115 protein-coding genes, 1 other RNA gene, 3 riboswitches and 2 other annotated features (1 of these 121 running past the window's edge) are annotated in these 115,343 nt (G+C 39.5%); of the genes, 28 read left to right on the top strand and 88 right to left on the bottom strand.

The annotated features are described in order from the left end of the window. From CVD27_RS19070 to CVD27_RS19050, 5 genes are all read right to left on the bottom strand, one after another. A protein-coding gene (locus CVD27_RS19070) for a MetQ/NlpA family ABC transporter substrate-binding protein (protein WP_101649489.1) crosses the window boundary here: on the bottom strand, nt 1-331 show its 5' end (the start). The gene continues 509 nt to the left of window position 1, outside the view; 331 of the gene's 840 nt are visible here — the first part of the coding sequence; its start codon is at nt 329-331; the stop codon falls past the left edge of the window. Between the two features lie 14 nt (nt 332-345). Continuing rightward, entirely contained in the window at nt 346-1,014 is a 669-nt protein-coding gene (locus CVD27_RS19065; RefSeq protein WP_101649488.1) for a methionine ABC transporter permease, read from the bottom strand. Next, nucleotides 1,007-2,032: a methionine ABC transporter ATP-binding protein gene (locus CVD27_RS19060; RefSeq protein WP_101649487.1), complete on the bottom strand. Its 1,026-nt coding sequence runs from the start codon at nt 2,030-2,032 to the stop codon at nt 1,007-1,009. Before CVD27_RS19060 ends, CVD27_RS19065 begins: the two co-directional genes overlap by 8 nt. Nucleotides 2,033-2,162: 130 nt before the next feature. After that, nucleotides 2,163-2,268: riboswitch (SAM riboswitch) on the bottom strand. Nucleotides 2,269-2,382: 114 nt separating this feature from the next. After that, complete coding sequence (locus tag CVD27_RS19055; protein ID WP_101649486.1) at nt 2,383-3,699, bottom strand: O-acetylhomoserine aminocarboxypropyltransferase/cysteine synthase family protein; 1,317 nt, start codon at nt 3,697-3,699, stop codon at nt 2,383-2,385. Between the two features lie 69 nt (nt 3,700-3,768). Then, nucleotides 3,769-3,873, bottom strand: a riboswitch (SAM riboswitch). A 65-nt stretch (nt 3,874-3,938) separates the two neighbouring features. Then, nucleotides 3,939-4,286: a hypothetical protein gene (locus CVD27_RS19050; protein WP_101649485.1), complete on the bottom strand. Its 348-nt coding sequence runs from the start codon at nt 4,284-4,286 to the stop codon at nt 3,939-3,941. 215 nt (nt 4,287-4,501) lie between these two features. On the opposite strand from CVD27_RS19050, the gene CVD27_RS19045 reads away from it, so the two are divergent. Next, nucleotides 4,502-5,410, top strand: coding sequence for a nuclease-related domain-containing protein (locus tag CVD27_RS19045; RefSeq protein WP_101649484.1), 909 nt, complete (start codon nt 4,502-4,504; stop codon nt 5,408-5,410). Nucleotides 5,411-5,528: 118 nt separating this feature from the next. On the opposite strand, the gene CVD27_RS28280 is transcribed toward CVD27_RS19045, so the two are convergent. The 9 genes from CVD27_RS28280 to CVD27_RS19000 all read right to left on the bottom strand — a co-directional run bounded on the left by CVD27_RS28280 (nt 5,529) and on the right by CVD27_RS19000 (nt 13,289). Next, the gene (locus tag CVD27_RS28280) at nt 5,529-5,729 is read right to left on the bottom strand and encodes a hypothetical protein (protein ID WP_180960354.1); all 201 of its coding nucleotides are present in this window, start codon (nt 5,727-5,729) and stop codon (nt 5,529-5,531) included. Between the two features lie 53 nt (nt 5,730-5,782). After that, nucleotides 5,783-6,091, bottom strand: a complete 309-nt coding sequence (locus CVD27_RS19035; RefSeq protein WP_101649482.1) for a thioredoxin family protein — start codon at nt 6,089-6,091, stop codon at nt 5,783-5,785. A 5-nt stretch (nt 6,092-6,096) separates the two neighbouring features. Continuing rightward, complete coding sequence (locus CVD27_RS19030; protein ID WP_101649481.1) at nt 6,097-6,453, bottom strand: toprim domain-containing protein; 357 nt, start codon at nt 6,451-6,453, stop codon at nt 6,097-6,099. Nucleotides 6,454-6,584: 131 nt separating this feature from the next. Continuing rightward, entirely contained in the window at nt 6,585-6,824 is a 240-nt protein-coding gene (locus tag CVD27_RS19025; protein WP_101649529.1) for a YusG family protein, read from the bottom strand. Between the two features lie 107 nt (nt 6,825-6,931). Continuing rightward, entirely contained in the window at nt 6,932-7,315 is a 384-nt protein-coding gene (gene gcvH / locus CVD27_RS19020) for a glycine cleavage system protein GcvH (RefSeq protein WP_101649480.1), read from the bottom strand. Between the two features lie 32 nt (nt 7,316-7,347). Beyond that, nucleotides 7,348-7,722, bottom strand: coding sequence for an arsenate reductase family protein (locus CVD27_RS19015; protein WP_101649479.1), 375 nt, complete (start codon nt 7,720-7,722; stop codon nt 7,348-7,350). 166 nt (nt 7,723-7,888) lie between these two features. Next, nucleotides 7,889-9,670, bottom strand: coding sequence for an acyl-CoA dehydrogenase family protein (locus CVD27_RS19010; protein WP_101649478.1), 1,782 nt, complete (start codon nt 9,668-9,670; stop codon nt 7,889-7,891). 21 nt (nt 9,671-9,691) lie between these two features. Further along, nucleotides 9,692-10,867: an acetyl-CoA C-acetyltransferase gene (locus CVD27_RS19005; RefSeq protein ID WP_101649477.1), complete on the bottom strand. Its 1,176-nt coding sequence runs from the start codon at nt 10,865-10,867 to the stop codon at nt 9,692-9,694. Between the two features lie 34 nt (nt 10,868-10,901). Next, the gene (locus CVD27_RS19000; RefSeq protein ID WP_101649476.1) at nt 10,902-13,289 is read right to left on the bottom strand and encodes a 3-hydroxyacyl-CoA dehydrogenase/enoyl-CoA hydratase family protein; all 2,388 of its coding nucleotides are present in this window, start codon (nt 13,287-13,289) and stop codon (nt 10,902-10,904) included. 207 nt (nt 13,290-13,496) lie between these two features. Between CVD27_RS19000 and CVD27_RS18995 the strand changes: the two genes are divergently transcribed. After that, the gene (locus CVD27_RS18995) at nt 13,497-13,628 is read left to right on the top strand and encodes a YuzL family protein (RefSeq protein WP_098529540.1); all 132 of its coding nucleotides are present in this window, start codon (nt 13,497-13,499) and stop codon (nt 13,626-13,628) included. A 120-nt stretch (nt 13,629-13,748) separates the two neighbouring features. Next, on the top strand, nt 13,749-14,075 hold the full coding sequence (locus CVD27_RS18990; protein ID WP_101649475.1) for a DUF378 domain-containing protein: 327 nt from the start codon (nt 13,749-13,751) through the stop codon (nt 14,073-14,075). A 34-nt stretch (nt 14,076-14,109) separates the two neighbouring features. On the opposite strand, the gene CVD27_RS18985 is transcribed toward CVD27_RS18990, so the two are convergent. The 5 genes from CVD27_RS18985 to CVD27_RS18965 form a co-directional block, all read right to left on the bottom strand. Next, complete coding sequence (locus CVD27_RS18985; RefSeq protein ID WP_101649474.1) at nt 14,110-14,358, bottom strand: DUF2573 family protein; 249 nt, start codon at nt 14,356-14,358, stop codon at nt 14,110-14,112. Continuing rightward, entirely contained in the window at nt 14,318-15,112 is a 795-nt protein-coding gene (fhuF, locus tag CVD27_RS18980) for a siderophore-iron reductase FhuF (RefSeq protein ID WP_101649473.1), read from the bottom strand. The genes CVD27_RS18985 and fhuF overlap by 41 nt, the downstream gene beginning before the upstream one ends. Next, on the bottom strand, nt 15,105-15,926 hold the full coding sequence (locus tag CVD27_RS18975) for an ABC transporter ATP-binding protein (protein ID WP_101649472.1): 822 nt from the start codon (nt 15,924-15,926) through the stop codon (nt 15,105-15,107). Before CVD27_RS18975 ends, fhuF begins: the two co-directional genes overlap by 8 nt. A 65-nt stretch (nt 15,927-15,991) precedes the next feature. After that, the gene (locus tag CVD27_RS18970) at nt 15,992-17,047 is read right to left on the bottom strand and encodes a FecCD family ABC transporter permease (RefSeq protein ID WP_101649471.1); all 1,056 of its coding nucleotides are present in this window, start codon (nt 17,045-17,047) and stop codon (nt 15,992-15,994) included. After that, entirely contained in the window at nt 17,044-18,048 is a 1,005-nt protein-coding gene (locus tag CVD27_RS18965) for a FecCD family ABC transporter permease (RefSeq protein WP_101649470.1), read from the bottom strand. Before CVD27_RS18965 ends, CVD27_RS18970 begins: the two co-directional genes overlap by 4 nt. A gap of 177 nt (nt 18,049-18,225) precedes the next feature. On the opposite strand from CVD27_RS18965, the gene CVD27_RS18960 reads away from it, so the two are divergent. Further along, nucleotides 18,226-19,194: an ABC transporter substrate-binding protein gene (locus CVD27_RS18960; protein ID WP_101649469.1), complete on the top strand. Its 969-nt coding sequence runs from the start codon at nt 18,226-18,228 to the stop codon at nt 19,192-19,194. 241 nt (nt 19,195-19,435) lie between these two features. On the opposite strand, the gene CVD27_RS18955 is transcribed toward CVD27_RS18960, so the two are convergent. Both CVD27_RS18955 and CVD27_RS18950 read right to left on the bottom strand, forming a co-directional pair. Next, nucleotides 19,436-20,605: an FtsW/RodA/SpoVE family cell cycle protein gene (locus tag CVD27_RS18955; RefSeq protein ID WP_101649468.1), complete on the bottom strand. Its 1,170-nt coding sequence runs from the start codon at nt 20,603-20,605 to the stop codon at nt 19,436-19,438. 94 nt (nt 20,606-20,699) lie between these two features. After that, nucleotides 20,700-21,467 (bottom strand): DUF4931 domain-containing protein, encoded by a 768-nt coding sequence (locus CVD27_RS18950; RefSeq protein ID WP_101649467.1) that lies wholly within the window; start codon nt 21,465-21,467, stop codon nt 20,700-20,702. A 170-nt stretch (nt 21,468-21,637) separates the two neighbouring features. On the opposite strand from CVD27_RS18950, the gene CVD27_RS18945 reads away from it, so the two are divergent. Continuing rightward, nucleotides 21,638-22,420, top strand: coding sequence for an undecaprenyl-diphosphate phosphatase (locus tag CVD27_RS18945; protein ID WP_101649466.1), 783 nt, complete (start codon nt 21,638-21,640; stop codon nt 22,418-22,420). A 32-nt stretch (nt 22,421-22,452) separates the two neighbouring features. Here the strand turns inward: CVD27_RS18945 and CVD27_RS18940 are convergent, their stop codons facing one another. Then, complete coding sequence (locus CVD27_RS18940) at nt 22,453-23,118, bottom strand: FMN-dependent NADH-azoreductase (protein ID WP_101649465.1); 666 nt, start codon at nt 23,116-23,118, stop codon at nt 22,453-22,455. 236 nt (nt 23,119-23,354) lie between these two features. On the opposite strand from CVD27_RS18940, the gene CVD27_RS18935 reads away from it, so the two are divergent. From CVD27_RS18935 to CVD27_RS18915, 5 genes are all read left to right on the top strand, one after another. After that, a complete protein-coding gene (locus tag CVD27_RS18935) occupies nt 23,355-24,293 on the top strand; it encodes a substrate-binding domain-containing protein (RefSeq protein WP_101649464.1) in 939 nt (312 codons plus the stop codon). Beyond that, nucleotides 24,290-25,156: a substrate-binding domain-containing protein gene (locus tag CVD27_RS18930; RefSeq protein WP_101649463.1), complete on the top strand. Its 867-nt coding sequence runs from the start codon at nt 24,290-24,292 to the stop codon at nt 25,154-25,156. The genes CVD27_RS18935 and CVD27_RS18930 overlap by 4 nt, the downstream gene beginning before the upstream one ends. Before the next feature lie 71 nt (nt 25,157-25,227). Beyond that, nucleotides 25,228-25,926 (top strand): ABC transporter permease, encoded by a 699-nt coding sequence (locus tag CVD27_RS18925; RefSeq protein WP_101649462.1) that lies wholly within the window; start codon nt 25,228-25,230, stop codon nt 25,924-25,926. Then, the gene (locus tag CVD27_RS18920; protein WP_101649461.1) at nt 25,923-26,702 is read left to right on the top strand and encodes an ABC transporter ATP-binding protein; all 780 of its coding nucleotides are present in this window, start codon (nt 25,923-25,925) and stop codon (nt 26,700-26,702) included. Before CVD27_RS18925 ends, CVD27_RS18920 begins: the two co-directional genes overlap by 4 nt. A 127-nt stretch (nt 26,703-26,829) precedes the next feature. Then, nucleotides 26,830-27,591 (top strand): (S)-benzoin forming benzil reductase, encoded by a 762-nt coding sequence (locus tag CVD27_RS18915; protein ID WP_101649460.1) that lies wholly within the window; start codon nt 26,830-26,832, stop codon nt 27,589-27,591. A 29-nt stretch (nt 27,592-27,620) separates the two neighbouring features. Here the strand turns inward: CVD27_RS18915 and CVD27_RS18910 are convergent, their stop codons facing one another. Then, the gene (locus tag CVD27_RS18910; RefSeq protein WP_101649459.1) at nt 27,621-28,994 is read right to left on the bottom strand and encodes an ATP-binding protein; all 1,374 of its coding nucleotides are present in this window, start codon (nt 28,992-28,994) and stop codon (nt 27,621-27,623) included. Further along, nucleotides 28,972-29,682 carry a response regulator transcription factor gene (locus CVD27_RS18905; protein WP_180960353.1) on the bottom strand — a complete coding sequence of 237 codons (711 nt, stop codon included), beginning with the start codon at nt 29,680-29,682 and terminating at the stop codon, nt 28,972-28,974. The genes CVD27_RS18910 and CVD27_RS18905 overlap by 23 nt, the downstream gene beginning before the upstream one ends. 615 nt (nt 29,683-30,297) lie before the next feature. On the opposite strand from CVD27_RS18905, the gene CVD27_RS18900 reads away from it, so the two are divergent. Continuing rightward, nucleotides 30,298-31,659: a sensor histidine kinase gene (locus tag CVD27_RS18900; protein WP_101649458.1), complete on the top strand. Its 1,362-nt coding sequence runs from the start codon at nt 30,298-30,300 to the stop codon at nt 31,657-31,659. A gap of 217 nt (nt 31,660-31,876) precedes the next feature. Here CVD27_RS18900 and CVD27_RS18895 read toward each other — a convergent pair whose 3' ends face one another. From CVD27_RS18895 to CVD27_RS18870, 6 genes are all read right to left on the bottom strand, one after another. Beyond that, a complete protein-coding gene (locus tag CVD27_RS18895; RefSeq protein WP_101649457.1) occupies nt 31,877-33,733 on the bottom strand; it encodes a PAS domain-containing sensor histidine kinase in 1,857 nt (618 codons plus the stop codon). A gap of 259 nt (nt 33,734-33,992) precedes the next feature. Continuing rightward, nucleotides 33,993-34,217 carry a spore germination transcription factor GerE gene (gene gerE, locus CVD27_RS18890; RefSeq protein WP_007087335.1) on the bottom strand — a complete coding sequence of 75 codons (225 nt, stop codon included), beginning with the start codon at nt 34,215-34,217 and terminating at the stop codon, nt 33,993-33,995. A 165-nt stretch (nt 34,218-34,382) separates the two neighbouring features. Next, entirely contained in the window at nt 34,383-34,967 is a 585-nt protein-coding gene (locus CVD27_RS18885) for a class D sortase (RefSeq protein ID WP_101649456.1), read from the bottom strand. Between the two features lie 165 nt (nt 34,968-35,132). Continuing rightward, nucleotides 35,133-35,897, bottom strand: a complete 765-nt coding sequence (gene sdhB / locus CVD27_RS18880; protein WP_101649455.1) for a succinate dehydrogenase iron-sulfur subunit — start codon at nt 35,895-35,897, stop codon at nt 35,133-35,135. Nucleotides 35,898-35,918: 21 nt separating this feature from the next. Continuing rightward, nucleotides 35,919-37,670, bottom strand: a complete 1,752-nt coding sequence (gene sdhA / locus CVD27_RS18875) for a succinate dehydrogenase flavoprotein subunit (protein WP_101649454.1) — start codon at nt 37,668-37,670, stop codon at nt 35,919-35,921. Nucleotides 37,671-37,720: 50 nt separating this feature from the next. Then, nucleotides 37,721-38,332, bottom strand: a complete 612-nt coding sequence (locus CVD27_RS18870) for a succinate dehydrogenase cytochrome b558 subunit (RefSeq protein ID WP_101649453.1) — start codon at nt 38,330-38,332, stop codon at nt 37,721-37,723. Nucleotides 38,333-38,756: 424 nt separating this feature from the next. On the opposite strand from CVD27_RS18870, the gene CVD27_RS18865 reads away from it, so the two are divergent. Then, the gene (locus CVD27_RS18865) at nt 38,757-39,227 is read left to right on the top strand and encodes a YslB family protein (RefSeq protein WP_101649452.1); all 471 of its coding nucleotides are present in this window, start codon (nt 38,757-38,759) and stop codon (nt 39,225-39,227) included. Between the two features lie 145 nt (nt 39,228-39,372). Here CVD27_RS18865 and CVD27_RS18860 read toward each other — a convergent pair whose 3' ends face one another. The 13 genes from CVD27_RS18860 to zapA all read right to left on the bottom strand — a co-directional run bounded on the left by CVD27_RS18860 (nt 39,373) and on the right by zapA (nt 54,391). After that, nucleotides 39,373-40,593 (bottom strand): aspartate kinase, encoded by a 1,221-nt coding sequence (locus CVD27_RS18860; RefSeq protein ID WP_101649451.1) that lies wholly within the window; start codon nt 40,591-40,593, stop codon nt 39,373-39,375. 117 nt (nt 40,594-40,710) lie between these two features. Next, nucleotides 40,711-40,888: riboswitch (Lysine riboswitch) on the bottom strand. A gap of 67 nt (nt 40,889-40,955) precedes the next feature. Further along, on the bottom strand, nt 40,956-42,728 hold the full coding sequence (gene uvrC / locus CVD27_RS18850) for an excinuclease ABC subunit UvrC (RefSeq protein WP_101649449.1): 1,773 nt from the start codon (nt 42,726-42,728) through the stop codon (nt 40,956-40,958). Between the two features lie 138 nt (nt 42,729-42,866). Beyond that, entirely contained in the window at nt 42,867-43,181 is a 315-nt protein-coding gene (gene trxA / locus CVD27_RS18845) for a thioredoxin (RefSeq protein ID WP_101649448.1), read from the bottom strand. A gap of 238 nt (nt 43,182-43,419) precedes the next feature. Continuing rightward, nucleotides 43,420-44,397, bottom strand: coding sequence for an electron transfer flavoprotein subunit alpha/FixB family protein (locus CVD27_RS18840; RefSeq protein ID WP_101649447.1), 978 nt, complete (start codon nt 44,395-44,397; stop codon nt 43,420-43,422). 39 nt (nt 44,398-44,436) lie between these two features. Then, a complete protein-coding gene (locus tag CVD27_RS18835; RefSeq protein ID WP_101649446.1) occupies nt 44,437-45,210 on the bottom strand; it encodes an electron transfer flavoprotein subunit beta/FixA family protein in 774 nt (257 codons plus the stop codon). A 108-nt stretch (nt 45,211-45,318) separates the two neighbouring features. Next, nucleotides 45,319-46,092, bottom strand: coding sequence for an enoyl-CoA hydratase (locus tag CVD27_RS18830; protein ID WP_101649445.1), 774 nt, complete (start codon nt 46,090-46,092; stop codon nt 45,319-45,321). Nucleotides 46,093-46,116: 24 nt separating this feature from the next. Continuing rightward, nucleotides 46,117-46,701 carry a TetR/AcrR family transcriptional regulator gene (locus CVD27_RS18825; RefSeq protein WP_101649444.1) on the bottom strand — a complete coding sequence of 195 codons (585 nt, stop codon included), beginning with the start codon at nt 46,699-46,701 and terminating at the stop codon, nt 46,117-46,119. A gap of 183 nt (nt 46,702-46,884) precedes the next feature. Continuing rightward, nucleotides 46,885-48,591 (bottom strand): AMP-binding protein, encoded by a 1,707-nt coding sequence (locus CVD27_RS18820; protein WP_101649443.1) that lies wholly within the window; start codon nt 48,589-48,591, stop codon nt 46,885-46,887. Between the two features lie 261 nt (nt 48,592-48,852). Beyond that, complete coding sequence (locus CVD27_RS18815; protein ID WP_101649442.1) at nt 48,853-49,260, bottom strand: DUF350 domain-containing protein; 408 nt, start codon at nt 49,258-49,260, stop codon at nt 48,853-48,855. A 17-nt stretch (nt 49,261-49,277) separates the two neighbouring features. Further along, complete coding sequence (locus CVD27_RS18810; RefSeq protein ID WP_101649441.1) at nt 49,278-51,635, bottom strand: endonuclease MutS2; 2,358 nt, start codon at nt 51,633-51,635, stop codon at nt 49,278-49,280. 146 nt (nt 51,636-51,781) lie between these two features. Beyond that, nucleotides 51,782-53,497, bottom strand: a complete 1,716-nt coding sequence (polX, locus tag CVD27_RS18805; protein WP_101649440.1) for a DNA polymerase/3'-5' exonuclease PolX — start codon at nt 53,495-53,497, stop codon at nt 51,782-51,784. Nucleotides 53,498-53,582: 85 nt separating this feature from the next. Continuing rightward, nucleotides 53,583-54,125 carry a CvpA family protein gene (locus CVD27_RS18800; RefSeq protein ID WP_101649439.1) on the bottom strand — a complete coding sequence of 181 codons (543 nt, stop codon included), beginning with the start codon at nt 54,123-54,125 and terminating at the stop codon, nt 53,583-53,585. Between the two features lie 5 nt (nt 54,126-54,130). Then, entirely contained in the window at nt 54,131-54,391 is a 261-nt protein-coding gene (zapA, locus tag CVD27_RS18795) for a cell division protein ZapA (RefSeq protein WP_101649438.1), read from the bottom strand. A 140-nt stretch (nt 54,392-54,531) separates the two neighbouring features. On the opposite strand from zapA, the gene rnhC reads away from it, so the two are divergent. Both rnhC and CVD27_RS18785 read left to right on the top strand, forming a co-directional pair. Next, nucleotides 54,532-55,485 (top strand): ribonuclease HIII, encoded by a 954-nt coding sequence (gene rnhC, locus CVD27_RS18790; protein WP_101649437.1) that lies wholly within the window; start codon nt 54,532-54,534, stop codon nt 55,483-55,485. Between the two features lie 60 nt (nt 55,486-55,545). After that, nucleotides 55,546-55,848, top strand: a complete 303-nt coding sequence (locus CVD27_RS18785) for a 4a-hydroxytetrahydrobiopterin dehydratase (RefSeq protein WP_101649436.1) — start codon at nt 55,546-55,548, stop codon at nt 55,846-55,848. A 145-nt stretch (nt 55,849-55,993) separates the two neighbouring features. Here the strand turns inward: CVD27_RS18785 and CVD27_RS18780 are convergent, their stop codons facing one another. From CVD27_RS18780 to CVD27_RS18765, 4 genes are all read right to left on the bottom strand, one after another. Next, complete coding sequence (locus tag CVD27_RS18780) at nt 55,994-56,971, bottom strand: nuclease-related domain-containing protein (RefSeq protein WP_101649435.1); 978 nt, start codon at nt 56,969-56,971, stop codon at nt 55,994-55,996. 210 nt (nt 56,972-57,181) lie between these two features. Next, nucleotides 57,182-59,596: a phenylalanine--tRNA ligase subunit beta gene (pheT, locus tag CVD27_RS18775; RefSeq protein WP_101649434.1), complete on the bottom strand. Its 2,415-nt coding sequence runs from the start codon at nt 59,594-59,596 to the stop codon at nt 57,182-57,184. 15 nt (nt 59,597-59,611) lie between these two features. Next, nucleotides 59,612-60,649, bottom strand: a complete 1,038-nt coding sequence (gene pheS, locus CVD27_RS18770; RefSeq protein ID WP_101649433.1) for a phenylalanine--tRNA ligase subunit alpha — start codon at nt 60,647-60,649, stop codon at nt 59,612-59,614. A gap of 528 nt (nt 60,650-61,177) precedes the next feature. Next, nucleotides 61,178-61,939 carry a TrmH family RNA methyltransferase gene (locus tag CVD27_RS18765; protein WP_101649432.1) on the bottom strand — a complete coding sequence of 254 codons (762 nt, stop codon included), beginning with the start codon at nt 61,937-61,939 and terminating at the stop codon, nt 61,178-61,180. Between the two features lie 122 nt (nt 61,940-62,061). On the opposite strand from CVD27_RS18765, the gene sspI reads away from it, so the two are divergent. Continuing rightward, nucleotides 62,062-62,268, top strand: a complete 207-nt coding sequence (gene sspI, locus CVD27_RS18760; protein WP_101649431.1) for a small acid-soluble spore protein SspI — start codon at nt 62,062-62,064, stop codon at nt 62,266-62,268. 77 nt (nt 62,269-62,345) lie between these two features. Here sspI and CVD27_RS18755 read toward each other — a convergent pair whose 3' ends face one another. Then, a complete protein-coding gene (locus CVD27_RS18755) occupies nt 62,346-63,431 on the bottom strand; it encodes a M42 family metallopeptidase (RefSeq protein WP_101649430.1) in 1,086 nt (361 codons plus the stop codon). A gap of 70 nt (nt 63,432-63,501) precedes the next feature. Next, nucleotides 63,502-63,993: a dUTP diphosphatase gene (locus CVD27_RS18750; protein WP_101649429.1), complete on the bottom strand. Its 492-nt coding sequence runs from the start codon at nt 63,991-63,993 to the stop codon at nt 63,502-63,504. 107 nt (nt 63,994-64,100) lie between these two features. Between CVD27_RS18750 and CVD27_RS18745 the strand changes: the two genes are divergently transcribed. Then, nucleotides 64,101-64,478 carry a sigma-w pathway protein ysdB gene (locus CVD27_RS18745; RefSeq protein WP_101649428.1) on the top strand — a complete coding sequence of 126 codons (378 nt, stop codon included), beginning with the start codon at nt 64,101-64,103 and terminating at the stop codon, nt 64,476-64,478. A gap of 19 nt (nt 64,479-64,497) precedes the next feature. Here the strand turns inward: CVD27_RS18745 and CVD27_RS18740 are convergent, their stop codons facing one another. From CVD27_RS18740 to infC, 4 genes are read right to left on the bottom strand one after another with little or no spacing between them, the layout of a single operon-like run. Further along, nucleotides 64,498-64,758: a DUF1294 domain-containing protein gene (locus tag CVD27_RS18740; RefSeq protein ID WP_101649427.1), complete on the bottom strand. Its 261-nt coding sequence runs from the start codon at nt 64,756-64,758 to the stop codon at nt 64,498-64,500. Nucleotides 64,759-64,816: 58 nt separating this feature from the next. Further along, a complete protein-coding gene (gene rplT / locus CVD27_RS18735) occupies nt 64,817-65,176 on the bottom strand; it encodes a 50S ribosomal protein L20 (protein ID WP_101649426.1) in 360 nt (119 codons plus the stop codon). A 36-nt stretch (nt 65,177-65,212) separates the two neighbouring features. Continuing rightward, the gene (rpmI, locus tag CVD27_RS18730) at nt 65,213-65,413 is read right to left on the bottom strand and encodes a 50S ribosomal protein L35 (protein WP_101649425.1); all 201 of its coding nucleotides are present in this window, start codon (nt 65,411-65,413) and stop codon (nt 65,213-65,215) included. Nucleotides 65,414-65,430: 17 nt separating this feature from the next. Beyond that, nucleotides 65,431-65,934: a translation initiation factor IF-3 gene (gene infC / locus CVD27_RS18725; protein WP_142384115.1), complete on the bottom strand. Its 504-nt coding sequence runs from the start codon at nt 65,932-65,934 to the stop codon at nt 65,431-65,433. A 138-nt stretch (nt 65,935-66,072) separates the two neighbouring features. Then, nucleotides 66,073-66,207 (bottom strand) — a sequence feature (ribosomal protein L20 leader region). Nucleotides 66,208-66,469: 262 nt separating this feature from the next. Between infC and CVD27_RS28530 the strand changes: the two genes are divergently transcribed. Together CVD27_RS28530 and CVD27_RS18720 are read left to right on the top strand one after the other, a co-directional pair. Continuing rightward, nucleotides 66,470-66,634, top strand: a complete 165-nt coding sequence (locus CVD27_RS28530) for a hypothetical protein (RefSeq protein ID WP_219621321.1) — start codon at nt 66,470-66,472, stop codon at nt 66,632-66,634. A gap of 562 nt (nt 66,635-67,196) precedes the next feature. Further along, nucleotides 67,197-69,413 carry a glycerophosphodiester phosphodiesterase family protein gene (locus tag CVD27_RS18720; RefSeq protein ID WP_101649424.1) on the top strand — a complete coding sequence of 739 codons (2,217 nt, stop codon included), beginning with the start codon at nt 67,197-67,199 and terminating at the stop codon, nt 69,411-69,413. 55 nt (nt 69,414-69,468) lie between these two features. Here CVD27_RS18720 and thrS read toward each other — a convergent pair whose 3' ends face one another. The 13 genes from thrS to CVD27_RS18655 form a co-directional block, all read right to left on the bottom strand. Next, nucleotides 69,469-71,403 (bottom strand): threonine--tRNA ligase, encoded by a 1,935-nt coding sequence (gene thrS / locus CVD27_RS18715; protein ID WP_101649423.1) that lies wholly within the window; start codon nt 71,401-71,403, stop codon nt 69,469-69,471. Nucleotides 71,404-71,527: 124 nt separating this feature from the next. Beyond that, nucleotides 71,528-71,772 (bottom strand) — a binding site (T-box leader). A 109-nt stretch (nt 71,773-71,881) separates the two neighbouring features. Beyond that, nucleotides 71,882-72,763: a putative sporulation protein YtxC gene (gene ytxC / locus CVD27_RS18710; protein WP_101649422.1), complete on the bottom strand. Its 882-nt coding sequence runs from the start codon at nt 72,761-72,763 to the stop codon at nt 71,882-71,884. A gap of 138 nt (nt 72,764-72,901) precedes the next feature. Beyond that, nucleotides 72,902-73,828 carry a primosomal protein DnaI gene (dnaI, locus tag CVD27_RS18705; RefSeq protein ID WP_101649421.1) on the bottom strand — a complete coding sequence of 309 codons (927 nt, stop codon included), beginning with the start codon at nt 73,826-73,828 and terminating at the stop codon, nt 72,902-72,904. Between the two features lie 10 nt (nt 73,829-73,838). Then, nucleotides 73,839-75,236 (bottom strand): replication initiation and membrane attachment family protein, encoded by a 1,398-nt coding sequence (locus tag CVD27_RS18700; RefSeq protein WP_101649420.1) that lies wholly within the window; start codon nt 75,234-75,236, stop codon nt 73,839-73,841. A gap of 59 nt (nt 75,237-75,295) precedes the next feature. Beyond that, on the bottom strand, nt 75,296-75,757 hold the full coding sequence (gene nrdR, locus CVD27_RS18695; protein ID WP_101649419.1) for a transcriptional regulator NrdR: 462 nt from the start codon (nt 75,755-75,757) through the stop codon (nt 75,296-75,298). Nucleotides 75,758-75,923: 166 nt separating this feature from the next. Next, a complete protein-coding gene (locus CVD27_RS18690; protein ID WP_101649418.1) occupies nt 75,924-76,313 on the bottom strand; it encodes a hypothetical protein in 390 nt (129 codons plus the stop codon). Between the two features lie 123 nt (nt 76,314-76,436). Next, nucleotides 76,437-77,468, bottom strand: a complete 1,032-nt coding sequence (locus CVD27_RS18685) for a glyceraldehyde-3-phosphate dehydrogenase (RefSeq protein ID WP_101649417.1) — start codon at nt 77,466-77,468, stop codon at nt 76,437-76,439. Nucleotides 77,469-77,643: 175 nt separating this feature from the next. Continuing rightward, nucleotides 77,644-78,249 carry a dephospho-CoA kinase gene (coaE, locus tag CVD27_RS18680; RefSeq protein ID WP_101649416.1) on the bottom strand — a complete coding sequence of 202 codons (606 nt, stop codon included), beginning with the start codon at nt 78,247-78,249 and terminating at the stop codon, nt 77,644-77,646. 24 nt (nt 78,250-78,273) lie between these two features. After that, a complete protein-coding gene (gene ytaF, locus CVD27_RS18675; RefSeq protein ID WP_101649415.1) occupies nt 78,274-78,909 on the bottom strand; it encodes a sporulation membrane protein YtaF in 636 nt (211 codons plus the stop codon). Between the two features lie 109 nt (nt 78,910-79,018). Beyond that, complete coding sequence (gene mutM / locus CVD27_RS18670) at nt 79,019-79,846, bottom strand: DNA-formamidopyrimidine glycosylase (RefSeq protein WP_101649414.1); 828 nt, start codon at nt 79,844-79,846, stop codon at nt 79,019-79,021. 15 nt (nt 79,847-79,861) lie between these two features. After that, nucleotides 79,862-82,498: a DNA polymerase I gene (gene polA, locus CVD27_RS18665; RefSeq protein ID WP_101649413.1), complete on the bottom strand. Its 2,637-nt coding sequence runs from the start codon at nt 82,496-82,498 to the stop codon at nt 79,862-79,864. After that, on the bottom strand, nt 82,498-83,934 hold the full coding sequence (gene pnpS, locus CVD27_RS18660; protein ID WP_101649412.1) for a two-component system histidine kinase PnpS: 1,437 nt from the start codon (nt 83,932-83,934) through the stop codon (nt 82,498-82,500). The genes polA and pnpS overlap by 1 nt, the downstream gene beginning before the upstream one ends. Beyond that, entirely contained in the window at nt 83,931-84,647 is a 717-nt protein-coding gene (locus CVD27_RS18655; RefSeq protein ID WP_101649411.1) for a response regulator transcription factor, read from the bottom strand. Before CVD27_RS18655 ends, pnpS begins: the two co-directional genes overlap by 4 nt. A gap of 201 nt (nt 84,648-84,848) precedes the next feature. Here CVD27_RS18655 and CVD27_RS28840 point away from each other — a divergent pair, with 201 nt between their 5' ends. Further along, complete coding sequence (locus CVD27_RS28840; RefSeq protein ID WP_257984428.1) at nt 84,849-85,112, top strand: hypothetical protein; 264 nt, start codon at nt 84,849-84,851, stop codon at nt 85,110-85,112. Further along, on the top strand, nt 85,076-85,768 hold the full coding sequence (locus tag CVD27_RS18650) for a nuclease-related domain-containing protein (RefSeq protein ID WP_308301805.1): 693 nt from the start codon (nt 85,076-85,078) through the stop codon (nt 85,766-85,768). The genes CVD27_RS28840 and CVD27_RS18650 overlap by 37 nt, the downstream gene beginning before the upstream one ends. Before the next feature lie 207 nt (nt 85,769-85,975). Here the strand turns inward: CVD27_RS18650 and CVD27_RS18645 are convergent, their stop codons facing one another. The 5 genes from CVD27_RS18645 to CVD27_RS18625 all read right to left on the bottom strand — a co-directional run bounded on the left by CVD27_RS18645 (nt 85,976) and on the right by CVD27_RS18625 (nt 91,061). Then, nucleotides 85,976-86,452, bottom strand: a complete 477-nt coding sequence (locus tag CVD27_RS18645) for a MaoC family dehydratase (RefSeq protein WP_101649410.1) — start codon at nt 86,450-86,452, stop codon at nt 85,976-85,978. Between the two features lie 83 nt (nt 86,453-86,535). After that, complete coding sequence (gene mdh, locus CVD27_RS18640) at nt 86,536-87,474, bottom strand: malate dehydrogenase (RefSeq protein WP_101649409.1); 939 nt, start codon at nt 87,472-87,474, stop codon at nt 86,536-86,538. Nucleotides 87,475-87,637: 163 nt separating this feature from the next. Further along, nucleotides 87,638-88,906, bottom strand: coding sequence for an NADP-dependent isocitrate dehydrogenase (gene icd / locus CVD27_RS18635; RefSeq protein WP_101649408.1), 1,269 nt, complete (start codon nt 88,904-88,906; stop codon nt 87,638-87,640). A 137-nt stretch (nt 88,907-89,043) separates the two neighbouring features. Continuing rightward, a complete protein-coding gene (gene citZ / locus CVD27_RS18630) occupies nt 89,044-90,162 on the bottom strand; it encodes a citrate synthase (protein ID WP_101649407.1) in 1,119 nt (372 codons plus the stop codon). A gap of 437 nt (nt 90,163-90,599) precedes the next feature. After that, nucleotides 90,600-91,061: a DUF441 domain-containing protein gene (locus tag CVD27_RS18625; RefSeq protein WP_101649406.1), complete on the bottom strand. Its 462-nt coding sequence runs from the start codon at nt 91,059-91,061 to the stop codon at nt 90,600-90,602. A gap of 211 nt (nt 91,062-91,272) precedes the next feature. On the opposite strand from CVD27_RS18625, the gene ytvI reads away from it, so the two are divergent. Further along, complete coding sequence (gene ytvI / locus CVD27_RS18620) at nt 91,273-92,388, top strand: sporulation integral membrane protein YtvI (RefSeq protein ID WP_101649405.1); 1,116 nt, start codon at nt 91,273-91,275, stop codon at nt 92,386-92,388. Nucleotides 92,389-92,410: 22 nt separating this feature from the next. On the opposite strand, the gene CVD27_RS28270 is transcribed toward ytvI, so the two are convergent. The 8 genes from CVD27_RS28270 to dnaE form a co-directional block, all read right to left on the bottom strand. Continuing rightward, on the bottom strand, nt 92,411-92,554 hold the full coding sequence (locus CVD27_RS28270) for a hypothetical protein (protein ID WP_180960351.1): 144 nt from the start codon (nt 92,552-92,554) through the stop codon (nt 92,411-92,413). Between the two features lie 81 nt (nt 92,555-92,635). After that, nucleotides 92,636-94,399, bottom strand: coding sequence for a pyruvate kinase (gene pyk, locus CVD27_RS18615; RefSeq protein ID WP_101649404.1), 1,764 nt, complete (start codon nt 94,397-94,399; stop codon nt 92,636-92,638). 42 nt (nt 94,400-94,441) lie between these two features. Beyond that, the gene (gene pfkA / locus CVD27_RS18610) at nt 94,442-95,401 is read right to left on the bottom strand and encodes a 6-phosphofructokinase (RefSeq protein ID WP_101649403.1); all 960 of its coding nucleotides are present in this window, start codon (nt 95,399-95,401) and stop codon (nt 94,442-94,444) included. A gap of 303 nt (nt 95,402-95,704) precedes the next feature. Continuing rightward, the gene (gene accA, locus CVD27_RS18605) at nt 95,705-96,682 is read right to left on the bottom strand and encodes an acetyl-CoA carboxylase carboxyl transferase subunit alpha (protein ID WP_101649402.1); all 978 of its coding nucleotides are present in this window, start codon (nt 96,680-96,682) and stop codon (nt 95,705-95,707) included. Beyond that, on the bottom strand, nt 96,676-97,554 hold the full coding sequence (gene accD / locus CVD27_RS18600; RefSeq protein ID WP_101649401.1) for an acetyl-CoA carboxylase, carboxyltransferase subunit beta: 879 nt from the start codon (nt 97,552-97,554) through the stop codon (nt 96,676-96,678). Before accD ends, accA begins: the two co-directional genes overlap by 7 nt. A gap of 199 nt (nt 97,555-97,753) precedes the next feature. Beyond that, a complete protein-coding gene (locus CVD27_RS18595; protein WP_257984427.1) occupies nt 97,754-98,380 on the bottom strand; it encodes a FadR/GntR family transcriptional regulator in 627 nt (208 codons plus the stop codon). A gap of 8 nt (nt 98,381-98,388) precedes the next feature. After that, entirely contained in the window at nt 98,389-99,627 is a 1,239-nt protein-coding gene (locus tag CVD27_RS18590; RefSeq protein WP_101649400.1) for an NAD(P)-dependent malic enzyme, read from the bottom strand. Between the two features lie 123 nt (nt 99,628-99,750). Next, a complete protein-coding gene (dnaE, locus tag CVD27_RS18585; RefSeq protein ID WP_101649399.1) occupies nt 99,751-103,113 on the bottom strand; it encodes a DNA polymerase III subunit alpha in 3,363 nt (1,120 codons plus the stop codon). A gap of 188 nt (nt 103,114-103,301) precedes the next feature. On the opposite strand from dnaE, the gene CVD27_RS18580 reads away from it, so the two are divergent. After that, on the top strand, nt 103,302-103,640 hold the full coding sequence (locus CVD27_RS18580; RefSeq protein ID WP_098532796.1) for a YtrH family sporulation protein: 339 nt from the start codon (nt 103,302-103,304) through the stop codon (nt 103,638-103,640). After that, on the top strand, nt 103,637-104,137 hold the full coding sequence (gene ytrI, locus CVD27_RS18575) for a sporulation membrane protein YtrI (RefSeq protein ID WP_101649398.1): 501 nt from the start codon (nt 103,637-103,639) through the stop codon (nt 104,135-104,137). Before CVD27_RS18580 ends, ytrI begins: the two co-directional genes overlap by 4 nt. A gap of 164 nt (nt 104,138-104,301) precedes the next feature. Here the strand turns inward: ytrI and CVD27_RS18570 are convergent, their stop codons facing one another. After that, nucleotides 104,302-105,246: a DHH family phosphoesterase gene (locus CVD27_RS18570; protein ID WP_101649397.1), complete on the bottom strand. Its 945-nt coding sequence runs from the start codon at nt 105,244-105,246 to the stop codon at nt 104,302-104,304. Between the two features lie 91 nt (nt 105,247-105,337). Here CVD27_RS18570 and CVD27_RS18565 point away from each other — a divergent pair, with 91 nt between their 5' ends. Next, nucleotides 105,338-105,649, top strand: a complete 312-nt coding sequence (locus CVD27_RS18565) for a YtpI family protein (RefSeq protein ID WP_101649396.1) — start codon at nt 105,338-105,340, stop codon at nt 105,647-105,649. Between the two features lie 42 nt (nt 105,650-105,691). Here the strand turns inward: CVD27_RS18565 and CVD27_RS18560 are convergent, their stop codons facing one another. From CVD27_RS18560 to CVD27_RS18550, 3 genes are all read right to left on the bottom strand, one after another. After that, complete coding sequence (locus tag CVD27_RS18560) at nt 105,692-107,011, bottom strand: CBS domain-containing protein (protein ID WP_101649395.1); 1,320 nt, start codon at nt 107,009-107,011, stop codon at nt 105,692-105,694. A gap of 187 nt (nt 107,012-107,198) precedes the next feature. Continuing rightward, nucleotides 107,199-107,435 carry a hypothetical protein gene (locus CVD27_RS18555; RefSeq protein ID WP_101649394.1) on the bottom strand — a complete coding sequence of 79 codons (237 nt, stop codon included), beginning with the start codon at nt 107,433-107,435 and terminating at the stop codon, nt 107,199-107,201. Between the two features lie 83 nt (nt 107,436-107,518). Further along, nucleotides 107,519-108,199, bottom strand: coding sequence for a metal-dependent hydrolase (locus CVD27_RS18550; protein ID WP_101649393.1), 681 nt, complete (start codon nt 108,197-108,199; stop codon nt 107,519-107,521). A gap of 185 nt (nt 108,200-108,384) precedes the next feature. Between CVD27_RS18550 and CVD27_RS18545 the strand changes: the two genes are divergently transcribed. Continuing rightward, nucleotides 108,385-109,482: a M24 family metallopeptidase gene (locus CVD27_RS18545; protein ID WP_101649392.1), complete on the top strand. Its 1,098-nt coding sequence runs from the start codon at nt 108,385-108,387 to the stop codon at nt 109,480-109,482. 54 nt (nt 109,483-109,536) lie between these two features. Next, nucleotides 109,537-109,732: non-coding RNA, 6S RNA (ssrS, locus tag CVD27_RS18540), on the top strand. A 73-nt stretch (nt 109,733-109,805) separates the two neighbouring features. Here ssrS and ald read toward each other — a convergent pair. Continuing rightward, a complete protein-coding gene (gene ald, locus CVD27_RS18535; protein WP_101649391.1) occupies nt 109,806-110,927 on the bottom strand; it encodes an alanine dehydrogenase in 1,122 nt (373 codons plus the stop codon). Nucleotides 110,928-111,153: 226 nt separating this feature from the next. Continuing rightward, nucleotides 111,154-111,312 carry a hypothetical protein gene (locus tag CVD27_RS28265; RefSeq protein WP_180960350.1) on the bottom strand — a complete coding sequence of 53 codons (159 nt, stop codon included), beginning with the start codon at nt 111,310-111,312 and terminating at the stop codon, nt 111,154-111,156. Between the two features lie 104 nt (nt 111,313-111,416). Between CVD27_RS28265 and CVD27_RS18530 the strand changes: the two genes are divergently transcribed. Then, nucleotides 111,417-111,869, top strand: coding sequence for a universal stress protein (locus CVD27_RS18530; RefSeq protein WP_101649390.1), 453 nt, complete (start codon nt 111,417-111,419; stop codon nt 111,867-111,869). A 155-nt stretch (nt 111,870-112,024) separates the two neighbouring features. Beyond that, nucleotides 112,025-112,339 carry an ABC transporter C-terminal domain-containing protein gene (locus CVD27_RS18525; protein WP_101649389.1) on the top strand — a complete coding sequence of 105 codons (315 nt, stop codon included), beginning with the start codon at nt 112,025-112,027 and terminating at the stop codon, nt 112,337-112,339. Between the two features lie 102 nt (nt 112,340-112,441). Here CVD27_RS18525 and CVD27_RS18520 read toward each other — a convergent pair whose 3' ends face one another. The 3 genes from CVD27_RS18520 to CVD27_RS18510 all read right to left on the bottom strand — a co-directional run bounded on the left by CVD27_RS18520 (nt 112,442) and on the right by CVD27_RS18510 (nt 115,116). Then, entirely contained in the window at nt 112,442-112,954 is a 513-nt protein-coding gene (locus tag CVD27_RS18520; protein ID WP_101649388.1) for a MogA/MoaB family molybdenum cofactor biosynthesis protein, read from the bottom strand. Between the two features lie 2 nt (nt 112,955-112,956). Next, entirely contained in the window at nt 112,957-113,793 is an 837-nt protein-coding gene (locus tag CVD27_RS18515) for an EcsC family protein (protein ID WP_101649387.1), read from the bottom strand. 135 nt (nt 113,794-113,928) lie between these two features. Continuing rightward, nucleotides 113,929-115,116, bottom strand: a complete 1,188-nt coding sequence (locus CVD27_RS18510) for an acetate kinase (RefSeq protein ID WP_101649386.1) — start codon at nt 115,114-115,116, stop codon at nt 113,929-113,931. Nucleotides 115,117-115,343 lie beyond the last annotated feature (227 nt).

Below are 115,343 nucleotides of genomic sequence, written 5' to 3'. Positions count from 1 at the left end.
CATTTACAAATCCATAACCAAATTCTTTATTTTGTGACTCTAGATATGGGATGTGCTGGAAATAGTTTGCATCTAGTTCTTTAGTTGACAAAGCTTTATTTGGAAGAATATAGTCTGTGAATGTCTTAATTTCTAAATCAATCCCTTTTTCTTTAAGGATTGGTTTTGCTTTTTCTAAGATTTCTGCGTGTGGAACGGTAGATGCTCCGACTACTAATTTAGTTGTGCTACTTTTTGAATCTGTACCTTCAGACTTGTCTGTTGATTTACCGCAAGCAGCTAATGCTAGCACAAGGGCTAAAGATAATACTAATGTTAACCATTTTTTCATGTTGACCTCTCCTTTTATCTTTTATCTAATTTTGAAGTGATTGAATCACCAATAAACTGAATGACAAAAACAATAATTAATATAATAACTGTTGCAATTAGCGTAACGTCGTTCTGGTTTCTTTGGAAACCATAATTATACGCAAGGTTTCCAAGACCGCCCGCACCAATTGCTCCTGCCATGGCTGTATACCCAACGAGTGCAATCGCGGTAACCGTAATTCCAGATATAAGGGCTGGCATTGATTCAGGCAATAAAACCTTCCAGATAATCGTTCCAGTAGTTGCCCCCATTGATCTCGCGGCTTCAATGACCCCTTTATCGATTTCTCTAAGACCAATTTCCACCATTCTTGCGTAAAATGGAGCCGCACCAATAATAAGGGAAGGCAATGCAGCATCCTCACCAATCATTGTTCCTACGATAAAGGTTGTCAGCGGGATTAATAATACAATTAAAATAATAAATGGAATTGAACGAAAAATATTCACAATGGCACTGATAATGGTATTAACAAACTTGTTTTCCCACAAATTCCCGCTAGAAGTAAGGAACAAGATTAAACCAAGTAAGGTTCCTAAAATAAAGGTTGCAAGGACCGAAATACCTGTCATGTATAGAGTATTTTTAGTTTCTTGCCACATAATTAACCAGTCAACATTTGGCAGATAATGTTTAATCATTTGTAACCACCTCCACTCCTACTTGCTGTGAACGAATGAAATCCACTGCTTGGTTCACTTCTTTTTCGTCCCCATCAATATGAATGAACAAGGTTCCATATGATCCATTTTGCGTTTGTGCAACTTGACCTTGCAATATATTAACCGTCACTTGGTGATGACGAATTAAATTAGTGATCACTGGCTGCTCTGCTGATTCACCAATAAAAGTTAATTTAACCACTTGACCGGAATTATAACGTTCCAGTAAATGATCGGCTGTTTCCTTCGTATCTTCATTTTCAGATACTTGCTGGACAAACCGCTTCGTAATCGGCTGCTGTGGGTTTTTAAATACATCAAGTACTGAACCAAGTTCAACGACCCGGCCGCTTTCCATAACGGCAACACGGTGACAAATTTTTCGAATCACGTGCATTTCATGTGTAATTAACACAATGGTTAATCCAAGACGTTTATTAATATCGACCAGCAATTCAAGGATCGAATCCGTTGTTTGTGGGTCCAGGGCAGATGTTGCTTCATCACAAAGCAATACCTTTGGATTGTTCGCAAGTGCCCGGGCAATTCCGACCCGTTGTTTTTGACCGCCGCTTAGTTCGGATGGATAAGCATTTTCCCGGCCCTCTAGACCAACTAATTTGATTAATTCCGTTACTCTTTTCTTTCGCTCTGCCCCTTTAACGCCGGCAATTTCTAATGGAAAAGCAATATTCTCGCTAACGGTTCTAGACCAAAGTAAATTAAAATGCTGAAATATCATACTGATTTCTTGACGAGCTTTCCGAAGTTCGGCGCCCTTTATTTTTGAAATCACACGGCCTGCAACTGTAACACTGCCTTCTGTCGGGATCTCTAAACCGTTTAACATTCGAATTAAGGTACTTTTACCAGCACCACTATAACCGATGACACCGAATATTTCTCCATCTTTAATCTCTAAGTTGACATCATCAACTGCCTTAAATTCGCCTTTCTTACCAGAGAAGATCTTCCGAACATTCTGAATTGAAATCATGTAATCACCTACTTTTATGTGAATGGTTGAATATAGGGTTAACTGTAGGAACAAAAAGGATTCTATTATTTCAGAAAAATAAAAATGCCTTTCTGCACGGGCAGAAAGGCATTATAAAAAATAAACCTTTCTCCCATCTTCCAAAGCAAATGCTTTGTGTGAATTGGCACCATTTCAATAAAATTGACGGTTGCCGGGCTTCATCGGGCACATCCCTCCACCTCTCTTGATAAGAGTTTTCAGCTTCTATATTCAATTAGAAAAATTATATTAACTAAGTAAATTTATTTTACAAAAGTTATCGTATCACGCTTAAAAATAGGTGTCAACGATTTTTTTACTAGGAAATTTTAGGCATTTGTCTTTAAGGATGATAATCCTGTAGCCGATTCAATAGCAGATTCAAGATCTTCTATTAAATCTTCTACATTCTCGATTCCTATGGAAAGCCGGATTAAATCTTCTGATACACCGGCGGCTTTTAACCCTTCCGCATCAAGCTGCTGATGGGTTGTGCTCGCAGGGTGGATTATTAAGCTCTTTGCGTCACCGACATTTGCCACATGTGCCCATAGAGAAAGAGAATTGATTAACTTTGCCCCTGCTTCCTTTCCTCCTTTTATTCCAAAAACAACCATAGATCCAGCACCTTTTGGCAAATACTTTTTCGTTAATGCATAATCAGGATGTGAGCTGTGACCTGGGTAAGACACCCACTCCACAGCCGGGTGAGCTAATAGATATTCAACAATTTGCTTCGTATTGGCCACATGTTCTTTCATCCTTACATGAAGAGTTTCAAGTCCTAATGTAAAAAGAAAAGCATTTTGCGGACTTAGTGCAGGGCCAAGATCGCGCAATAATTGAACACGCGCTTTTATGATATAAGCAATGGCCCCAAGTGCTTCTGCATAAACAAGGCCATGATAACTGTCATCCGGAGTAGTAAAGCCAGGGAATTTCGGCGAGTTCCAATCAAACTTACCTCCATCGACAATAATTCCTCCAGTAGTGGTACCATTTCCTAATAACCACTTGGTTGCAGAGTGCACAACGATATCGGCACCATGCTCGATAGGACGGCAGAGGAATGGTGTGGCAAAGGTGTTATCAATAATTAACGGAACGCCTGCTTCATGAGCAATCTCCGCCACTTTTTCAATATCAAGTACTCGTAAACTTGGATTACCAATCGTTTCAGCAAAAACTGCTTTTGTTTTTTCAGTAATCGCTTGTCGGAAGTTTTCCGGATTTTCGGCATCGACAAATTTTACTTTGATTCCGTATTTAGGCAGGGTAACCGCTAACAGATTATAGGTTCCGCCGTAAAGATTGGAAGCCGCCACGATTTCATCGCCTGCTTCGGCGATATTTAAGAGGGCGAGTGTGATGGCAGCCATGCCGCTGGCAACGGCGAGTGCTCCGACTCCACCTTCTAGCAGGGCAGCCCGTTCTTCAAAAACGGTTGTCGTTGGATTGTGAATCCTTGTGTATATGTACCCTGGTTCTGCTAAGCTAAACAGGTTTGCTGCATGTTCTGTGTTTTTAAATTGATACGCATTATTTTGATAGATAGGAACGGCTCTTGCACCTGTAACAGGATCTGGTGACAATCCACCATGAATACTTAAAGTTTCAAAACGGTACTTCTTTTGATTTTCTCCCATATTTCCTGTTCCTCCTTTTTTCCAATAGAATGACAAAACCCCTGCTTCCTTAGAAGAGGGGGTTCACTCTTCTCATCTTCCTGAGCTTTTTTGCTCTGCTGGAATTAGCACCGTGTTTATATAACCGGTTGCCGGGCTTCAAAGGGCCAGTCCCTCCACCACTCTAGATAAGAATCTGTACATTCGATTGTTGTTAACTATAGATTACTAGAACTTTAATTCCGAGTCAACATATAGGATTATATGACTTTAGCAAGATTTTCATGTGCTTTTGTTAAAAAAAAGATGGCTTCAAGTAATAAGGTGGTTCTAAGGGGCGCAGAAACAATTAGTTGCCCTTTCCGTTCGAGAATACGAAGTCTCTCGGTTCCTTCAAGAAATTGCTTCATTGCTCCGTTGTTTCCGTGGATTTCGTAACATATTTGATCCTGGTTGTTAAGTAATGAGATTTTGCCGTTTTTAATTTCAAATATAGCTGTTTCCTTTTCACAACAGAATTTTACTTTTATGTCGGCATGTTTAATTAATCCTAGAACATGCCCCTGTAAGGTGAATTTTTCTAAGAATTTTTCTGCTAGTTCCTTCATTTTCACCCCTCCGGTCTACACACGTATTACTTTACTAATTCACCATCGAAGAAGGGATTCCTTTGATAATCGCTCGACAATTCTCTGGTGAAATAGGCTGTTTAAGACGATTTCCCGAGAAATATGTCGAGTCTATGAAAGTGTTAGAAAATAGTCAAATCTATGCCCGATGGTTCTAAATTAAAATAGAAGAAGAAATAGAAAGGATGTGTGGTATGAGTTTTAAGGAACGGTCAGAAACGCTTGAATTACAATTTTTAAGGTCATTGAATGCTCGAACGGAGTTAGCAGAAAAAGATGATCAGCGTTTTCATAATCTTACAAAAGGTTATGAGGGTGAACTAATGTTTGACAGGCTAACAGAGAAGATGGAATGCCCTAGTTACCTCTTAAATGACTTGTTACTTGAGTCGAATGGCAGTAAATTTCAGATTGATACGTTGATGATTATGCAAGAACCGTTTTACCTGTTTGAAGTAAAAAATTATGAAGGTGATTTCTATTATGAGAATGGAAGGTTTTGTACACTTTCCAACAATAAAGAAATTAAGAATCCTCTGTTGCAGTTAGAGCGGTGTGATTCACTTCTTCGCCAGCTTCTCCAAAATCTTGGATATCGTGTGGCGATACAAGCCTATGTCATTTTTATTAACCCCAGATTCCACTTATATCAATCCCCATTAAATAAACCCATTATCTATCCTGGTCAGCTCCCCCATTTTATGAATAAATTAAATAGAAAGATGTCTACTTTAAATGGCCGCCATAAGAACTTAGCTGAGCAATTAGTGGCTATGCATCAGACGGAATCACCTTATGAAAAGTATGCTAAGTATACGATTGATAGGATCGAGAAAGGGGTTATTTGTGCTTCTTGTCATTCATTTAAGGTTTGCTGTTATGATCGACATTTGCAATGTGAGGTGTGTGGGCATCGGGAGGGGATTGATGAGGCTGTTATCAGAACTGTAAAGGAAATAAAGCTTCTTTATCCGGAGCATAAGATAACTACGAATGAGGTTTTTGAGTGGTGCGAGGTGGTAGATTCAAAAAAGAGAATTAGAAGGATTTTACAACAGAATTTTAATGGTACAGGAAAAACAAAGGGTTTCTTTTTTGAATAGACTAGGTCATTTTTCTGTATATGCACATTTTAATGACCATTGCTTTTGTTTTTTATCTTGGATGGGTAACAATTAATTTTTATTTTGACCATTCGGGGATTTTTTCCCTTTGAAAAGGTCATAATTTTCTATTTTTGTGACCGTCACGTTTCTTTTTTCCTTTCAAAGGGCACAATTTTCTTTTTTTGTGACCGTCACATTTCTTTTTACCTTTCAAAGGGCACAATTTTCTTTTTTTGTGACCGTCACGTTTCTTTTTCCCTTTCAAAAGGCACAATCTTCTTTTTTTGTGACCGTCACGTTTCTTTTTCTCTTTCAAAGGGCACAATCACAATTCCATAAAAAAGCAGATGCACTCCCTCGCGCATCTGCTCACCCTAAATAAGATTTAATTTTTTCAAGTAAAAACGGGACTGAATGAAATGCATATATGGTTTCCTGTACCGTGCCGTTTTTAATCATCAGCAGGCAGGGTACACTCTCAATTGCAAAATTCTCAGCCATATCCGGATAAAAATTTAGGTTCATTTTTCCCATAGGAATATCTACAAGTTCCTCCACGATTTGAAGCATCCTAGACGCTACCTGGCAGGTGCCGCATAAAGGGGTATAGAAATATAACAGACCGATCCCCTCGACTTCGAGGAAATCAGCCAACTCAGTTCGATTCCATTCATTCATAACCATTAACTCATTTCTAAAAACTCAGTGTGTACGTCAATATTTGCCCCTAAAAGGACCATTGCCAGGTGATGTTCAGGTGCGGTGGCTACCTCCCGATACATCCGGTCAATATAGAGATGCTCAGCATGGGGAAACTCACGCTTAAATCTCTTGCGGAGCTTCTCACCTGAATCATCTGCATCGACAAGAATATAGACATCCTTATCCTCGAGAAAATCAATTAGTTCCTCCATCTTGGAGTGACTAATTGTTCCATTTGTACAAATGATCTCTACAGGTTCCTTTACAATATTCTTAACCTTATTTTTATCGGATTTTCCTTCGACAATAAGAACTTTGTCAACATATGAATCATTCATATCCCATCACCTGTAATATAAAGTTGTTTATGTTAACATATTCTAAAATATTGATTTCGTGTGCCTTCTTGTTAGTAAATCCACTATACCATTAAATGTCTGCTAAAAAACAGATATTTGCTCAAAATATGTTAACACCATCCACCCTCATCACAGTCGGTATATTTGGCATTCGGCTGTTCAGTTACGGTTACATTTTGATAAATTTTTTGCTGTTCGGCCTCAAAATGGTGATCCAGTTCGACGTGCATCTGATCGGAAAGTTTAATTTTCCCAATGGATTCATTTTCAAGAAAGAGCTGGATTTCGCCATTTTTTAATTTTCCAACCACACGGTCGGTTACGTCGATCTTTTGCTGTTTTAATGTCATTTGCTTCCACCCTTTTCGATATGGTTTAAGATTAGTCTTTCCAGGCTGGACTAGAAAAGGAGTGGAAATAAGAGAAAAAGCACCCATAAAATAGGTGCTTTAACAAATTAGTCTTCCTTAATCATTGCTTCATATTGCTCAGCCGTCATTAATTTATCTACTTCGCTTAAATCAGTAGGCTCAATGACAATCATCCATGCTTTTTCATAAGGGGAATCATTAACAAACTCAGGACTGTCACTTAGGTCTTCGTTTACTTCCACAACTTTACCGCTGACTGGTGCATATAACTCAGAAACCGTTTTTACAGATTCGACACTGCCAAATGCTTCATCAGCTGAAATTTCTGCGCCAACCTCTGGAAGTTCAACGAAAACGATATCGCCTAATTCATGCTGAGCAAAATCAGTAATTCCAACACGGACTTTTTCTCCTTCCACTTTTACCCATTCATGTTCTTCAGAATAACGTAATTCTTTAGGTGCTGCCATTTGAAAAATCCCTCCAGTTTTATATGTATTAATCAATTAGAATGAGAAGCCTCAAGCCAATTTGTTTCAAAGTCTTCTTCTTTAAATCCAACGGTAACGCGCTCTCCATCGGTCAAAATCGGCCTCTTGATTAGCATTCCATCAGATGCTAACAAATCCAAAAGTTCATCCTCTGTTGCTGTCTTCATTTTTTCTTTAATCCCTAATTCACGGTATTTTAAACCACTCGTATTAAAAAATTTCTTTAGTTCTAAGCCGCTCTTTTGGTAAAGCTCCTGAAGCTGTTCCCGTGAAGGTGGATTTTCGACAATATGTACCTCTTCATAGGAAAGATGATGTGCATCCAGCCATTTTTTTGCGTTTCGGCAAGTGCCGCATTTTGGATACCAATAAAAAGTTAAAGCCAATGGTTTCACCACCCTATCCTTATCATTCATAAGAATTTTATCATATGGCCAGTTAAAATCCTAATAGACCGTACTCCAATAGGTAAAATTCGACACCTTTTGTATATTTTCCTTCTCTGCTTAAAAATATAATAAAGCCCCGTCAAATGACGGAGCTTCTGCATTTTTAGACAGTATAACGTTCTGCTGCAATAACGACATCAGCAGCTTCGCGTTTTTTCGCGATCACATTGATTGGCTGATGACGGGTAAACTTACGGAGCGATGATAACATCATTCGAAGCGTATCGCCTTGTTCAATAGCTACTAACGATTCTTTAGCTGTGGCTTCGATTTCATTAAAGGCTTCCTGACAGAAGATTTGTGTATAAAGAAGCTTTTGCTTGCTCTTATCTAAGCCATTTTTTGCCAGCGCCTTTTCAGTCCGAAGCACAACTGATTCCATTGCATAGACATTTGAAACGATGTCAGCAATATTAGCTAGAATCTCTTGTTCCCTTTCTAATGACTTACCAAATTTCTGGGCAGCTAAGCCTGAAGCCAGTAAAGCAATTTTTTTCGCATTTCGTACTAAATACTTTTCCTGTGCTAACGGCTCGTCACCAGGTTCTTCAGGCATTAACATCATTAATTCCTCTTGTAATGCTAATGCTTTTTGGAAAAGAGGCAGCTCGCCTTTTAATGCCTTTTTCACAAGAGTTCCTGGAACAAGAAGCCGGTTGATTTCATTTGTTCCTTCAAAAATCCGGTTAATCCGGGCATCACGGTAGGCTCTTTCAATTGGATATTCCTGCATGAATCCATAACCGCCGTGAATTTGTACCCCTTCATCGACGACATAGGACAGTACTTCGCTTGCAAAGAATTTATTCACAGAACATTCTATTGCATATTCAGCAATGGCATTTGCCACTTTTTTAAGATCTTTTGCCTCTTCAGTGGAAAGCTTCCCTTGGTTTTCTTCATATAAACCAATCGTCCGGTATACTGAGCTTTCAGCTGCATAAATCTTTGATGCCATAGTACCAAACTTTTCTTTTGTTAAATTGAATTGCGAAATCGGTGTTTTAAACTGCTGACGGCCATTGGCATATTTAACAGACATATCATATGCTTTTTTGGAGCCGCCGATAGCGCCCACCGCCAATTTGTAACGGCCAATATTTAAGATATTAAAGGCGATGACGTGGCCTTTTCCGTACTCACCTAATAAATTTTCAACAGGGACGGGAACATCCTCTAAGATCAATGTACGAGTAGAAGAGCTCTTAATTCCCATTTTCTTTTCTTCTGCACCAGTTGAGACTCCTTTAAAGCCTCTCTCCACAATGAAGGCTGAAAAATGCTCGCCATCAATTTTGGCATAGACGACAAATATATCAGCAAAGCCAGCATTCGTGATCCACTGTTTCTCACCATTTAGGATATAATGAGTCCCAGCTGCATTTAATTTGGCAGTGGTTCTGGCTCCTAGTGCATCAGAACCTGATCCAGGCTCTGTTAAGGCATAAGCAGCAATTTTTTCGCCCGATGCAAGCGCAGGTAAATATTTTTTCTTTTGCTCATCGTTTCCGAATAAAACGATTGGCAGGGAACCAATTCCAACATGTGCACCATAGGATAGCGAAAATCCACCTGCCCCTGCCATTTTTTCAGTAATAATAGAAGAAGTGATTTTATCTAAACCTAAACCATCAAACTCTTCTGGGACGTCTACAGCTAAAAGACCAAGTTCCCCCATTTTCTTTAACAATTTTACAGTCCGATCGAATTCATGGTTTTCTAAGTGCTCGAGTTGCGGGACCACTTCTTTTTCCACAAATTCAGAAGCTGTCTGTGCAATCATTAAATGCTCTTCATTAAAATCCTCTGGTGTAAAAATATCTTGAAAAGGGAGATCTTCAATTAAAAAGCTTCCGCCTTTAACAATCTTTTTAGTCTCAGCCATTAAAAACTCCTCCTAACTTTTTTATAGTAATTCAAATACTCCAGCAGCACCCATTCCGCCGCCGATACACATGGTTACAACGCCAAATTGTTCGTTACGGCGTTTTAACTCATGGATGAGAGAGAGAGTCAGCTTTGCTCCTGTACAGCCAAGCGGGTGTCCAAGGGCGATCGCACCGCCATTGACATTGACTATTTCTTCATTTAAGCCAAGTTCTCTAATGACCTGTAATGATTGGGATGCAAAAGCTTCATTTAATTCAAATAGGTTAATATCCGATAATTCTAAGCCTGCGAGCTTAACCGCTTTTGGAATGGCTACCACCGGGCCGACACCCATGATTTCAGGAGGAACGCCTCCCACCGCAAACGAACGAAATTTAACCAGGGGTTTCAGGCCGAGTGCTTCTGCTTTTTCACGATCCATTAACATTAAGGCCGCTGCCCCGTCACTTGTTTGTGAGGCATTGCCTGCGGTTACGGATCCAGTGACGGAAAAAGCCGGACGAAGCTTCGATAGTGTCTCTAAATTGGTATCCGGGCGAACCCCCTCGTCCACTGAAAATTGGATCGTTTTTTCAACCAGTTTATTGTCATTACCAACCGTGCGAATGGTTACATCAACGGGCACGATTTCATCCACGAACTTCCCTTCCGCAATCGCCTTCGCGGCACGCTGATGGCTTCGAACGGCAAAGGCGTCTTGGTCTTCACGGGAAATGCCATATTTTTGCGCAACCTGTTCGGCTGTATGGCCCATTCCCATGTAGTATTGCGGTGCTGTTTCCGCGAGTTTAATATTCGGACGTACGACATGCCCCATCATGGGAATCATGCTCATGGATTCCGCTCCGCCAGCAATGGCTGTCTCGGTATGCCCCAGCATAATTCCTTGTGCAGCATAAGCGATGGCCTGTAATCCCGAGGAACAGAACCGATTGATGGTGATTGCAGGAACTGTATAAGGAAGCCCCGCTAAAGCCCCGATGTTTCGGGCCATATTGTTTCCCTGTTCCGCTTCCGGCATGGCACAGCCAATGATTAAATCATCTATATTTCCTTCATAGTTACCGGCACGCTTTAACGTTTCTTTTACTACCAATGCCCCCAGGTCATCTGGACGTACATGGGCAAGTGATCCTTTCTTTGCCTTACCAACCGGGGTCCGGGCCCCGGCAACAATCACCGCTTCTCTCATGCAAGCTCCCTCGCTTTCTCTTAATCTATTGATATTAGTTTCTTAATGGTTTCCCCTTCACAAGCATGTGCTGCATCCGCTGCTGTGATTTTGGCTCGGCAATCAGACTTAAGAAAGCCTCTCGTTCTAAATCTAATAGATATTGCTCATCGACCTCTGTACCGAATGGCACCCGTCCGCCAGCAATGACATAAGCAATCTTTTTGGCGATTTTTAAATCATGCTCTGAGATATAGCCAGATAGGCGCATGGCTTCTGCCCCTAATAATAGAGTGGCATAACCTGTTTCTCCCACGACTGGAACCTTCCTGCGTACTCGTGGTTTATACCCTTTTTCGTGCAAGGAAAGCACGGCCTGTTTGGCATCATAGATAAGATGGTCGCTGTTATAGCTGATACCGTCAGATGAACGTAAGAAATTATTTTCTCTTGCCTCGTCTGCAGAAGTTGACACTTTTGCAGTTGCAATCGTCTCAAATACTTTATTGGCTACATTTTGCAAATCAAATGGAACGCCGTTTGGCAGGTTCTCTAAATGCTTCATGTAAAGTTCCTTGTTTCCGCCTCCGCCTGGCAGTAAGCCGACACCTACTTCGACAAGACCCATGTAGGTTTCTGATGAGGCTTGAATATGAGCTGCTGGCAGACAAACCTCAGCACCGCCTCCAAGAGTCATCCCAAATGGAGCAGCAACAACCGGCTTCGAACTATATTTCACCTTTAATAAGGCGCTATGAAGGTGGCGGACAATTAAATCTAACTCATAAATATTGTCATCCTGCACTTCCATTAACATCATCGCCAGATTAGCACCGACACAAAAGTTTTTCCCCTGGTTCCCAATGACGAGACCTTTATAATTTTTCTCGACTTCATCCACTGCATAGTTCATCATTTGGACAATGTCGAGGCCGATCGCGTTGTTGGGTGAGTGGAACTCCAAGAGCGCAACACCATCACCGATATCAATTAGGCTTGCACCGCTGTTCTTTTTGATGACACCTCTTTGTTTTTTGATTTTCTTAAGGTCAATCACCTTTGGATTGGTTTCGACAAGTCGGTATTGACCGTTATGATAGTAAAACTGCTCGCCATTTTCTTCTAAGTAGAAAGAGGTATGACCTTTATCAAGCATGTCAGTGACACATGCCGGTACTTCAACACCCGCTTCTTTTAACTTTTGTACCGATTTTTCCAGGCCGATGGCATCCCACGCTTCAAATGGTCCCATTTCCCAGCCAAAGCCCCATTTCATCGCCCGGTCAATGGCAACAATGTCATCAGCAATGACACCTAAAAGCTTTGCAGAGTAAATGAAGGATTCAGTAAATGTCCTCCATAGAAATTGCCCTGCCTTGTCATTCGCATATACAAGCGCTTTCAATTTATTTGCTGTGCTTTTTTCTTGCTTAGCCAGTTCGATCGATGGAGTGGAAAGCTTTTTGCGCGGACCATATTCTAATGTATTGGGATCAAGCTCAAGAATTTCCTTTCCTTTTTTCAAAAAGAACCCTTGGCCCGTTTTACTGCCAAGCCAGCCTTTTTCAACCATTGTCTTTAGAAATCCAGGAATTTCAAATACTTCTTTTTCTTTTCCGTCCACTTGTTCATAAACATTACCGGCCACATGATAAAAAGTATCTAATCCGACGACATCCAATGTACGGAAGGTAGCACTCTTGGCCCGGCCGATTAATGGACCAGTAATCGAATCTACTTCTCCGACACTTAGTCCAGCCTTTAACATTTCCCTGACGGTGACTAGCAGACCATAGGTACCAATGCGGTTGGCAATAAAGTTTGGAGTATCTTTTGCTTCGACTACACCTTTACCTAATACATCCTCACCAAAAGTTTTCATGAATGAAAGTACTTCAGGTGCCGTATATTGAGTAGGGATCACTTCAAGTAATTTTAAATAGCGAGGTGGATTAAAGAAGTGTGTTCCTAAGAAATTCTTTTTAAAATCATCGGAACGTCCTTCCACCATGGCTTCAACTGATATTCCAGAGGTATTCGAGCTGACAATGCTGCCAGGCTTGCGGTATTGGTCGACTTTTTCAAAAACCTGTTTCTTCACGTTTAGGTTTTCTACGACTACTTCAATGACCCAGTCAACGTCCTTTAATTTCACTAGATCGTCTTCGAGGTTGCCTGCTTCAATGAGGGCGAGATTCTTTTTAGAGGTAAGTGGTGCAGGCTTTTGCTTTAATAATTTTTGGATATTTTGTGTGCTAATCCGATTACGAACTGGTTTATCTGCTAAAGTTAGTCCTTTTGCTATTTCATCCTTCGTTAATTCCCGCGGCACAATATCCAGCAATAATGTTGGAATTCCGATATTTGCTAAGTGAGCAGCAATTCCTGATCCCATAACACCCGATCCAAGGACAGCTGCTTTTTTAATCAATTGGTTCAACATTGTCTCCCCCTTCAATTCTTGAATGAATACTCATTCATTTTTAGAGTAAAAAAAATTTACATGTGAATGAGTCCCGCTACTAATTAATATAAAATATTTCGAAAATTTGTGCAATCAATAAACGCGGAATTTTAAAATTTTTTTGAACATCATTTTTCAGCCTCATAATTTGCTTTGGATGGGCATCCTATTCATGAGGTGATATAAATGGCGAGAGTGAAAAAGAACCCTTCCAAAGCGGCTGTTAGTGCAGCCAGCGTCAAAGGCAATGCTGGCCCAGGGAATGAAGAACAAAACACTGACAAACAAAACAGCCAGAATAGTCAGTTTAAACGTTAGGTGGTTAAACAGGCTGAGCCAACAGCCTGTTTTTCTTTTTTTATGCCCTGAATGATGACAGGTGATTTTACACATGCTAGAAACGATATCTTTATTTACTAATCCAGGAGGTGAACAAGCATGAGAACCTTATCAAGAATCGCCTTGGTTTTAGTGATTATCGGGGCTATTAACTGGGGACTAATTGGTTTATTTCAATTTGATTTAGTAGCTGCCCTTTTTGGCGGACAAGATTCGGCTTTATCAAGAGTTATTTATAGCCTTGTTGGGCTGAGCGGACTTCTCTGCATTCCACTATTATTTGCTCGAATTGGTGAGTCCAAAACAGATACACCCCGTCAAAACATTGGTCAGCCGAGCTATGCTACAGAGTTTGGCCAAGAAAATGATATGACAGATATTAATAATCGAGCCAGACAATCAGATCAAACAGATGATCAACTATAAAAAAACGGCCATGTTCATGCATGGCCGTTTCACATTATTTTTTGGCATTTCGATGCTGTTCATTGAGCTGTTTAATTTCTTGAACGATTTGTTTCATCTCTTCTTTTGCATCGGGATACAGTTCATTCCAGTGCTTGGCTAAAGCGGGCATAGACTTGGCAATATGTGTGTATAATGCCCATGCTTTCACCTTTTCTTTTGTATCTTCCTTACTTTCCCCAACCAAAAGCTCACTATATTTTTCAAGTAATGCTTCGAATTGAGCAGTAAATTCCTTCTCCATCCTGACACCTTCCGTCCTTGGCGATTTGCGTACATGGACAGGTTTTACAGCGTTTCCCTGCCGGCAGTTGGTACGAAAAACAACATGTACTTCGAATTCGTACTTCTTCGTTCCATTCTACCATATTCGTTTTCATCCCATAATATCTAAGAAGGGGATTACGCTTGTAGGTGCCGAATAATCCTCCTTCTGCTTGAAAAAGCATATAGTTGAAATCGTCCAAAACATGAGCACTCGGATGGTCCTTTAATTCTTTTTCAAATAGCCAGAACAAGTAAACAGCAATATTTTCCCATAAAATGAGCCTTGAAATACCCACCGTTTTCTCTAATTTTCTGATCAGCAATTCCAGGTTTTCAGCAAAGAGACTTTTAACAATGTCTTGACGCCAGTGAGGACGCTTTGTTCCATCCCATGGTTGTAGTTTATCATTGACTAACGAAAAGGATGGCAGCCAATCCTCTCCCGTTTTTGGAGATTCCATTTTTATATTACTTAACGAAACATCCAGTCTTTTATTCCAAGCCGTCATCGTATATAGTGACATGACAGCGACGAATGCGTACCGTTTAATGAAAATAGAGGCTGTCGCTTTTTCATTTGGCGCTCCGAGGATGGCAGTTAATTTTTTTAAAAAGTCTTTAAGGTATTCATCCTTCAACAGATCTTTGACCATGAAGGACTGAGGCAAATCTGAACTGAATCTATATTTTTCTAGTTGAGTAAGTTCCGCTTCTAAGAGATTGTTACCCATTCATTACTACCGCCTTATTCTTGATTCGCCTTCCCTTTCCATAAGGGATACATAGAGGAGTGCCGAATAAGGGGTCTACTGTCACTTCACAATCCATATCAAAAACATGTTTGACCAAACTGCGGGTTATTACATGTTCAGGCGCCCCTTGAGCATAAACCTTCTGATCCTTGATTGCCACAATATTATGAGCATAGCGGCAGGCAAGATTTAGGTCATGAAGGACCATAACAACTGTTCGATTCTTCCATTCATTTAATTCAAATAATAAGTCCAGTATCTCAATTTGATGGGTCATATCCAAGTAAGTAGTGGGCTCATCCAATAAAATAATATCCGTATCCTGTGCCAGGGTCATGGCAATCCAGGCGCGCTGCCTTTGGCCTCCTGAAAGAGAATCTACGGCTCTTTCTTTTAAATGCTCAAGACGGGTTGCCTTTAGCGCCTCATCTACCTTTTTTTCGTCTTCTTCAGACCACTGTTTTAACCAGGATTGATGTGGATAACGTCCTTGTTTGACCAGTTGAAAAACAGTAAGTCCTTCCGGTGCTGACGGAGATTGGGGCAGAATGGCCATCTTTTTAGCAATTTCTTTTGTCGAAAGCTTTCCGATTTCCTTCCCTTCTAGTAAAATTCCACCGGATTTCGGTTTTAGGAGACGGGCTATGGAACGAAGAAGCGTGGATTTTCCGCAGCCGTTCCCACCAATAAAAACGGTAATCTCACCCTTTGGAATCTCTAAATCCAGTTCTTTAATAATGAGACTTTCCCCATATGAAAGAGATAAATTTTTCGTTTCGATTGCATTCTTCATGATGCCAACTCCTTTATTAATCAACTTTGGTGACGCAGCCCGTCAGCAAGCTGGGCAAAAGGCTTTTATGCATTTCTCGTTTTAAAAAGAAGGTAAATAAAATAGGGTGCACCGATTCCTGCTGTAAACACACCGGCAGGCACCTCTAATGGCGAAAACATGGTCCTTCCGATTAGGTCGGCCACCATAACAAGGATCCCTCCCAATAAAGCAGAGACTGGAAGTAATGCCCCAAAAGAGGAACCAACTAATCTTCTTGCCATATGGGGGGCCATCAATCCAACAAAGCCAATTCCTCCGGCAAAAGCAACGGAACTGCCAATCAATGCCGTACTAATCATTAAAAGAAGGAACCGTTGTTTTTGGACCTTGCCGCCCAGACCGGTTGCTGCCTCATCACCTAGCTCTTGAATATTAATCGACCGCGCTGAGATAAAGGAAATGATTAGGAAAATGACGGTCCAAGGCAAGAGAGTCGCAACGTTTTTCCAATTGGACCCATAGACTGTACCCGTAATCCAGATATTCGCTTGGCTGGCCTGATAAATGGGACCCATAATCATCATTAAGGTTGTTAAGGCCTGCATTAACGTCGAAATCCCTATCCCAATTAATACAAGCCTTATAGGTGATACACCATTTTTCCAAGCAAGGAAATAAACTAAAAAAGCAACGAGCCCGGCCCCTAAAAAAGCCGCTAATGGCAGCCAGGTAATACTTACAGTTAAAGCATTATTTTTATCACTAAATGCAGCTAAAAATCCAACAACCGCAACAGCCGCTCCCCCTGTTATTCCAAGAACATCTGGTGAAGCTAATGGGTTGCGGATCATTCCTTGTAAAATGGCCCCTGCTGATGCTAAAGATATTCCAACAAGTAAAGCAACAATAATTCGGGGCAGGCGAAATGAAGTGATAATGAGTTTTTCCATTTCCGGCCCGCCGCCAAATAATACTTTTACTACAGTTAGCGGATTAATCTTCATATCCCCTGTTCCAGTACTAAAAACGAAAACAATGAAGGTAATAAAAAGCAAAATTAGAAACACAAGTGCAGCTTTTCGATCAATTAAAAAAGATATCTTTCCCTTTAATGGACGGAAGATTTTATAGTTGCTCATCTGCCATTGAACCCCCTTCTTGCAATGTAAATAAAGAATGGCGTTCCAATAATGGCGGTCATAACTCCCACAGGTACTTCGGAGGGCATTAAAAGATATCTAGCACCAATATCTGCCGCCAGTAACAGCACTGCCCCAAGAATTCCGGATAGAGGGATGACCCAACGATGGTCTATTCCAATGATTGTTCGGGTAATATGCGGGATCACAATCCCGACAAAGCCAATGGGCCCGGCTACCGCTACTGAACCCCCTGCTAAAAGAATAACTAATATACCAATCGTCATTTTAACGAGCCCTATATGTAAGCCTAGTCCTTTCGCTACATCTTCTCCCATGGACAGGATATTCAGTTTTCCAGTAATTAAAACGGCCCCCACCCAGCCTATTCCGATATATGGTAATACGGCTCCAAGTGTTTCAAGCTTTCTTCCTTGCACCGAACCTGCCAGCCAGAACAACACCTGCTCAAGTGCTGCTTCATTGATGACGAGTAATCCTTGCGTAAAAGAAGAAAACATGGCCGAGATGGCTGCTCCAGCAAGAGTAAGCTTCATAGGGGTGAGCCCTTCTCTCCCAAAGGATCCAATTCCATACACACAAAAAGCTGCAACTGCCGCACCCAAAAAGGCAAGCCCGTTGAAAGCCTGTAGATCGGTTACCTTGAATAGGGTAATCGCTGCTACAACCACAAAGCCAGCGCCCGCATTGATTCCAAATATCCCTGGTGACGCTAGTGGATTTTTCGTTAAGGTTTGCATAAGTGTCCCTGCTATGGCCAAACTGGCTCCAACAGCTGCAGCTATTAACGCTCTCGGAACCCTCACAGTTTGGATAATAATATGTTCATTTGAACCATTGTAATTCGTGTAGGCATCGATGGCCGTTTTCCAGCTTGTGTCCGTGTAACCAAAGATGACACTAGCACACATTAATAACAGCATGAGGATAACGGCACCAATAAAGACGGCCCATTTGAAGGATGTACTTTTTACCAGCATCTATATGAAACCCTTTCAAACTCTTTTACCTTTAGTCTACTTTTATGGATAATAACTGTCAATGATTTTGATAATCATTTTCAATTAACTGTTGACAGGTGCTTGAAAGGCATTTTATGATAGGAATGTAAATGAAAATCATTATCAATTATTTATTCAAGGGGGATACATAAACAAATGAAAGCAATCAAAATGATTTTCTCTATCTTCTCTCTCATGGCGATATTTTTATTAGCGGCATGTGGCGGTACAGATGAGAAAACAACGGAAAAAAGTGAAGCACCAAAGACAACGGAAGAAAAAAGCTATACGGTGGAACATGCGATGGGTTCTACTACGATTAAAGGTACACCGAAACGTGTCGTCATTCTCACAAACGAAGGGACAGAAGCTCTTTTAGCATTAGGAGTGAAACCTGTCGGCGCTGTTCAATCGTTTACGGGTAATCCCTGGTATAAGCACATTGCGGATAAAATGAAAGGCGTAAAAGTGGTTGGTCTTGAAAGTGAAGTAAATGTAGAAGCAATCGCTGCTTTAAAGCCGGATTTAATTATTGGGAACAAAATGCGTCAGGAAAAAATTTATGATCAGTTAAGTGCGATTGCTCCGACTGTTTTTGCCGAGACACTTCGCGGTGATTGGAAAGAGAACTTTAGATTATATGCTAAGGCACTGAATAAAGAAGAAAAAGGGAATGAGGTCATTCAAAACTATGATTCTCGTGTGGCTTCTTTGAAGAAGGAGCTTGGGGATAAAACACAGATGAAGGTCTCGATGGTTCGTTTTATGGCTGGTGAGGTTCGCATCTATCATAAGGATACTTTTTCTGGTGTGATTTTAAATGATTTAGGTTTTGCCCGTCCGGACAGTCAAAATGTGGATGATTTTGCAGAGAGAAATGTGACAAAGGAACGAATTCCAGCGATGGATGGAGATATCCTTTTCTATTTCACCTATGATACGGGGGATGGCAAAGGTTCTGAATTGGAAAAGGAATGGATTGCTGATCCTTTATTTAAGAACTTGGAAGTAGCTAAGAAGGGCGAAGTGCACAAGGTAAGTGATACGATTTGGAATACAGCGGGCGGTGTGCTTGCAGCCAATCTGATGCTGGATGATATGGAGAAGATCTTTTTGAAAAAATAACCTGTTGTAGTAGGGCTGCCCTTTGTGGCGGCCTTTTTGTTTGCATTTTATGGGAAGCGGTCTCGGTCTGAGATGGATTCCGCGCTTTTTGGTTGGATTTCCGCGGCTTTTTCTCATTTTTCCGCACGAATTCAAATTAATCCCGCGTCCTTTTCAAATTTTTCCGCGTGAATTTAAAATATTTCCGCCCCAAACCACTTTTTCCCCATCAAAAAAAGAGCGAACCATTGTCCGCTCTTTTTTAAGCCGTTGTCGAAAACATATACTTTTTATAATGATAACGAATCGAGAAGATTAATCCCAGGGCCATCATGTTCCCCATCAAGGCACTTCCCCCGTAACTGATAAATGGAAGCGGGATACCGGTAATCGGCAGCACGCCGATAGTCATACCGATATTTTGGAACACGTGGAAGGTAATCATACTGATGACACCAACACAAATGTACGTATAAAAATTATTCTTCGTTTCCATACCAACCTTTGTAATATGGTAAATCAATAAGAAAAATAAACTAATTAACACACTAGAACCAATAAAACCATATTCCTCACCAACGACGCTAAAAATAAAGTCCGTTTGGCTTTCAGGCAGATAGACCTCACGATTGCCGAAGCCCTTACCGCCTGTTTGTCCAGAGCCAATGGCCAGGAGCGATTTCGTCAACTGATAAGCATCCGAACCCTGATAGCTATAAGGATCAAGCCAGGAATAAATCCGGCGGAGCTGATATTCCCCAACCCCAAGATACTTTTCCAAAACATCCGGACTCCACAAAACAAAATAAAAGATCGTACCAATAACTAAAATTCCGAAAGTAAATATTGGCACTAGGATCTTCCATGATATTCCGGAGATAAAAATCATTCCAAGCAATATAGACAAAAATACAAGCGATGTCCCTAAGTCTTGTTTGATGATCAGTCCCAACGGAACCATAGTAACGATACCCATTTTAATTAAGAGCCAGAAATCAGTTTGAATCGATTTAACCGGATTTTTTAAGTGATGCTGTTCAATCGTCCGTGCAAGACCTAAGATGATAAAGATTTTAACAAACTCAGATGGCTGTAAGGAACCTATCCCTGGTACTTTAAACCAGTTTTTAGCTCCGTTAATGACCGGTGCGATACTCGGAGGCGCGACAATTAAAAAGGCTAACAAGAAGATTCCAAATCCGTATGCGTACCAGGTTAATTTTTTCAATTGGTCCGAATCAAGCGTCATGACCATTGTGATAATGCCTGCCCCAACCACATACCAAACGATTTGCTTAATTAAAAAGTTCTCCTTATATTGCCCGCTCGCTTGAGCACTATAAATGGCGAAACAGCTCGCTAGAAAAAGCAGGATTAAGATAAAAACTAGGCTGTAATCAAGTTTTGAAGTTGTATTGCTATTTGAAGTCATATTTGATCGTTCCACCTTACAAAAAACTTGTCCATTCCTCCATTATATTTTGAAAAACGACAAATCTCAACTTATAACCGGCTGCTGGTTTAATTTACATGATGGAAAAATAAATCCTTCTTACCTCTTTTGCCATCCATTCCAGATTACTCGGGACCTGAGGAATGCCGTATCCAATATAAAGCGGGGTGGTCACAAAGCGAGAGACAATTTTTGCGTAAATTCTATCGTCCAGGTGATGAAAAAAAACATTATAGCTTGTGGCCTTAAATGGAAAATGATTCAAAATATAGTGAACGGACTTTTGAATATACTCGGCAAACTCCTCCTTATACCCATAATCCCCCATTTCGACATTAAATTCATAGAAGCCTACACGCGGCTTTGTGGATAATGTAAACCGGACACCATTGTTCTCAGCAATTAGAAGACCCTCAAACATATCATGTGTGGTCTTTTCTCTATAATCAATATCATGTAACCCAACAATCTGCATATGTGGATGGGCAATGGTCCCTCCGGACAGCGGTCCATGATTTTTGAAAAAGATGACTGATCGATATTGGCCTGTTTGCTCCATCTCTAACCAAGACCTCAGGCCAAACTGAATCAAGCGATGAAGATGCTCTTTTGAATACGTCGATAAATCTCCATGGCAATCGTCTGTTTCAATTAACACCGTTTGATAAGCATTTTCCAGCACTGGGTATTTATTTTTCAAAAGAATAATTGGACCGTCCACCTCAATCAGGTTTGTAAGCTGGTCTCTTTCGCAAAATGGACAGGCTTGATTTTTGTTCCGGATATTTTCCGGCTTCTTGACTCCGATAGTCGTATTAAAATGAAGATGAGAATTTTCCAAAGCGAGTTCTCCTCCCAGGCAAGTATATTACTATTTTATGGGAGAGGACGTTCCGTTTGCACTTATTTTGATTGAATGCGCTCAACTTTTCTTTAACCTATTTTCATTAATTAGTAGATTTCTGCATATTTTAGTACAGGCTTATATTTTTTTAGATTGAGAGGGAGCGTATGTTAACCAAATTTGAAGCATTTATCCTCGGCATTATCCAAGGTCTAACGGAATTCTTGCCAATCAGCAGTACGGGGCATCTTTACCTGGGGAGAAATTTATTCGGCCTGCAAGAAGCAGGGCTTTTACTTGATACGATGCTGCATGTCGGGACACTACTGGCTGTATTTGTTTTTTATAAGAATGAATTTATTAGTATTCTCAAGAAACCCTTTAGTAAATTAACCTTTTTATTGATTATCGGTACGATACCCGCCGTTCTTTTTGGATTAGCTTTTAAAGATTATATTGATGAAATTTCGAAGACAGGGGTAACCATTGGATGGGAGTTTTTAATTACTGGATTATTCTTGTGGCTTGCCGATTCTGCAAAAAATGGCTACAAGAAAATGGACGATATCAGCTATAAGGATGCATTGATTATCGGTACCTTCCAGGCGGTTGCCATCATGCCGGCCATTTCTCGTTCAGGTATGACCATTGTTGCAGCGCTTTGGAGAAAATTAGACCGGGAAACAGCCGCTTACTTTTCCTTTCTTCTGTCGACTCCAGCGATTGCCGGGGCTATTGTCCTGCAGACCAAGGATTTACTAGAAGGACAGGGTGAAGCGATTTCCCTTTCCGCTTTACTAGTTGGTATTATTGCCTCTGCCCTTTTCGGTTACGTAGCGGTAAGATGGATGATCGGCTACTTGAAAAACCATTCCTTAAAACCTTTTGCGATTTATGTGTGGGCATTGGGTATCCTAGTACTTTTCTTTCAATTCACTGGCAAGTTTTAAAAAAATGCGACTCAACGATGAGTCGCCTTTTTTTAACCTATGGTAACTGTTCCTTTTGCCATTTCTCTCGCAGCTTCGGCGGCCTGTTCTTTTGCTTTTGCCATAATTTCCGGAATTTGCTTCGGAAAATGATCCATGCCTTCTGCTACAACTGTATCCAGGCTTTCGAAACCAAGGAATTGGAACACCTTGCGCAAATAACGATCGCCAAATTCGAAATCAACCATTGGACCAGAGGAATAAATACCGCCTCGTGTTTGAATATGAATGGCCTTTCTTCCGGTTAACAGCCCTTTAGGACCCTCTGGTGTGTTGGTAAAGGTTTTTTCAACGATAAACAAATTATCAATAAACTTTTTCAAAATAGATGGAGCACCGAGATTCCAGATTGGTGTCACAAACACATAATAATCAGCAGCAATAAAACGATCGGCCAGCTCATGCATTTTTTCAAGCTTCGTCCGTTCCGCTTCTGATAATTGCTCTTTTGTATAGCCCATAAAGGATAGTTTAGCGCGTGCGTATAAAAGGTCCATGTCAATATCAGGGATGTCCATATTATATAAGTGCCAGCGTTCCACTTCTACATCTGGCTGGGCAGCCATAAACTCCTCTAAAAATACTTCCCCGATTTGCATTCCTTTGGATAGTTTTATATCATTTTTAGGATTTGCCGTAATATATAAAAGTTTAGACATTTACATCCCTTCCCTTAACCTGAAATTTTCCTTCCAATACCATACTACATCAAATCATCTTGCTCACGAATGAACAAAAAGTGACGATTGTGACCAATTAGTGAATTCCACCCTTTCATTTGAACAATTCATGACAAATACAAATAAAACTAAACGAAACTTTACAAATCTTAACAAAAGTCACATCTGTTATGCTATGCTTTTTATAAAATGAACTGGTAAAAGGAGGCGAAACCATGGACGAACGGGCTTATACTCCCGATGAGGTAGCGCAAATCTTTCAAATCTCTAAGCATACCGTATATGAGCTGATCAAAAGGGGGGATCTGCAAGCCTTTAAGATAGGAAATAAAATGAGAATCGAGCATGCTGAACTGGAACGTTATAAAGAAAGCATGAAAGCACCTGCTAAAAAAAGTACAGAGGCCCCAAGCATAAACTTTATGCCCCCGGCACCCATCCGTCTTTCAGGCAGCCATGATTTTCTTGTCGAACATTTTGCCAAACAATCTGGAAGCGCTTTAAATATGCATATTCAGCCTTCCTTCATTGGCAGTTTGGAAGGTTTAATGATGCTTTATCGCGGCCAATGCGATATTGCCGCGATACATCTATTAGATCCGACATCACAAGAGTATAATCTGCCATTTATCCATCAGCTCTTTGTCTACGAAAATATTGCGGTCATGAGATTTGCTGACAGAGAACAAGGCTTCATTGTCGCAAAGGGCAATCCCAAGAGTATCTTGGATTTCACGGATCTTACTAGAAATGATGTCCAGTTTGTGAATCGCCAAAAAGGAGCGGGAACAAGATTTTTACTAGATAGCATGCTTTCAAAATTTGGAATTAACCCAAGTAAAATTAACGGCTATGGAAAGGAAGAATGGAACCATTTATCTGCTGCTTCCTACATAAATCGAGGCAACGCTGATGTAGCGTTCGGTATTCAATCCGCCGCCAGTCACTTAGGACTGGATTTTGTGCCAGTCACACAAGAAAAGTTTGATCTTGTTTTTCGTTTTACAGCTGAAAACAAGCAAAATTTAATTGATTTAATCCAGTATTTACAGTCTTCCAGCTTTAGAGAGAGTCTAACAGATTTAGAAGGCTACTCCATTCAAGATTTAGGGAAAATTATCTATCAAACTAGTCAAACGGAGGAACTTGTATGAAGACCAATCGTTTATTTATGGTGTTTTTTGCTTTAATGCTTCTAGTTTTATCAGCTTGCGGAAATACCAATACAAAGGATACGGCTGCAAAAGAGAAAAAGACTGCAGCAAAACCGGCCCCAACGGAAATGATTCTTGCTACTACTACTAGCACACAAGACAGCGGCTTACTGGATGTCATTATCCCTATGTTTGAAAAGCAAAATAATGTAAAAGTGAAAGTCATTGCTGTTGGTACGGGTGAAGCATTAGCAATGGGTACGAAAGGCGAAGCGGATGCCCTTCTAGTTCATGCTCCAGCAGCAGAGAAGGCTGTCGTTGATGCAGGTGATGCCATTAACTATAAGCGCGTGATGTACAATGATTTTGTCCTTGTGGGACCAAAGGAAAACCCAGCTGGCGTCAGCGGAGATGATATTGTTGCTGCTTTTAAAAAATTAGCTGAAACAAAGTCAACCTTCATTTCACGCGGAGATGATTCTGGTACAAATAAAAAAGAGCTTGCCATCTGGACAACTGCAAATATGAAACCGGCAGGCAATTGGTATGTTTCCACCGGACAAGGAATGGGACAAACCTTACAAGTAGCGGCTGAGAAAAAAGGGTATGTCTTAACTGACCGTGCAACATGGCTTGCCCAATCAAAAAATCTGGATACTCTACAAATTGTGGTTGAAGGCGGCAAAGATTTAATGAATATCTATCATGTGATGGAAGTGAATCCTAAAAAGCATGATAAAGTGAATAGTAAAGATGCTGAAAAGTTTGTAGAATTTATGGTAGATTCAAAAACACAAGATGTGATCGAGAACTTTGGTAAAAAAGAGTTTGGCAGATCCTTATTTATAAAGTATACGGAATAATAAAACTTTGCATGGCGGGCACTCAATGCTTTTAGCCCGCCTCTCGTTTAACTTCTTCTGGGGGCAGATTTATGGACTTACTACTAGACGGAATAAAAAAAGCAATCGAAATCATTCTTTCCGGCGATCAGGAAGTGTTAGAGATTACTGGTTTGACACTAAAAGTCTGCCTCCTTTCCATTCTAATTAGTACCATAATTGGATTGCCTCTCGGAATTTTTCTAGGGTTAACTAGATTCAAAGGACGTAAATTATTACTAGTTTTCATTAATATTGGGTTAGGCCTGCCCCCAGTGGTAGCCGGGCTTTGGATTACAATGCTGCTATGGCGCTCCGGTCCATTAGGGGATTTTTCCTTGCTCTATTCACCGACTGCCATTGTCATGGCACAAATCTTAGTCAGCCTGCCGATCGTCACAAGCCTTACCTGTACAGCCTTTCAGCAAATCAGTGATAAGATGCTCCTGCAAATTAAAGCCCTTGGTGCAACAAGAATACAGACCTTGTTCATTCTTATAAAACAATTGAAAATGGCAATTCTAGCGGCAATCATGGCTGGTTTTGGCCGGGTGATTGCCGAGGTGGGTGCTGCGATGATGGTAGGCGGCAATATTCAAGGAGATACACGAATTTTAACCACGACCATCGTAATGGAAGTCTCTAAAGGCAACTTTGATATTGCCCTGGCCCTTTCGTTTATTTTATTATCTGTTGCCCTAATGATCACGGCAGCATTAACATTTTTACAGCAAAGGAAGCGAATATCATGAACCCGTTAATTGAGCTAAAGAACATGACTTATCAAGCCCAGCAAAAGACAATTCTTGATATCCCTTCCTTTGAGATTTACAACGGTGAATTTCTCGGAATTATGGGGCCAAACGGAGCTGGGAAAAGTACATTACTTAAGGTTCTTTCTTTTCTCGAGAAACCATCCAGCGGCGAGATTTTATACCGGGGTCAAACTGTTCTGAATGGCCAAGCACCAATGGAATTACGCAGAAGGTTTTCGGTTGCCCTCCAGCAATCCCTTCTATTAGAAGGTACGGTGTTTCAAAATATCGCGATCGGTTTAACATTGAGAAAGACTCCCAAACCGATGATCAAAGAAAAAGTAGCTCATTGGCTGGAGCTGTTTGACATTAGTCATTTAGCGAAAAAAAATGCCCTCTATTTATCTGGCGGTGAAGCGCAGAGGGTTAATCTTGCGCGCGCCATGATTGTTGAGCCGGAAATTCTTTTTCTGGATGAACCTTTTTCTGCACTAGATTTTCCTACAAAGATTCGTCTCATGGAAGATTTCAAACGAATTATGGAGGAAACAAGAACTACCGCTGTGTTTGTGAGCCATGATTTGATGGAGATTCATTATCTTACCAATCGGCTTTCCATTATTGTTAATGGCCAGGTGAAGCAATCTGGACCCACCCCTCTGGTCCTCGAACATCCTAACGCTTCCACTCAATCCTTCCTAAATGAGTGGAAAAAATTCTTGCCCGCATTAACGGGCAGTTCCTTTAAAGAAGAAAAAGTGTTAAAAGGTTAATGCAAAAAGGTGGCAGGCAGTTCTATTGGGAGCTGCTTTTTTAAATTACTTCCAAATTTGCTTAATAGTTTTATGAGGAATAAAATAGATTATATACATATTAAACTGCTTTCAGGGGGAGTTTTCCATGAAGTATGCAATCATAACCGGGGCTTCTAAGGGCTTGGGAGAAAGTATTGCGAAACGCCTTTTACAGGAGCAAATTGCGGTAATCTCTGTTTCCCGGACAGAAAATATAGAGTTAAAAAACCTTGCTATTGAAAAGGGAATTGAATTTAAACACGTTTCTTGCAATCTCTCACTTGAAAAAGAAATTCAAGAGGTTTTTATGGAGATTGCTCACTGCATTTTCGAGAAAAATCCAACTGAAATCCTTCTATTTAATAATGCAGGTGTGATCGAACCAATTCAAAAGGTAGGAAACTTAGACCAAACCCCAATTATCCGAAATATAAAGGTCAATCTTATTGCACCCATTTTGATTACTAATTTGTTTTTAAGCCAAGCGCCTTTAACGAATACAAAAGTAACCGTTATCAATGTTACATCAGGTGCTGCAATCCGCTCGTTTGAGGGCTGGAGTGTGTATGGCAGTTCTAAGGCAGGGTTAAATATGTTTACCCAAACGACGGCCATTGAACAGGCAGATTTGAAAACAAAGAATGTCATTATTGGATTTAGTCCAGGTGTGATGGATACCGGCATGCAGGAAACAATTCGTTCAACTTCCGGGGATGCCTTTAAAGAACTAGAAAAATTTAAGGAATATAAAGAAAAGAATTTGCTGCTAGAAACCGACACGGTTGCTCAACGCTTAGTTGAACTGGTTTTAAGAGGAAACCCGGAAAGCGGCAGGGTATACCATATCAAGGAATTATTAGAATCTTAGAAAAAAGGCCGTCCGTTGATGAGCGGCCTTTACCCTTCCTGCGGGAACCATAAGGTAATGCTTGTTCCCTTATTTAACCGGCTCTTTACTTTAATTAATCCTTTATGGGCATCCATTAAGGCCTTAACAATGGAGAGCCCGATTCCGACACCGCCTGTTTTTCTATCACGGGATTTGTCTCCCCGGTAAAAACGTTCAAAAATATGCGGGATATCTTCTTCATCCATCCCTGAGCCCTCATCTTGAATTTGAAACCCAACATATCCATCTTTATCTGTTACGACTGAAATGGTCACATTTTTCCCTTCCGGCGTATATTTTAAGGCATTATTAAGAACATTGGATAATATTTGCATTAGGCGGTCTTTATCGGCCTCAAACATTTCTTCCTGGGCTGTTTCTTCAATTTGAAGACCGACACCCTTTTCTTTAAAAATAGGCAAAAACATTTCCCATAATGCGGCTAGAACACTTTCTGCCTCTAACTCCATTTTTTCCAGTTTTATTTGAGGATTCTCTGCGGCAAGCAGCTTTTCTAATTCATTTACTAGCCTCACTAACCGCATCAGCTCTTCATGGCTTACTTGCAAGCGTTGCGGCGTTGGTTCCCAAATCCCATCCTGGAAGGCCTCAATTTGACTTCTCAATGTGGCAAGCGGCGTCCGCAGTTCGTGCGCGAGGTCGCCTGTAAATTGTTTTCTTAGCCTTTCTTCCTTTGCTAATGATTCCGCCAAATTATTAAACGAGACCGCAATCTGTCTGACCTCTGTTGGCAGACCTGATAAAGGAATGCGGATGTCAAGATTATGCTGCTGCAGTTCGCCTGCTGCAAACGAAAGCTTCTTTAACCCAGCGGTTAATTTTTTTGAAAATAACATACTAAAGATGATGGCTAAGAAAATCGTTAAACAAACGGCTGCAAGGATATACAATTGAATCGTCTGAATAAAGGTGTATTCATCATCAATGAGACCTTCAGGGTAAATAGCGACCAATTTGCCGATTACAGCTTGATCTACCTTTAATGTGTAAGATTTACTGTGCCATTCTTCTCCACTAGGCTCCGGTTCGGTTAATCCAAAACTATTTAACATTCCACGGATACTAGACGTATCCATCTGCATCTTTCCAAACCGATCATACAATCGAAAATACAGCTGATCCGTCATCGCATTTTCATGCAGCAGTCCATACACCGGATCACTAGTAAAATGGCCATTTTTTCGATAGTCCTTCTCAATTTCCGTAATAATTCTATCAATCTTCTTTTCACGGTTCCGGTCTAAATAACTATTAAAGCTTTCTTCAAATCCGTACTGAATAAAAAAACTGACAATTACGATTCCAATCATGGAGATGAGGACTAGATAAAAAAGAATTTTAGACCGGAGCGTTTGCAGCATCAAGGACCCCTCCAAATTTATAGCCCATTCCAAAAACAGTGACAATAAAGTCAGGCTGCCGCGTATCCAGCTCTATTTTTTTTCGGAGGTTTTTAATATGCGTATCGACACTCCGTTCGTAGCCCTCATAATAAATGCCTTCATCTTGTATCTTTTCAAGCAAATCCATTCGGCTGTATACACGGCCGGGATGGACGGCCATATTGGTTAATAATTTATATTCAATCGGGGTTAATGTGACATATTCTCCGTTAACCGTTACTTCCTTTTTGTCTAAATCAATGGCCAGTTTTTTATCGTTAAATTCAAGGCGTTCGACCTTCTCTGCTTTTTTCACTCGTCTAAGGATCGCTTGTACGCGAACGACGACCTCCCTTGGACTAAAGGGCTTGGTTAAATAGTCATCGGCCCCCATGACAATCCCGTTAATGCGATCATCTTCAGCAGATTTCGCTGTAAGCATAAGAATAGGGACATCCGACTCTTTTCGCACCAGCCGGCATACCTCTTCACCAGAAATATCAGGCAGCATGAGGTCTAGAATAATCAAATCAGGTTCGATTGTTTTCGCTTTTTTCAAAGCATCTATCCCATTATTGGCACTATGAATTTCATAGCCTTCTCTCTCTAAATAAGCTTCGAGGACTTCTACTATTCTTCGTTCATCGTCCACTAATAAAATCTTCATGATATCATCACTCCCCATATCCTTACTATATCATCTCGGGTCTGTGATTTTTGTAACTTCACAAATTCACCACAACTTCTTCATAACATCTTCAATCTTTTTAGCTAGGATAAGGATGTAAAGAGGAGATAGCACTTCGAACTCCCCAAAGTTTAGGTTATCTTCCCTTTATCGATAGAGTTCATGGTTTTTCAGCCATCTTACTCATCCCAAAATTAACCTCTCTACTATACAAAGGGTGTCCCTGCTGCAGGGACACCTCATTTTTTTATTTTTAAGGCTTTGTTAAAGGACATTAATGAGTAGTTAACTATGTTGATTGGAGCTTGGGGTACGGAATTTTGCGGGTGTACGGAGAAGGAGATCCTCCTCGGATTGCTAGTGGAAGCAAGCTTCGAATATTAGGATATGATCTTATCTGTCGTAACTTCCAATTCTTTGGCGCTTCAGGGGTTTAGAACCGACCTTATTTGTCTACCCACTCGAATCTTTTTCCCGCTTCCTGTAAATACATCTTTAAAATTAAAAGAGTCTTTTTTTTAAAAAATTAGCAACAAAAGGATGCATTCCTAAGGCCCTATATGTAGTATTCTTGAGAGGTGAGGTGCTGAGACTATGAATAAGATATCTTTTAAAATAGGTCTGCTTTTCTTCCTGGCTATCTGTGTGTTAGAGGGCATTTCTATGTTTGTATTACACAATAATATCATCCATTCCCGAGTCCATGAGGAACTATCAGCGCTCCAGACGAGAGGGAATAATCATCGTGATGTCCTAGAGGCTTCCTTTCACGACGATACGGTGATGCACATTGCTATGATGGAAGCCCGAACCGATACCCAAGTTGTTTTAACAAGGCCCGATGGCTCCATCTATATGTCATCCAATAAGGTGACAGATGAAATGAAAAACATTATGAAATCTAAGCCTAAGAAGGTCCCGCACGAAGGGCTAATCCTTGAAGAGGACTGGAAAAATGCGACTAACATTGCTTCTATTAGTCCAGTGGTAATCGATAAGAAGATTGCCGGTTACGTATATATGTTCCAAACGACACAGAAAATTAAAGATTTAATCGCTGGATTAAACCAGCACTTCTTACTTGCAAGCCTGCTTTCACTCCTATTTATGATGATTATTATTATTTTTCTTACTAGGGTGGTGACACACCCGCTCATTCAAATAAGTGAGGCAACCAAACGGATCAGTAAAGGGGAACTGTCTGTCTCTCTTCCTAAGCTAGGGAAGGATGAAATCGGTGATCTGGGTGAAGCCATAAAAGTTTTAGCCAATGACTTAGAAATTTTAAAAAATGAACGAAATGAGTTTTTAGCAAGTATCTCTCATGAGCTTAGAACACCATTGACCTATATTAAGGGATATGCCGATATTGCCCGACGGGAAGATACGATTAAAGAAGACAAAGATAAGTATTTAGAAATTATTCATGAAGAGTCTGTGAAGCTTTCTAAGCTAATCAAAGAGTTGTTTAATTTAGCGAAAATGGACGAAAATTCGTTTTCAATCGAGAAAGAAAACGTTCATCTTCTCCCTTTTTTTCAAGCGATTATTGAAAAAGTAGCACCCGCCCTAAAGGAAAATGAAATGAGTCTTGTGTTAGAATGTGCTGAGAATCTTTATGCTCCTATTGACCCCGTCAGGTTTGAACAGGTCATCATAAATTTGCTGGAGAATGCCCGTAAATATTCTGAGCCAAATACGAATATTACGGTTTCTGTATTTGAGTCCGAAGGAAAAATACACATGAAGGTTCAAGATGAAGGAAAAGGGATACCTACAGAAGATTTACCCCGGATATTTGAGCGTTTTTACCGGGTGGATAAATCGAGGACCCGTTCACTTGGCGGTTCAGGTCTAGGGCTTTCGATTGTTAAACAGTTAGTAGAGGCACATGGGGGGACAATTGAGGTAATAAGCAGCCCTAATGTTGGGACTATTTTTGATATTATAATATAAGAAAAGCGCAAGCGCCTTGATCAGCCCCGACAAGCATAAGACGAGCCGGCCGAAAGGTTGCTTTTTAAACCTTTTGGACGGATTGGCTGTAGACCATCGAGGGGCTAGGCGCTGAAGCTGGACAATTCTCAAAGTCGAAAATTTTTTTACTTTCTTATCTCATAAAAAAACCGGCATCCTGCTAAAGATGCCGGCTTTTCTATCATTCTAAGTCTTATTAATGAAGCCTTACACTTGCAATCGGCAATAGCACTTCAATCATTGTCCCTTGCTGATCGCTCCAAATGTTGATTGTTCCACCATGGTTTTCAACTATTTGTTTTGAAATCATAATGCCGAGTCCCGTACCATCTTCTTTTGTAGTAAAGAAAGGTTCTCCGACACGTTTTAAGATTTCAGGCGGCATTCCATATCCAGTATCCTTAAAAAAGATCTTCACCATATTACAACCGTACTGCTTTACTTCCATAGTGATAAACCCGCCTTTAGGCATCGCTTCAACTGCATTTTTTAAAATATTAATAAACACTTGTTTTAGCTGGTTCTTATCACAATTAATCGTAAAGTTATGATAATTAAAGATCGTTTCGATTTGAATCCCGTTTATAACAGCCTGAGTTTCAATTAACGTCTTGACATTCTCTAAAAGGGTGATGAGATCGACTGCTTCAAATTTTAATTCATGTGGTTTAGCTATGACTAAAAGCTCACTAAGGATTAGTTCAATCCTGTCCATTTCAGATTGAATAATATCAAAGTAAGACTTATTTCCGTCATCTTCTGTCTCCATTAACTGCAGAAAACCTTTGATGGCTGTCAGCGGGTTTCGTACTTCATGAGCAATGCCCGCAGCTAATTGTCCCGCTACATTTAATTTTTCTGAATTTACAAGCAGTTCATGTGTCTTTTTCCGTTCCGTTACATCTCGTATAATTATATGTCTGGCAAATGTATTTTCATAGAAGGTCGGAATGCCTTTTACTTCCGCCACAAAAGTTGTTCCGTCTAAACGCAGCAATTGATACTCAATAAATTCGGTGATAGTCCCTTTCGCCACCATTTCCCCTCGCTCTTTAGCCATTTCGAGAAAATTCGGATGGATAATTTCACTCAAGGACCTGTGCAGAATATCCTGTTTATTCTTCGCTCCAAACAATCTAGCACCGGTTTCGTTTATAAAAAGAATCTCGGAATCTTTTGCAATAATCACTGCATCTGGTGAATGCTCTACTAAATCGTGATAGGTCTCTTCACGTCTTTTTGCTTCTTCCTCCACCTTTATGCGATCTGTGACATCTCTAATGACACTGACAATTTCTAACACGTGAAGTGTATCATGAGCGATGATCGGTTTACAAAGTGATTCCACCCATAAATATTCGCCGTTTTTTTTCTGAACACGATAGCAGTCTCGTCCACTTTCTTGGGTGTCGAGTACTTGTTTTCGGCTCTGATAGGCTTTTTCGACATCATCAGGATGGACAAACGATAATAAATTTTCCTTCATTACTTCATCGGGATCATAGCCAAGAATATATTCACAGGAAGGAGATACGTAAACAATTTCTCCTTGCAAATTCGTACTGACGATAACATCCAAAATATTATCTGTTAAAACACGCTGCATCTCTTCGATTTTTCTTATTTCTTCTTTTTTTCTTTTTAAGTCCGTTATATCTTTCCCAATTGCGCTGACTCCAACGATTTGGTCATCTTCACAAATGGGAATAAAGGTTATATTTAAATCAAGAATTTGTCCGATTTTAGTGATGATCTTCGTATCAAAGTTTGGGAACCGACCTAATACCGCATTACTGAAATGATGAAATACCTTATTAATATGGTCGATTGGAAAAAGAAATTGAAGTCTTAACTCGTCCGCTTCCACTTGTGAATAGCCTGTTAAATGTTGGAATGCCGGATTTGATTGAACTACATGTCCTTCTATATCCAATACAAAAATACTATCTTCGTTGTCTGAAAATAGTGTCTTATATCTTCTGTGATTTTTTTTCAAATATTCGATTAAAAGCAATCGCTTTTCACTTTTAATAGCTTCAACAGGACTGTTCATCTTTCTCTTTCAGTTCCTTTCTCCCCTTACTAATTACATATAATATCCACTTTAAATTTAATTGTAAGTTTTACTGATAAAACTTTCAATATATTTCTACTATTTTCCATTAACTTATGTTATTGAGCTAGACTATCGATAAAGAAAGGACCCCTTATGCCTTCCCATAAAATCTGGAAGGATTTCTTCCGTTTTTATTTTTCTACAAAAACATTTTTAAAAAAATGAACCGGCTCCCAATATGGAAGCCGATCATCATTTATAGTTCTAGCTCTCCCATACGAAGGAGCTCTACAACAGCTTGTGAACGCCCCTTAACACCAAGCTTTTGCATGGCATTTGAAATGTGATTCCTTACTGTTTTTTCGCTTATAAATAATTCACCAGCGATTTCTTTCGTTGTTTTATCTTGTACTAATAATTCGAATACTTCTCTTTCACGTTTGGTGAGTAATGGCTTGTGATTATAATCATTCTCCTTCAAGTATTGTAACCCTCCTTGCCTTCGCCAGTAATGTATCGTGGGATGGGTATATATTTAGTCACCATATCTTATGTAAACGATACAAATGGAGTGACTATATTTCCTGCAAGGAGTTTGTTTTTTCATAAAAAATTTGAAAATTATTCCTTTTTCTTTCGTGATAATTTAGTGACGAATCAATTTTGCATAAACAATATATCGTTTTGGCGCATTTCCGACATAATGAAAAGGATAACATGTTGTAAGAATTAGTTCTTCTTGCTGTTTTTGCAGGGTAATGATGCTCTTATCGTTTGATTTCACAATTTTTGTATGAGTAATTTCGTACGTATAATTTCCATTAGGCATTTGCATCTTTAACTGATCCCCCAATTTTAACTCGCCTAATTTGCGAAAAACAGTGTCCCGGTGGCCTGATAATACAATTTGCCCTTTATCACCTGGAAAATATGAACCTTTGTAATGGCCTACACCCTTTTCTAAATCATCAGGATCTGTCCCTTCCACGATGGCTAATTCCGCTTTAATTTTTGGAATCACTAACACACCAACTGTATCACCTGTATTAGGAGATGCAGCATGCTCTTTATTCTTTTTAACCTCAGCTGTGGTCTGTTTTCTGCTAACTAATTCCTTTGCTTGAGCCAGTGCCGTATGGGATTGTACCTTTGAATGAACATATTGCCAAAGACCAATGCCCAACAGAATAAAACCGGTCAGAATAATCAACAGGGGAAGCTTTTTTTTCACCTTAAATACCTGCCTTTAATAGATCATTTGTCTAAGTATATCAAAAAGTTACAAAAAAGAACTATTGAAACTTTTGGCTTTTAAAAATTAAAAGCAGAAACCCTTAAAACAGCAAAACCTTCTTTCCTGTACAGAAAAGAAGGTTTTAGTAAGACACTATAATTTTTAGTAACTGGTATCGCTGCCGAAGAAGTTTTTAAATGCTTGCATAGTTGCCGCACGGTTAACTGCAGCAATAGAAGTGGTAATTGGAATCCCTTTTGGACAAGCCTGAACGCAGTTTTGAGAGTTTCCGCAGCCCTGCATACCGCCATCCTCCATAAAAGCATTTAAACGTTCTGCCGCGTTCATTTCGCCTGTTGGATGTGCGTTAAATAAACGAACTTGGTTAAATACAGCAGGTCCCATAAAGTTTGTTTTGCTATTCACATTTGGACAAGCCTCTAAACAAACACCGCAAGTCATACATTTAGAAAGCTCATATGCCCATTGGCGTTTTCTTTCAGGCATCCGTGGACCTGCACCTAAATCATAAGTACCATCAATCGGAATCCACGCCTTTACCTTTTTCAATGAATCAAACATTCTGCTTCTGTCCACTGAAAGGTCACGGACAACTGGGAATGTTCTCATTGGAGCTAAGCGGATTGGCTGCTCTAATTGATCAACCAATGCCGAACAAGATTGACGAGGCTTCCCGTTAATAACCATTGAACATGCACCGCAAACCTCTTCAAGGCAGTTCATTTCCCAAGTGACCGGAGTGGTCATTTTCCCTTGTGCATTTACTGGATTTTTACGTATTTCCATCAATGCCGAAATAACGTTCATATTCGGACGGTATGGAATTTCGAATGTCTCCTCATAAGGAGCAGCATCTGGGCTATCTTGACGAGTAATGATAAATGTTACCTTTTTATTTTCAGACATGTTTCCCTACTCCCCTTTCTATTAATGTTTTGTTGTGTAATCGCGCTTCCTTGGCTTAATTAACGAAACGTCGATCTCTTCGTAATGGAAAGCTGGAGCAGTTTTAGAATCAACGAATTTAGCCATCGTAGTTTTCATGAATTCCTCATCGTTACGCTCTGGGAACTCAGGTTTATAGTGAGCACCTCGGCTCTCATTTCGGTTATAAGCACCAATTGTAATAACACGAGCCAATTGCAGCATGTTTTGTAATTGTCTTGTAAATGCTGCCCCTTGGTTGCTCCATTTAGAAGTGTCATTAATATTGATGTTTTGGTAACGTTCTAATAGTTCTTGGATTTTTTCGTCTGTTTGTAAAAGCTTGTCATTATAACGGACAACCGTTACGTTATCAGTCATCCATTCTCCAAGCTCTTTATGAAGTACATAAGCATTTTCGGTACCATCTAAAGACATAATATCATTCCATTTTTCTTGCTGTTCTTTTACATGACGGTCAAATACAGTAGAAGAAATGGCATCTGAACTCTTTTCAAGTCCTTCGATATATTTAACAACATTTGGTCCTGCCACCATTCCGCCGTAAACAGCTGATAACAAGGAGTTTGCACCAAGACGGTTTGCACCGTGCTGTGAATAGTCACACTCACCAGCTGCAAATAAGCCTTTGATGCTTGTCATTTGATCATAATCAACCCATAGTCCGCCCATTGAGTAGTGAACCGCAGGGAAAATTTTCATTGGTACTTTACGTGGATTATCGCCCATGAATTTTTCATAGATTTCAATAATACCGCCAAGTTTTACATCAAGTTCATGTGGATCCTTGTGAGATAAATCAAGGAATACCATGTTTTCTCCGTTGATACCTAGCTTTTGACGTACACATACATCAAAGATTTCACGTGTAGCAATATCACGAGGTACTAGGTTTCCGTATGCAGGATATTTTTCCTCCAAGAAGTACCAAGGTTTTCCATCTTTATATGTCCAAATACGTCCGCCTTCCCCACGAGCTGATTCACTCATTAAACGAAGCTTGTCATCCCCAGGAATGGCCGTTGGGTGGATTTGAATCATTTCACCATTTGCATAGTAAGCCCCTTGCTGATAAACGATGGAAGCAGCTGATCCTGTATTAATAACAGAGTTAGTTGACTTTCCAAAAATAATCCCAGGACCACCAGTCGCCATGATCACAGCATCAGCAGCAAATGATTTAATTTCCATTGTCTTTAAGTTTTGGCACACAACACCACGGCAAACTTCTTCGTCATCTAGAACCGCACCAAGGAATTCCCAGCCTTCATACTTGGTTACCAATCCATCCACTTCATGGCGGCGCACCTGCTCATCTAGTGCATATAGAAGCTGCTGGCCTGTTGTTGCTCCTGCGAACGCTGTCCGGTGATGCTGTGTACCGCCGAAACGACGGAAATCTAATAAACCTTCAGGAGTACGGTTAAACATAACACCCATCCGGTCGAAGAGATTAATAATACCTGGTGCTGCATCACACATCGCCTTAACAGGCGGCTGATTCGCTAAGAAATCTCCGCCATAAATGGTATCGTCAAAGTGAATCCACGGGGAATCACCTTCACCTTTTGTATTTACCGCTCCATTAATACCACCTTGGGCACAAACAGAGTGAGAACGTTTAACCGGAACTAGAGAAAAAAGCTCTACCGGTGTTCCTGATTCTGCAACTTTGATAGTAGCCATTAAGCCTGCAAGACCGCCGCCGACTACGATCACTTTACCTTTACTCATTCGTGACTCACTCCCTCTAATCCAAATACAATTTTTCCGATACGAATCTATTAAGATACAAATGCTATTAATGTTTGAATACTAATAAATGATAGAATGACAAACACACCGATTGTCACATAGGTTGTAATAACCTGTGAACGAGGTGATACGGTAATACCCCAGCTGACTAAGAATGACCATAAGCCATTAGCAAAGTGGAAAATAGCTGAGAGAATTCCTACTAAATAAAAACCAAACATAAATGGTGATGATAAAATATCATGCATCATGTCATAGTTGATTTCAGTCCCAAAGGCCGCCGCCACACGTGTTTCCCATACATGCCATGCAATAAAGATCAATGTAATGACGCCTGTAATACGCTGCAATAAGTACATCCAGTTACGGAAAGTACCAAACCTTTTAACATTGCTAGTACCTGTAAAAGCAATATAAAGTCCATAGATTGCATGATATAACAATGGTAAGTAGATAAGTACCGTCTCTAGGACAATCTTGAAAGGCAGATTCCCCATAAAACCTGCAGCCTTATTAAAGGATTCAGGTCCCCCTGTGATAAAATGGTTGACTACAAGATGCTGTGTCAGGAATAATCCAATCGGAATAACTCCTAGTAATGAGTGCAATCTGCGATTAACAAACTCTCGATTACCCGCCATTATTTTTACCCCCCTTTTAGTTTTCAAAAAATGTTGTTTTACAGCTTCCTTTTTATTCCCTTACGATTACTTAATTGTCCCCTCTGTGACAATTATGTGACATGTTCATTTTACTCCCATCATTTGAGAGCGTCAAGAAAACGGATACAGATTCTTAATCAAAAATATAAAATTTTTAAAATATATTGATATTATAATAGACCTTTATAACAGCTATATTTTATAGCCTCTTGTTATGTAATACCACCATATTCTTCAATGGATTTCCAACATCTAACTGTTAGTTATTATTTGCAATAGGAAATAATAATTATGATAAGAAATAGGATTAAATATTGCACAATAATATATTTCTTCAAGTAAAACTCTAATGAAATTCGCTTCAAATTGTATATAATAGAATGATAGAAAGAGGGGAAACAAAGTGAAAGAAAGTACAGTCGTCGATGTAAGTATTAACACAGCTGAACCAAACACACCGGAACCACGCACTATATCGATATTTGGATATGAATTAATCAGGGAAATCCTTTTGCCTGAGATCCTTGGTAAGGATGCACCAGAAATACTCTATTGGGCCGGTAAACGGCTCGCGCGGACCTACCCATTAACAAATTTTGATGAAGTCATCACCTTTTTCAATAATGCTTCATGGGGCCAGCTGGAAATTAAAAAAGAAACCAAGAACGAAATGGAAATTGAATTGTTAAGCCCTTTGCTTGTATCTCGAGTAAAATCAAAGGCTGAGCACTTCTTTCAGCTTGAAGCAGGCTTTCTTGCCCAGCAAATGGAACTTCAACAAGGAGTTATCGCTGAAGCCTTCGAGCACCCAGTTAAAAAATCAAACAAAGTACTATTCACCGTAAAATGGGACATAAAAGACTCCGTCAAGTAATCTAATCCCAAAATTTATCCTATAACAGTATTATCAACGGTGTCAGGTTACCTTTCGGTGCCTGACACCATTTTTATTATTTATATTATTTGTATTATCTTTACTATATTTACCAATTGTACTACTATTTTTACTTCCGGTTTTTTTATTGTTGTTGGCCTAGTTCAAATGCTTCGTGCAGGGCTTCGACTGCTTTTAACATATTTTTTTCTTCAACCACCACTGAGACTTTGATTTCGGATGTGCTTACCATTTTGATTTGGATGTCGTTTTCAGCAAGGACTTTAAACATTTTTGCAGCAACACCTGGATTGGAAATCATTCCTGAGCCGACAATCGATACCTTTGCTAGTTTATTTTCCGCATCCAGCTGTTCATAGCCAAGTTCTGCTTTATTTTCCTCAAGTACCTTCACCGTTTCCATTAAATCATTTGTATGGATGGAGAAGGACAGATTTGCACTTCCGCTTTCTGTAGTACTTTGAATAATGATATCTACATTTAAATGATTCTGTGCTAAAGTGGTGAAAATAGTTGATAAACTTGTTAGCGAGTTAGTCAAACCTAATACAGTAACTCTTGTAATTTCGTCTTCAAATGCCACTCCGCGTACAACTAAATTTTGTTCCATTGTTGCTTCCTCCTCAATAACTGTTCCTTCTTCTTTCTCCATGCTTGATCTAACAACCAGCTGTACTTTATAATTCTTCGCAAACTCGACCGCTCTAGGATGAAGCACACCTGCACCTAAATTGGCCAGCTCGAGCATTTCATCATATGAAACGGATAATAATTTACGGGCATCCTTTACATATCTTGGATCTGTGGTAAATACTCCGGTTACATCTGTATAAATATCACACTTATCAGCCTTTAATGCAGCGGCTAAAGCAACTGCTGTAGTATCTGAACCGCCGCGGCCTAAGGTTGTAATTTCGCCTTCCTCTGTAATACCTTGGAAGCCGGCAACGATGACCACTTTACCTGTTGACAGCTGAGCTTTGACGGCTTCTGTATTAATTTTGGCAATACGAGCGTTTCCGTGGACAGGTTCCGTTACAATTCCTGCCTGCCACCCTGTGAAAGAAACAGCTTCAAGACCTTGTTGCTGTAAAGCCATGGAAAGTAAAGCAATCGTGACCTGTTCACCTGTAGATAACAGCATATCCATTTCACGCTTGCTAGGCTCCTCTGAAATCTCCCTTGCCAACCTGACAAGCTGGTCAGTTGACTTTCCCATCGCAGAGACAACGACAACAACATTATTGCCCCGCTCTTTTTCCTCTCTTACACATGCTGCAACATTTAAAATTCTTTCAACACTTCCAACGGAAGTGCCTCCAAATTTTTGAACAACTAAACCCATTCTTTTTCCCCTACTTTCCATTTTGCTGTAACTAGTATGCTAGTAAAATAAAAAAAGCAATGAGAAGGGCATCTCATTGCTTTTTGAACACGAAAAAGTAAATTCCTGTACAAATAACGTTAAGATAGCTCTCCAAGACATCGTCTTGACAATTCTGGATTTTTTCAATACAGAACCAGCAAAAAAAGGTTATGAGTCCTTTTTCACTTCGGCGAACCTTCCCTTTCATGATTCTTCCTTGAAGCTCATCCTTCTCCGAATCATTACTATTGAATTTCGCACCTCTACCTTCACTTTAGTACGATAAAGTGATTGATTAAATTTTCACCTATTATATCATGCTTATTTCTATATGACAATAATTATGAACGAAGTTTTTCAATTAATTCCTCTGCGACATTCGTTGGAATACCAAGAGCAGTGAATTCCTCTAGACTTGCTTCCTTCATCTTTTTCACTGAACCAAACTGTTTTAATAATAACTTTTTTCGTTTTTCACCAATTCCAGGAATATCATCAAGCAAGGATTGAAATGCGCTTTTCCCGCGGATTTGCCTGTGGAAGGTAATTGCAAAACGGTGGACTTCATCCTGAATCCGCTGCAGCAAGTAAAATTCCTGGCTATTTCGAGCTAACGGCACAATTTCAAGCGGGTTTCCATAGAGCAGCTGCGATGTACGGTGTTTTTCATCCTTCACCAGTCCTGCAAGTGGAATATCTAAGCCAAGTTCATTTTCTAGAACATCCCTAACGGCCTCAACATGCCCTTTACCACCATCAATAATAATTAAATCTGGAAGCGGCAGATTTTCTTTTAAGGCTCTAGAATATCTTCTCCGTGTGACTTCCCGCATGGATTCATAATCATCGGGACCCTTCACTGATTTAATTTTATATTTTCGATATTCACGCTTGTTTGCTTTTCCATCTGTAAACACAACCATTGCTGATACAGGGTCCGTACCTTGAATATTGGAGTTATCAAATGACTCAATTCGGTGCGGGGTGTAAATCCCAAGAAGCTCACCAAGATTTTCAACAGCTTTAATCGTTCTTTCCTCATCCTTTTCAATGAGTGAAAACTTTTCCTTAAGAGCAATATTAGCATTTTTGATCGCCATTTTAACTAGGTCCTTCTTGGCGCCTCTTTGCGGCTGCAGTACCTTTACCTCAAGTAGTTGTTCTGCTAAATGAAGGTCAACTTCATCTTGGATGAGAATCTCTTTTGGCTTAAAATGATTGGCTTTTGTATAAAATTGTCCTAGAAATGTTAAGACTTCTTCCTCAGGTTCATTATAGATGGGAAACATGGAGACGTCCCGCTCAATCAACTTCCCTTGACGGACAAAAAAGACTTGCACACACATCCAGCCTTTGTCGACTGCATATCCAAACACATCACGGTCAGTAAAGTCCGTCATGGTGATTTTCTGCTTTTCCATAATGGTCTCGATATGAACGATTTTATCGCGGAACTCCTTTGCCCGTTCAAAATCAAGTTCTTCCGCGGCGGCCGTCATTTTTTCAGTCAGCTCTTTCTTTATATCTTTATAACCGCCATTCAAAAAGCGAGTGATTTCATCCGTCATTTGTTTATATTGGTCTTCACTCACTTCATTGACACATGGTGCCAGGCACTGTCCTAAATGGTAGTATAAGCAGACCCTGTCAGGTAAAGTAGAACACTTACGTAACGGATAAATTCGGTCGAGCAGTTTTTTTGTTTCATTCGCAGCCATGACATTGGGATAAGGGCCAAAATATTTGCCTTTATCCTTTTTTACTTTTCTCGTTATGATTAGTTTCGGATGTCTTTCAGCTGTAAGTTTGATAAACGGATAGGTTTTATCATCCTTTAACATGATGTTGTATTTAGGGTCGTATTTTTTAATCAGGTTTAATTCAAGTAGTAGTGCTTCTATATTTGAAGAGGTAACAATATACTCAAAGTCCTCGATTTCATTGACTAATCTTAATGTCTTACCATCATGAGAACCGTTAAAATAAGAGCGAACACGGTTCTTTAATACTTTCGCTTTTCCCACATAAATGATCGTTCCCTGACGGTCTTTCATTAAGTAGCAGCCAGGCTGATCAGGCAGCAGTGTCAGTTTTTGCTTTATCGTTTCATTCATTCCGGCCACTCCTCCGTCAAAATCTATATCTCTAAAATTTTAAAACAAACCGTTCATAAATGGAAGTAGGAGGTTTTTGTAAAAAAATAAACCTTAGCCGGAAATTCCCAGCTAAGGTCTATTTGATTGGTCTTAAGCTTATACGTGCTTTCCTAAAACGCTTGCTAGCGCATCTTTAGGCTGGAAGCCGACTACTTTGTCAACAACTTCGCCGTCTTTGAAAACCAACAATGTTGGAATACTCATAACACCAAAGTTAGCAGCAGTTTGTGGGTTGTCATCCACATCAAGCTTAGTGATTTTTACTTTATCGCCCATTTCTGCATCAAGTTCTTCTAGAACTGGAGCAATCATTTTACATGGACCGCACCATGGTGCCCAGAAATCTACAAGTACAAGGCCTGAACCTGTTTCAGAAGCAAAAGTTTGATCTGTTACGTGTGAAATAGCCATTTATATTGACCTCCTTAAAATACTGAAATACTACGGAAAGTATAACATTTGTTTGTCATATCATGCTAATAATATGTTTCAACAAATAATTTTCCCTTTTTTACTGTAAGTATTCTATGATTGAACATGATAAAAAGCGAGCAGAAACTCCACCCGCTTTTTATATTGACCTGCTTGTGAACCTGTAAACACGGTTGCGAGGCTTTCAATGATCACTCACGCGTGTTTATTTCTGTGTTTAAGAGTGGACTTTTAGTTTTTTGAATTCTTCTGTTAATAATGGTACGACTTCGAATAGATCACCGACAATACCATAGTCCGCCACTTTGAAAATATTAGCCTCAGGGTCTTTGTTAATTGCGACAATGACCTTGGAGTTGGACATTCCTGCTAAGTGTTGAATGGCACCTGAAATACCGCAGGCAATATAAAGGTCTGGTGTAACAACCTTTCCAGTTTGACCAATTTGCAGGGAGTAGTCACAATAATCAGCATCACACGCACCACGAGAAGCACCGACTGCTCCTCCTAATACTTGGGCTAATTCCTTCAATGGTGCAAAACCGTCTGCACTCTTCACACCACGGCCGCCGGAAATAACGACTTTCGCTTCACTTAAATCTACTCCTTCTGCTGCCTTTCTTACTACCTCTTTGATAATGGCACGAAGGTCTTTAATGTCCACAGACAATGAAGAGACTTCACCTGTTCTGCTTTCATCCTTTCCTAATGGAGTAATATTATTAGGGCGTACAGTTGCAAAAATCAAACCATCTGTCACAATTTTCTTTTCAAATGCCTTACCGGAATAAATAGGTCTTGTAAACACAATGTTTCCGCCTGCCGCTTCAACAGCTGTAGCGTCAGAAATGAGACCTGAAGAAAGCTTTCCAGCGATTCTTGGTGCCAGGTCTTTTCCTAATGCCGTATGCCCTAAAACTAATCCTTCTGGTTTTTCTTGTTCTACAACAGCTAATAGAGCCTGGGCAAAACCGTCAGAGGTATATTGTTTTAATTTCTCGTTCTCTACGACAACTACGCGGTCTGCTCCATTCTGGATCAGTTCGGAACCTAAAGCGCTTACAGATTCCCCAACTAAAACCCCAACAACTTCTCCACCCTCTGCTACAGTTCTAGCTGCAGAAATGGCTTCGAAAGAAACATTACGTAATGATCCGTCACGAACTTCACTTAGTACCAATACTTTTCTTGACATTCTATTACCCTCCTGAAAAACAATTTTTATGTGAATGGATTAGATTACTTTCGCTTCCGTATGAAGAAGATGAACTAGTTCTTTCACCTGGTCATTTAAATCGCCGGTTAAAACTTTTCCTGCTTCTTTCTTAGGAGGCAAATAAATTTCAATTGTTTTTGTTTTAGCTTCCACATCATCTTCGTCAAGTTCAAGATCATCTAACTCTAGTTCTTCGAGCGGTTTTTTCTTTGCTTTCATGATACCTGGTAAGGAAGGGTAACGCGGCTCGTTAAGGCCTTGCTGTGCTGTAACCAATAGCGGCAGGCTGGTTTCAATCACTTCAGAGTCTCCTTCAACATCACGAGTGACCGTTACGTTGGTTCCGTCAATTTCTAACTTTGTAATCGTAGTAACGTATGGGATATTAAGCAGCTCTGCCACACGAGGACCCACTTGGCCTGAACCGCCATCAATGGCAACATTGCCTCCTAAAATTAAATCAGCAGCTTTATCTTTTAAGTATTCGGCTAGGACTCTGGCTGTCGTAAATTGGTCTCCATCTTCTACATCATCTTCGATATTAATGAGAACGGCTTTGTCGGCTCCCATTGCAAGGGCAGTACGTAATTGCTTTTCAGATTCCTCATTGCCTACTGAAATAACCGTTACTTCACCGCCATTGGCATCACGTACTTGAATGGCTTCTTCAATAGCGTATTCGTCATAGGGATTGATAATGAACTCTGCCCCATCTTCGTTGATTTTTCCGCCTGAAATGGTAATCTTCTCTTCCGTATCAAAGGTTCTTTTCATTAATACATAAATGTTCATGGTTTCCCTCCTAGGTAAATTTCAAACATTGAGGTAGTTCGAAAGATTGAGAAAATTTTTGGCAAAAAAAATTATTAAACTTTACAACAGCGTGTCTGCCGTAAAAAGTTATGCCCCTTTAAAGTTCGGCTCTCTTTTTTCAAGAAAAGCCTGAATCCCTTCTTTTGCATCATTGGATACAAATACTTCTCCAAATAATTCTGCTTCCCTTTTAGTTCCTTCATAAAATTCTTTCGTTTTTGCATAGTTAAGTAATTCGATGGCAGCACGTATAGAGCCCGGGCTTTTCTTTGCAATCTTGCCCGCCAGCTTATATGTTTCATCTAATAGTTGGCTTTCAGGGAAAGCACGATTAGCTAAACCAAATTGAACCGCTTCAAGACCCGTAATAGGTTCAGAGGTGAACAGCATTTCCGCAGCACGAGCGACTCCAACATATTTAGGCAACCGCTGTGTTCCTGCAAATCCAGGGATTAAACCAAGCTGCAGTTCTGGAAGACCCAGTTTAGCATTTTCACTTACATAGCGGATATGACATGCCATCGCTAGTTCAAGTCCCCCGCCAAGTGCGGCACCATGGATGGCTGCGATAATAGGCTTTGGAAATTTTTCCATTCGGTCGAATAGATCCTGTCCATATTTACCAAGGTTTGCAAATCCTTCTGAAGAAGTCACAGTCGTAAATTCCTTAATATCGGCTCCCGCTGAGAAAAATCGGCCTTCGCCATGAATGACAATAACACCAATTTCACGGTTTGGCTCGATTTCATCAAGTACTGCTGACAGTTCTCTTAATAAGCCGGATGAAAGAGCGTTTGCAGGCGGACGCTCGATGGTAATCGAAGCAATCCGGTCCTGATATGACCATTTTAAGTATTCCAATGCAACTCCCCCTTTTCAAGTTCCTTACCTCTTCCCACAGCCATTGATCAATAGTCGATGGACTGGAGAGGCCAAGGCCATTAAATCATACTTCTCCTCGTTCATCACCCATGATGTAACCGTCTCATCAATCGTCCCAAAAATCATTTGTCGGGCTAGACGAACATCAAGGCTGCTTGAAAACTCCCCTGTTTCTTTACCTTCCAAAAGGATTTTATCAATCACCTGTAAATATCCTTTAAGAACCGCATTAATTCTTAAGCGTAATTCTTTGTTGGATTGACGTAACTCTAACTGGGTAACAATAGCCATATGGTGATCATCCGACAGGAGTTGGAAATGGGTTTCAATCATCATTAATAACTTCTCTTCTGCCGTCACTTTTCCTGCTATTTTTCCTTCTATTTTTTCAACGAATTCGCCCATTTTTTCTTCAAAGAGAGAGATAAGGATGTCTTCTTTGTTTTTAAAATATAGATAGATGGTTCCATCTGCTACTCCTGCTTGTTTCGCAATTTTTGAAACCTGTGCTTGATGGTATCCATTTTCAGCAATCACTACGACCGCTGCATCTATAATTTGCATATATTTCGGTTTGTTCTTTTTCAATTAATCCACCCTCTTGAAGTTGTCTTTCCTGTATTCTTCCGATTAAATATAAAAATATGAATGATTGTTCATTCATATTTTTATAATAGATTTTAAATTGGCTTCTGTCAAGGAAAACTCCTAACTTTATCCTAATAGGAGATACAATAGGTTGACAAGCCCTGCATCTCAAAAAAAATATGATTAGGCTTGTTTTTTTCTTTCTTCCTCTAATTTTTGTTTTTCCTCTTCCACAAGCGTTCTTCTTAATATTTTACCAATGGCTGTTTTCGGTAATTCCTTTCTAAATTCATAAAGCCGGGGTGCTTTGTAAGAAGCCAAGTATTTTCTGGCAAATGTATTCATCTCTTCTGCTGTGACGGTGGAACCATCCTTTAAGACAATATAAGCCTTAACGGTCTCCCCCCGATATGGATCAGGAACACCTGCTGCAACGGCCTCTACTACATCCGGATGCTCATATAGCACTTCTTCAATTTCTCTAGGATAAATATTAAAACCACCAGCTATGATCATATCTTTTTTACGGTCAACAATATAAAAATATCCCTTTTCATCCATATAACCAAGGTCTCCGGTATAAAGCCATCCGTCCTTTAATACTTCCTCTGTTTCCCTTGGACGATTCCAGTATCCCCTCATTATTTGGGGGCCTTTAATTACAATTTCACCAATTTCACCTACAGGCATTGGTTCACCTGTTTCAACTGATAACACCATTGCCTCTGTATCAGGATATGGAACGCCAATACTGCCCTTGACCCTTGGCACATCCCATAAAAAGTTGGAATGTGTTACAGGCGATGCCTCGGACAAGCCATAGCCTTCTACCAGTTTCCCGCCAGTTATTTCTTCAAATTTCTGTTGAATTTCAACTGGAAGCGGCGCAGATCCGCTGATACATGAGTCTATGGAAGAAAGATCATATTTTTTCAAATCCGGATGATTTAATAAGCCAATATAGATGGTTGGCGCGCCAGGAAAAAGGGTGGGCCGCTGTTTGTGTATCGTTTTTAATGTTGTTAAAGCATCGAATTTAGGTAAAAGAATCATTTTACATGCCATTTTAATGGATAATATCATAACTGTAGTCATTCCGTAGACATGAAAGAAGGGCAATATTCCTAAAATAGATTCTTCCCCTGGTTTACATTTATATAGCCAAGCCTCACTCATGCAGGTATTGGCTATCAAATTTTTGTGGGTCAGCATAACACCTTTCGGGAAGCCTGTCGTACCTCCAGTATATTGTAATAAAGCAATATCTTCATAAGGATTAACCTCATGCTGTATGATTTCTTTGGAGTTTGCTTGGATTATTTCGCTGAGCAAATGGGAGTTCCCTTCATGTGTAACCTTTACAACAATCCCATATTGCTTTTTCTGGATGAAGGGATAGATGAGATTTTTAGGAAATGGTAAGTAGTCTTTGATAGCGGTTACAACTATATGTTGTAAATTAGTCTGCGGCATGACTTTTGTGACTCTTGGGTAGAGGATGTCTAGGGTGATGATTGCTATTGCTCCTGAGTCTTTCATTTGGTACTCAAGCTCACGTTCGGTATATAAAGGATTCGTTTGAACGACAATTCCTCCGGCCATTAATATTCCGAAATAGCTAATCACGGCTTGTGGACAATTAGGAAGCATGATGGCAACCCGGTCATCTTTTTGTATACTCAGGGATTGCTGCAGGTAACTGGCAACACAGAGAGCTTCTTCATATAGTTGTTTGTACGGCATTTCTTTACCCATAAAATGAATCGCTGTTCTATCCGGAAACTTTCTGGCGGCATGTTCCAGGTATTCTTGAACAGGTTCTCTTGAGTATTCAAGTGTAGCGGGAATTTCCTTTGGATAAAGGTCCAACCATGGTTTTGACTCCAAAATAAAACCTCCCTTTTTTATCTAAATTATAAAAATTCTAAACTCTCTTCTATTATAGTACAGCAATTCCTTGCAGACAATGAGACTTTCGTTTCTCATGGGAGAATACCTTCGTTAATCCGCAAAATAAAAAATCATCGCCAAATGACTTCAGCGATGATTTATATTATGCAAAAAACACCATATAGATAATGCCTATAAGTAAAAATAAACCACACAATCCCAGCAGTACCTTAGCTAATGTCTCCACTGTTATTTCTCCCCTTACGAAATTCCTGCTCCAATCACAGAAGACAACCCAATTGAGATAATAAGCGACATCAAACCTACAGCTCTGTTATCATTTTGAATTTCCTCATCGATCTTAAACTTTGGCGTTAAGAATTCAAAGATAAAATAACCGGCAAGCAGCAGGACAAACCCATACACACCCCAGCCCATCATCTCAAGTAAAGAATTGTTTTCCTGAACTGACGCACGAAAAATATTGGCCAAACCCAATATCTTTCCACCGGTTGCCATTGCCACCGCCAAGTTCCCTCTCTTAATTTCTTCCCAATTTTTATATTTGGTCACCAGTTCAAAAATAGCCAAAAAGACTACCAAACATAAAATTACAACGCTGTAATATGCAGCAATTTGAATATACCTATTCTGCCAAAACTGGTCCATCACGTATCCCCCGAATATTATTTAAATTCGACGATGGTTACCCCTGTACCACCCTCTCCGGCTTCCCCAAAGCGGATTTTCTTAACGGAACGATGGTTTTTTAGATATTCTTGTACACCCTGTCTTAATGCTCCTGTCCCTTTACCATGAATGATCGAAACACGTGGGTAATTTGACAGAAGGGCATCATCAATATATTTTTCTACCTTCATCAAGGCATCCTCGTATCTCTCACCCCGAAGATCCAATTCCATCTTAACTAGTGTATCTCGTCCTTGTACGATCGCCATTGGTTTAGTCTCAACCTGTTTTGGCGTACTCAAATACTCCATATCCTTCTCTTTGACTTTCATTTTCAAAATTCCAATCTGAACTTGCCATTCATTGTCTGAAACACGGTCCACAAGAGTTCCTCTTTGATCAAAAGTTAAAACCTTCACCTCATCACCTGGCATAAAGGTATGTTTTTTTCCTTGCTTGTTGATGAGTTTAGAGGATTTCTTAATTTCCGGTGCTGCTTGTTCAAGTCGTTTTTTAGCGTCAATAAGCTCGTGTTCTTTTATTTCTGCATGTTTCTCTGTTCTCATTTTACGCAAGTCACGGATAACCTTTTCTGCCTCTTGTTTTGCTTCATCCACAATATCAGAAGCCTGTTCAGCTGCTTTTTCAAGCATGGAATCTTTTTGATCGTAAAACTCCATCATTTGTTTTTGTAAATCTCGATGAAGCTTTTCAGCCTGCTTTAAAAAGTCGCGCGCCTCTTGTTGCTCACGCTCAGCCTGACGCTTACTCGCCTCAAGGGAAGCAATCATTTTATCAATTTGATTCGTGTCTTCACTTACATGCGAGCGAGCAGATTCAATAACCCGTTCATTTAGCCCAAGCCGTTTGGAAATTTCGAAGGCATTACTTCGGCCAGGAACTCCCAATAATAATTTATAGGTCGGACTCAATGACTCAACATCAAATTCCACACTGGCATTTAATACCCCTTCGCGGTTATAGCCGTAAGCCTTCAATTCCGGATAGTGAGTGGTGGCAATAACTCTTGCCCCGCGCTTATGAACCTCATCTAAAATCGAGATGGCCAAAGCAGCACCTTCCTGTGGATCAGTTCCAGCTCCAAGTTCGTCAAATAGGACAAGGCTGTTAAAATCCACCCGGTTTAAGATATCAACAATATTAACCATGTGGGAGGAAAAAGTACTTAAGCTTTGTTCAATCGACTGCTCATCACCAATATCTGCATAGACGGCATCAAATACCGCGAGTTCCGATCCATCCTGTGCAGGTACCTGCAGACCTGCTTGAGCCATTAAAGAGCATAATCCCAGGGTTTTTAAGGTGACGGTTTTACCACCTGTATTAGGACCAGTGATCACAATCGTTGTATAGTCTTTTCCTAACATAATATCATTAGCTACTACTTCATCAATCGGAATTAACGGATGACGTGCTTTATATAAGGCAATTCTTCCTTCATCGTTCATCATTGGCATGGATGCTTTTATTTTTTTCCCGTACTTTGCTTTGGCAAAAATAAAATCTAAATTGGCTAAAACATCAACAATTACCTTGAGTTCACTTTCAAATTCAGCCGTTTTGGCTGACAGCTCTGTCAAGATTCGTTCAATTTCTAGCTGCTCTTTGACACGAATATCTTGAAGTTGATTATTTAATTGGACAATGACCTGAGGCTCAATAAAGAGGGTTTGTCCTGATGAACTTTGGTCATGAATAATACCGCCATAATGGCCGCGGTATTCTTGTTTTACCGGTATTACAAAGCGGTCATTCCGTATAGTTACAATCGCATCGGATAACATTTTAGCTGCATTGGAAGAACGAATCATACTTTCTAACCGTTCACGAATACGGGACTCATTTGCTCTAAGCTGCTGTCTTAGTGAGCGAAGTAAGTCGCTCGCACTATCCAATACCTCGCCGCTTTCGTCAATGGCATGTTTAATTTCATGTTCTAGATTTGTCAGCGGAATGATTTGCGCTACTTGTTCCATTAAAATTGGCAGTTCTGTTCTTTCTTCCGCCAGCTCCTCAATAAATCGCTTCATTTGACGGCTGGCATGGATGGTACTTGCAATTTGTACCAGCTCATGAGCACTCAAAACACCGCCAATAACAGAACGTTTAATATGGGCACGGATATCATGAACCCCGGATAAAGGAACATTCCCTTTTATCCGGATAACCGTTGATGCCTCATCGGTTTCTGCTTGGAGTCTAACGACCTCCTCAAAATCTGTCGACGGTACTAATTCTTTTATTTTATCTCTTCCAAGTGAGGAAGAGGCATGTCCGATGAGCTGTTCCTTTATTTTCGTAAATTCTAAAACCTTTAAAGCTCTTTCGTGCATGGAGTTTCCCCCCTTTTTATGAATTGTCCAGCTTCAGCGCCTAGGGGCTCGGGGTCATAAGCCAATCCGTCAAGAAGGCTAAAGAACAGCCTTCTCGCCGGCTCGTCTTATGCCTGTCGCCCCTGACCAAGGCACTTACGCTTTTCTTATCGATGATGTAAATATTCAAGTAATTCATATTTATCTAAAGCATTGATTACCGTAGATTTCTTAATCCAACCTTTTTTAGCTGCCGCGACACCAATTTCCATATGCTTTAATGTATCCAATTGGTGAGCATCCGTATTAATCAGAATCTTTACGCCATGTTCTTGTGCTTTCCGCAAATATTCCGCTGATAAATCTAGCCTGTTAGGGTTCGCATTTAATTCCAATGCTGTATTCGTCTCTTTTGCCAGCTGAATCAACAAATCAACATCTACATCATAGCCTTCTCTGCGTCCAATTTTTCTGCCGGTTGGATGGGCAATTAAATCAACGTGCGCATTTTCAAGCGCAGTCTTTAGGCGCTCCATAATCTTTTCCCTTGGCTGTGTGAACGCCGAATGAATCGAAGCAATCACAAAATCCATTTCCGCTAATAGCTCATCATCAAAATCAAGTGTGCCATCTGGTAAAATATCCATCTCGATGCCTGATAGGATTAAGATATCATCGTATTGTTGATTTAATTTTTTTATTTCTTCATTCTGCTTTAACAATCTTTCACGTGAAAGCCCATTAGCTACCTTTAGATACTGAGAGTGATCAGTAATTGCCAAGTATTGATATCCTCTAGCCCGGCAGGCTTCTACCATTTGTTCAATGGAGTGAGCCCCGTCGCTCCAGGTGGTGTGCATATGCAGATCACCTTTGATATCTGAAAGTTCGATCAATTCGTCTTCCGCAGAGAATTGCTCTACTTCTCTTCCATCCTCCCTGATTTCAGGCGGAATAAATGGCAGATCGAAATGCTTAAAAAATTCCTCTTCCGATGAAAATGTAAGAATTTCCCCTGTTTCTACATTTTCGACTCCATATTCACTAATCTTTTCTCCACGGTCTTTAGCCAGCTGACGCATCCGGACATTATGATCCTTTGAACCTGTAAAATGATGAAGCGTTGTGATGAACTCCTCAGGTTTTACAAGACGAAAATCAACAGAGACATCATAATCGAGGGCCAAAACAACGGAAACCTTTGTATCCCCCGCACCAATGACCTCCTTTATTCGAGGCAGTTGAAGCAGGTGTTCTCGTACCAGTTCGGGTTCATTTGTCGCAATAATAAAATCAAGATCCTTAATCGTTTCCCGCATTCTTCTTAAGCTTCCCGCTCTAGAATAACGAATGATATCCTGCATTTCTGCAAGTTTATCCTCAATTTGCTCCGCAACCGGGAGCATATAGGCAAGCGGAAGCCTCTCTGGCCTTGTTCCTACATTGGCAATTGCGCTCAAGATTTTTTCTTCCGTTTTCTTGCCAAACCCAGCAAGCCCTTGGACTTTGCCTGCTTCACAAGCTTCCTTTAAACTATCGACATCTTCAATTCCCAGTTCTTTATACAGCTTGGCAATTTTCTTCCCTCCCAAACCTGGAAGCTGCAACAGAGGGATTAAACCAGCGGGAACCTCTTCCTTCAGCTCACTTAATACGGTTGATGTCCCCTCTTTTATGTACTCATCGATCACCGCGGCCGTACCTTTGCCAATCCCAGAAATGGCGGTAAAGTCTTCAATTTCCGTTAAAACACGTTCATCTGTTTCAAGCGCAATCGCAGCTTTACGGAAGGCTGAAACTTTAAATGGGTTTTCACCTTTTAATTCCATATAAATCGCAATGGTTTCTAATAACCGAATTAATTCTTTTTTATTGACCTCCATAAAAAACACCTGCCTTATGGTTTAGCATTTTTATTATGTCCTATCTTTTTGCATGAATAGAAAAACTCCTCTGCTACAGAGAAGTTCAAGCTGTAGTATATTCAATCCACAAGCTTTTAATTTGCTGTGAAAGGATAGGGGTGTGGTTCACAATTGCCTTTGCCAAATTTGAATGATCCAATTGATCCTGAATTACTTCGATTGGAATTAAGGCAGCAATATATAATAAAATAAAGATAATTAGATAGACTTCACAAAATCCTAAAAGGCCGCCAGCTAGAACATTCAACTGCCTTAAAACCGGCAGATGTGCAATAAAGTCGAGCATCGAGCCGATAATTTGGAAAAGAATTTTTACCGCAAAAAAGATGATCACAAAGGCTATCGCGCGGTAGAAGGCACTCTCCATATCTGTTGAGTCTGAGAATATCTTTAATGCCGTACCATCCCCGAAGTCTGGGTAGGGAATCCATAAAATGAGCTTTGTGGAAAGTTCTTCGTAGTAGGAAGCAGCAGCCACATATGCAATAATAAAACCTGTTAGATGAACAAGCTGCAGGATAAACCCCCTTTTAAGACCAACAAAGAATCCAATAATTAGAAAAATAATAATGGCTAAACCTAACATAATCTTTAGTCCTTTTCTTTTTGTAGTTCCGCTTGCAGCCGCTCTAACTGATCTTTGATTTTAATATAATCATTAACTGCATTAACAGCAGTTAGAACAGCTAGTTTATTTACGTCAAGAGTTGGATTCTTAAAACTGATTTCACGCATTTTGTCGTCAACTAACGAGGCCACCAGTCGTATATGACTTGGGCTTTCCGTACCCATTATGACGTATGCTTGGCCGAATATATCAACGGTTGTTCTGTGTTTTTGAATATTTGACAACGTAAAGCCTCCATTCCAGAATCCTACTCTATACTATAACACGAACGTACATAAGACGAAAAGTCAAACAAATTAAAAATGCAAGACTGACTTGATTGATTCCGTTTTTTCAAAAATTCAAAGAAATGTGGTGGCCCTAAGTGGGAAATGTTGTTCTTATTTTAGAAATGTCAAAGATTAATGAAATGAAGAATTATTATGCAAAACAACTTTTAGATAAAAATATTCCTGGAGGAATGTTTGCAGCGAAAACCCCTGCTTGTATGATTACGGCGTATAAGTCCGGAAAGGTTTTATTCCAAGGGAATGATTGTGAAAAAGAGGCAGGAAAATGGGGGAACAGCAGTGCTGCTGTTTCAAATAACAAAACTCCTGCTACCAAGGGGAAATCAGCACCTAAAGGGAATCTTCCCTCTGGTATTTCAGGAATGTCTGCTATCGGGTCAGATGAAGTAGGTACAGGGGACTTTTTCGGTCCGATTACCGTTGTAGCTGCCTATGTCAGAAAGGAAGATATTCCACTATTAAAGGAATTAGGCGTAAGAGATTCAAAGGATTTAAATGATGAAAAAATAGTAGAAATTGCTAAAGTGATTAAAGATGTCATACCTTTTAGCTTAATGACGCTTAAAAATGAGAAGTATAATCAGGTACAGCAGTCGGGGATGTCACAAGGGAAAATGAAGGCATTGCTCCATAACAAGGCGATTTTAAATGTATTGGAGAAGATTGCCCCTTCGAGACCAGAGGCGATTTTAATAGACCAATTTGTTCAGCCGGGAACCTATTTTCAGCATCTGAAAGGACAAAGTGCTATTGCCAATAAGGATGTTTATTTTAGTACGAAAGCAGAAGGTATTCATATTGCTGTTGCCGCCGCCAGTATTTTAGCGCGTTATGCGTTTATTCAATACATTGATAAGCTAAGTGATGCGGCAGGATTTAAAATTCCAAAAGGGGCAGGGGCGCAGGTAGATGTGGCTGCGGCTAGGCTGATTTTGAGCAAAGGGCGGGATAGCCTTCCATCGTTTGTAAAACTCCACTTTGCGAACACCGACAAGGCTTTGGCGATTGCAAATAAAAAACGAAGCTAAGTCGTTTTCAGAAGACTGGTTGAATAGAGTGATAGTAAACGGCAATTAGGGGGGACTGGAGTGGCAAATAAGTTAAGTTTAACTGAGATCGACCAAGCTTTGGCAGAATTAACAGGATGGAAATTAGACGGTAAATTTATTGATAAAAAATATCGTTTTCGAGAGTTTTTAAGCGGTGTTGCATTTGTAAATGAAATTGCACAGTTGTCTGAGGAAAAGAATCATCACCCCTTTATCGCAATTGATTATAAATTAGTGACGCTGAGGCTGACCTCTTGGAATGCTGGAGGATTGACGGATTTAGATGTGGCGTTGGCGAAGGTTTATGATGAAATTTACGAAAAAAATAGGGTTCATGATTAATTGGGTGATTCATTTCATGAGATTGCTGTCTAAAAATTTGTTTCAAATTTTTTATCAGCAGTTTTTAGTTATTTATCAGCACTTTTCGTATATTTATCGGCACTTTTCAGTCGTATATCAGCGAAAATTAGAACTTATCAGCACTTTACCAAGGGATGGTCTTAGGAGAATAGGATCTCCCCTTTTTTGTTCCTAGATCGTAACTTAGATTTGCCGATACTAAAAATCTCTTTGAAGTATGAGATGATGTTAACTGGCAAAAATCCCGAAATTGCTGATTCGTTATTTGGGTGTCAATAAGTAAAAAATAGTCCATTAAAGCATTAATGTGGGCATCTTTCGAATAAGTATTGCAGGATGGACAGAACCATTTAGATCTTTTTTCAATGATCGGATAATGATTACAGCGGGGACAGAAAACACCGATGGATAAATCATACTTGTTGATTCCGTATTTTCTTAAAACATAGTTTGTGGGGACCGTATTCATTTTCACAAGACGTCGGCACAGCTTACGGAGATCCTTAGAATCAAGGGCAGGTTTCGTAAATTGATCTTCAAAGTACTGGATTTTACTTTGAAAAACATCCGCTTTACCTACACGCGGTTTTACTTTATAGGCATTTTTTCCAGTAACGGCATAAGTGGCATAACTATTACTAATCACTACTACATATTCAGTAGGGATGTCGGGAAATTTGTTCGTTTTTAAAAGCTTTCTTAAATATTCTTGGTGTCTTTCAGCCTGGGCAATTGGATAGGGATATCCTTTTTCCTTTTCATTATAAATTTGAATAAACTGTTCGTTTTCTGTATCAAAAATTAATTTACCTGTCATATTTTTCACTTCAATAATTAGGGCGTATTCTGGTGATATGAGGAGGGTATCGATTTGGCAGTTATATTCACCATCAGGAAGGTTTAAATCGTGGAGAATCATGTATTTATCCTTAGGCAGGTACCTAAGATAGTAGTCAAATGCTACTTCACCTTGGTAGCCGGCTCGCCTCCTTCCTAACTCCTCTTGAATCTCTTTGTATTTTGGATGGTTAGTGGAAAGACGTCGGCATAGTGCCTCTAAAATAAGTATAACTAGTGGAATTTTCCTCTCTTTTATTATCAATAAATCTCACTCCTTTCGTTTTACATAATAGATTCTAATTGGAGTCTGGAAAATCCTGCTGAAATTTATCGAAATTTGTTTGTCGTATTTTTTATCAGCAGTTTTTATATGTTTATCAGCACTTTTCATTGTTTTATCAGCGAAAAAATCATTTTATCAGCAAAAACACAAAAAGCTGGCTCGAATTAGATTCGAACCAGCCATTTTATTTTATCCGCGAAGAACGGCGCCAGCCTTTTCTTTTAATGCTTCCAGCACACGCTCATGTACTTTTGTTACCTCTTCATCCGTCAAAGTACGCTCAGGATCTAAATATTTTAATGAGAAAGCAATCGACTTCTTGCCTTCTTCCATTCTTTCACCCTCATACAAATCGAACACCTCTGCTTCCTTCAGAAGCGGTGCACCAGTTGTTAGAATGATATCCTTTAAGGTGCCTGACACCGTTTCTCTGTTTACCACAAGGGCAATGTCTCTTGTGATGGTCGGGAAGCGTGGGATGCTGTTGTATTGTAATGGGGCAGTTTCTTCTTGAAGAACTGCTTGTAACGAGAGTTCGAATACATAGGTATCTTTTAAATCAAGTTCTTTTTGTACTGTTGGGTGGACTTGGCCCACAAAGCCGACGTTAACTCCGTCCAAACGGATTTCTGCTGTACGGCCAGGGTGCATCCCCTCTACTTTAGACTGCACATATTGTACACGATCTTCAAGGCCAAGCTTTGCAAACATACCTTCTAAAATCCCTTTAACAACGAAGAAGTCAACAGCCTTCTTCTCGGCTTGCCATGAATGGCTGTGCCATAAACCTGTTACAGCACCTGCTAGATGCTCAATTTCAATGGGAAGGGCATCTTCTCCATTAGATAAGAATACAGCACCAGTCTCATAAACAGCCAAGCTGTCATTTTGGCGGGCACTATTGTATTTTAATACTTCCAAAACTTGAGGCATGATGCTTAAACGAAGCACGCTTCGTTCTTCACTCATTGGCATCGCTAAACGAATAGGCTCGCGTTTTTCAAGGGCATATTGTGAAGCTTTATCCGCACTTGTCAACGAGTATGTTACAGCCTGATATAACCCTGCACCTTCGAGATACTGACGAACCACACGGCGTTTCTTTTGATACGCAGATAATTTACCAGGAGTTGTTGATCCTACTGGCAAAGTTTTTGGAATGTTGTCATATCCATAAAGGCGAGCTACTTCCTCTATTAAATCTTCTTCGATTCTAATATCTCCGCGGCGAGTTGGTGCCGTAACAGTAATAGTATCTTGTTCGACACTTACCTGGAATTGCAAACGGTCAAAAATTTCTTTTACATCGTTCATCTGTAAGTCTGTACCAAGGACACGATTAATTTTTTCTAGTGTGATTGATACCACTTCAGGCTCTACAGTTAGTGTATCTACCTCTGAAGTACCCTCAAGCACCTCACCGCCAGCATACTTTGCCATTAAGTAGGCAGCGCGTTCGCCGGCTGGACGGACACGGTTTGGATCCACGCCTTTTTCGAAACGTGCGCTGGCTTCACTTCTTAAACCATGGTCTTTCGATGCTTTACGGACTGTCTGACCATTGAAGTAAGCTGCTTCTAATAACACAGTCGTTGTATCTGAAGTAACCTCTGAATTTGCACCGCCCATTACACCTGCTAAAGCGACAGGCTCCGTACCATTCGTAATAACTAGATGGTCTGAAGTCAACGTCCGTTCAGCATCATCAAGGGTAACAAATTTTTCTCCATCTACTGCTCGGCGGACAAGGATTTCCTTAGAACTTAAACGGTCATAATCAAACGCATGAAGCGGCTGGCCGTATTCTAATAAGATATAGTTAGTAATATCGACCACGTTGTTGTGCGGGCGAATACCAGCATTCATTAAGCGAGTTTGCATCCATAATGGTGAAGGTCCAATTTTTACATTTTTAATGATCTTAGCAACGTAAAGAGGGTTATCCTCTTTTGCTTCCACCTTGATTTTTACATAATCTGATGCCTTTTCGTTAATCGGCTCAAGGTCCGTTTCTGGAAGTTTAACCTCTCTGCCAAGAATCGCTGCCACTTCATAGGCAACTCCTAGCATGCTTAAGCAGTCTGCACGGTTTGGTGTTAAACTAAGTTCTAACACTTCATCGTCGCGGTTTAGTAATTCTAACGCATCTAAGCCCACTTCAGCATCTGAAGGAAAAACAAAGATTCCCTCAGAATATTCTTTTGGAACAATTTTCCCTTCCATGCCAAGCTCAGTAAGGGAACAAATCATTCCATTAGACTCTTCGCCGCGAAGCTTCGCCTTTTTAATTTTAAAATTACCAGGAAGTAAGGCACCCACCGTAGCAACGGCAACCTTCTGGCCTTGAGCAACATTCGGTGCACCGCAAATAATTTGAACAGGCTGTTCCTGACCAATATCCACAAGACATTTGCTTAATTTATCAGCATTTGGATGCTGCTCACGTTCTAAAACATGGCCGACAACCACACCTTTAATGCCTTCGTTAAGAACCTCTACACCTTCCACTTCGATTCCGCTTTTAGTAATTTTTTCAGCTAATTCCTCTGCTGTTACACCTGTTAAATCAATATAATCTTGCAGCCATTTATATGATACGAACATGTCTCCGTCTCCTCCCTACTCGTGTTTTGAGAACTGTTTTAAGAATCGTACATCGTTTGTGTAGAAATGACGGATATCATCCACACCGTATTTCAACATTGCAATCCGCTCAGGTCCCATTCCAAAAGCAAATCCAGTGTATTTTTTAGAATCATAACCAGCCATTTCTAGAACGTTTGGATGAACCATACCTGCTCCTAGAATCTCAATCCAGCCAGTTTGTTTACACACATTACAGCCATGTCCGCCGCAAATTTTACATGAAATATCCATTTCAACAGAAGGCTCTGTAAATGGGAAGAAACTTGGTCTAAGACGAATTTCACGGTCTTCACCGAACATTTTCTTCGCAAATACCTCTAATGTTCCTTTCAAATCACTCATTCGAATGTTTTCACCGACAACTAGGCCTTCAATTTGCATGAATTGATGAGAGTGTGTAGCATCATCATTATCGCGGCGGTAAACCTTACCAGGGCAGATAATCTTAATAGGCCCTTTCCCTTCATGCTTTTCCATCGTACGCGCTTGGACTGGTGATGTATGGGTACGAAGAAGGATTTCTTCTGTAATATAGAAGGAATCCTGCATATCACGGGCAGGGTGGCCTTTTGGTAAATTTAGAGCTTCAAAATTATAATAATCCTGCTCTACCTCAGGGCCTTCAGCTACTTGATAACCCATTCCAATAAACAAATCTTCAATTTCTTCAATGATTCTTGTCAGTGGATGGTGGTTCCCAACTTTGACCGGACGGCCTGGGAGGGTTACATCGATGCTTTCAGATGCTAATTTTTCTAACACAGCTGCTTCTTCTAGGTCTTTTTGTTTTGCTTCAATTTTAGCAGCAATCGTTTCACGCACTTCATTCACAAGTGCTCCCATGACTGGCCGCTCTTCAGCAGAAAGCTTCCCCATTCCGCGCAGTACTTCTGTAATTGGTCCTTTTTTTCCTAGGTAGGCAACCCGGATGTCATTCAATTCTTTTAAGCTCTCGGACTGTTCAACTTTTTGAATAGCCTCTTGCTGCAATTCCTTTAAACGTTCTTGCATATCATCTATTCCTCCTTAATGGTATTTGGTCACTTTAGGGTAGTTACCTTAACTATGAAAAACAAAAAAACCCCATCCCTGGAAAGGGACGAGGTTTATCATTCGCGGTACCACCCTTGTAAACACATATGTATAAAAATATTGTGTTCGCTTCATTCAAATAACGGCTTGTGCCGGTGCACCTTTACACAGAAAAGCGGAAGTGCCCTGGTCAGCCCCGACAAGCATAAGACAAGCACTACGGAAGGCGTGCACTTTGCCTTCCGTAGTGATTGGCTTATGACCTCGAGGGGCTGGGCGCTGTAGCTGGACAGTAATCTATTCTCAAGCTATTGCTTTTTATTGTGGTCCCGGTGCCAACTCAGGAGGTGAACTTCTCAAGTGTTGAGCCATAAAAGTGCTTGCAGTCACGGCACTTTCTCCCTTAATGGTCGATCACTAGATACTTTTCTCCATCATCGTTTTTAACATTTTTCAATTGTTCACTATTATATAACGTTTTTGAGCAGATGGTCAAACGTATTCGGCCTATTTTTTTAAGAAATAGAGAAGAATTCCAGTGGCAACAGCTACATTTAACGACTCGCTTTTTCCGTAAATTGGAATGTACAGATTGGAATTCGTACTAGAAAGAAGATCCTTTGCTACTCCATTCCCCTCATTTCCAACGATAAGGGCAAACGACTCTCCACTAGAAATATCCGTATATTCGGATGCACCCTCAAGCGCCGTCCCATAAACCGGGATATTTTTTCCTTGGAGCCTTTCGATCCATTCATGGAGATCGCCTCTAATGATAGGCAGGTGAAAATGGCTTCCCTGTGCCGATCGTAACACCTTTGAGTTATAGATATCAACACTTCCGTGTCCAACGATAACTGCATCAATTCCTGCTGCATCCGCAGTACGGATCATCGTTCCAAGATTCCCTGGATCCTGTACAGCATCAATTAATAAGAATGTCTTCCCCTCTTGTGCCAACGCTTCACCCATCTTGCTTGGTACCCGGCAAATCGCATAAATTCCTTGAGGAGCTTCGGTTTCAGTTAATAATTTAGAGATTTCCTCTGTAACGAGAGTAACCGGTGTAGAACTTACATCCCAGCGCGGCGGCAGACCTACCTGATCTGAAACGATAATTTCTAATAGCTGCTCACCTTGCTTGAGTGCTTCCTCGACTAAATGAAATCCCTCTATTATAAACGACTCGGTTTTATCCCGCTCTTTTTTGGTTAAAAGTTTTCTCCATTGTTTTACCTTAGGATTATTGACAGATTCTATATGTTTCAAAACAGTTCTCCTTTAACATACTCATATGATTTTCTCATTATATCCTAAATACCATACATAATAAAACCAATAGTTAGAAATCATAATAATGAATGAAGGTTAACAAAAGGAGGGTTTGGAACATGAACTTAAACCTAAGAAATGCAATTCTTCATAATGTCTCCGGTAATACACAAGACCAATTAGAAGATACCATTGTTGATGCGATTCAAAACGGGGAGGAAAAAATGCTTCCTGGACTTGGAGTATTATTTGAGGTTATTTGGAAAAATTCATCCGAAGATGAAAAAAAAGAAATGCTTACAACCCTTGAAAAAGGGGTAAAGTAAATGCCGGGCTGCCATTTGGCGGCTTTTTTTATACCAAAAATCCCTCGGTTAAAAAGCAAACCGAGGGACTATCCATTCTATTCAAACGTAATTTTATCAACTGCTTCACGGTCAAGACGCTTAATAACCTCAACAATTAATTTAACAGCATTTTCATAATCATCACGATGAAGCATCGCTGCATGTGAGTGAATATAACGAGTAGCAATGGTAATCGCGAGCGCAGGTACACCATTATGTGTCAAATGGATCGAACCAGCATCCGTTCCACCGCCAGGGATGGATTCAAATTGATAGGGAATATTCAACTCATCTGCTGTATCTGTAACAAAATCGCGCAATCCCTTATGTGCCACCATAGAAGCATCATACACTACCACTTGCGGGCCTTTACCCATTTTACTCATCGCTTCTCTTTCAGAGATTCCAGGCGTATCACCTGCAATGCCCACGTCAACTGCAAAGCCGATATCTGGTTGAATCTTATAAGTAGCTGTTTTTGCACCGCGTAATCCAACCTCTTCTTGAACCGCTCCCACACCATAAACAACATTTGGATGATCCACGTCTTTCAGTTGTCTTAGCACATCAATTGCAATCGCACAGCCAATTCGGTTATCCCATGCTTTCGCTAATAACATTTTCTCATTGTTCATGACAGTAAATTCAAAATATGGGACAACCATGTCACCCGGACGCACGCCCCACTCCTTTGCTTCTTCGCGGCTAGAAGCACCAATATCGATGAACATATCCTTAATTTCAATTGGTTTCTTACGAGCTTCTGCAGATAAAACATGAGGCGGTTTTGAACCGATAATACCTGTTACCTCACCTTTTCTCGTTACGATTGTCACGCGCTGTGCCAGCATGACCTGTCCCCACCAGCCGCCAACTGTTTGAAAACGAAGGAAGCCTTTATCATCAATCTGCGTGATCATAAAACCAACTTCATCCAAGTGGCCCGCAACCATGATCTTTGGGCCGCCCTCTTTCCCCACTTTTTTGGCAATTAAACTGCCAAGTCCGTCATGCGTGATTTCATCAGCATATGGAGCTATGTATTTCTTCATTACTTCGCGGACTTCACGCTCATTGCCAGGAATTCCTTTGGCATCGGTTAGGTCCTTTAACATTGTTAATGTTTCGTCTAATTTCGCCATGCTTAAGCCCCCTAATTGTATGTACAACCATTATTATACAAAACGAAACTGCCAAGCTACAAATTTTCTGCTAATAGTTATTTTGCTGTCTTTGATAATTTACTTCGTTTTTTTCAAAATATGCCTTCACAATTTCATCTTCTGCAAACCCTAATAATATTGACAGCATTAAATAGGACTCAAATAATTTTAGATAATTTTCCAATGCTTTACTTTTTTGAAAATGACTAATCGATTCATAAATAGCTAGAAACTGCTCCGTCACATTTCGGGAGGATTGCACCGTATTCAGGTTAAGCGTTTCTTGGTCAAACCCACACTCAATCCCAAGCGACAGGATAAAATGAATTCCATCCACAAACTCCTCTAATACCACTTCTTTGGATGAAGAAGGTTTCACACTCCAAAACTTAAAGCATCGCGTTTCATTTGCCAATTCACCGATTTCAACCAACAAAGCAAGAACCTTTCTGTCAAATAAGTCCTCCTTCTCTAGCCCATGTTTTTCTTCAATATGCGCATCCAATGCTTTTTGCATTTCAAACAGTTTTTTTAATTCCATAACCAGCTCTCCTTCTTAAAAAATAATATCAAAACTTAATTTGTGAAACTTCTGTTTTGCTCAACCGTATAAAAAAGTAAAACAGTGTAGTGGTAGGGGGCTTAGCCATGATTTGGTTGCTGCGGTTTGTATTGTTATTCTTGATTATTTTCATCTTTTACCTCGGAGTCAAATCCTTTTTCAATTCGTCACGAAAACTTGAAACCGCTCGTAAACATAGACGCTTTTTACTTCTTGATGACGAAGATATTAGAAAGAATTTTTTCTTAACTTATAAAGGCGCGGTGTTTATTGGAGAAAAATATATGGGTACAAAAAATAATAGCATTGATGTTGTAACAATCTTACTCTCCCCCGATAATACTGTAGCACTCAAAGGGCTTGTAAAAGATGACTTCTTATTTTTATCTAAAAAAATACTTGAGAAATATCCGAATGCTGAAATTAATTGGAAAAGTCCAGTGAAGGAACTTTTACAAAATTAGCCGCATTCTATGCGGCTTTTTACATCATTAATTTAAAAAAGACCACTAATTCTAGGATGGCAAGAAGCGGAAAACCCAGCTTAAAAGAAACATGCTTTGTTTTGTGACGGAAGATTCGCATTCCTGCCGTTGTACCGATTGCCCCTCCCAAGATGGCTACCATCCAGAGTGTCTTTTCACTAATTCTATATTGGTGCTTGATGGCACGCTTTTTATCCTCTCCCATTATGTAAAGCCCGGCTATATTCATGATGATAACAGCGATTAAGAATAATTTCATTCCCAATATCCCCTTTTATAGAAAAAGCCATCCTCACGAAGAGAATGGCATTTATAAATTACTTGTTGTATTGTTGCTTAGCTACGTTTGCTAATTCAGCAAATGCGTTTGCATCGCTAATCGCAAGTTCAGAAAGCATTTTGCGGTTTACTTCGATACCAGCAAGCTTTAAACCGTGCATTAAACGGCTGTAAGAAAGACCGTTCATACGAGCTGCTGCGTTGATACGTGTAATCCAAAGTTTACGGAAATCACGCTTAACCTGACGACGGTCACGGAAAGCATATTGTAATGATTTCATAACCTGTTGGTTAGCAACTTTATATAATGTATGTTTTGAACCGAAATAACCTTTAGCTAATTTAAGAACTCTTTTACGACGTTTGCGGGTAACAGTACCGCCTTTTACACGTGGCATTAAATTTCCCTCCTATAATAAATCGATCACTTATAATTATTTTACGTAAGTTAATAGTTGACGAATGCGTTTGAAATCGCCTTTAGAAACAAGAGTTCCTTTGCGAAGTTTACGCTTTGCTTTTGTAGATTTGTTAGCGAATAAGTGGCTTGTATAAGCATGGTCACGCTTTAGTTGACCAGAACCAGTTTTCTTAAAACGCTTTGCAGCGCCGCGGTGAGTTTTCATTTTTGGCATTATGATTGTCCTCCTTATTACTTATCGTTTTTAGGTGCTAAAACTAGGAACATGCTGCGTCCATCCATTTTTGGATGTGATTCGATGGTTGCAACTTCCTTGCACGCTTCGGAAAAACGGTCTAACACACGTTGACCGATTTCTTTATGGGTAATCGCCCGGCCCTTAAATCGGATTGATGCTTTTACCTTGTCGCCTTTTTCCAAGAACTTAATGGCATTACGTAACTTTGTATTAAAGTCATGCTCATCAATCGTTGGGCTTAGACGAACTTCTTTAGTGGTGATGATTTTTTGATTTTTACGAGCTTCTTTTTCTTTCTTCTGCTGCTCGAATTTAAATTTGCCATAGTCCATAATCCGGGCTACCGGAGGCTTTGCATTTGGTGCTACAAGTACCAAATCAAGATTTACTCGTCCGGCAATTTCCAATGCATCGAATTTGGATTTAATCCCCAATTGCTCGCCATTCTGGTCAATTAAACGAACTTCACGAGCACGGATGCCCTCATTTAACAACATGTCTTTGCTAATAATTAGCCACCTCCAAGGTTTTATCATGAATACAACGTCTGAGGACAAGAATAAGATCACCTTATTGTTTGACACCCTAGTTGTGACAGGCATGAAATACGTTTTAAAAAGTGCTATTTCTTAAGTACAAACAAAAAAGTGCGGATGAATACACCCACACTTTACGAAACATAAGTAAATAAACAAAAAGTTCACGTAAACCTGCCAACTGCTAAAAGACGCGTCAAATCAGGTGAGAAGCGGGTGCTTCTTCTTTTCTCAAAATTAGTATTCAATTTTTACTTTAGTAACTATATCATAGCAAAGATTACTTGTCAAACGAACTATTTTCTTTGACAACGAAATTTATTGTAGCAAGAAACAAATAATTATTCAATAGTTTTTTCTAAAAAAGCTGTTATAGCTTAATTAAGGGTTCCGTTTTCGGATGCTTTCTTATTAAAAAACACAAGAATTGACATCATTTTTATAAATGGACAATAAGTATTGTACAATTATAAAAGAGGGTCAAAACTTTTGTCATTTGCAGTTCCGTTTTGAGTACCATTTTATTGATCTTTATAAGCTGGTCGATAAAAAGCTGCTGAATCCCGCATCTAGGCATCTAGGATCAAGAGGGTCGGGATTTATCGGCTGGGGGTCGGGTGAAGCACCCGAGCTGATAAATAGACGGATAAATTTCGCTTAATTAGTAATTATTAATAAAAAAAGCTTAAATAGACGGAGATATTCCGTCTATTTACTCGAAAAACGTGAAATTGAGTGAATTTACTTCGCATAATCGGAAAACCTCCCCTTATTTACCCCGAACCGAGCTCCATTCTGTATCTAACCGGAAAATCTCCGCTTATTTTATTTTTGCTGAGTACTCCATTAAGGACAAGAGATCTAGTTTAAAAAGGAGTGAGTTTTATCTCAAAATTCCAAGAGAAACTCGCCAACTATAGCAAGTTTTATTTTTATATACCAATAACCATGCCAATACGACTGTCATTCGGTACGTATTTTAGGAGATGCACCTCAAAACTGAACCCTTTAATCGCTTATCTAATGCTTTTTTTACTTACTATTTATCTAGTAACAACCAAACCAAACTCCCATATCGAATGGCATTAAAAGCTGATTTGATAGGTAAATAGAACTGTTTTTGACCCTTTTACAGAAGATTAATATTCTTTTCATTACCACTTTACAATTCTCCTATAGCTTTATTGTTGAATATACATAAAGCTATAGGAGATGAACGTGAAATGAAAAAAAGTTTAATTGCTGGTCTTGCTTGTCTGTCCTTTTCGATTACTTCAGCAGCACCTTTGGCCGTATTGGCCCATCCTATTCAAACGACAGCTACTGATAATGGACAATCTACCTTACGTCCACTCACCCCTGATGTAGCAGTAATCGCCCATCGCGGAGCATCTGCTTACGGGCCGGAACATACACTTGCAGCCTATAAGCAGGCGATGACGATGAAGGCGGATTATGTAGAATTTGATTTACAAATGACTAAGGATGGCCAATTGATTGCTATGCATGATGAAACCTTAGCAAGAACAACCAATGCAAAAGAACTCTATCCAAACCGGGCTCCTTGGCGCGTGAAGGATTTTACGCTGGAGGAAATCAAGCGGCTCGATGCAGGCTCATGGTTTAATAAAGCTTACCCGGACAAAGCTAAAAAAGAATACATAGGACAACACGTCCCAACCCTTGAGGAAGCGATCGAATTTGTTAAACAACATGGAAACGGAAAAGTCGGTCTTTACATGGAAACAAAAGCACCGAATGTTTATCCGGGAATGGAAGAGAAAGTCATCGAGATCTTAAAAAGAACCAATGTCCTTGATAGCGACAAACTTTTTCTTGAATCATTTAGCGAGGATAGCCTTCGAAAGTTAAAAACTCTCGCTCCTAAAGTCAAGCTGATTCAGCTTTATACAGGAGGCATGCTGGCAGGCAAAGATGTGTATCAGGAAATGCTGCGAATCTCAGACTATGCTTCTGGTGTTGGTCCTAGTAAGGAGCTTGTTGTTCCAAAACTCATGGAGGCCGCTCATCAAAATCATCTTCTCGTTCATCCTTGGACGGTAAATTCTGAAGACGATATGGTAAACTTGCTCTCTCTTGGTGTCGATGGTGAATTCACTAATAATCCTGACCAATTAGACGATTTACTCAAAAAGCCATTTATTTCACATGGGGTGGCCAGCGGTGACGTTACCGACTCTTCAGCTATCTTATGGGCTCGTACGAATGGAGAAGCAGGAGTTCAATTTGAAATATCTACTGATAATAATTTCAAAAACGCTACAATCGTCAAAACAAGTCATGCTGATGAAAAGCATGATTATACAGTAAATGTAGAAGTAAACGGTCTAAAGGCCGATACAACCTATTATTACCGGGCACACGCTCTTTCTAGCAAATATACGGTCAACGGTTCATTTAAAACCGCACCAGAGGAAAAAAGCTTAAAGCCATTAACTATGGTATGGGGCGGTGATACTGGCGGCCAGGGAGAGATTCCCCCCTATAAATCTTTCAAAGCAATGTCAGCTTTAAATCCAGATTTCTTCCTGTTTAGCGGTGACACGATTTATGCAGATAATAAAACACCTGCTGTGCCAAACCCTCCTTCTAAGACAGTGCAGGATTTCTGGGCGAAATATAAAGAAAACCGTACAGACACAGGCTTGCGCAGCCTTTTACAAAAAACAGGGACTTTCGCCATTTGGGATGACCATGAAGTAACCAATGACTTTTCAGGTCCATCTCAGGAACTCACTCCAACCGGTTTAAGAGCGTTTGAGGACTATTGGCCGATTTCAAGTGAGCGCAGTTCCTCAGATAAGCTATATCATAAGTATTCTTGGGGCAATACCATGGATATGATTATCCTTAACAACCGCGGCTACCGCTCACCAAACACCCAGGCAGATGGTCCGGATAAACAGATGCTAGGTGATGAACAGTTAAAATGGCTGCAACAACAGCTTCTCGAATCTGATGCAAAAGTAAAACTAGTAGCGACTTCTGTGCCAATCTCTGTGCCAACGGGAAAAGCCATGGCTAGAGATGGATGGGCAAATGGGGACAATGTAAATCCAAATGACCCAACAGGCTATGAGAATGAATTCAAAAAAATCTCTGATTTTATCATTGAAAAAGGAATTAAAAACGTCTTTTTCGTAACCACTGATGTCCATTTTGCAGAAGTCATCAAATATGATGCCAACCATGACGGAAAAACCGATTATAACGAACTAATCAGTGGCCCAATTGGCGCTGTAAAAATTAATCCAGGAACCTTGGATCCTACCTTTGGTCCTGAGAAATTATACGCAGAAGGTAACTTCTTCAACTTTGGTGTTTTTAAAGTGGATCCTGCAAAAAAACAGGCGGTAGTTGAAATCCAGGATGAAAACGGTAAATCTCATTTTACTCATACTTTCCAGCTCGAGGACTAAAAAAAGCGATAAAAATACCACGGCCCATAAAGGCCGTGGTATTTTTAAATCTAAGTTAGCCGCGTTTAACCTCTGCTTGAAGCGCAGCAAGGAAATCTGCAAATGGCTTAGTTTCTGATTTTTGCTCTCCATATTTACGGACGTTGACAGCATTTTCTTCTACTTCTTTATCACCCACTACGAGCATATATGGGATTTTCAGCATTTGTGCTTCACGGATTTTATAGCCGATTTTTTCATCACGGCCATCTAATTCTACACGGAATCCTTCATTTTTCAGCTGTTCCTGAACCTGTCTCGCATAATCGTAGTGAGCGCCAGGAGAAACCGGAATCACTTGGACCTGTACTGGAGCAAGCCATGTAGGGAATGCACCTTTATATTCTTCGATTAAGTAGGCAACAAAGCGTTCCATTGTCGATACAACGCCGCGGTGAATAACGACAGGACGATGCGGTTTGCCATCTTCACCCACATAAGTTAAATCAAACCGCTCAGGAAGCAAGAAGTCTAATTGTACAGTTGATAATGTTTCATCCTTGCCTAGGGCAGTTCTTACTTGAACATCAAGTTTAGGACCGTAGAAAGCTGCTTCACCTTCAGCTTCGAAATAATCAAGGCCAAGGTCGTCCATTGCTTCTTTCAGCATGCTTTGTGCTTTTTCCCACATGGCATCATCATCATAATATTTTTCAGTATCCTGTGGGTCTCTGTAAGAAAGACGGAAAGAGTAATCGTTAATATTAAAATCTTTATATACATCTAGAATTAAATTCACAACACGTTTAAATTCATCTTTAATTTGATCCGGACGAACGAAGATATGTGCATCATTTAATGTCATCCCACGAACACGCTGCAAGCCTGCTAATGCTCCTGACATTTCGTAACGATGCATTAAGCCAAGCTCAGCAATACGAATTGGAAGCTCACGATAGCTATGCATGCTGTTTTTGTACACCATCATATGATGTGGGCAGTTCATAGGACGGAGAACCAGTTGCTCGTTATCCATCTCCATTACAGGGAACATATCTTCGTGATAGTGATCCCAGTGGCCGGAAGTTTTATATAAATCTACACTTCCCATAATTGGAGTGTACACGTGGTCGTAACCAAGGCGCTGCTCTTTATCAACGATGTAGCGTTCAATCACACGGCGGATGGTTGCCCCTTTAGGAAGCCATAACGGCAAGCCTTGACCAACTAATTGGTTGCTTGTGAAAAGACTTAATTCTTTACCAATTTTACGATGATCACGTTCTTTGGCTTCTTCCAATAAACGAAGATGTTCTTTTAAGTCTTCCTTTTTGAAAAAGGCAGTTCCGTAAACGCGCTGCAGCATTTTATTATCGCTATTGCCGCGCCAGTAAGCACCTGCAATACTCAGCAATTTAAATTCTTTGATTTTCCCTGTGGAAGGTACATGAACACCACGGCAAAGATCGAAAAATTCTCCTTGTTCGTAGATAGTTACTGTTTCTTCATCTGGAATGGCTTCAATGAGTTCAAGCTTGTATGGGTCTCCTGCTTCTTTAAACAGCTGTACCGCTTCAGCACGGCTTACTTCCTTACGCACGATTTCAAGATTCTCATTGACGAGTTTCGCCATTTCCTTTTCAATCTTTGGCAGATCCTCTGGTGTTAATGATACATCAAGATCCATGTCATAATAGAAGCCGCCTTCAATAACAGGACCAACACCTAAGTTAACATTTGGATATATTCTTTTTACCGCTTGTGCCATTAAATGTGCTGTACTATGGCGTAGAACCTCTAAAGCATCCTTCGATTCTGGTGTAACGATTTCTATTGAACCGTCTTCTAGAATAGGACGGCGAAGATCATACATTTGTCCGTTCCATTTGCCTGCAATTGCCTTTTTCTTTAGGCCTGGGCTAATGGAAGCAGCAATATCTTCTGTTGTTGTTCCTCTTGGGAACTCCTTTACTGCCCCATCAGGAAACGAAATCTTAACAACATCTGACATAATAACTCCTCCTTAATTGAAATGCGGAAGCGCCTTGCCCGGGGGCGACTGGCATAAGACGAGCCCCTAGGCGCTGCAGCTGGACATTTCTTTTTTTAAAAATAAAAAAACCCGTCCCTATAGGAATAGGGACGAGTTTAATACACGTGGTTCCACCCAATTTCTCATTTTTAAGCAACCAATTAAAAATGACTTGGTCAGGGTAACGGCTGTAGACCGTCAACAATTACTTGCTTCATCAAAAACGAAGGGTTCACTGCCGAAGTTTAAAGGTGGTAAGTATTTATTCCGTGTTAGAAGACTTTCAGCCGGTGGTCTTCCTCTCTTTAAACCGTAAAGAAATACTGTTGTCCTTATCATTACTTTTATAAAATATTACATGTCCAGTTCGTTTACTTAGACTATGTACGTTATTATAATGATTTACTTTTAAAAAAGCAAGGTACATAAAACTAAATATTGACAGTATTTTATTTTTTTATGCATGATTCTGTGATGAATCTTGTTCCGCCGGCCACTTTTTCAAACTTCTTAAGGCAGCATAATTTTTAATCGTCACCCGTTCTTCAAATATATTTCTTATGGTTCTCACCAGCGGTTCGTCAGGATTGTTCGTATAAAGAAAAATGGATGTGGGAGCAATGGATAAAAGCGGTGCAATCGAAACGGAGTCGACATACACCGGGTGATTGACTAACAATTTCCGATCAATCATCCTTGTTAATTCTGCCCGCTTAATCTCCACAAGCTGTTCATTATAAAAGGTGATTTCCTCATCAAACAATAGGTGCAAGGTTTCCATTTTCGGCTCCCGATTCATCAAAAAGTTCCGAAGCATTTGGATAAACATTTGATATTCCTGTTCCATCTTGTATTCATCAATAGCGAGCTCTACATACTCCTCCAGCATCTGGAGATACGGCCGCAAGCGAAATTTAAGCAAAGACTCCAATGAAAAAGAGATATTCTCATGAAAAATATGTTTTACTGCATCCTCAATCAAAGACGTCTCATGATAGGTTTCTTTTAAGAAAGCAGAAAGCTCCTCTCTTTGACCTTCTAGGATGGAATATATAATCTCCATAATCTGATGTTGTTCTTCTTCATCCTGGAAATAAAAGCGATTCTTAATAATATCTCTAAACCAATCATCACGCTTAATTGTGGTTATAAAATCATAAAAGGCTGTTTTTACTTTATTAGACATTTCACTAGAAAAACTTTCATCTAAAATTTTCACTATATGTCGATCTTCAATTAGAAGAATAGTTTTTTCATCAGAATTGAATGGTAAATACGTTAGCAAGTGGTTTAAAAACCGCTTTGCATCCATCTTGCTTTGGAAGATGATTTCCGCCAACCAAATCCCCCCTTTTTAGCCAATCTCTGTTTAATATATATGGGGGACTTGGCCAAAATAGAAGTCCACTAACCTTCGGAATTATTATTTAAATAAAAAAAACTGCCTTGCAATAAGGCAGTCCATAAAAAACAATTTTTATCTTCTATTCGGCCCATCTACTAAAACAGGCTCACATAAAGTTCGGATCCTTTCCATAATTCGGCGGGCTTTCATTTTCTCTTCCTCTCCACGCTGACTATATGTTAAATGATGCTCCAACCCTTTAAAATCAAAGTTCGAAGTAAAAAATGTAGGAAGGCTTTCAAGCATACGGAATTGCAGAATTGGTCCCAGGACCTCATCCCTTGTCCAACTTGATACAGCCTCTGCACCGATATCATCTAGCATTAATATTGGTTCTTTTTTTAAGGCCTCAATTTTTTCATTTAAGCTGGAATCAGCAATGGAGCTTTTCATCTCTCGCAACAGCTCCGGGACATAAACAATCATTGATGTAATTTGTTTTTTCGCTAGTTTGTTAGCGATAGCGCCTAGCAGATATGATTTTCCTACTCCGAACTCTCCATATAAATATAAACCTTTTGCCGGTTTCCCTTGTTCATAATTTAAAATAAACGAGAGTGATTTTTGAATGGCATCAATTCGGGTATCATCATGTTTTAAATCTTCAAACGTCGCATTTAGGATATCTTTAGGAACATATAAACTTTTAATGAGCCGTTCATTTTTTCGTTTTTCATCATCCATCATTTTTCTTGGACAGCGTTCATACCGGACATCAATTGAATTTCTTGTTAAAACCAGCTCCGGGTGATAGCCCTTCATCATATTGATACATCCGTCAAGACTTTCACACTTATTACATTCTTTGCTTTGATTAATGTACTCATAGAGCTTGTTTAAGCCTTTTTCAATCGTATCCTTGGTTAACTCATTTTGATGTTCCCTTATAAACGATTTTACATCTGGATGTGACAAAGTTTCTTGACGCATTTTTTCATAACGTTTTTGAAAGTTTTCACTTGAGGCTATCCGTTTCAGTGTTCGGTTTATCTTTTCCATATGTCACCTCTTAATCTTCAATGGCCTTTAACATTTCTTCAATTTCCCGTTTTTTAGCCTCTAAATCAGGATTTCTTTCTTTTTGTCCCTCTTCACCCTCTTTTTTCGGTTCTTTATCGAACCAATCAGGCAAGAGTTCTGTCCTTATCGTTTTTTTGGAAGCAGACTTTCTATTTTTCTTCTCTTCATTCCAAGACAGATACTTACTATGTTCATCTCTCGCTAATTCCATTGCCTCTTTAACCGTTTTTACTTCCTTCCTTGCCCAATGACTGGCAATTTGCTCCACATAATTCTTTGTAAACTTGGAATCAGCTTTTAAAAGAACATACTGTATAAGAACATTCACTACACCGGGTAAAAGTTTTTTCTTGAACATAACATCTTCAATAATTTTTAATTCAGTTTCGGAAGGCTCTATCCCGTGAGAAGCATCTCTAAATACTTTAACTGGCGAGGTGGTTTCTAAAGATCGAACTAACATTTCTTCTTTAGTCTTTGGCTCCTCTAATTGGACACGATATCTTGGCGGCTGCGTACGTTCAACTAAACTCGGATACTGATCATTATTTTCAAATTGATACCAGTTTCGTGCTGCTTTTCTTAAGTCTTCGACATCAATTTCATTATTTGGAGTTATCGCATCCAGAATGAGATTTTTCATTTCAATAGGATTTATATTATACAGGAAAGACAGATTACTAATCACTTCTTTAACCTTTTTCGTCAGTGCCTTCCCTGGAACAAGGGATTCATTTAATCCAGCCATTAATAAGCCAAAATCGAATGTATCGGCATGGATTTGGATTCCCTTTTGTTCATGTCGGCCGACAAATTGTTCATCCTCTTCAGCCTTTAATTCCCCTGATACATCTTGTAAATATTGCATGCTCCCAAGAGTCTCCGAAGCAAAAACATCCTGAAACGACTTAGTTACATTTTGAAATTCATTTTCCTTTGGCTTTTGTTGGTCGGTAAAAAAACGTTTCAATCGCGCAAAATGATTTTTACCAATTTTCCGGAACAAATAAATATTTAACATCCCATCTAAAAAAAATTGCTCCGGATTTAAAGGCGGTTGAAGCTCATAAATGAAAGATCGCTCATCATCAACAGTTTTAACGAAGGTTTTGATTAATCCAATACCCTCTAGCTTTAACCTTGCTTCATAAATATCCTTTAAATTCATTCCCATCAGATTCATTAATAGATGATGTGTCGACGACTCTGACCAAAGTCGATTTTCTTCAAGCTCTGCCCAAAGCGTCATATATAAACTTAAGCAAGTTGACCCAATCAGCGGCTGATATAAAAACGTCAGCACTTTGCGGTCATACTCATGCAGCAGCCCCTCTGCTGCTACAATATAACGGTCGATAGGAAGAATTTCCTGCCAATGCTGCGCCATATCAATCCAACCTTTCCCCTGTATAAATTAAGAAAAAGAGCCAAGTACTTCAGCTCCTTTTAAGATTTTTCCTTTTTTATTAATTCTTTTAGTTCTTCTATAAATACATTTATATCCTTAAATTGGCGGTAAACAGATGCAAATCTTACGTAGGCGACTTCATCTACATGGGCAAGCCTGTCCATAACCATCTCACCAATTGCGTCACTCTTAATCTCTGAAATACCTTGGCTGCGAAGATCTTTTTCTACACCATGCGTGATATCCTCTAATTCCTTCAAGGCGACAGGGCGCTTCTCACAAGCCTTAATCAGCCCCCTTAGGATTTTATCACGGCTGAATTCTTCTCTTGTTCCTTCTTTTTTCACTACAATTAAGGGAATCTCTTCGATTTTCTCAAAAGTAGTAAAACGATATCCGCATTCTTCGCATTCTCTTCTTCTCCGTGTTGCACGTCCTTCATCAACAGGCCGGGAATCAAGCACACGTGTACCATAATTTTGACATGAAGGGCACTTCATCGTTAATCAACTCCAAATCTGAATAAAGGAACCTTGCTACTGGCATTCCCCTAAGGGAGAAGACAAAGGCGTTATACGTTTTGAATCTTTCTAAAATAGCCTATAATCCCGAACAAAATCCTTAACTTTATCTTATAAAAAAGCAGACTTTTACACAAGTAGAGGATTACACGTTTTTTCTTATTTCGACAAGGTTATGTAATCTCCCTATCCGTTCATAATAGGATTCAATTCTTTTTTTCAATTGTGGATACAGGCCAAGAAGTGAAAAACTCTCCGAAGATATATTAAAATCCACTGCTGTTTCTAATGGTTTGACAGAAACAATAGTTACGACGAGAAAGCAAGGGATGGGTTTATTAATTTCAACTGCAATCTCCCCATGGTCTTTAGATACCGTTGTTACCTTACAGTCGGCATCATCATGAAATAATTTTTCTACAGACTGAAATAATTGATTAAATGTTGCCTTATAATAGTGCGTTTTTAATGCGTTATCCTTGTTTCTGTCAGACGTTTCAATTTGTTTTTTAAAGCGAGTTAAGATATTCACCATATTAGCCATACCCCTCCAAGTTTCTTCCTTTTTATCTATTTTACAACATTCTGTATAAAAATAAAAAGAGGTGTACTAATTCGTACGCCTCTTTGAAAAAATTTTTATGAAATATATAAAACATTAGCTTACCTTTACTTTTGAGATTTTTGTAGTTTCCTCTGCTACATAAAGTGCCAGATCTATCACACGGGATGAGTAACCCCATTCATTATCATACCAAGCCAATACTTTGACCTTCCTTTTTCCCATTACCATCGTCGAAAGACCGTCAATAATGGAAGAATGGGTATTTGTATTAAAATCTACAGATACTAATGGCTCCATAGTAATATCCAAAATACCTTTTAATTTTCCGTTTGCTGCCTCTCTAAACGCCATGTTAATTTCATCAATTGTCACATCACATTTTAAATCGACTACTAAATCGACTAAAGACACATTTGGCGTAGGCACACGCAATGCCATCCCATGAAGTTTTCCTTTTAATTGCGGCAATACCAGTGAAATAGCCTTGGCTGCTCCTGTTGTTGTTGGAATGATAGATTGTCCACATGAACGTGCTCTCCGTAAATCTTTATGTGGATTATCAATATTTTTTTGATCATTTGTGTATGCGTGGACCGTGGTCATTAAGCCGCACTCAATGCCGAATTTTTCATCCAAAACCTTTGCAACTGGTGCAAGGCAGTTTGTTGTACACGAGGCATTGGAGATAATATCATGCTCGTTAATATCAAGCATATTTTCATTTACCCCCATTACAATGGTAACGTCTTCATTTTTTCCTGGAGCAGTCAAAATAACCTTTTTGGCTCCTGCTTCCAGATGAAGCGCCGCTTGTTCGCGTGAATTAAATTTTCCCGTTGCCTCAATCACGATATCTATTCCAAGTTCTCTCCAAGGCAACTCCTCAGGTTTCCGATTATTTAATAATTTGACTCTTTTTCCATTGACGATCAATGCATGATCTAAAGGAATGACATCTCCCTGAAATGGCCCATGATTTGAATCATATTTAATTAAATGAGCTAAAGTTTCTGCCGGATAGCTCGCATTGATTGCTACAACATCAAGCTTATTTTCAAGGATCGCTTGTCTAAAAACCATCCTTCCAATTCTCCCAAATCCATTAATTGCAATTCTTGCCTTCATTTTAACGCCCCTTCCACATTAATGTTATACTTTAAACTAGTATTCTTGTAATTAGTATAACACATTTAGGTTTATTTGTGATAATTTAAATGCGGATTTTTTTAATATTTGCTATCCTAGTGCTGATTTATCATTTTTCATATAAAAAAAGAAGGCTTACGCCTTCTCCAAAAAATTATTTTTGTTTGATTCCCCAATTATCTAATACCTTAAGAAGCTGATGTTTTGTCTCTTCAAGTGATCCATTATTATTGATTACAGCATCTGCAAGCTTTATTTTTTCAGATAAAGGCATCTGGGAACTGATTCTTGCTTGTGCGTCAGCAATGGACAGACTGTTTCTTTCCACTAATCTTTGCAATTGTATATCCCGATCCACATATACAAGTAACGTTTTTTCAACCATATAGGTTAATTTACTTTCAAATAATAAAGGGATATCCAAAACTACTACTTTTTCATTATCTCTTTTAGCTTTTTCCACTTGTTCTAGCATGCTTCTTCTTACTTCCGGATGGGTTATTTCATTTAAACGCTGGCGTTTATCCTTTTGGTGAAAGATAATGGCACCAAGTTTTTGCCGGTCGATTTCTCCATTTTCTAATAGAATGTCCTCACCAAATTCTGCAATAATTTCTTTGTATGCAGGTTCCCCTTTCATTACTGCTAAACGCGCTTCTATATCTGCATCAATAACGGTTATAGCCATTCCTTTTAACATGTTTGAAACTGTGCTTTTACCACTGGCAATTCCACCCGTTAATCCAATAACTAGTGACATGGTTGGTTTTAATCCTTTCTAAGTCTATAGCTTCATAACTCCAATGATGATTAATAAGATTCCTGGCAAGAATGTAAACTTTTGAATCCATTCAAATTTATGAAAAAAGGTTCCACTTTTAATCCCTAACATAACAAACAGTGAGCTCATCACGGCTACTGCAAATGCTAAGGAAAAGGGGGAATACCCTAGCATGGCCGCTCCAATTCCAGCGCCAAAGGAATCTAATGATAAAGCAAAGCCCAGCATCAATGCTTCGATCCCAGTAATGGTTCCCGATTGGTCAAAGTCAGCAGACATCGGTTTTTTTAGGATGTTTATGGCGATTCCTAAAGAGCGGATTTCAAAGTTGACGATCGTTTTTTCATGTGTGATCTCTTCTTTTTCCCTCTCAGGCCGGAAAAACTGATACAACACCCATGCACCAAGGCCAATGAGGATGATCCCTCCAAGGCTTGCCGTTAGTTTTGGTGATAAGATCTTTTCTAGACCATGTCCGATTGACACTGCTATCATTAATGAGACAGCCGAACAGCCGGCGATAATCAACACTGATTTAACCGGCATGACCATTTGCCTCAACCCGTAGGTAAATCCGACACTAAAGCTGTCAAGGCTAAGAGCAAAAGCTAAAATAAGAAGTGAGAACAACTGAACCATGATGTTTTAGGGCTCCTTCCTCCAAAATACTACGATAGTATATGGCAGGAGCCCATCCAATGTGCCATGGGCAAATGACTAAGCCTTCTTGTTATTTAATATATCCTATTTAAAGTTTTTGGCAGGTCGGACAATAGTGTGTCCCTCTACCGCCCACCGTTGTCTTTTGAAGAGGGGTACCGCATTTTTTACATGCTTCCCCTGTACGGCCATAAGCATATAATTCCAATTGAAACATGCCGATTTGGCCTTGAGAGTTCACATAAGAACGAATGGTGCTGCCGCCTTTTTTAACAGCTTCACCTAAGGTAGCAACAATTTCATCATGAAGAACGGATATTTCGCTCTCATCAAGGGTATTCGCAATCCGCTCAGGATGGATACCAGAACGAAATAGTGCCTCATCTACATAAATATTTCCAAGACCGACAAACAGTTTTTGGTCTAATAAAGCAGTTTTAATTTTTCGATTCGTCCTCTTCAATTTCTCAGCCAAGTAATTCTTAGTAAATTCTTCCGAAAAGGGCTCAGGTCCAAGTTCTAACAATGGAGGCTTCAGAAATTCCTCCCCTTTTTTATAAAGATGCATCGTTCCAAACTTACGAACATCGCGGTATCTTAACTCCGTTTCATCCGAAAAATGAAAAATCACATGTGTGTGTTTATCAAACTCTTCTTCTCTTGGATATAAACCATATTTGCCCTCCATACGTAAATGAGACACCAAAGCAAAATGGTCTGTATAAATAATTAAAAATTTCCCTCTTCGGCCTACATCAACAATTGTTTCTCCTTTTAAGGCATCAATAAATTGCTCCACCTCAACAGGATTTTTTATGATCTTAGCCCAATAGACAGTAACATTGACAATCTTCTTATGAAGAACAAGATGTTTTAATGTCTTTCTAACTGTTTCTACCTCAGGAAGTTCCGGCAATGTTAATTCTCCTTCTTATTTAGCATCAAACCAGGTTGGACCATAGGCATAATCCACCTTCAACGGTACTTTTAACTCGAGAGCATTCTCCATGACGTCAGGAACCAGTTTCTTTAAAACTTCCATCTCCTCTTCAGGAGCTTCGAAAATTAATTCGTCATGAACCTGGAGTAAGAGACGTGTTTTAAGACCTTTATCCTTTAGGGCCTCATCCATATCGATCATGGCTTTTTTGATAATATCAGCTGCTGTTCCTTGGATTGGAGTATTCATCGCCGTTCTTTCCGCAAAGCTTCGCAAATTAAAATTACGAGCTGTAATTTCCGGGAGATACCTTCTTCTTTGCATTAAGGTGGTTACATACCCTTTTTGTCTGGCAGAATGAATAATATCATCCATATACTCCTTCACACCTGGATAAGTATGAAGATAACGGTCGATAAACTGACCAGCTTCTTTCCTTGTAATTCCTAACGATTGAGAAAGTCCATAATCGCTGATCCCGTAGACAATCCCGAAGTTAACAGCTTTGGCCTGTCGTCTCATGTTGGAGGTTACCTCATCTTCATCCACATGAAATACCTCCATCGCCGTTTTCGTGTGAATATCCATATCGTGCTTAAAAGCATCTATTAGCTTTTCATCATCAGCAATATGCGCAAGGACACGAAGTTCAATCTGCGAATAATCGGCCGCAAAAATCACCCAGCCCTTTTCAGATGGTACAAATGCCTGACGTATTCTCCGCCCTTCCTCAAGACGAATAGGAATATTTTGCAGGTTTGGATCGATTGAGCTCAAACGGCCTGTAGCCGTTAATGTTTGCTGGTACCTGGTATGTACCTTTTCTGTTTTTGGGTTAATGACTTTAAGCAGTCCCTCAATATAGGTTGATTGCAATTTCCCTAGCTGGCGATATAAAAGGATAAACTGAATAATTTCGTGATCCTCTGCTAATTTCTCTAACACATCCGCCGATGTTGAGTGACCGGTTTTCGTCTTCTTAAAGGAGTGCAAGCCTAATTTTTCAAAAAGAATGACACCTAATTGTTTAGGTGAATTGATGTTAAACTTTTCCCCAGCCAGCTCACATATTTTCCCCTCAATTTCAAGGAGCCTCTCCGTAAGTTCTTTCCCCATCCTTTGAAGCCGGTCACGTTCCACCCTAATTCCAGTAGATTCCATATCGGCTAAGATAAGGGATAAAGGCATTTCTAATTCCTTAAATAATTCATATTGTTCGTTTTCCTTTAATTCATCTTCAAGTTTTTCTTTTAAATCAGACATTGCCAGGCTTTTCCGGACAAGATGTTCAGCAAGCTTGTCTGTTTCAGGAATCTTACGTTTTGCTCCCTTTCCATAAAAAGATTCATCTGATTGGATATTATGAATTTCATATCTTTTAGCAATTGCGGCAAGATCTTCAATATTTTCAGATGGATTAATCAGATAGGCTGCCATTAAAATATCAAAAGCCGTTCCTTTTAAATGAATATCATATCTCCTTAATGAAACCTCAGAGCGCTTAGCATCATAAACGATTTTCTTTTTCTGATCATCCTCCGCCCACTTTTTAAAAGTGTCTGATTTCAACGCTAGATCCGTCGGCAAGTAATAGTGCCCTTTTTCATTCACAATTGACAATCCAATAATATCTGCATAGTGATAATTATCGTCCAGCATTTCCACATAGAAATAATTAGTATCTGCAAAAATATCTTCTGTAATTTCATCGGGGATGACAAAGTCAATAGCCTCAAGCTCATGTTCCACCATTTCTAATGGTTCATCACCGAGCTTTTCTAATAAGGAGTTAAAGCCTAATTCTTTAAATAAATGGATAAGTTTCTCTCTGATAAAACCTTCATATGCAATCGCATCTAAATCAACTTCTACCGGAGCTTTTCTCTCAATTGTAGCCAATTCCTTGCTCATTATGGCTTGCTCCTTGAATTCTGCTAATTTTTCTTTCAGTTTGTTTCCACTTACTTGATCAATTGATTCTAGTAAATTTTCCAGGGTGTTAAATTCTTTGAGCAGCTTAATGGCTGTTTTTTCTCCCACGCCAGGAACTCCGGGAATATTATCGGATTGGTCACCCATTAATCCTTTCATATCAATAATTTGATTTGGAGTCAGACCATATTTTTCCGCTACATGCTCAGGGGTATATTCCTCAATATCTGTAATCCCTTTTCTTGTGATACCAACAGTAGTAATCGGTGAGGACAGCTGCGTCAAATCTTTATCTCCAGAAATCACTTTAACTTCAAATCCATCATTTTCTGCTGTCAAGGAAAGGGTTCCGATAATATCATCTGCTTCATAATTTTCAAGCTCATATCTCGAGATGCCATATGCATCCAAAAGTTCTCGAATGAACGGGAATTGCTCAGAAAGCTCAGGTGGTGTTTTTTGCCGGCCGCCTTTATACTCCCCGAAGGTTTTATGCCGAAATGTTGTTTTACCCGCATCAAAAGCGACCAGCATATGGGTCGGCTTCTCATCCTCCAGGATTTTCATTAACATCGTAGTAAAACCATATACTGCATTAGTATGTATGCCTTTATCATTATTAAGTAAAGGGAGAGCAAAAAAGGCCCGATAGGCAATACTATTCCCATCAATCAGCACAAGCTTTTTCTTTTCCATTAACTTTCACCATCCATCAAAATCATTTCTTTAGGCAGTTCAATTGTAAATTCACTGCCCTCGCCCAATTTACTCTTCACGCTTATGATCCCGTGATGGGCTTCAATTAAATGTTTCACAATTGCAAGACCTAGACCTGTCCCACCGGAGTTTCGGCTTCTTGCTCGGTCCACACGATAAAACCGCTCAAAAATTCGTGGAATATCTTCTTTACTGATACCAACGCCAGTGTCTTTTACATGGACACTCACTTTTTGTTCGTACTCAACTAGGAAAATTTCCACTGCGCCATTGGTCGGAGTGTAGGAAATGGCATTACTAATTAAATTGATAAACACCTGTTTTAATCGATCCGTATCCCCTTTAATCAACACTGGGGACTGTTCACAAGAAAACTCCAACTTTATATTTTTCGCAACAGCTTTTCCTTCTAAAAGTTTGATTACTTCTTTCAGCAGGAAGTGTAAATCAAATGGCTGTATGTTTAAACGAAAGCCATGCTGTTCAATTTTAGATAGCTCCAAAAGGTCTTGAATGAGAGATTGCAGCCGATCACTTTCTTTTAAAATAATAGAAAGAAACGCTTGTAATGTCTCTTTGTTATTCATAGCCCCGTCCAGCAGTGTTTCTGTAAAGCCTTTGATTGAGGTCACTGGTGTTTTTAATTCATGAGAAACATTAGCGACAAAATCTTTGCGCATCTGCTCTAGTTTTTTGAGTTCTGTAATATCATGGAATACGAGCAAAACACCTTTCCAAACATTATTAACCCCAATAATTGGAACACCATAAACCATAAAATATTTTCTTTCAATCTGTAAAGGTAAATGTAATTGTTTACGTACCTTTTGTTCCGTACGAAATACCTCTGCAATAAGTTGACAAATCTCTTCATAGTCAATCACTTCATAGTATTGTTTATTTAGATATTCACTTGGATTAATATGAAAAATATCAATGTAGCCCTTATTGACTAAATTAATAAACCCACGGCTGTCTATGAGGATTAAACCTGCTCCCATATTTTCGATCAAAGCGGTTAATCGATCCTGCTGCATTTCCCTTACTTTTGTGAGCTCTTCAAGATTCTCTGCCAGCATGTTAATCGAAGACGCTAACATTCCCGTATCATCTAACCGGTTCACTTTTGTACGGGCACGATAGTTGCCATTCGCAAGCTCAATCGCCACTTCGGTAGCCGATTTAATTGGCTTAGTGTACCTCGTGGTGATCTTGATTCCAAGAAGAATCGTGACAATTACTGCTGTCCCGAGGCCAGCAGATAATAGCCACCATATTTCCACTTTAATCTTTTCATTCATGGTGTCTAAAAAATTATATTTAAAAAATTGCCCTAGTAAAATCCCAATACCAATTAATACAATTACGATTAAACTAATTAATAAAATAAAAGCCCTCGATCGGAACTTTATCATTCTCCTTTAGGCTCCTCCAGTTTATAGCCTAGGCCGCGTATCGTTTTGATATAGGCAGGCTTCTTCGTATCTTCTTCTATTTTTTCCCTTAGGTGTGAAATATGCACATCCACAATTCTAGTATCGCCAGCAAAGTCATAATTCCAAACGGCGCTCAGCAATTGGTCTCTTGTCAAAACACGGCCTTTATTTTGTCCAAGATAAAGGAGTAATTCGAATTCCTTTAATGTTAATTCAAGGATATTTTCTTGGAAATAGGCCTCATATTTACCAGGGTAAATGGCTAATTTTCCAATTTGAATTTGCTCGTCTGATTCATCATTGTCTGCGGCAGCCTCTGTTTGAATTTGTGTTCGTCTTAATATAGCTTTAACCCTTGCTATAACCTCTCGTGGACTAAAGGGCTTGACCATATAATCATCTGCACCAAACTCTAGACCTAATATTTTATCAAGCTCATCATCTTTTGCCGTTAACATGATAATTGGGGTCATGATATTCTGTTGGCGCAGTTGTTTACAGACATCCATTCCATCTAATTGCGGCAGCATTAAGTCTAATACAATAATATCAGGGGACTGTGTCTCAGCTAAACGTTTTCCCTCTTGACCGTCCATTGCAGTTAGAACCTCGAACCCAGCTTGTTCCAAATTATATTGAAGTAAAGTTACAATTGATTGTTCATCATCCACAACTAGTACTTTATTTTTCATATAAATACCCCCATTTTTCCTAGATACCCTCATTATATATATAAGGAATATGGATTATCTAGTTTTATCGGCTAATATCGACATTTGTTAAATTATAACCGCTTTCATGTAAAAAAATTTACAAAGAATTCACATTTATGGTGCCTTTCGGCTTTTTGGCTTTATTAAAATAGTATTTGTAAAAAAAAAAGGATGTGTTCTATGACATATAAACCTCGCTCAATACCAATGGATTTAAAGATTTTAAGACTCTTAAATATCCGGATGGAGTTAACACCCGAGCAGCAAAAGTATTATTTATATCAAGAGAAAGGTTATACAGGAGAAGTCCAGTTTGATTTATTAACAGAACAACTGAAAAGCGATTGTTTAATTTTGAATGATTTGCTTCTTGAAGTTAATAACACCTCTTTTCAGCTGGATACTTCATTATTTTTCAAAACAATTTTTATTTTTTTGAGGTAAAAAATTATGAAGGTGATTATTGTTATCGAGAGGAACGATTTGAGACAATTTTCGGAAAAATCATTAAAAACCCACTTGAACAGATAAAAAGAAGCCACTCCTTGCTCCAACAATTATTTCAAAACCATGGTTATAACCTATCGATTGAGGCCTGCGTTGTATTTGTAAACCCCGAGTTTTTCTTGTATCAAGCTCCTATGAATAAACCCATTTTTTATCTACCACAGTTAATTCAGCTTATGAAAAAACTAAATAATGAACCTTCTAAGTTAACTCATCGGCATAAAAAGATCGCGGATAAACTCATTTCTTTACATCAGGTTCATCCCCCTTATTCATATTCAAAGATCCCTTCTTATAAATACACGCAGTTACGCAAAGGGATTACCTGTTTTGACTGTCATTCTTTTTCATGTTCGGTGTGCAATGGTAAGGTTGTTTGTTCGGATTGCGGTCATGTGGAAAGTGTGGAGTCTGCTGTTTTACGGTGTGTAGAGGAGATCCGGTTGTTGTTTGCGGATAGGAAGATTACTACTAATGGTGTTTTTGAGTGGTGTGGGATGATGATATCTAAGAAGCAGATTAATAGAACATTAATAAAAAACCTATCTCGGAATGGGCATGGAAAGTACTCGTATTATGTGGATAAAAGTTAAGGTTAAATTTGGGATGTTGCTTTTAGAATCCATACGGACAAGGGGCCAGAAATCCTCCCCTTAATGTCCTCATGAACACCTTATGCGGACATGAAGGCCTCTTTTCTAGCTCTTTCTGTCCTCATGAACGACTTATGTGGACAAAAGGACTTCGGTGTATGATCTGTTAGTCCTCATACACCTATCTCACTGTGATTTATCCTCAAATTAAAAATTATCCAAAACCTTCCCATGTATATCCTCTAACCGATACGGCGGGCACACAGTTAACTTTCCATCAATCACTGTCTCATCGTCCTCATTCATCCCAAAGACACGAATCACCACAACATGTTCGGAGCGTTTCACCTCAATAATTTCAAACAGAAACTCTACCGTTCCATAATGATAAACCGGCTTAATAAACGTGATTTCCTGGCTTAAGATATGGCTCCCAGGACCAGGGAGATACTTAGATATGGCAGAGGTAATAATGCCTGTTAGCATTACAGTTGGCACAATCGGTTTTTCAAATGGAGTTTGAGAAGCATAATCATGTTGAATATAAAGAGGATTGGCATCGCCAGTCAAGCCTAGGTACAACAGGAGATCCTTATCTTCCACTTTTTCCGTTAACGATAACTTTTCACCCACATTTATCTCTTCAATTCTTCTCCCAAGCTTTCTTTTTTTTCCTAAAAGCATCATATTCCACCTTTTCTGTAAGCGATTTCATAAGGAATAGAGAAATTCGGGGACCGCAAAGTGATCCCCGAATCAAAGATTTATTAAATTAATACCTGCATGACATTACGAACTGATTCCACTGATTTATCTAATGCAGCTTTTTCATCAGCCGTTAGCTCTAATTCTATTACCTTTTCAATACCATTTGCACCAAGAATGGTTGGTACACCAAGGTAAATACCATCGTAGCCGAACTCGCCTTCTAAGTATGCGATGGAAGGTAATACACGTCGTTGATCTTTTAAAATGGCTTCGCACATTTCCACTAAAGAAGCAGCTGGAGCGTAGTAAGCACTTCCATTACCAAGAAGGTTAACAATTTCGCCGCCGCCTTTTCTAGTACGTTCAACAATCGCATCTAAACGGTCTTTTGGTATCAAAGTTTCTAATGGAATACCGCCGGCAAAAGAATAACGTACAAGCGGAACCATATCGTCGCCATGTCCTCCAAGAACAAATCCTGTAATATCTTTTACAGAAAGATTTAATTCTTGTGCAACGAATGTGCGGAAACGAGCTGTATCAAGTACACCTGATTGACCAATGACACGGTTTTTAGGGAAGCCAGATTCTTTATAAACAGTGTAAGTCATTGCATCAACTGGGTTTGTTAAGACAATGATTGTACAATTTGGAGAATATTTCACAATCTCCTGCGTTACACTCTTCATAACTTTTTGATTGGTTTGAACTAAATCATCACGGCTCATGCCCGGTTTACGAGCAATCCCAGCTGTGATTACTACAATATCAGAATCACGAGTATCTTCGTAATTAGAAGTACCAATAATATTTGAATCAAAGCCTTGAACCGGGCTAGCTTCAAGCATATCTAATGCTTTACCTTTAGTAGGGTTTTCCATTTGGGGTATATCAACTAAAACGACGTCTCCAAGCTCTTTTTGCGCTAATAAAAATGCTGTTGTTGCACCTGTAAAACCGCCGCCGATTACTGAAACCTTTTTACGTTTTAATGACATTTTCTTTCTCCCCTTTTTTCGTATTAATATTAATACTTAAGAAAGAGGCTGTTATAAAAACAGCCTTTGTAAAACATCCGCCTAGGGTCGATGGTCAACACCTTCTAACAAGCACCCTTATCCTTGCAAACTATGCCACTAATCTAGACGCTTCCCCTTTTGTTTATTCCATGTTTTTGATTAACTCATCACCAAATTCAGATGTCTTAACCTCAGTTGCGCCTTCCATTAGACGAGCAAAGTCATACGTTACTACTTTAGATGCAATTGTTTTTTCTACTGATTTAATAACCATAGTTGCTGCTTCATTCCAGCCTAAGTGCTCAAGTAATAATACACCTGATAGAATAACAGATGATGGATTTACTTTATCTAGACCAGCGTATTTTGGTGCAGTACCATGTGTTGCTTCAAAGATCGCATGACCAGTTTCGTAGTTAATGTTAGCACCTGGTGCAATTCCAATTCCACCAACTTGAGCTGCAAGGGCATCGGAAATATAGTCACCGTTTAAGTTTAATGTTGCAACAACATCAAACTCACGTGGACGAGTAAGGATTTGTTGTAAGAAAATATCAGCAATGGCATCTTTCACGATGATTTTGCCAGCTGCTTCAGCATCAGCTTGTGCTTTGTTTGCAGCATCTGTGCCTTGTTCTGCTTTAATGCGGTCATATTGTGCCCACGTGAACACTTTATCACCGAATTCTTTTTCTGCAAGCTCGTAACCCCATTTTTTGAATGCACCTTCAGTGAATTTCATGATATTCCCTTTATGCACAAGTGTAACAGACTTACGGCCTTCTTTAATGGCATAATTAATTGCCGCACGAACTAAACGATTTGTTCCTTCTTCAGAAACTGGCTTAATACCGATACCAGATGTTTCAGGGAATCTAATTTTGTTAACTCCCATTTCATTCTGTAAAAAGTCGATTACCTTCTTTGCTGCTTCCGTCCCTTTTTCATATTCAATACCAGCATAGATATCTTCAGTATTTTCACGGAAAATAACCATGTCAGTATCTTGCGGGCGCTTAACTGGTGAAGGAACACCCTCAAACCATCTTACTGGACGTAAGCATACAAATAAATCTAACTCTTGACGAAGAGCAACGTTTAATGAACGAATTCCTCCGCCAACAGGTGTTGTTAATGGACCTTTTAGAGCAATTAGATATTCGTCGATTTCATCAAGCGTTTCTTTTGGAAGCCACTCACCAGTTTGGTTGAAAGCTTTTTCACCAGCTAGAACTTCCTTCCATACGATTTTACGCTCGCCTTTATAGGCTTTTTCTACTGCTGCGTTTAGAACTCTCTCAGAAGCTGCCCAAATATCAGGCCCGATACCATCCCCCTCGATAAACGGGATAATTGGATTGTTTGGTACATTTAATACGCCATTTGTAACTGTAATTTTTTCACCTTGCATTAGATGATCTCCCTCCTGGTATGTATAAAACTTTGTTCGTGATCTATCAAAAGACTGAATCAAAGGTTAGAGAGTTTATCCTCTAACCTTTATTAATTCAATACTATTGAATCAATTTTTTGAAAAAAAGTAAAATATTAACCTCTTTGCTCAATCGGCACATATTTTTGCATGCCTGGGCCGGTATATTCCGCACGTGGACGGATTAATCGATTATTTTCATATTGTTCTAGGATATGTGCTAACCAGCCTGATACACGGCTCACAGCAAAGATTGGTGTCATTAAATCATGGTCAATTCCTAGGCTATGATAAACAGAAGCTGAATAAAAATCAACATTTGGCGGTAATTTCTTTTCACCTGTTACAATCGCTTCGATTTGAACAGACAAGTCAAACCAATGCGGCTGGCCAGTCAGCTCTGTTAACTTCTTAGACATTTCTCTAAGATGCTTGGCACGAGGATCTCCTTTACGATATACCCTGTGACCAAAGCCCATAATTTTTTCTTTGTTAGCGAGTTTGCCGCGAACATAAGGCTCTACGTTTTCAAGTGTGCCTATTTCAGATAACATCTTCATTACCGCTTCGTTTGCACCGCCATGTAGAGGTCCTTTTAAAGCGCCAATTGCAGATGTGATACCTGAATAAACATCAGATAATGTCGCTACGCACACACGAGCTGTAAAGGTTGAAGCATTAAGTTCATGGTCAGCATGTAATACAAGCGCCTTGTTCATTGCTTCTACTGCAATTGGTTCAGGCTCTTTACCACTTAACATATATAAGAAGTTGGCTGCAAAGCTTAAATCCTGTCTAGGTGCAACTGGTTCAAGACCCTTTCTGATACGGGCAAACGTAGTTACAATGGCAGGCATTTTCGCTTGCAGGCGGACTGCTTTTCGATAGTTTGCTTCGTCATCCATTAAATCTGCTTCATCGTCATACAAACCTAATAATGAAACAGCTGAACGGAGGGCTGCCATTGGATGTACTTCCTTAATTGGATACATCTTAAAATGTTGAATAACCTCAGGTGGCAATGCTGTATTTTGGGCTAGCTGTGTTTTTAATTCTGCTAACTCTTCTGCATTCGGTAATCTTCTGTGCCACAATAAATAAATCACTTCTTCAAAACTAGCATTTACTGCTAAGTCATCAATGTCATAGCCAACATATGTTAGTGTGTCATCAATAATTGAGCTTATGGACGATGTTGTTGCCACTACCCCTTCAAGACCGCGTGTTACTGTCATAGCAAAATCTCTCCTCACATTCTAAATTTCCCCATCTTTCTTTTAAAACCTATCTGCTGACTGAAAGGAATTGTCAGCTCATTAATACACTTATGCCCCTGAAGACATTTATATCTTTCAAATGGACAATAAATACTTATACCAACTGAAAGGTGTGAACAGTTTCAGTTGAATTAAGAGTGTGATATATGTTTTTTGACTTAGTCAAGTGACTCCAAATTTTTATCACTTACAATTAACTGAGCGATTGCTCGGAATCAATCCAAGTAAGTGTCTTTCTTAAAAACATTTAAAAAAATATTTTTTACAAGTATACAGCATTAATATATATTTTATGTAATTAAGGATACGCTTACAAGCCTATTATAAACAATTATCAGATTTTTGTGAATGAAAAGACACCGAAAAAAACAAAAAAATATTATTTTACAAAAAATCTAGCTAAAAAAACCGATAATTTTCATTGCTGTATATGCTATACCCGCACCAATCAGAGGCCCTACAGCTACCCCTTTAAATAGTGAAACAGACAAAATGGTTCCAAGTACTAAAGCGGTAGTGATTTGCGGGTCATCTGCCAGAAGCTTGACTCCTCCCTTGGCAAGTAAAGCCACAAGAATCCCTGAGATCAATGCAATCCATGCATAAGGTGATTTAAATGAAGCTGTTAAATCTTTAAAGCCAATTTCCCCACTTGCAATGGGTGCCAGTACTGCAATGGTTATCAGAGTTACTCCCCAGTTAATTCCCTTTGACTGAATGTATGAAAATGTTTTTGCCTCCAGCCCGACAATCTTCAATAAAATCAAGACACCTATTGCAATCATTAAAGAGCTATTTTTTGCAATAAATCCTATAACCAGTAATAGAATCAGAAATAGTAATGACTCGCTAAGCATAGTTTCACCAATCCTTTCCAAATTATCGTACCATAGTATTTATTTCCAACGAAAAATTGTTATCTTCATTTTTTCTTTTCAATTGTCTAGTGAAACTTTTTTTCTAGAAGTTCGTAATATTTTTAAAGAATAAATTCATTTGGAAAATTATGCAGTCTTAATCATAAAATGTTAAACTGAAGTTACTATTTTTACTAAAGGAGGGCTGTTTTTGGAGCTTAAATATATATACCGGACCATACGATTCTTACTCGTAGTGGGCGGTGTGTTTTTGGCACTGTATCTGTTTTATTTTTTGTCAAAAGTTACCTATCCTTTTTTAATAGGTTTAATTATTGCATTTCTCATTAACCCCTTCGTCGATTTCCTTGAGAAAAGGGTAAAGATGCCGCGCGTATTAGCAGTACTTATAGCCTTAATCGTGATGTTTGCGTTTTGTGCCGGTATAATTACTCTTTTAGTTGCAGAAATTGTCTCTGGCGCTGCCTATTTAGCTACAGTGGTCCCAGAACATCTTGATACACTGATCAATTATCTCGAGGATTATTTTACTGCTCAGATAATTCCCTTATACAATCAATTAACGAGTGTTTTTAATAAGCTGGAGGCCGGTCAGCAGGACACCATTATCGGTAATATTCAAAATGTTGGGGCAAAGATCGGATCAACAGTGGGGACTTTTATAAAAAATCTTTTCGGTAATATACCAAATATCCTGTCATGGTTTCCGAACGCCGCAACAGTTTTGATCTTCTCATTATTGGCAACCTTCTTTATCAGCAAGGATTGGTACCACTTGTCTGCCATGGGAGGAAGACTATTACCTCAAAAAGCAAAAACCAGTGGTAAAACTGTATTTGCTGACTTAAAAAAAGCGTTATTCGGCTTTATCAAAGCGCAGCTCACCCTTATATCCATTACAACGGTAATCATTCTTATCGGCTTGCTGATTCTTAGAGTAGATTATGCAATTACGATTGCATTAGCAACGGGGATTGTTGATATTATTCCTTACTTAGGAACCGGTGCGGTCTTCGTGCCATGGATTATCTATGCCTCAATTAGCGGTGATATGGGCCTTGCCATTGGACTAGGCGTTCTTTATATTGTTGTACTCGTTCAGCGTCAAATTATGGAGCCAAAAATCCTGTCATCAAGTATCGGCCTGGATCCTTTAGCAACCCTTATTGCTTTATTTGTAGGTTTTAAATTAATTGGCTTTTTAGGCTTAATTGTTGGTCCAGTTACCCTTGTGATAATAAGCACACTAAAACGAGCCAATGTGTTTCAGGATGTTTGGGCGTTTATCAAAGGCCGCGAAGTATAGGAAGCAAACTCACTTAAACCCATCAAAAAACGTCAGCCCCTAACGGATGCTGACGTTTTTTACTTATTTGTTCTGTTAAATTTGGCTGTTGATTTCCGCTCCCGGCACTTGCTTTCCGCGGGCGTGCCGGGAAGCCTCCTCGGCCCCGTTCTCCCGCAGGAGTCAAGTGCCTTCCGCTCCAATCAACAATGTCCTTAAACAGAGCCTACTTATTTAAAATCAAAGCTCACATACACAAGGCTTATCATTAAAGTACACTTGCGTGACCGTTGTAAACAATCCCTCTTGCAGCATCAACAGTAATTTCTTGGCCATCTCTAAATAACTCAATTGCACGTTCTACACCAACAATTACTGGGATACCTAAGTTTAGACCAACTACTGCAGCATGACTAGTTAATCCGCCCTCTTCAGCAATGATTGCAGCACACTTCTCGATCGCAGGCATCATATCACGATCTGTTCCAAGCGCAACAAGAATAGAACCTGCTTTTACTTTTTCCAATGCTTCCTTTGCATCATGAGCAACGACAACCTTACCAAATGCAGAGCGGCGTCCGATCCCCTGTGCCTTAGCAAGAATATCTCCAACAACATGAATCTTCATTAAGTTAGTTGTGCCAGCTTCACCAACAGGTACACCTGCAGTAATAACAACTAAATCACCATGTTTAACGATACCGCTCTCCAAGCTTGATTCTACTGCTGTATCAAGCATTTCATCAGTGGTCGTTGAGGTTCTGCCAAGCTGTGGATAAACTCCCCAAACCAACTGCAAACGACGAACTGTTGTCTCATTAGCTGTTACAGCAACAATGGCAGCCTTTGGACGGTATTTAGAAATCATTCTAGCCGTATGACCGCTTTCCGTAGGTGTAATAATGGACTTCACCTCAAGATTTAAAGCGGTATGTGCGACAGATTGACCGATCGCATCGGTTAGATTATGATCAGTATTTTTGCTGCGGTTAGATAAGATTTCTTTATGATCTAAAGCCTGTTCTGCTCTAGAAGCAATATTATGCATCGTCTGTACAGCCTCAACAGGGTATTGACCAGCTGCTGTTTCACCAGAAAGCATGATGGCATCTGTACCGTCAAAAATGGCATTCGCTACGTCACTTGCTTCCGCACGAGTTGGTCTTGGGTTGCGCTGCATAGAATCAAGCATTTGAGTCGCTGTAATAACAGGCTTCCCGAGTGCATTACATTTCTTAATTAACATTTTTTGTACAAGTGGTACTTCTTCAGCAGGAATTTCGACGCCCAGATCTCCGCGGGCAACCATCAAACCATCTGAGATTTCAAGAATCTCATCGATGTTATCTACACCCTCTTGATTTTCGATTTTTGGAATGATTTGAATGTGTGCTGCGTTATTTGCTTCTAAAAGTTGACGAATTTCTAATACATCTTTCGCACGGCGGACAAATGATGCAGCGATGAAATCAATACCTTGCTCAATTCCAAAAAGAATATCTTGGGTATCCTTTTCTGTAATCCCTGGCAGATTAACCGATACTCCAGGAACGTTTACCCCTTTTTTATTCTTTAATGTACCGCTGTTTAAAATTTTTGTATGAATTTCTTTGTCTGATTGATTAATCTCAGTCACTTCAAGACCAATTAATCCATCATCCAAAAGGATTTTAGAACCGACATGAACATCCTCAATTAGTCCTGGGTATGTAACAGAAAATTTCTCAGTCGTTCCTTCAACTTCTGTCATGGATACGATGATATTATTGCCTGCAATAAGCTCAATTGCGCCGTTTTGCATGTTATTTGTACGAATTTCAGGCCCCTTAGTATCAAGCAGGATCGCTACAGTCTTTCCTGTTTGCTTAGCAGCTTCCCTGATATTTATAATTCTTGCCCCATGTTCTTCAAAATCTCCATGGGAAAAATTTAATCGGGAAACATTCATTCCCGCATTTATTAACTGTGTTAATTTTTCAACCGATTCACTTGCAGGACCAATCGTACAAACGATTTTTGTTTTACGTAGCATGCTATATTTCCTCCTATTTTAGAAAAAGACAACTTCTGATTCCTATATTGATAATTCCTTTGATAATTTGAATAGATCCAGATCCAATGTATGTTTTTTATCTAATGCTTCAATAATATCATAGTCAACAAGCTTATTATTTTCGATGCCTACTGCACGTCCGCCTCTTCCTTCAATCAAGAGTTCAACTGCGCGTGCTCCAAGTCTGCTGGCAAGCACTCTATCTGCAACGGTAGGTGAACCTCCGCGCTGGATATGCCCCAATACCGATACTCTAGTATCAAATTCAGTAGATTCTTTAAGCTGGCGGGCAAATTCATAGCCACTGCATACACCTTCAGCCACGACAATAATACTGTGCTTTTTACCACGCTCATGACCGCTGCGCAGCCTATCCGCTACTTCTTTCATATCATAGTTTTCTTCAGGTATTAGAATGGTTTCAGCTCCACCTGCAAGTCCAGCCCATAAAGCTATGTCACCGGCATCACGTCCCATAACTTCAATGACAAATGTTCTCTCATGCGATGTAGCTGTATCACGAATTTTATCAATCGCGTCAATAACTGTATTAAGAGCTGTATCAAAACCAATCGTCAACTCTGTTCCAGGAATATCATTATCAATCGTTCCAGGTACACCTACACAAGGATACCCTTGCTCTGTTAAGGCTTTTGCGCCGCGGTAAGAACCGTCACCACCGATTACAACAAGTCCCTCAATACCGTGGGCACGCAGCTGCTCTATTCCTTTTTTTTGTACCTCTCTATTTGCAAATTCAGGTAGACGGGCAGACTGAAGCATAGTCCCTCCACGGTGAATAATATCACCCACAGAACCAAGCTCAAGTTTTTTAATATTCCCATTAACTAATCCTAGATACCCCCCGTAAATACCATAAACCTCTACATTATGAAAAATGGCTTTACGCACTACAGCACGAATGGCTGGGTTCATTCCTGGAGAGTCTCCACCGCTGGTAAGTACTCCTATTTTTTTCATTCTTCTCACCTCAATGATCGATTATGAAACGTATGTACACTTCGTTAGTAAATAAATTAATTAAGCCTACACTTCATAGTACTTTATTATTATTAACATAAAACCTTCGAATATTTATAAAATAACACGAAGAAAACGCGTTAACAACCGATTCATATTAGTAATTATAATAGACGGAATAATTAGTAAACTGGCAGCGCTTCATTTTTGATTGTAACCGCTATCTTTAACTATTTTAGGAAATTTCGGTGAAAAATTTGTGAATTCACCAAAAAAAATCGTGCCCAAAAATGAGCACAATTTTTAATTCACACTGATAAAATCCTTCGAAACAGTGTACTCACCAATCGTTCTAAAACGGTTATAGCGGTCAGCGATTAATTCTTCTTCCGAAAGTTTTAATAAGTCTGTTAGTGAAGACTTAAGGATCGTTTCAATTGCCTCAGCTTGCTTTTTAACATCCTTTTGAGCTCCGCCTTTTATTTCAGGGATGATATCATCAATAATCCCAAGTTCTTTCAAATCAGGAGCGGTAATTCTCATTGTTTCTGCTGCATTTTTAGCTTGTGACGCATCCTTCCATAGAATAGCTGCCGCTCCTTCTGGTGAAATAACAGAGTAAGTCGAATTTTCTAGCATATAAATCCGGTTGCCGACACCTAGCGCTAGAGCACCACCACTTCCGCCCTCGCCAATTACAATACAAATAACCGGAACACGAAGACCTGCCATTTCAAATAAATTTCTAGCAATTGCTTCACTTTGACCTCGTTCTTCGGCAGCTTTCCCCGGATATGCACCCTTTGTGTCAATAAAACAAATAATAGGACGATTGAATTTATCTGCCTGCTTCATTAAACGTAATGCCTTTCGGTAACCTTCAGGATGCGGCATTCCAAAATTTCTGCGTATGTTTTCTTTTGTATCTTTCCCGCGCTGGTGACCAATAACTGTTACAGGCAGCCCTTTAAATTTGGCCACACCGCCAACAATAGCCTCGTCATCCGCAAAGGTCCGGTCGCCGTGGCATTCAAAGAAACCATCAAATAGATAAGAAATATAATCTAGTGTGGTCGGTCTGTTGGCAAGACGGGCAATTTGAACCCTGTCCCATGGCCTGATATTTTCATATATGTCCTTTTCAAGCTTTTCAAGCCGGGCTTCTAACTTTTTTATTTCTGTACTTAAATCAACATCTGTTGTTTTAGTGAACTCTTTTAATTCAGTAATTTTCTTTCTTAACTCCACTATTGGCCGTTCGAATTCTAATTCTCCTACCATTCGAGTTCACCTCCTGGTTGATGAATTTCCAATATGTTTGTAATTTGTTCGACTAAGTCTAAACGTGGAATGATCGCATCAAGCTGACCATGCTTTAATAGAAACTCTGCCGTCTGGAAATCCTCAGGCAATTCCTCACGAATAGATTGTTCAATAACCCTTCTCCCTGCAAAGGCAATTAGTGCCCCCGGTTCAGCAAAGTTATAATCTCCCAATGAAGCAAAGCTTGCAGAGACCCCGCCTGTTGTCGGGTGAGTCATAATGGATATGATTAAGCCGCCATTGTTACTAAATCTTTTTAAGGCTACGCTTGTCTTGGCCATTTGCATTAAACTCAAAGCGCCCTCTTGCATTCTTGCCCCGCCTGACGCTGTAAAAATAATAAATGGAAGTGACAGTTCGTCCGCTTTTTCAACTGCTCTGGTTATTTTTTCACCAACCACTGACCCCATACTTCCCATTCGGAAAGAAGCATCCATTATTGCCAAAACAATCTTATGACCGTTTATGGATCCCGTACCTGTAACAACCGCTTCGTTTAGGTTGCTTTTTAGCCGGTCTTTTTCAAGCTTCTCTAAGTAGTCTGGAAAATTAAGAGGATTCATTGATATCATTTCCTCGTTTAATTCAACAAAACTTCCTTCATCAATAAAACTATCTATGCGCTCTTTAGCAGTCATTTGAAAATGGAAACCGCAATGCAGACATACCTTTGCATTTTTAACTAATTCTTTTGTATACATAATTTTCTTACATGAAGGACACTTAGACATAATTCCTTCTGGAACATCATGCTTTGCTGTTTCATTAGGAATTGTTGCATATTTTTTCTTTTTTGGTTGATTTTTTGTAAAAAGATCTTTAAGCGCCAAATTAAAACCTCCCTTGGGTAACGCGACCTGCCAATGGCAAGATTCTCCAATTATTGCTATGATAGAAGTCTTTCTATCCTGCCTTCACTTCATACCTATTAGAATTCCAATGTGGTCAGACCACTTTTTGTTCAAAAAACAGCCATCCTAACAGTGCTTGTATAACTTTCACTATAAAATAAAAAAAGTTTAAAATCTGTTAGTTTTTGTCGGTAGAGTTTGACAAATTTCGAAGTTTCCTATATGCAGATAGTGTTTTTTCAAGATTCTTTTCGGCCAAAGCTTTTAACAACACGAGATATGGATCCCGCTTATATGTTATATGATTTTCTTCCAGTGAATTGTAATACTCTTTTAAAATAGACCATAATCGTAAAAACAAGTGGTTATCAGACAATTCCATGATCTTCTGAAAAAATTGATCATCTGTGAAATGTTCATTTGCTTCAAGCCAATCCAAGATCTTGTTTATTTCATGGTGATCAGCCTTTTGGATAGCAAGCCGCAAGCAATCCATTTCAATATAGTTTTTTGTTTCAAATACATCACGTTTAGCTTTTTGATCTTGCAAAATAAACGTGCTTAGAAGTTGGACAAGCTGATGGCCTCGAAAATCTCTAATAAAGGTCCCTTCGCCTCTTCTTGTCTCAATTAATCCAAGTAATTCCAGTGCTCTTAAAGCTTCGCGAACGGAAGAGCGCCCGAAATTCAGGCGCTCCGATAATTCACGTTCAGATGGGATTTTGTCACCCGTCTTAAGACCGTCAATGGCAATCATTTCTCTTAATTGCTTCACAATCTCTAAATAAACTTTGGTATTAGACACCTACGTAATCACTCACTTCTACCAATGATTGCGAGCCTCTCAGTTCTTTCCTTTACTTCTTCTGGATCTACTTTAAGACGAGCTACACCTGTCTCCATTGCCGCCTTAGCGACAGCAGCAGCAACATTTGGTGCTACTCTTGGATCAAATGGGGCTGGGATGACATAGTCTGCATCTAGTTCATCCTCACTTATTAAGGCTGCTATTGCCTCTACTGCCGCCACTTTCATTTTTTCATTGATATGTGTCGCACGCACATCAAGTGCTCCGCGGAAAATTCCTGGAAATGCAAGAACATTATTTACTTGATTTGGAAAATCAGATCTTCCTGTTCCTACAACTTTTGCTCCTGCCGCTTTGGCATCTTCCGGCATAATTTCCGGGTCAGGATTTGCCATTGCAAAAATGATTGAATCAGGGTTCATTGAGGCAACCATATCCTTTGTTAGGGCTCCTGCTACAGATACCCCGATAAAGACATCGGCACCTTTTATTACATCGGCGAGACTTCCTTTAAGGTTATCTCGGTTTGTATATTTGGCTACTTCTGCTTTGACTGTGTTCATCCCATGAGGCCGTCCTTCATAAATCGCACCTTTAGTATCACACATAATGATGTCTCTCACTCCGTAGCTGTGTAACAACTTGATAATGGCAATTCCCGCAGCACCTGCTCCACTAGCAACTACCTTTATTTCAGTCATTTTCTTTCCAATAATTTTAAGGGCATTGACAAGTCCTGCTACAGTTACTATAGCTGTACCATGCTGGTCATCATGAAAGATCGGAATATTGGCTTCCCTTTTTAATCTTTCCTCAATTACGAAGCAATTAGGAGCGGCAATATCTTCAAGATTTACTCCGCCAAAAGTCGGTTCCAACAATTTTACCGTTTCAACGATTTTATCAACATCTGTGGTGTTTAAACAGATAGGAAAGGCATCCACACCTGCAAAGCTTTTGAACAGAACAGCTTTTCCTTCCATAACGGGCAGAGCCGCTTCTGGTCCGATATTCCCAAGCCCTAAAACAGCTGTTCCATCAGAAACCACAGCAACCATATTACCTTTCATGGTGTAATCATATACAGTTTCAGGCTTTTCATAGATATCTTTACATGGCTCCGCCACTCCAGGTGAATAGGCTAAACTTAAATCATGTGCATTTCTAACTGGAACCTTTGATTTTGACTCTAATTTCCCCTTATGAATTCGATGCATATGTAATGCTTCTTCACGTAAAGTCAAGAAATGTCACCCCTAAAAAATTATATAAAATATAATAATACCCCATTAACTACTAGCCACTATAGTGGTCAGACCACACTTGTCTCTTTATCACTATAACATATCTAAAAAAGTTGTAAAGAATTAATCCTTTAGAACGACATTTTTTGGACCAAGGATGCCTCTTAATTCCTGAAGGACGTGCGGTTCCGGTTTCACCTTGTATTCCTCACCTAATCTGATTGTTTTTCTGCTCTCTTCATAATGAAGAACAACATGGGCGTTCCCTTTATTCTCTTTTAATAGCTGATTTATTTTTTTTAGAGAGGTATCATCCTGAAGTCCTGAGGAAACTTTTAAATATAAGACAGGCTGTTTTTCAGCATTGTTTTGTAGCCACTGTTCTAAATCAAACACCTGTTGGATGATAAATTGCCGCTGATTCTCTCTTTCTTCAATCTTTCCTTCGAGGAGAACAAAGCTTCCTTGTTTTAATAATAACTGAAACTTTTTAAAAACATTTGGAAAAGCGACAGCTTCCATTTCACCGCTCGAATCACTTACCGTTAAGAAGGACATATTGTCGCCTTTTTTTGTACGGATTGTTTTCATTAAAGAAATATAAACTCCTGAGAAAACCCTTTTCATATCGGTACCTAATTGATACAACAACAAAGCTCCGCCAGCTTTAAGCCTTTTTTCATAAATAGAGATTGGGTGGTCAGATAGGTAAAAACCAAGGGCTTCCTTCTCAAAGGATAATTTATTTTCTAAACTAATTGGATCGACAGGAACGTATTTAGGCTTTGGTATCATATCATCGTCAAATAAGGCAAATTGGTCCGTGTCATCCGATTTAAAAATCTGAGCATGTTCAATGGCAACGTCCAAACTGGCTAAAAGAACTGAACGGTCTTCTCCAAATTCATCAAAAGCCCCGGAATGTACTAAAAACTCAAGAGTTTTTCGGTTAACTGCTTTAGAGGAAACTCTAATACAGAAATCAAATAAATCATCGAATTTCTTCCGCTTTCTGGCTTGGAATATTTCCTTCAAGGCTGCAGCCCCAACATTTTTAATAGCTGCAAGACTATAGCGGATGCCGTTTCTTTCAACCTGGAAGGAATATTTGCTTTGATTAATCGATGGAGGAAGGACCAAGATCTCCTTTTGTCTTGATTCCATGATATATTGTGCAATTTTCGTGTCGTTTCCAATGGCAGAAGTAAGCAGTCCAGCCATAAAATGAGCAGGGAAATTTGCTTTTAAAAAGGCTAGCTGATAGGCAATCATACTATAGGCAACCGCATGACTACGGTTAAATCCATAGTTGGCAAAACGAACAATTAAATCATAGATTTCGTTCGCCAGTTCTTCGGAATAGCCTTTTTTTAATGCACCTTGAACAAAATGATGCCTTTCTTTGTCCAAAATTTCTTTTTGTTTTTTCCCAACTGCTCGTCGTAACAGGTCGGCCTCACCAAGTGAGAACCCGGCCATCTTGGAAGCAATTTGCATAATTTGCTCTTGGTACACAATAACCCCATATGTATTCTCTAAGATAGGTTCTAAATCAGCGTGTGGATAATCTACCTCAGTCCTGCCGTGTTTTCTGTCGATATAAAGTGGAATATTCTCCATCGGTCCCGGGCGATACAAGGCATTTACTGCCACAATATCCTCAAAGCGTGATGGCTTTAATCGAGTAAGTACCTTCCTCATCCCTTCTGATTCAAGCTGAAATATACCAGTGGTTTCACCTCTTGCTAATAAATCAAAAGTATTGGGATCTTGCAGCGGTACCTGTTTGATGTCTATCTTCTTGCCCGTATCTCGATAGATAGAAGATAAAATGGTTTCAATCAGAGAAAGATTTCTGAGGCCGAGAAAGTCCATTTTTAATAACCCAATCTCCTCAAGGTATTCCATTGAATATTGAGTTAAATAAACATGTCCAGATCCACGTTGAATTGGGATCAATTCAACTAGCTGCTTTTCACTAAGGACTACACCTGCAGCATGTGTGGATGTATGCCGCGGCAGCCCTTCAAGCTTTAACGCTGTCTCAAAAAGCCTTTTATTTAACGGGGTATCCTTCACAAACTTTCTTAAGGGTTCAGACTCTCTATAGGCCGCCTCCAGGTTGATTCCTAAACGCGAAGGAACTAGTCTTGATAAGTGCTCCAATTCCTTTGTATTTAAGCCAAACGTTCTACCTACATCTCTTAACGCAGCTTTCGCTGCTAGTGTTCCAAATGTCACTATTTGAGCAACGTGCATATCCCCATACTTTCTAGTAACGTAGTTTATCACTTCGTCACGCCGGTGATCAGGGAAGTCGATATCAATATCCGGCATCGATATTCGTTCAGGATTTAAAAATCGCTCAAATAAAAGATTATGCTCAATTGGATCTACGTCTGTAATATACAACACATAAGCAACAAGCGACCCTGCTGCCGACCCCCGTCCTGGGCCCGTTAGGATGCCATGTTCGCGTGCATATCTCATAAAATCCCAAACAATTAGAAAATAGTTACTAAACTTCATCCGCTTAATTACACCAAGCTCAAATTCCAAACGGTCTAAATATTCCTCTCTTGGTTGTGAAAATCGTTCATACAATCCCTTTTCACACAACTTTTCGAGAAATAACTCAGCGGACATTCCATTATCGGTCGGGTATGTTGGTAAATACGTTTTATTAAGTTCTATATTTACTGTACAACGGGCAGCAATCCGCAAGGAATTCTCTAAGATTTCTGGAAGTTCCGAGAAACACTCAACCATTTCTTCGGCACTCTTCAAATAAAATTGGTCACTTTCTAGTTTTTCTCTATGTTCATCTTGTAATTTCTCACCATTTTTTATCGCCAATAAACATTCGTGTGCAAAAGTATCTTCTTTTTCTAAATATTGGACTCTGTTCGTGGCTACAAGGGGAATATTTTCATCCTTAGCTATCTCAAGAAACCATTTGTTGATCCTAATTTCATCTTCTAGCTGATGATGTTGAACAGATAAGAAAAAACTTCCATTTCCAAAGATGTTGTCCAGCCGGCGAATTAGCCTTCTCGCATATTCTTCGTTACCGGTTAGGAGGGATTGCTCAATTTCACCCTCTAAACCCGGAGTAATGGCAATAAGCCCCTGTGAATAAGATTTTAGCCATTTGAACGGCAGTCCATTAATAGATTTTGTCTGAATCGCACTAGATATTTTTAATAGATTTTTAAATCCATCTTCCGTCTCGGCCAGTAAAACTAGCGGGTAGGATGCATTTGCTGTGAGTTCACTCTCAACGTCAACAGTTAACCCGATAATGGGTTTTAGATTATTTTTCTTACATAGTTTATAGAATTCAATGGTGCCGTACATGACATTTCGGTCGGTTAAAGCAAGGGCTTTAAAACCCTTTCTTTTGGCATTTTCAATTAATTCCGGTACAGATGCTGTACTTGTTAACAAACTATAGGCACTATACACCTGAAGGTGAATAAAGGACATAATGTCACACCGTTCCTTAAAAATATTTCATTAGTTTAATTATAGAGCTTAAAGCGAAAAAAAGAAAATATGTTCTTATTTTTGAATGAGGAGAGCTCCTTTTTATCCTATTTTGATTTCCCTAGCTCATATTACGAGCCCTTTGTCCATATAAATGAATATAACAATTTGTAAGGGCGGTTTGCTGCATGAAAGAAATCGGTTTTTTTCCAGCTTTTATCGAAGGCTACTTTATCGCATTAGGAGTCGTTCTTGGCGGTTCCTTAATTGGGGGAATTGCTTCATTCTTAACCGGGCAGCCACCACTTACGACAGTCTACCGATTGTCCTCGGCACTAAGGATATGGGCAATTGTTTCTGCGATTGGGGGAACATTTGATGCAGTTTATACGTTTGAAAGAGGCTTATTTAATGCGGATACAAAAGATCTTTTTAAACAACTATTACTTATCCTTTCTGCCTTAGGCGGTGCCCAAACAGGAGCACTCATCATTAACTGGTTAACCCAGGAGCATATATCATCATGAGAGTTCCGCAATTATACCGAAAACCCGGCTGGCAGCGATTTTTTGCAGGAACCGCAGTCGGAGGAGCAATTAGCTGGTGTATTTTTCTATATATTTACGGTGTTTGGCAGGAAGAAAATACAGAATTAATCCGGAAACAGCATCAGGAAATTATAGACTTAAATAATGAAAAAAAAATTTGGCAAGAGGAGTATAAGGAAATCAATCGCCGAAATATTGAACAGCTTACAGTACAGAAGATTAACATAAAAATCACAAACGCCGAAAAATATAAACTAGACTCGTTAAGTGTACTTGAGACAGAAGATTCCGTACGGGATGACATCAGTATGATGCTCGCAAAAGATATTGAGACGGTTTATAAAAGTAAGGACTTAATCAAAAAGATCATTGAGAACAAGCAAGTAAAAATTAATGATAAAAGATATAAATTAAAGGTAAAAGAAATGGTTATCTACACGAATCTTACTATACAACTTCAGATTGATTTTGAATAATAAAAGCGGAAGCGCCTTGCACAGGGGCGACAAGCATAAGACAGGCCGGCGGGAAGGTTGGTCTTTAACCTTCTCGACGGAATGGCTTAGACCAAAGAGCCCCTAGGCGCTGCAGCTAGCCATAGATAAAACGGCCCTAAACGGGCCGTTCTTCTTGTTTAGTTCTATTTTGTGTAGGCTTCGCAAACTTTCCCTAATTCATTTACAACTTCGTCCACTTCGTCCCACGAATAGATTGTGGCGCCCGAAGCAAGCGGATGTCCTCCGCCATTAAATTTCCTGGCTACAACATTGATAACAGGCCCTTTTGAACGCAGTCTTACACGAATTTGCTTGTCTTCCTCGATGAAAAATACCCAGGCTTTTATGCCCTTTACGTCACCTAGTGTACCAACAAGCAGGGATGCTTCGGCAGGTCTAGCATGATACTCATTTAATAAATCTTTCGTAATCATAACAGAAGCCACACCGTTTGGCTGTAATTCAAAGTTTTGCAGGATATAACCTTGTAATTTAATAATATTAGGATCTAATTCATACATTTTATCAAACAGTTCCGTACGCGAAAAATTGTAATGAATTAATTCCCCTGCATAGGTAAATGTCTTTTCCGTTGAACTTGGGAACAGGAATCTTCCGGTATCCCCTACAATACCAGCAAACAATAGTCTTGCCGCTTCGTCGTTCATTTTTAAACCCTTATCTTTACCCTTTAAGTAAAAATCATAGATCATCTCACTGCAGGAACTAGCGTTTGTATCAACCCACAATAAGTCTCCATACGGCTCTGTATTGGGATGGTGGTCAATTTTAATTAATTTATCGCCTAACGTATAGCGGCGGTCATCGATTCTTTCCTGATTTGCTGTATCACAAACAATGACTAATGCACCCTTATAAACCTCGTCCTCAATTACATCGAGGCTGCGAAGAAAATTTAGCGTTGGTTCTTCTTGACCCACTGCATAGATTTTTTTCTCTGGGAAGGATTCCTTTAATAATGCGGTTAAGCCGCCTTGTGAACCGTATGCATCCGGATCAGGGCGTACATGACGATGAACAATGATCGTGTTATATTGTTCAATCGCTGTTAAAATTTTCTCAATCATGAACACTACTCCTTATGAACCAATAATGGCTTTTTTTTTCAATCCACGGTAAAATAGATAGAAGATTTCTAGAACCTTGGAGGATCGAATCATGTTTGTACTCGTTGTATTGATTGTCGTATTTTTTGCTTTCTATTTATTTTATAAAACAAAATACTTTAGAAGCAACCGTCAAGTAGAAAAGAAATGGCTTACAGCCAAATCAAATATTGCTCTCGGCCTATTTGTCTGCTTATTTGGCATTAATCATCTTTTCTTTATTTCCGAGACTCTCACATCATACATTATTGCAGCGATTTTTATCATCTATGGTGCTTTCTTTAGCTGGACTGGCTATAAAAAATATAAGCACTACCTTCCATTTGCGATTGAAGAGGCAAATAGTATCGAAGCCCAAAAATAAGTTGAGCCGCTTCTTTAAGAAGCGGCCTTCTTGTAAATAGAATCAATGTCTATCAATTAACTGACACATCATCATGGCTTTGCCAACTAACACACCATCATTAAAAACCTCAACATCTACTTTCCCAAACTTCCGGCCAACTTCAAGTATTTTTGGAAAGATCTCTAATGTACTCTCCATCTGAACTGGTTTTAAAAAGTAAATGGTCATATTTTCTACAACCAAATCACCTTTTTTATACCCTCGCAATACCCGATTGGCTGCATCAGAGACAATCGTGGTGAAAACGCCGTAAGAGATCGTTCCAAGATGATTAGTCATTTGTGGTGTTACCTCACAGGAGTATACTTCTTCCCCTTTAGCTTTACCTTGCATTAAGACCATTTGGTTGGTAATAATATCGTCTATTGTTTCCCCGACCTGGGGCTGGCGCTGATTCATTTGCAGTGCCTTTAATACATCTTGACGACTAATTATTCCCTCAAGACGGTTCGATTCATCGGTAACAGGCAGGACTTCAATCCCTTCCCAAACCATTGTATGGGCGGTTGAAGCTACACTTGTTTTACCATTAACCGTCATTGGACTTTTTGTCATGATTTTATCAATAGAAGCATTAAAATCTTGGCCTAAAATATCTTTACTTGTAACCATTCCCTGTATCCTCATGTTTTGGTCGACAACAGGATAGCGGCTGTGAGTGGTCTTTTGATTTAACTCATGCCACTTGGACACGTTATCTGATGTAGTGAGATAATAGGTATCAGCTATTGGTGTTAAAATATCTTCCACTAAAATAATTTCTTTCTTGATTAATTGGTCGTAGATCGCACGGTTAATCATGGTTGCTACTGTGAAGGTATCATAACTTGTTGAAATCACGGGTAATTCTAGCTTATCAGCCAGCTTTTTAACATGATCTTCCGAATCAAATCCGCCCGTTATTAACACAGCAGCGCCTGCTTTTAAAGCAAGTTCATGTGCTTGTGTCCGGTTTCCTACAATAAGCAGGTTACCAGCCTCCGTGTAACGCATCATGGCTTCTAATTTCATTGCACCGATTACGAACTTATTTAGTGTTTTATGCAAGCCAGTTCTTCCGCCTAACACTTGGCCGTCAACAATATTTACGACTTCTGCAAATGTCAGCTTCTCAATGTTTTCCTTCTTTTTCCGCTCAATACGAATTGTTCCAACCCGTTCAATCGTGCTGACATATCCTTTATTTTCAGCTTCTTTAATCGCTCTATAGGCCGTTCCTTCACTTACGGTCATCGCCTTGGCGATTTGCCGCACTGATATTTTTTCCCCGATCGGAAGTCCATCAATGTATTGCAAAATTTGTTCATGCTTAGTAGCCAAGACCTTCACCCTTTATTGTTTGAATTCCAAATCATCCAGTCTTTAACCGGAATTATGTCTATTTTCCATTATAAAGTGTTAAAAGCCTTGATTCAATGCGGTTTCTCACAATTTATAATGCAATGAGCGCCTTTTTAAGGCGCTCATTGTCTAGGAAACCATATATCCCCTATTCTATAATTGAAATTTAATAGTAAGAACGAGACTTTTTCTTTAAGTGTCCTGACTGGTTTTTTCTTATAGGTTTCTTCGGACTATATAGCAGGCCTGTCAAATTCCCGGCAATCACCATTAAAGCAAAAGCCAGCCATGTTATTGAAAAGATACCATGAGACCCATCTAGGTTAATAGATAACCTTGGTACAGCAAAATAAAGCATAAAACCCGCAAGCAACAAGCATAGTAAATATCTGTTCTTTTTCATCGTATATTTCCTCCCTATAAAAAACTGCTTGTTTCATTTTTATGCTAGAGAGAGGAAAAAAAGTATGTGAAAACATAAGAACTTTAAATTTCTAATGCTTCTCCAGGTGTGAGTACCCTGCCATTTTTGTTCGGAAGCAGTTCAATAAATTGATATGGATCTTGTTTAATCGGCGGGAAGGTATTGTAATGGATTGGAACAACGGTTTTAGCCTTTAACAACGTTGCAGCATAGGCAGCATCCTCCGCTCCCATCGTATAGTTATCACCAATCGGCAGGAAGGCAAGATCAATGGGGTGACGCTCACCAATTAATTTCATATCTGAAAAAAGTGCTGTATCACCGGCATGGTAAATGGTTTTCCCTTCACTCATAAACAAGATTCCAGCAGGCATCCCACAATAAATAATTTGGTTATCATTTGTGGTATAGCTTGAACCGTGAAAAGCCTGGGTAAGCTTGACTCTTCCAAATTCAAATTGATAAGAACCGCCTATATGCATACCATGGGTTTTCACCCCCTGCCAGCTTAAAAAAGTAGACAGCTCATCCGTGGCTACCACTAGTGCATTATTTCTTTTGGCCAACTCCACGGTATCCCCGACATGGTCATTGTGTCCGTGTGATAATAGAATTACATCTGCCGTCACATCTTCTGCCTTTAAGTCTGTTAACGAATTGCCTGTAATAAATGGGTCAATAATGATTTTTTTCCCTTGAGTTTGAATTTGAACGACTGAATGCCCATGATAAGAAACTTTCATTCTTGCCAACTCCTTTTATTTAATATACTCATTTATGTACTTCCATAGAAATTTAGGAAATCCTTCTATCTTTATACCCATATCTCCTAGTTTTTAGCGCAACATAAGTTATGATAGTTTACATTTAGCATTAATCTTGTTACGCTCAAATGGGTTTTGATTTTCAATAAGGGGGTCCCCTATATATGAGTCAACGATTAAACAAACTTCAAACATGGATGAAGGAAAATGAGATTGAGGTTAGCTTTCTGACTTCCTCAGAAAATGTCTTTTATTTGAGCGGCTATTTTACGGACCCGCATGAAAGACTACTGGCACTTGTTGTCTTCCAGGATGAGGAGCCATTCTTGGTTTGCCCATCCATGGAGGTTCACGATGCCAAACGTTCTGGCTGGGACCATGAAATTATCGGGTACAGTGATATCGATCATCCATGGGAAATGATATTGGCTTCTATTAATAAAAGGATAAACGGTGTTAATAAGGCAGCAATTGAAAAGGAACACATGAATGTTGAACGTTATGAACAATTATCACAGTTGTTTCCTAAGGCCTCTTTTGTTTCCGCTGAAGAAAAATTACGACTGCTTCGCATGATTAAAGATGCGAAAGAAATAAAGATCATTGAAGAAGCTTGTGCACTTGCTGATTACGCCGTCGAGTTCGGAACAAGTGAAATAAAAGAAGGCAAAACAGAACTTGAAGTACTAAATGCATTGGAGTACGCTCTTAAACAAAAAGGTGTAACCGAAATGTCGTTTTCAACGATGGTTCTAACTGGGGCTAACGCAGCTTCTCCTCACGGAAACCCGGGAGAAACAAAAATTAAAAAAGGAGATCTTGTCTTGTTCGATTTAGGGGTTGTTGTTGACCGTTATTGTTCGGATATTACAAGAACCGTTGCTTATGGTGATATTAACGATAAGCAAAAAGAAATTTATGATACGGTCTTAAAGGCCCAACTCGCTGCGATTGAGGCAAGTAAACCAGGGACTAGCGCTGCAGAAGTGGATCTTACAGCCCGACGAATCATATCCGATGCGGGTTACGGCGAATTTTTTCCACATCGCTTAGGCCATGGCCTTGGAATTAGTGTCCATGAGTACCCTTCCCTAACAGAAACGAATCAATTAATCATTGAAGAAGGAATGGTTTACACAATCGAGCCTGGCATCTATGTTCCAGGGGTTGCTGGGGTCCGAATTGAGGATGATGTTTTTATAACATCAGATGGTGCAAAAATAATAACTAAGTTCCCAAAAGAGCTGCAAATTATTAAATAATAATTTGGGTTTTTTTTACATTGAACTTCGAATGAATTTGATGTATTATACTATTACAAGCTGCGTTGTACGTAATCATAATAAAGTTTTAACCTTTAAGCTGTAAAAGGGAGTTTAACTATCGAAGCCGAAATGACATGCCTCTGTCTATAAGACATGGAGGACACGCAGGAACGCTTCTGAGAACACCCACTTTGAGGAGTGGTGGTTTAAAACTTTCTTATCACACTACGGCAAATGCGGCTACATAATTGTTTTAAAAAACCAGTTTCTCGTGAAGCTGGTTTTTCTATTAAAAAAGAAGAGGCAACAGCCTCTTCTTTTTATTCTTTCCCGAACAATGTTTTGGCATCTGAGCACCCCAAACCGTGTGCTTCAGCAACAGCCTGATACGTTACATACCCCCCAAATGTATTAATTCCTTTTAACAATGCCTCGTTATCCAGGCAGGCTTGTTTATATCCTTTATTAGCTATTTGAAGTGCGTAAGGTACCGTTACATTTGTTAAGGCGAAAGTTGATGTTCTTGGGACTGCACCAGGCATATTGGCAACCGCATAATGAACAACACCATGCTTAATATAAGTTGGATGATCATGAGTGGTAATCCGATCGGTTGTCTCGAATATTCCACCTTGGTCGATTGCAATATCGACCACCACGCTCCCCGGTGTCATGGTTTGAATCATCTCTTCTGTCACAAGCTTTGGTGCCTTTGCTCCTGGAATGAGAACGGCACCAATCACTAAATCCGATTCTTTCACGGCTTCAGCAATATTGTAGGGATTGGATATAAGGGTTGTTACATCCGATCCAAAAATATCATCTAATTGGCGGAGCCGGTCCGGATTCACATCAATTATCGTTACTTTTGCCCCTAAACCAATCGCCATTTTAGCGGCATTTGTACCGGCCACACCACCGCCGATTATAGTAACTTTTCCTCTTTGTACCCCCGGAACACCCGAAAGAAGAATCCCCTTCCCCCCGTTAACCTTTTCCAAAAACTGCGCACCAATTTGCGGAGCCATTCTTCCTGCCACTTCACTCATTGGCGTGAGCAAAGGAAGGCTTTTGTTGCCCAGTTGAACAGTTTCATAAGCAATACCAACTACTTTATGATCAATTAATGCTTTGGTTAATTCCGGTTCAGGTGCAAGATGTAAATATGTAAATAAAATTAACCCTTCACGGAAATATTTGTACTCACTTGGGAGCGGTTCCTTTACCTTCATAACCATGTCCATAGACCATGCCTCACTGGCAGTTTCTACGATTGTCGCCCCATTAGAACGGTACTCTTCATCTAAAAACCCGGAGCCAAGTCCTGCCCCTTTTTCAATAAAGACCTCATGTCCATATTTCCCCAGGTTTACAACCCCAGCTGGTGTCATTGCTACACGGTTTTCATTATTCTTAATCTCTTTAGGTACCCCAATCCGCACGGTGTTTACCTCCAAATAATCGAGTTATTATACTATATCCTTCTTTAAGGAAAAGGTAACCAATTTATATAAAATGGGAATATTCGTTTTTTTAAAAATGGTCTGACCTTTGATCAATAATAAAAGCTTTACCAGATTGATAAAGCTCATTAGTATTATTAGTTAGAATTAGATAGACAAAAAAGCCGTCTATTATTAGACAGCTTTTCCCTAATGATAACTCTACTTACTCCTCAACAGCTGCAAAGTCACTACTGTCTGCTAGTGCCGTACCTTCTCCTATAAAACCGCTATTATAAGAATTCAAAATTTGCTGACTTACTTCCATCGTTCCTTTTTCATCAAATTCAAACGTATACTTGTTCTTTGATTCTTTACTTATCATACATTCATGCCCCCTTTTGGATATGTTACTTCATTATTGTTCGAAAAATTGAAACAATTATTCATTGTTAAATATTGTATAATCAGGGTGAGGAGATGATAATCATGGGACTTAAATATCAAAATATTTTAGTCGCTATTGATGGGTCAAAGGAAGCAGATTGGGCTTTCCAAAAAGGGATCGAAATTGCCAAACGAAATGGTGCACGCATGTTATTAGTTCACGTGATAGATACTAGGTCATTTGCCTTAATTGACGTATATGACTCCGTGATAGGTGACCGTGCTGAAAAACTGGCAAAGGACATGCTTGAAAAGTATCAACAACAAGCAATGGAAGCAGGATTAACAGACGTTCAATATGAAATTGAGTTTGGTTCTCCTAAAATACGTATCCCTAGAGATATAGCCAAAAAGCATAATGTTGATTTAATCCTCTGCGGGGCTACCGGTATGAATATGGTAGAAAGATTCTTTATAGGAAGCGTTTCTGAACATATAACACGGTACGCACCATGTGATGTTCTCGTTGTCCGAACAATAAAAGATGCAGAATAACTTCTTCATAAATGAAAGCACGGAGCTAATTGCCCCGTGCTTTTGCATAAAATTTTCATATATTATCGTGAATCATCTTGTCATCTATTGTACAATTAATGGTGCCTGACACCATTACTACTATTAACAAATTTAAAATATTGGAGGTCGACGATATGATTGATCATTTTTCTTTTGATGAACGTCTGGGGATCCCTGTACCTGATTTAGCGGTCGAATGGGATGAATACAACAAGGTAACACAGCAGTATATTTTGTTTCATTGGGAAAAAATTCGTGGATCGATTCCCGACCGAATTGCTGAACTTGAGCAGGAAATTAACCATAAACAAGCAAAACTTTCGGATGAAAGTGATTTTCCACGTTCTTGTAAATTAAATACAGAAATAGCAGACCTCGCTTCCATTATTAATGATTTATGGCTTTGGTATCGTGCAGACCAAACCATTTCAACAAAGGTCCATCAATAAAACTAAAACTCCCATATTGACCAGGGAGTTTTTCTTTTATACGTCCAGCTCCAGCGCCTAGGGGTTTGGGGTCAAAAGCCCCAAGACTCTTACGCTTTTGTTTTATAAATCTTTTTTTAATTCCCGTACGACATGCCCAATCTCAGGCAGAATTAATTTACTCACGGCTAATCTGACCGCACCAGTGGAGCCTGGTGTTGAAAATACCGCTTTATCTTTGACAACCCCTGCAATAGCCCTTGATAGAATCGCAGCAGAACCGATATCCTCCAGGTAACTTAGCATTCTAAACAATTCCCCAAAGCCGACTATTTCTTTTTCTAGCAGCCCTTTAACAGTTTCAATCGTGACATCCCGTTTGGCAATCCCCGTACCGCCATTTGTCAAAATGACATCAATATCCTCTCTCTCACAGCCTTTTAAAATTTCTTCCTGGATTGGAACCGATTCATCCTTAACAATACAATAATCCACGATTAAATGTCCTGCACCTTCAAGCAGATCTCTCATTAGTCTGCCACTTTTGTCTGTCTCCTCATTTCTAGTATCACTAACAGTTATGATTTTACATCTTACCGCTTTCGGAGCTTCCTTTTTATGTTCTTCCGTACTCATCTTTATGACTCCTCTTTTTCTTTTAGGTAGCGTAGTTGATAGTATTTATGAGCAAAATCCGTTACTTTACGGGTCAATTGATAATTCACCCCTGCCCCAATGGCCATGCTGACAAGAGGGATACCTTGAATAGCCCGCTTTCTGAACAACATAATCACCATGGCTTTGAAAAGCTGTTGAACCGGCTGCTCTAACCAGGTAATATCGGTAATTTTCTCGTTCCCCTCGTAGAAGTATAACTCTTCATGCTCTTCTAATTCTGCCATCAAAGAAGCCCAGCCCTCTTTTTGGATTCTAGGCGGCAATGTAGCGGTATGAAACACCTTAAGAGACGTCATCATTTCAAACGGGGTATTCACCTCAAAACCATAGGTCATCGCAATCAATTGAACCACCCGTAAATTTATAACTGCCATCGCTGGAATATCTGCTCCTAATAGAAGCGTACCTCCCGTTCCAGAGAGCCCACCTTGGGCAAAGGAATAGAGACGGTGCTTGGCGATTTGCTGCTCTGCTATGTATTGTAATTGGTCAATATCCAATTGGCGCAGGTCTACGATTTCCTCTATATCTTTTCGAAAAATTCTTCCTGATGTAAGAATTCTTTCCTTCGCATCCATTTGAAGCTGTGACCCTTGTATAATACTGTGTAAATGAAATAACCAACCGTCGATCAAGAAAAAAAATTGCCTCTGAACCTTTTCCGGCAATAAGGAAAAAGAACGTTCCAAATACTTTTCATATAGCAACTGAAAATCATTGGCTTCATAGTTTAATAAGTTTTTTTCCCATGAGCGTATTTCATTCAGCACAACTGTTTCACGGTCTGTCAATGGCAACGTAACCCCTCCTGCTCATTGTTTCTTTTTCCAGTATATCACAAACGAAACAGGACTGAAAAAAGGCAAAAGCCGTAAACAACAGCTTTTGCCTTTTTCTTAATAATTAAGTTTCAGAAAAAACCCGAATGAACATTAATGAGTTAAACGAACAACGTCACGTGCAATCATAACCTCTTCATTTGTAGGTATGATGATTACTTTTACTGGTGAATGAGGATAGTTGATAAATGCTTCCTCTCCTCTTACCTTGTTTAAAGCAGGATCCCAATATACGCCCATAAATTCTAATCCTTTTAAAATCCGTTCCCTAATCGGGTCACTATTTTCACCAATACCGGCAGTGAAAATAATCGCATCAACGCCATACATACGGGCAGCATAAGAACCGATATATTTATGAATACGATTAGCAAACACATCCAGTGCAAGCTCTGCACGCTCATTTCCTTTGTTAGCTTCACCAATAATATCCCGAAGATCACTTGAAAAACCAGAAACAGCTAACATACCACTCTTTTTATTTAACACATCAAGCACTTCTTCAGCTGTTTGATTGGTTTTCTCCATGATATAAGGAATAAGCGCCGGGTCAATATTCCCTGAACGGGTACCCATTGTTACCCCTGCAAGCGGTGTGAATCCCATAGATGTATCAATGGACTTGCCGCCTTCAATTGCAGCGATACTTGCACCATTTCCTAGGTGACATGAGAGTAACCGAAGCTGTTCAATCGGGCGCCCTAGTAGTTCAGCCGCACGCTGTGACACATATTTATGGCTTGTGCCATGGAAACCATATTTACGGATTCCATATTTTTTATAATATTCGTATGGCAAGCTATATAAGAAAGAGCTCTCAGGCATTGTTTGATGGAATGCTGTATCAAACACAGCAACTGCCGGTACATTAGGAAGAACTTGTTTGAATGCTTTTATACCAGTTGCATTTGCCGGATTATGCAATGGAGCTAATTCAGATAATTCTTCAATTTTCGCTAAAACTTCCTCAGTAATTAAAGCTGAATCGCTAAACGCCTCTCCACCGTGCACGACGCGGTGACCAATTCCTTCAATTTCATTAAGATACTTGATAATACCTAATGAGGTCAATTTATCCAAAAGCATCTTTACTGCTACATCATGATCGGGAATATCGGTGACTTCTTCAATTTTTTCTCCATTCACCGTAATATTGAAAATAGAATCATTTAGACCAATTCTTTCAATTAATCCTTTCGTAATTACTTCTTCGCTAGGCATTTCAAACAACTGAAACTTCAGTGAAGAACTGCCTGCATTAATTGCAATAACTTTTGCCATTATTAGAACGCTCCTTTTATATAACAACATCGATTTGCCATAAATAATGTTTTAGTACACCCTTATTTTGTGCAAACCAAACCTGTTTATTTCCCTCAATTTTTCATTTAATCACTGTCGTTAGGACATTTCAAGGAATAAATCAGATGGCAACGATTACATTACAAATGTTCATATATTCACAAATTTCTTAATTTGGCGAAAACAAATAAAGGATAAAACAGGAG

Source organism: Neobacillus cucumis (genome assembly GCF_002860255.1).
Lineage (GTDB): Bacteria > Bacillota > Bacilli > Bacillales > Cytobacillaceae > Neobacillus > Neobacillus cucumis_A.
The sequence above is the reverse complement of the archived record's forward strand: the minus strand, read 5'-3'. Positions and strand labels throughout refer to the sequence as shown.

Coding starts and splice junctions, on each gene's coding strand:
- CVD27_RS19000 (WP_101649476.1), bottom strand. CDS start 13,289: ATGTTGAACCAATTGATTAAAAAAGCAGCTGTCCTTGGATCGGGTGTT.
- uvrC (WP_101649449.1), bottom strand. CDS start 42,728: ATGAATGAAACGATAAAGCAAAAACTGACACTGCTGCCTGATCAGCCT.
- CVD27_RS18955 (WP_101649468.1), bottom strand. CDS start 20,605: ATGACTTCAAATAGCAATACAACTTCAAAACTTGATTACAGCCTAGTT.
- CVD27_RS18965 (WP_101649470.1), bottom strand. CDS start 18,048: ATGCTGGTAAAAAGTACATCCTTCAAATGGGCCGTCTTTATTGGTGCC.
- trxA (WP_101649448.1), bottom strand. CDS start 43,181: ATGGCTATTTCACACGTAACAGATCAAACTTTTGCTTCTGAAACAGGT.
- CVD27_RS18755 (WP_101649430.1), bottom strand. CDS start 63,431: ATGGCGAAATTAGACGAAACATTAACAATGTTAAAGGACCTAACCGAT.
- CVD27_RS18685 (WP_101649417.1), bottom strand. CDS start 77,468: ATGAAGGCAAGAATTGCAATTAATGGATTTGGGAGAATTGGAAGGATG.
- CVD27_RS18995 (WP_098529540.1), top strand. CDS start 13,497: ATGGCGAGAGTGAAAAAGAACCCTTCCAAAGCGGCTGTTAGTGCAGCC.
- infC (WP_142384115.1), bottom strand. CDS start 65,934: ATGTTGTTAAATGAGGGCATCCGTGCTCGTGAAGTTCGTTTAATTGAC.
- CVD27_RS18550 (WP_101649393.1), bottom strand. CDS start 108,199: ATGAAAGTTTCTTATCATGGGCATTCAGTCGTTCAAATTCAAACTCAA.
- gcvH (WP_101649480.1), bottom strand. CDS start 7,315: ATGGCAGCACCTAAAGAATTACGTTATTCTGAAGAACATGAATGGGTA.
- CVD27_RS18960 (WP_101649469.1), top strand. CDS start 18,226: ATGAAAGCAATCAAAATGATTTTCTCTATCTTCTCTCTCATGGCGATA.
- sspI (WP_101649431.1), top strand. CDS start 62,062: ATGAACTTAAACCTAAGAAATGCAATTCTTCATAATGTCTCCGGTAAT.
- icd (WP_101649408.1), bottom strand. CDS start 88,906: ATGCAAGGTGAAAAAATTACAGTTACAAATGGCGTATTAAATGTACCA.
- CVD27_RS18530 (WP_101649390.1), top strand. CDS start 111,417: ATGGGACTTAAATATCAAAATATTTTAGTCGCTATTGATGGGTCAAAG.
- polX (WP_101649440.1), bottom strand. CDS start 53,497: ATGGAGGTCAATAAAAAAGAATTAATTCGGTTATTAGAAACCATTGCG.
- CVD27_RS18975 (WP_101649472.1), bottom strand. CDS start 15,926: ATGAAGAATGCAATCGAAACGAAAAATTTATCTCTTTCATATGGGGAA.
- CVD27_RS18555 (WP_101649394.1), bottom strand. CDS start 107,435: ATGAAAAAGAACAGATATTTACTATGCTTGTTGCTTGCGGGTTTTATG.
- thrS (WP_101649423.1), bottom strand. CDS start 71,403: ATGTCAGATGTTGTTAAGATTTCGTTTCCTGATGGGGCAGTAAAGGAG.
- CVD27_RS18700 (WP_101649420.1), bottom strand. CDS start 75,236: ATGGCGCAGCATTGGCAGGAAATTCTTCCTATCGACCGTTATATTGTA.
- pheT (WP_101649434.1), bottom strand. CDS start 59,596: ATGTTCGTATCATATAAATGGCTGCAAGATTATATTGATTTAACAGGT.
- CVD27_RS18810 (WP_101649441.1), bottom strand. CDS start 51,635: ATGCACGAAAGAGCTTTAAAGGTTTTAGAATTTACGAAAATAAAGGAA.
- nrdR (WP_101649419.1), bottom strand. CDS start 75,757: ATGAAGTGCCCTTCATGTCAAAATTATGGTACACGTGTGCTTGATTCC.
- CVD27_RS19025 (WP_101649529.1), bottom strand. CDS start 6,824: ATGACATTAAAACAGCAAAAGATCGACGTAACCGACCGTGTGGTTGGA.
- CVD27_RS18970 (WP_101649471.1), bottom strand. CDS start 17,047: ATGAGCAACTATAAAATCTTCCGTCCATTAAAGGGAAAGATATCTTTT.
- rpmI (WP_101649425.1), bottom strand. CDS start 65,413: ATGCCAAAAATGAAAACTCACCGCGGCGCTGCAAAGCGTTTTAAGAAA.
- CVD27_RS18580 (WP_098532796.1), top strand. CDS start 103,302: ATGAAAGAAATCGGTTTTTTTCCAGCTTTTATCGAAGGCTACTTTATC.
- pnpS (WP_101649412.1), bottom strand. CDS start 83,934: ATGATAAAGTTCCGATCGAGGGCTTTTATTTTATTAATTAGTTTAATC.
- CVD27_RS18750 (WP_101649429.1), bottom strand. CDS start 63,993: ATGGAATTAAAAAAACTGTTTGAAATGCAAAAAGCATTGGATGCGCAT.
- CVD27_RS28265 (WP_180960350.1), bottom strand. CDS start 111,312: ATGATAAGTAAAGAATCAAAGAACAAGTATACGTTTGAATTTGATGAA.
- CVD27_RS19010 (WP_101649478.1), bottom strand. CDS start 9,670: ATGGCTGAGACTAAAAAGATTGTTAAAGGCGGAAGCTTTTTAATTGAA.
- ytrI (WP_101649398.1), top strand. CDS start 103,637: ATGAGAGTTCCGCAATTATACCGAAAACCCGGCTGGCAGCGATTTTTT.
- CVD27_RS18510 (WP_101649386.1), bottom strand. CDS start 115,116: ATGGCAAAAGTTATTGCAATTAATGCAGGCAGTTCTTCACTGAAGTTT.
- CVD27_RS19005 (WP_101649477.1), bottom strand. CDS start 10,867: ATGAGAGAAGCGGTGATTGTTGCCGGGGCCCGGACCCCGGTTGGTAAG.
- CVD27_RS18565 (WP_101649396.1), top strand. CDS start 105,338: ATGTTTGTACTCGTTGTATTGATTGTCGTATTTTTTGCTTTCTATTTA.
- CVD27_RS19065 (WP_101649488.1), bottom strand. CDS start 1,014: ATGATTAAACATTATCTGCCAAATGTTGACTGGTTAATTATGTGGCAA.
- CVD27_RS18915 (WP_101649460.1), top strand. CDS start 26,830: ATGAAGTATGCAATCATAACCGGGGCTTCTAAGGGCTTGGGAGAAAGT.
- ytaF (WP_101649415.1), bottom strand. CDS start 78,909: ATGGTTCAGTTGTTCTCACTTCTTATTTTAGCTTTTGCTCTTAGCCTT.
- CVD27_RS19055 (WP_101649486.1), bottom strand. CDS start 3,699: ATGGGAGAAAATCAAAAGAAGTACCGTTTTGAAACTTTAAGTATTCAT.
- polA (WP_101649413.1), bottom strand. CDS start 82,498: ATGGAAAAGAAAAAGCTTGTGCTGATTGATGGGAATAGTATTGCCTAT.
- dnaE (WP_101649399.1), bottom strand. CDS start 103,113: ATGTCCTTTATTCACCTTCAGGTGTATAGTGCCTATAGTTTGTTAACA.
- sdhA (WP_101649454.1), bottom strand. CDS start 37,670: ATGAGTAAAGGTAAAGTGATCGTAGTCGGCGGCGGTCTTGCAGGCTTA.
- CVD27_RS18720 (WP_101649424.1), top strand. CDS start 67,197: ATGAAAAAAAGTTTAATTGCTGGTCTTGCTTGTCTGTCCTTTTCGATT.
- CVD27_RS19030 (WP_101649481.1), bottom strand. CDS start 6,453: ATGAATGATTCATATGTTGACAAAGTTCTTATTGTCGAAGGAAAATCC.
- CVD27_RS18920 (WP_101649461.1), top strand. CDS start 25,923: ATGAACCCGTTAATTGAGCTAAAGAACATGACTTATCAAGCCCAGCAA.
- CVD27_RS18570 (WP_101649397.1), bottom strand. CDS start 105,246: ATGATTGAGAAAATTTTAACAGCGATTGAACAATATAACACGATCATT.
- CVD27_RS19035 (WP_101649482.1), bottom strand. CDS start 6,091: ATGAATGAATGGAATCGAACTGAGTTGGCTGATTTCCTCGAAGTCGAG.
- dnaI (WP_101649421.1), bottom strand. CDS start 73,828: ATGGAAAAGATAAACCGAACACTGAAACGGATAGCCTCAAGTGAAAAC.
- CVD27_RS18740 (WP_101649427.1), bottom strand. CDS start 64,758: ATGAAATTATTCTTAATCGCTGTTATCATCATGAATATAGCCGGGCTT.
- CVD27_RS18940 (WP_101649465.1), bottom strand. CDS start 23,118: ATGTCTAAACTTTTATATATTACGGCAAATCCTAAAAATGATATAAAA.
- CVD27_RS18655 (WP_101649411.1), bottom strand. CDS start 84,647: ATGAAAAATAAAGTACTAGTTGTGGATGATGAACAATCAATTGTAACT.
- pfkA (WP_101649403.1), bottom strand. CDS start 95,401: ATGAAAAAAATAGGAGTACTTACCAGCGGTGGAGACTCTCCAGGAATG.
- CVD27_RS18520 (WP_101649388.1), bottom strand. CDS start 112,954: ATGAGTACGGAAGAACATAAAAAGGAAGCTCCGAAAGCGGTAAGATGT.
- CVD27_RS18745 (WP_101649428.1), top strand. CDS start 64,101: ATGATTTGGTTGCTGCGGTTTGTATTGTTATTCTTGATTATTTTCATC.
- CVD27_RS18625 (WP_101649406.1), bottom strand. CDS start 91,061: ATGCTTAGCGAGTCATTACTATTTCTGATTCTATTACTGGTTATAGGA.
- CVD27_RS18545 (WP_101649392.1), top strand. CDS start 108,385: ATGAGTCAACGATTAAACAAACTTCAAACATGGATGAAGGAAAATGAG.
- CVD27_RS18835 (WP_101649446.1), bottom strand. CDS start 45,210: ATGAACATTTATGTATTAATGAAAAGAACCTTTGATACGGAAGAGAAG.
- pyk (WP_101649404.1), bottom strand. CDS start 94,399: ATGCTACGTAAAACAAAAATCGTTTGTACGATTGGTCCTGCAAGTGAA.
- CVD27_RS18930 (WP_101649463.1), top strand. CDS start 24,290: ATGAAGACCAATCGTTTATTTATGGTGTTTTTTGCTTTAATGCTTCTA.
- CVD27_RS19045 (WP_101649484.1), top strand. CDS start 4,502: ATGAGTTTTAAGGAACGGTCAGAAACGCTTGAATTACAATTTTTAAGG.
- CVD27_RS18800 (WP_101649439.1), bottom strand. CDS start 54,125: ATGTTAGGTTTAGCCATTATTATTTTTCTAATTATTGGATTCTTTGTT.
- CVD27_RS18860 (WP_101649451.1), bottom strand. CDS start 40,593: ATGGGTTTAGTTGTTCAAAAATTTGGAGGCACTTCCGTTGGAAGTGTT.
- citZ (WP_101649407.1), bottom strand. CDS start 90,162: ATGACAGTAACACGCGGTCTTGAAGGGGTAGTGGCAACAACATCGTCC.
- CVD27_RS19050 (WP_101649485.1), bottom strand. CDS start 4,286: ATGAAGGAACTAGCAGAAAAATTCTTAGAAAAATTCACCTTACAGGGG.
- mdh (WP_101649409.1), bottom strand. CDS start 87,474: ATGTCATTAAAACGTAAAAAGGTTTCAGTAATCGGCGGCGGTTTTACA.
- CVD27_RS18905 (WP_180960353.1), bottom strand. CDS start 29,682: ATGAAGATTTTATTAGTGGACGATGAACGAAGAATAGTAGAAGTCCTC.
- coaE (WP_101649416.1), bottom strand. CDS start 78,249: ATGTCACTAGTTATTGGATTAACGGGTGGAATTGCCAGTGGTAAAAGC.
- CVD27_RS18925 (WP_101649462.1), top strand. CDS start 25,228: ATGGACTTACTACTAGACGGAATAAAAAAAGCAATCGAAATCATTCTT.
- CVD27_RS18900 (WP_101649458.1), top strand. CDS start 30,298: ATGAATAAGATATCTTTTAAAATAGGTCTGCTTTTCTTCCTGGCTATC.
- pheS (WP_101649433.1), bottom strand. CDS start 60,649: ATGCAAGAACGTTTAAAGGAATTGCAGCAAGAGGCTATTCAAAAAGTT.
- rplT (WP_101649426.1), bottom strand. CDS start 65,176: ATGCCACGTGTAAAAGGCGGTACTGTTACCCGCAAACGTCGTAAAAGA.
- CVD27_RS18990 (WP_101649475.1), top strand. CDS start 13,749: ATGAGAACCTTATCAAGAATCGCCTTGGTTTTAGTGATTATCGGGGCT.
- CVD27_RS18895 (WP_101649457.1), bottom strand. CDS start 33,733: ATGAACAGTCCTGTTGAAGCTATTAAAAGTGAAAAGCGATTGCTTTTA.
- CVD27_RS18935 (WP_101649464.1), top strand. CDS start 23,355: ATGGACGAACGGGCTTATACTCCCGATGAGGTAGCGCAAATCTTTCAA.
- CVD27_RS18870 (WP_101649453.1), bottom strand. CDS start 38,332: ATGGCGGGTAATCGAGAGTTTGTTAATCGCAGATTGCACTCATTACTA.
- CVD27_RS18985 (WP_101649474.1), bottom strand. CDS start 14,358: ATGGAGAAGGAATTTACTGCTCAATTCGAAGCATTACTTGAAAAATAT.
- CVD27_RS18645 (WP_101649410.1), bottom strand. CDS start 86,452: ATGCTTTTAGGAAAAAAAAGAAAGCTTGGGAGAAGAATTGAAGAGATA.
- CVD27_RS19060 (WP_101649487.1), bottom strand. CDS start 2,032: ATGATTTCAATTCAGAATGTTCGGAAGATCTTCTCTGGTAAGAAAGGC.
- accA (WP_101649402.1), bottom strand. CDS start 96,682: ATGGTAGGAGAATTAGAATTCGAACGGCCAATAGTGGAGTTAAGAAAG.
- sdhB (WP_101649455.1), bottom strand. CDS start 35,897: ATGTCTGAAAATAAAAAGGTAACATTTATCATTACTCGTCAAGATAGC.
- CVD27_RS18945 (WP_101649466.1), top strand. CDS start 21,638: ATGTTAACCAAATTTGAAGCATTTATCCTCGGCATTATCCAAGGTCTA.
- CVD27_RS28840 (WP_257984428.1), top strand. CDS start 84,849: ATGACATATAAACCTCGCTCAATACCAATGGATTTAAAGATTTTAAGA.
- CVD27_RS18910 (WP_101649459.1), bottom strand. CDS start 28,994: ATGCTGCAAACGCTCCGGTCTAAAATTCTTTTTTATCTAGTCCTCATC.
- CVD27_RS18815 (WP_101649442.1), bottom strand. CDS start 49,260: ATGGACCAGTTTTGGCAGAATAGGTATATTCAAATTGCTGCATATTAC.
- CVD27_RS18690 (WP_101649418.1), bottom strand. CDS start 76,313: ATGGTGAATATCTTAACTCGCTTTAAAAAACAAATTGAAACGTCTGAC.
- CVD27_RS18525 (WP_101649389.1), top strand. CDS start 112,025: ATGATTGATCATTTTTCTTTTGATGAACGTCTGGGGATCCCTGTACCT.
- CVD27_RS18840 (WP_101649447.1), bottom strand. CDS start 44,397: ATGTCAAGAAAAGTATTGGTACTAAGTGAAGTTCGTGACGGATCATTA.
- fhuF (WP_101649473.1), bottom strand. CDS start 15,112: ATGGGTAACAATCTCTTAGAAGCGGAACTTACTCAACTAGAAAAATAT.